Here is a 115343-nt window from a genome sequence, read left to right on the forward strand (position 1 = left end):
GTATCGTGTCGCCCAACAGGCTCCAGCGACAGTTCAATCCGTATGCTCCGGATGAGCGTTGGGTAACGGACATAACCTACATCAGGACCCACGAAGGCTGGCTGTATCTTGCCGTGGTGGTTGATCTGTTCTCACGCAAAATTATCGGCTGGTCCATGCAATCCCGGATGACAAAGGACATTGTCCTGAACGCTCTGCTAATGGCTGTATGGCGGCGTAATCCCCAAAAACAGGTGCTGGTTCATTCGGATCAGGGCAGTCAGTACACAAGCCATGAGTGGCAGTCGTTCCTGAAATCACACGGGCTGGAGGGCAGCATGAGCCGTCGCGGTAACTGCCATGATAATGCGGTTGCAGAAAGCTTTTTCCAGTTGCTGAAACGCGAACGGATAAAGAAAAAGATCTACGGAACGCGGGAAGAAGCCCGCAGCGATATTTTTGATTACATCGAAATGTTTTATAACAGTAAGCGTCGGCATGGTTCCAGCGATCAGATGTCACCGACAGAATATGAAAACCAGTATTATCAACGGCTCGGAAGTGTCTAGATTATCCGTGGCGATTCACAACTGTAAGCTCTACTGATACCCCGTACCAATCTTTAATGTGCTTTTCGTGATTCTGTACCACTACTAAGTAATCAATATGCTTGGTTTTTTACGATTTCAGCTCTTGGCTCAAAGCGAAACGAGCTGAAGAAAAGATCCCCAGTCCTCTATGAGCGATAAGCGGACCACATTATCTGAAGAAATGCATCACTGATAATGTCGGGACAGCTCATACTAAAAAATGTATAACTTTTCTTTTCATCGACGATTCAGAAGGGATTTTAATGGTTTCGGTTGAGGAAATAAAAATGAAGTATCCAGGCGCAGATGCCTTGCAAATGGGTGACAGCCAGGAACTGGCTAGCGAGCTTGCGGACTTGATCAAAAAAGGGATTAAAACGGCCTCTTGCGGATCTTTTGCCTCTTACCAGCAGGAGGAATCTGCCCCGAGGATTGGGAGTTATAACATTATCCTTGATGGCCAGAATGTTCCGGTCTGCGTGATCAGACTGGTTTCAATGCGACTGGTGCGTTTTTGTGATGTGACTGAGGCGTTCGCCCGCAAAGAAGGTGAAGGCGATTTAAGCCTTGAATACTGGCAGAAAGAGCATCAGCGGTTTTTCACCCGTGAAGGTCATTTTTCTGAAGATATGGAGTTGATCGCAGAAGAGTTTGAAGTGGTTGAGATGCTGTAAGACGAGATAAACGGATGACGTTTTATCAATTGCCATTTATAACAATGTCCGCTTCTGGCACGGCGCGGACGTGTTAACGAAGTTGAATGTCCGCTTTGAACGAACAGCGGACATTGACTTATCTGGACTCCAGGGGGATTCAACTGTAGCCGATGCAGCTTTCTGGGATAATTACACATTATCGACTGAATCGCCTCGAGTTTTAATCTTCGCACCACCTGGACATACTGCAGTTTTTTTTCAAACGTCACATTAATGATATAAAAGATAGCATCAGAGAAGGAAATTATAATGACGCGCAGTCTTTTATATATGTTATACGTAACTTACGACTTTTATTCATACAAATAAGTCAGCCCAGCCAGGGTAACGAATATCGCCTCAGGAATATCTGAATATTAGTCGCAGTGCGTTTCAACGTGATATCAATGATATTGATGACTTTCTGCCAGCCAGTTTTTGAACACGTCGCTGTGTAAGGTACGCAGTAAGTCAACAGCACCACTGCATCCCATTTTTTTTATCAGCGACTGCCGTGCCTGGTAGACCGTTTTTATATGCAGATTGAGATGCTCTCCCATTTCCGCTATGCGCTTTCCGTCTTTGATCAAATTAATTAACACTCTCTCACGACGGGTCAACACTACAGGTATTTTACGTTGTAGCTGCTCTTCGGTAGCGTGGCTAATTGAAATGATAAATTTCTGCAACTCTTCAATACTCGAATTCATGGGAAACTGATAAAACGCGATGCCATCAAGAAAATGGAAAAACGAACCATCAGTCAGAAGAATAATTTTGCTGCTACCTCGATCGTAGTTATGCTTCAGGACGTCAAGGTATTGGTTCTCGGATAAAAACACGTACCGTATTGCAGTATTCCCAAAGGCGATGTGTTCTAAAATGCTTTCCACTCCCCATCTGAGATAATTATCTGACAACCAGAGATCGGCATGCTCTGACTGTACATAGTCTTCGCTACGCATCATTTATTTTCCAGTTCAGGAAAACCAGGAACATAAGGTCGGCAATAATCGACTGACCCACCGTTTAGCATTTAACTATAGCTGTTAACTGATTTATTTACCCGTTAAATGGCTCAAATATCGTCCATAGTATGTCCAACAACAATTTCCAATGTTTTTCTGATCACATCGGAATGTACGACGTCATCCGTAACTTCCAGCGTTTGTACCAAAGATAAAATGATATTTTTATTATTAATATGCTCACCCTTTATAAGAATATCGCGTATCGCCGCGCCCAAAACCATGGCTTCTTCAGCAAGAGCGTCGCCGGCATGACGAAAATAATCTGAAAGGACGTGATCAGGTAAAGCACTATAAATATCAGGTTGTTGTGTGATTGCTGTGTTCATCATTTTCACCATCATTAAAAGTTAAGCATCTAGTGAATTTTTCCTTTTCCCGGCTTCAGGGTTGTCCCTGAAAGTGAGCGGACGGTGTCCATTTGACCGCTATGTCTGGATGTCGGTGTTGACGTTGCTTTATCAGCCATCACCGCTTCGATGTACGCAATGATTAGCGGAAAAAGTTCTCGACGACGGGCATCCATTTCAGTTTCCTGCATAACGCGGAGTTGAGTGACCAAAGCCATTGAATTCACCGCCGCTTTACGTTTCAGCAGCGTCAACACTGCCTGGCCGATAAGTTCGTCTGTGAGTTGTTCAATGTCACTTCTGTTCATCATCATTCTCTCTTCTGCCGTTTTGCCCAGAACCTGGAAGACGGCATCATGTTGGTTCACGACTTTAATGCGAGGGTTCAGCGCTCAAAAAGCAAACCAATCAGCGCGTTATAATGAAGCTCCTCTTCTACACAGGTCGCTTTTTCCAGACGACCAAGTAGTTTTGTACACAGGGATTTGCGATTCAGATTGCGCCCGTCCGTTAGAATTTCCACCACAATCTGCCCCAATGTTTCCTGCTGAGTCGGCAAATTGGCCTTACTGAAATACTGTGCAATGGCGTTAGCGGTATCTGAAATGTAACCATTTTGCTGCATGGGACTCTCCTGTTCGAATCAGTAAAAGGTTAATGCTGCGTTATTCAACGTTAGAAAAATTGTACACAAAACCTGTACAAATGCATGATTACATTTTTACCAAAAAGTGCTAATTATTTATTTTCAATAAGTTACAAATTATACATAGGTATTGTTCTGATAGTTATCTGTACACCGCTTTGAGGCATCATTTTTGGTGATGCCATCGCTATCCTCTGTTTCCGACGACACTTGCCACTTTTAAGTAAAACTTTTGTTAATTTAGTGTGTTATATCGCCTCCGATCTGTTAGGGTTAAACATCATTCCTCAATGCCGGAAAATCATGCTCACTACCATTATCTACCGCAGTCATCTCTGTGATGACGTCCCGGTGAAGGCGCTCGAAAGTATGGTCGCCGCCGCTAACCTTACAAATGGGCATGCTGATGTGACAGGCATTTTGCTGTTTAACGGCACACATTTTTTTCAGTTGCTTGAAGGCCCTAATGAAAACGTAAAGGCTATTTATCAGGCAATTTGTGAAGACAAGCGCCACTATAATGTGGTCGAACTGCTGTGCGATCACGGCCCCTCCCGCCGCTTTGGGAAAGTGGGAATGGAGCTTTTTGATTTACGGGAACATGATCGGGGGGAGGTGTTACAGACCATTCTCGATAAGGGTACATCCCGATACCAACTTACCTACAACGACCGTGCGCTGCAGTTCTTCCGCACCTTCGTGGAAGCCACTGAAAAAGAGAACTATTTTGAGATCCCTCCCGCTGACACGTGGGATTTTATCGCGACCGATACCGCTCGCACGATTCCCCTGACATCAGTCAGCGAGAAGGCCAATTGCAGCTTTGCTTTTCAGCCCATCATCGATCCTCTTGCTCAGGAAATTGTCTCTCTGGAAGCGCTGCTGCGTACCCGTTCGGGTGATTCGCCACAGCACTATTTTGACAATATTAAGGGCGACGATATTTATCTGGCCGACCTGGAAAGTAAGAAAGTCGCTTTTACACTGGCAGCCTCACTGGGTCTGCGCGATCAGGTTTTGTCCGTGAATCTGTTGCCCATGACGTTGGTGAAGGTGCCGGATGCAGCCCGCTATTTGCTCAATGCCATTGCTGACAGTGGTCTTGTTCCGGAACAGATCATCGTTGAGTTCACTGAACGTGAGGCTATCTTAGAGTTTGACGCTTTTACGGAGACGGTGAGAACCCTGAAATCCTCGGGGATCAGCATCGCCCTCGATCACTTCGGTGCCGGTTTTGGCGGTCTGCGACTGCTGGCGCAGTTCCAACCCGACCGCATCAAAATCAATCGCGACCTCATTTGCGATGTGCATAAAAGCGGCCCGCGACAGGCCATTATCCAGGCCATGATCAAGTGCTGTGCGTCTCTGGAGATTGCGATATCAGCCGTCGGCGTTGAAAAGCCCGAAGAGTGGATGTGGCTGGAATCGGCGGGTATTTCTCAGTTCCAGGGACATCTTTTTGCAGCGCCTTGCTTCTGTGGAATTCCACCGGTTGCATGGCCGGAGAAAAAAACTCCGCTGTAATCCTCTTATTTCACCTGCTGTATTCATGGCGGCAGGTGAACCTCGCTACACCATTAGGGCAATTCTGTACAAGTTTCCTACCCCACCAGTCTTGTTTACCTGACGTTCACCATTTTTATCTATGCTTAATACGAGGCTGTTGTACAATAAATAATAAATTGTACAAACACGACTGATTCGTTAGTTTGTAAGGAACGTTTCGGTTCACGTATGAGGGACACTATGGGATTTTACAGCATAGGCGATGTCGCTGAACGATGCGGCATCAACCCCGTTACCCTGCGCGCCTGGCAACGGCGCTACGGATTGTTAAAGCCCCAGCGCAGCGAAGGCGGCCATCGTCAGTTTGATGAAGAAGATATCCAGCGTATTGAAGAGATCAAGCGATGGATTAAAAGCGGGGTGTCAGTAAGCAAGGTCAAAGTGTTGCTGGAACAAGGCACTGTGGCAACCGATGATGACTGGACCACTCTGCAGGAAGAAATGATGGGTGTGCTGCGTTTTGCCCATCCGGCTAAGCTGCGGGCCAAAATCGGTGCTCTCGCCCGTGAACATACTTCAGGCGATCTTATCGATCACATTTTCGTTCCCGTACGCCAACGCCTCAGCCTCGACCATAATACGGCCCGCATTATGTGCAGCCTGCTTGATGGCGTACTGATTGAATTTGTGACCGCCTGTTTGTCCGAAGCCCGCAAAAAAGCCGGCAAAGATGCGTTGCTGATTGGTTGGGATACCGAAGACCGCACACGTCTATGGCTGGAAGCCTGGCGTTTGTCTCAGCAAGGCTGGCACATCGCCGTACTGGCAGAGCCGCTGGATTCTCCACGTCCGGAGCTCTTTCCTGGACAACAGCTGTTTGTTTGGACCGGCATCGAACCGACCCGCCGCCAACAGGAATTGCTTCAGCATTGGCACGAGCAGGGTTATTCGCTGGTCTTTCACCATCCCTGATTCCATCACCGCTCGTCCACGCCCTCGCTCTGAGTGGCGGCGTGATGTCGAGGTTTTGTCACCTTTGATGCCTCGCGAACAGAAATCGCCCGTCACCAGAGTGCTAAATGACGTTTAGCATCAGGCGATTCCTGCTAACGCGTTTTTGCATCTTTAGCGGCGATACGCTTAGCGTGGACATTCAGAATATAACTGCTCACTTCAGCCAGGCTGTGCGTTGGGTTACGAGTCTGACACTGCGTTTGGTAAAGCCTTTAACGTGTGATGGGATGATCACCCGGGCAGCATCGCCAGGTGACGGCTGGCAAACGGCAGAGATTAAAAATCCACGCCAGGCGTGGATTTTAGAGGAAGTGTGAGGACAGGGGGTTAGCGTTCACGCCTTGCCATCAACAGCGCCAGGTCGACGAGGCGGTTGGAGAATCCCCATTCATTGTCATACCACGCCAGAATTTTGACCATATTTCCGCCAATCACCAGCGTCGACAGACCGTCAATAATGGAAGAACGCGGGTCACCCTGGTAGTCGCTTGAGACGAGCGGTTCATCGCTATAGCCGAGGATCCCTTTCAGCGGCCCCGTCGCGGCGGCTTCACGAAACGCATTATTGACCTCTTCAGTCGTCACATCCCGCTCAAGCGTTACGGTGAGATCGACAATGGAGACCACCGGAACCGGTACGCGCAGCGAGTAACCAGTTAAGCGACCCTCCAGCTCAGGAATGACTTTGCCGAGCGCCTTCGCGGCACCGCTGGAGTAAGGCACAATCGACAGTGCGGCGGCACGGGCGCCACGAAGATCTTTTTCCGGCTGGTCATGCAGCGCCTGGCTGTTGGTATAGGCGTGGGTAGTGTTCATCAGACCATGCTTAATACCGAAATGCTGGTGCAAAACCTGCGCGGCAGGTGCCAGACCGTTGGTGGTGCAGCTACCATTGCTGACCACGACGTGTTTATCCGGGGAGTAGAGGCCATCGTTAACGCCCATCACGATGGTTAAATCTTCGTTTTTACCGGGGGCGGAGATAATCACGCGTTTGGCGCCACCGCTGTGGACATGCACCGCTGCTTTGTCACGGTCTGTGAAGAAGCCGGTTGCTTCAATAACAATATCAACTTCGCTTTGACGCCATGGGATGTTGGCGGGGTCGCGTTCGCTGAACACAGTAATGGGTTTACCGTCAACGACAAGCTGTCCTTCACCGGCGGTGACGTCGGCATCGAGTTTACCGAGCAGCGAATCGTATTTCAGCAGATGCGCCAGTGTCTTACTGTCTGTCAGATCGTTGATTGCCACAATCTGAATATCCGGGTTACCCAGCGCAGCACGCAGTACGTTGCGTCCGATACGACCAAAACCGTTAATACCGACCTTTACCATGATCAACTCCTTATCTGTTGTCTCTGAAGGTAATGTAGGTCGGTCACCATTTGGCGTAAATGACAAAAAAGGATCACTTTACGCCATTTTGCGGCAGTGAAAGCGCTGACGGTATTCTCCTGGCGTGAGCTGAAGCTGTTTTTCAAACAGTCGCCGCAGGTTAATGCTGTTGCCAAATCCCGTTTGTTCAGCGATACGATCCAGCGTCTCGTTGGTCTGCTCCAGACGCTGTCGGGCGGCGGCCAGACGGGCTTCGGCGACGTAACGAGCCGGTGAAGCGCCGGTTTCCCGGGTAAACACGCGGGTGAAATTACGTGGGCTCATGGCGACTTTTTCCGCCAGTTTATCCACACTGAGGTCGGCGGTGAGGTTGTCGAGCAACCAGGCCTGTAGATCGCTAATGGGGCCCTGGGTGCTGCTCTGCTGAAGGTTGTAGCGGCTAAACTGCAACTGGCCTCCGGGACGGCGCAGGTACATGACGAAGTCCTGAGCGATGTCGCGTGCCAGACTGAAGCCGTAGTCCTCTTCAACCAGCGCAAGCGTCAGGTCAAAGCCGGAACTAACCCCGCCAGAAGTCCAGATGTGTTCGTCCTGAATGTAGAGCGGACCGCCTTCGACGCGCACCTGAGGAAATTCTGCCTGCATGGTTTCCAGTAGCTTCCAGTGGGTGGTAGCCCGTCTGCCGTCCAGCAGTCCGGTTTGCGCCAGCAGCATTGCACCGCCGCAAATGGATGCAATGCGGCGGGCATGGGGAGCGGCAAGGCGCAGCCAGTCAACGACCGCAATCCCTTCCTGCGGGTTTTGACCTCTGCCGGTGATAATGATGGTATCGAGAGGCTCACGAGGGTCAATTTCATGCAGGCGATGATCTGCCAGTAAGTTTAGACCGGACTGACCATGGATCACCTGATGTGGCTGAGTTGTCGCTAACTGAACCTGGTAACAGGTGTCCGTTGCGCCTTCCGGATGCAGGCGGTTGGCCTGCATCAGAATGTCGGCAATACCAGCGGATTCGAACAGCATCCCGCCATCGGGGACAATGATGAGTATCTTCTTCATGTCCTGAAAAGTAATCTTTTTACAGAATAAGTCAACAGCGCAGACGCAGACGAAAAAAGTCTTATCCCTGCTGAAGTGACAGTACCACTTTTGACCGCCAGCCAACGGGCCGTGAGTCGTAACGATAAGCGGCGAGTGAGCGCATGGTTTATCTCTTGATGAAAATCATTCTCGTTTTCACGTCATTATGTTAACTTGCTTTTAATATGCAACTTATCGTAAGGACATCGTCATGAGTGCAAGTGAGAAAGCCGGACATACTTTTTTAGCAAGCCTGGGGAAAACCCGTTTGCGGCCCGGCGGCGTTGAGGCAACCGAATGGCTGTTCAATCAGTCGAATCTCACGGCGGACAGTATCGTGCTGGAAGTCGCCTGCAATATGGGCACCACGTCTATCGAACTGGCGCAGCGCTTTGGCTGCACGATATATGCCATCGATATGGATAAAAACGCGCTAACAAAGGCCCGGCAAAACGTCGCGGCTGCGGGTCTGCAGGATAAAATTCAGGTGCTGGATGCGAACGCCACTAAATTACCTTTCGCCGACGAGGCTTTCGATGTCGTGATTAACGAAGCGATGCTGACCATGTACGTGGACAAGGCAAAATCCCGGCTGGTTGATGAGTACTACCGGGTGCTTAAACCCGGCGGTCGTTTGCTGACACACGACATCATGTTTACCCATGAACATCTGGAGGCGGGCGGGCAGACGCAACTGGAAAACGTTGTGAAATCCAACGTCAGCCCGATGAGCCGAACGGCGTGGAAAGCACTGTTTATCGCCAGCGGTTTCCAGTCGGTCAACACACATCACGGCGCGATGTCCCTGATGTCCCCGGCAGGGCTGATTCGCGACGAGGGTCTGGCGCGCACGGTGAAAATCCTGTTTAACGGATTGCGCACCCGTGAGAACAGGACGCGCTTTCTGGGGATGTTCCGTTTCTTCCGTCGTCACCGCCATCAGTTGAACTATATCGCCTGCTGCTCACGGAAATAGTGCCTGATGAACGGATGCAGCGGTCTGCCATAGAACGCAAATCTGGAAAGACTTATTGATCGCCGTATATTGCGCCGGTAGCAATATACGGCGTTCACCGGTTTTATACGTTCAGGGCAGGGGCCGCCTTACTCTGCTAGACAGATAATGTACTGTATGCTGACTTAAGATTTTCCATTGCCTGAACCAGGACTGAACGAGGACATCCCACGTTGATCCGCATATGCTTCTCCCCGCCAGGACCGTACTGAAGCCCTGGAGAAAGGCCAAGCTGTGCATCTTTGATGAAAAATGAGGCCAGTTCTTCGTCATCCATCCCTAGCTTTTCAGCATTCAAAAATAATAAATAGGATGCCCCGCCATAGATCACTGAGATTTTGGGACAATAGCGCTCAATGGATTGCTTCACAAAGTTAACATTTTCAGCCAGGTAGACCCGCAACTCCTGATACCAGTCGTCACAATCGGTGTACGCCGAAAAAATAGCCGACTGCTGAAGATAATGGGTTTCCGCGAGGTGGCAGCAATCAAGAAAACGATAGAGCTTATCTCGTAATTGCCGATTTTTTATAATCATAAATCCGCCCTGAATGCCAGGCGTATTAAATGTTTTGCCCGTGGAGTGGAGGACGACAGATTGGTTCTCCATATCATCATCGACATTGAAAAAAGGGATGTGTTTTTTATCTGTCAACGTTAAATCGCAATGCACTTCATCAGAGATGACAATGACACCTTCTTCATGACAAAAACGTTTTATTTTTAAAAGCGTCTCTTTGTCCCACACAACCCCGCCGGGATTGTGTGGGGAAACGAACAAAAACAGTTTGGATTTTTTCAATTTTTCTCTGAAATCATCCCAGTTAATGCTATAGGTTCCATTATTCTCAATGAGCGGAGACTGGAGTAAATGACGATAACTACCCGGTACAAAATTCCGGTATGGGTCATATACCGGAGTGAGCGTCAGTATGTTATCACTGGGTTCCGTCAGCGCTAATAGCGATAAAACCACAGTTTTTATCACGCCCGGAATAAAATGTAACCATTCCTCATTAAGCAGGCAGTTATACCGTTTTTGATACCAGTGAATGACAGATTCTTTCCAGCCAGGATAATCCATGTTGTAACCCTGTACAGGCTGAGATAACACCGTAGCCAATTCTGTTAGAATAGCCTGCGGGGTTTTGAAATCCATATCTGCAATCCATAACGGGATGATATCTTCCGTACCGAACATTTGTTTCATTTGTCCGATTTTACGGCTGACAGGCGCTCTGTCGATGACACTATCAAATAAAGACATATTTATTACACCGATATCTTTTAGGTTAATTCTGGTAATACTCTCTGTAAATCAGGAAGCGGTTGTGTATTCTGGGTCTTCACTCGGTTCATAGCGTGCAATGCCTATGCCCGTGGCCGCCCATAATAAAGCAAAGAATACGCCGCTATAACATAAAATAGCCCATGGAAGATAATCGAGCGTGGCCACGCCCAGCATGGTTGCACAATATACCCCGGACGCTGACCAGGGGATAATTGGCTCGACTACCGTGCCAGCATCTTCCGTTGTTCTTGAAAGGTTTTTCGTTGCCAGTCCCCGTCTTTTATATTCCTCTTTGAAGGCATCACCGCACAGCAGCAGGGGTAATGTTCCATTTGCGGTACAGGCACAAATGGTAAAGGCGCTCACAATTGTTGTTAATACTAATCTGAACGTCGATTTTACCCCTTTTGTCAGCGCCCGGATGACGGTGTGAAGTGAGCCTGTCGCACTCATCGCGCCTGCAAAGCTGAACGCGCTAAAAACCGTAACGAAGCTACTGAACATCGAGATTGCCCCACCGCGTTCCAGCAGACGTGGCAGATCTGAAGACAAAGAGGCAATATTTACCCCATCCGCCATGCTCAGGCGGAATCCGCTGACCACTGAGTCACCAACCGATGAGGGGGTAAACGACTGAAATACAAGAGCCAGGATGACTGATACCAGCGTGGAAAGAAAGAGCATAGGAATTGGTGGCTTTTTGGTCAGAGAGCCATAAAGCACAATGACAGGCGGCAACAGAAGCAGCGCATTGAAATGATAGACTTTTGCGATTGACGTCATCAAAACAGTAATGGTGTCTGGCGTTGTTGCGGCGGTGTCTATATTGAGCCCCATATATGCATAAACGATGCAGCACAAAATAAACCCGGGTCCCGTTGTCCAGAGCAGATGTCCAATATGTGAGTATAAATTGACACCTGCCGCTAATGCAGCCATGTTTGTGGAGTCCGAAACTGGTGATAATTTATCCCCAAACCAGCAGCCTGAAACAATCGCGCCTGCGGCGATCGCTAACGGTATATTCAGGCCAATTGCCACACCGATCATTGCAATCCCAATTGTCCCCATTGACCCCCACGAGGTGCCGGTACAAACAGAAATGAGAGCCCCTAAAAAGAACGCTGAGATATAAAAATACTGCGGGTTAATGATTTTAAGACCATAATATATCATCATCGGTATTGTCCCTGATACCATCCATGCTCCGATTAAAAAGCCGATACTGGCGACAATTAAAATGACCGGTAAGGCTTCTGAAATTTTCGTACAAATTGACTTTAGTATATCGTCCCACGTGTAACCGTGTGCCATAGCGACAAATGAGGCAGCGGCTGTACCTAAAAGAATCATGGGTTCCGCACGAATATTAAAGATGAAATATCCGATACTGATTGCAGCCAGCATGACGATCATAGGGAACAGCGACCAGAAAAAAGAAGGCTGTCGCTTATCTTTTGGTTTTTTATATATCATTTTTTTGCATTCCTGATGCTATTTTATACGGGTAGATGTTCAGAAATAATTTACGTTTTACTCATGGTGGTTTGTTTTATAATCAAGGTTATTTTCGGTGAAATACTCATGATTATATCGGCTGATATCTGCGTTCCTGACTAAGTTTGCGATATTCTTTGGGTGCCATACCGACATGGTTTTTAAAAATGCTGTAGAACCGACTGCTGGACGTAAACCCTGCCAGCATGGCTATATCCAGAATGGTTTTGTCGGTATCACTTAGCAATGCACGCACATGATTGATGCGTAGTGCCATAATGTATTGTTTGATAGATAACTGCATTGCTCTTTTAAATATTCCCATGGCGTAATTAGCGTTTAATTTCACGTGGTCTGCGATATCGTTTACCGTGAGTTGTTTATCACAGTTTGCGGCGATAAATTCGAGCATCTGGCTGACATAAAACTGAGCATGCCGCGAGGTACCGTTCAGAAGCGTATAGGATGCTTTACTGACCGATACCGGGGCCCAGCCGGATAAACTAAAACGCTTGAGCATAAGTGCGATCTCATCAATAGCCAGTTGACGAATGTGAGTGCTTTTGCTGTTCAGCTCATGTTGCCAACGCTGGACTTCAATGACGCTAAGTTGCTGCACAGCCTGGGACTGTATTACCCGGCCATGCGTCACATGATTTATCAACTCGCGATCCAGTGGCCACGATAAAAACAAATGCATAGGCAGATTAAAAATCGCCATTTTCTGACAGTGGCCTGGGTCGGTTAACTGGTGCGGTGTACAGGCCCAGAATAACGTCACATGGCCTTGATGAATCTTTATTACTTCATCATTGATCAAATACTCCACATCACCATCGAAAGGGATGTTGATTTCAATCTGTCCATGCCAGTGGCTGTATGACATCGCCAGCGGAGCACGAAGTTCGATATCCATCTTCTGCGACTCTGAATACAGGGCCAGAGGACTTTTGGTTTGCTTGTCATAACTACGGCACATATGTGGATCATACGGTAACCGTGGGAAGTTTTTATCCGCCATAGCCATCACTCCAGATCAACAGCCAAAAGAACATTCATTGTGAAGCGTTTTTAAAGCTTACCTGAAAACACTCCCAACTTTACCTACATTCCATACAATTTATTCCCGGAAACTCAGATTTCCATGTTGCTGATTAGCGATCTGAGTTTCCAGGAGAAAACAGATCATCAGGCGATGTTGACGCAGATGTTTCCTGTATTCCTCATGAATCCAGGCGCGAGGGGAGGGTATAGTCGCCGGTGGGCGTGAAGATGAACAATATGACGGAGGACTCACGTCAGACGAGAAATTTCAGTCGGTATTGAAAAGCAAAATCCACGCTATAGCGTGGATTTTATGGGAATTGCTGATGCCTGTGAGATCCCGAAGAACCTCCTAAGACAACAAAAACGACTTAGACGTTGAACAAAAATTAATGTCTCAATATCTTGTTTTTATTGTTAATATATTTTAATTTCTTTAGTTATACTCACTTTTGTACTCATCTTTGACTTTGTTTGCCACGCGAATGGACGGATGAAGTGTGTTGTCGTTTGCCACCACAGAACTATATCTGGCGATCTGCGACGGATACACAGTGCAAAGCAAACCTGAATTTTGCTAGTGTAGCGGGTTTGTAAATCCCATACTCATTAGTTCAGACGTGCCAGCGCCAGCTCTTTTTTGCCAGTATGTCCTACAGCATGGTTTTGTCGAAGCTCAGTCGGCAACCAGTCGCATCTGTTCCAATTCTAAGGGGAAATCCCATCATATTCTTGCGTCACGTATGAAATGTGGAATCGGAGGTACTCAGCTTACGACAAACTTCCGGCACAGATGTACCCAACTCGTCCAACTTCAGGGCAAAGATAATCTGTTTGTCGGTAAATCGTAACATTTTCATCGGTATAACCTCCGCTTAGGGGAGTGAATATCATGCCGGAGTCCGGTTTTTGAATGGCACAGAATGTCGGGGTAGGGTGAAAAAATCAAACATGCTGATGTAAGATTTGTTGTGCTAATGTATAATCTTTCCTCATGATTTTATGGATAAATTGATAATCCATTGAGAGTTTTTGCACAGTTATAAAAGAATTTTGGCATGGGTATATGAACAGTATTTTCGAAAGAGACAATGATAATATCCGAGTACTTTCACTATTCTCCGGTTGTGGTGGTATGGATTTTGGGATTACCTCAGCCGGTGGAGACATCGTCTTTGCCAACGATGTCGTAGAGAATGCCTGTAAAACATTAGGAAATTATTTCCCCGATACTGATGTCAGACATAGCGATATCTCTCAAATTCAGTCTTTTCCAGATGTTGATATTGTTGTTGGTGGCTATCCTTGCCAGTCATTTTCAATGGCAGGTAACAGAAAACCAAACAATGACGACAGAACAAATCTTTATAAACACTTTCTACGGGTATTAGAGACCGTTCGGCCTAAGTATTTTGTTGCTGAGAATGTTTCTGGCTTGAAACATTTGGGAGCCGGTAGTTTTCTGGAACAACAGCTCACAGCATACAAAGCTGCCGGATACCAGGTCAGCTATCATATGGTAAACGCAAGGGCTTATGGCGTACCTCAGTCACGCAAGCGTTTGTTTATCATTGGTGTCAGAAACGATCTGGGGCAATACTTTGAATTTCCTGCTGAAACACATGGCAAAGCGACAAAAAAGAATCCTCATTTAAAACCCTATGTTTCGCATGGTGAGGCTATTAGGGATTTACCACTATGGCCTGAAGGTGAGTTTTACGAACGACCACATGATCCTGAAGGGCATTTCTCATGGTATTTCATGTCCCGAAATCGTAAAGCTCTATGGGACAGCCCTGCTTACACCGTCGTAGCTAACTGGCGTCATGTGACATTACATCCTGCCAGCCCGGTGATGAAGTTAACATGGTCAAACCTGGAGGATGGCTGGAAGCAGCGCTGGGACTTTTCTGATGAATATGAGCATCTAATTGTTGATACTTCTCGTCCCAAACTGGAACAGGCAAGGCGGTTATCATGGCGGGAATGTGCACGAATACAAACTTTTCCACAGGGTTTTGAGCCTGTAGGAGACGTCGAGTCAAAATTTACCCAAATTGGTAATGCTGTTCCTCCACTGCTGGCTGAGGTACTTTTTCGGCATTTATTTTCTGGTACTGGTTTGAAAATGATGACAGCGAACGGTAATTAGGCGGTGAGTATGGATGATTCTTTCCCGGTTACTTTAGAAGAATGGAATGCTGAACTAGTAAAGATCGTCTTTCTTGAGTCTTCGCATACGGGCTCGACTTTAAGCCGAATTGATACTACGGGCCGCATTTTTGAGCAACTTGCAGGTCCACGTAGCAAAGAGGATGCTAAGCGAAGTTTCCTGATTTCGTTTGGAAAAAAAGCGTCTAAAATCCAGGATGCTCTCAGAGATGAGTCGCGATTAGACATTTTAGCGCAAATAAAAGGATACCCTACTTATTTTGCCGTTTTATATTTAACATTACTTGCTGCCAGTGCTGATGATGAAACACATGACGAAGGGGATTTTCGGGTTCGATTTTCTGTGCTGCTTGGCTTTGATAAAAATAAAAAATTTGTTTTTACTGAATTACCCAACTTATGGGAAAGGTTAGAAAGATGGAGTAGTAAAAGACAAAACTGTACCCGTTTAATCTTGCCAAGGCCATCAAAGCATGAAAGATTGATTGGGTATTCCAAGAGAATTGCTTTTCCCTGCTACAAAGATGAGGTCTTTTTACGGAATATTCTCATCGATAATAAACTAGATAACTATTCAACTTTTGAATCAGTTAATAAGGTAGTACATCAATATATATCTTATTTTAGCGAGGTTTTTAACCAAGAGTTTATTGAGTTCAGAACATTACTTTCAAAGGCTGCCATGCAGCAGGCTTATGACTCTCCTTTTTGGGGCGCTGTTCGTGATATCACTGTACATACGGAGAGAGAACAACTCAAAGAGAATGGTAAGTATTGTATTCACATGGAGTTTAATGATTCAGGTAATCCGGAGATTTATCTTCTTATGGATGACGCTGCTGCTACAGCCTCAGAAATCCAGCATTATTACTCCTTGCCTAATGAAATAGAGAACTATAATAATATATATTACGAACGAGACATAGGCACCACATTAAATTCCTTGGATTTATTATTAAAAAAACGGAAGGGTTATTTCTATAAATCACGAGTGGGAGTCGCATTGCGGTCTGGGTGTTTACCGCTTTTTCGTGATGATTTTTGTCATATTAGTTCAGAAGGAGAATATTATGAAGATTCTCCAACCTATTTAATACTTCATCATACATATGCAGACAGTGTTTTCACTGTCTTGAAGAAGGTTGGCGAAAGAGTACAACGTCGGGATATTAAATCTACCAAATGGTCGATAGTTTCTTCCGATAAAGTTGGCAGGCAAACGCTGGATAAGATTGCCCGTTTGTTACCAGAAGAAGCCCGTCGTTTTCTAATACAGGGATGGCAGCCTGCTCGACCTCGTATGTCAGGTGCAGCGCGATTTGGACAGGCTATACTGCTTAACCCTGCCAGTACACCGATAATTCATATGCCTGAAGTACTAAGAGGATGCTATGTCATCAGCAATAAAGACGGAGAAGAATTAACTCATGGCTCGCTATCTCAGGGAGCTGAAGGATTATTCATTCCACCAGAGGAGTTGATGGAAATATCTGGTCAGGCATTTTGTCGCTACGAACTTACGTTAGCGCATTCAGATATCCCAGTAAATTTTGATGTGCACGTGTTAGATCATGCGCCTTACGCCACTTATTGTAAAATTTCAGAGCCACATGATTGGCTGACTGATGGACCATCGGGAGTATTAATGGCGTTAGGGGATACGGCAGTGATCCCCCCACTGAAACGCGAAGAAATAACGCCATTGAGTGGTGCTCAGATGTTATGGCAGTATGAAAATGGCTTTCCTGTAACATGTCAATATACTGAATTACATAATATACCCGCAGCATTTGACTGGATCGCTGAAGCGCTGGCCTTGCGTTTTCAACGCCGTAGCACATTGCCTTTTGGTGAATTAAAAAAACATATTGAACCGGTATCACAGGTAACGAGGATACCCGAATGGCAATTGCGTCGCATGCTCTTTGCCGCTGGCTGGCTTTGTGTAGTACAACGACGTCATGCGCCATATTCGTTAGTCTCATTGGCTGAAAGAACCATTTCCGTTGATGTCACTGAGCAGGGAATTGTTGCCCGAATTCTGGGGATGTTTACAAGAAGTGAACGTAATCTTCTACAAGAAGCACTTAATAACGGTGAGCGAATAGGGCGTCGGTTAGTTGAGGATAACGGCTGTTCAATGGGTTGTATTGAATTGCATCTGTCAGCCAGAGAGCGTGTCCATGCTTTCATTGAACAGTTTGGGTTACGTTTGGTTAATCACGACGATTTCCCCGTAAATGCTTTGAGCGGAGTATTGCTACCGATGTCTCAAATGCAGTTTACCCCGGCTTTACCCCCGGATCTCCATGTGTCGCTATGGCAAGCTGAAAAATACCAATGGTCAGAAGAACAGCGGATTACTCAAACGGCAAATAATCTATTGATACGGTGTCAGGAAAAACAGCGTTATCGTTATTTTATTAGGCAGAATGCTGGATACTGGCAAACCGATAGCTTCTCCTGGGCCTTAATGGCTCAGATGATATGTTCAGGAGAAACGGTTGGTGTGCAAAAAGGCGATAGTGGCTGGTGCTGGTCAACGAAAATTATTGCGTTACCGCCCTCCGTTTTACAGTGGTGGATCCATGTTGCCCATGGATGCTTGTCGATAACAGATAACGGTGGTTACTTATTTGCAGGGGGGAAAGTTCCACTCTGGGACAATGTAATGACCTTCCCCTCCTGTCAACGAGCGTTGGCACGACGGAACAGAGCGCTGACAACACGCAAGTTGCGCAGAACCTTACAGTAATTTTACAGAATCAGGTGGTAAGGAGAACGTTTAAGATGGCTAAAAAGAAAAATATTATCAGCGACCGGCTGGGCCAAATGTACTACTTCGGTACAGAATCTCATGAATTGATCAGATGCTTGCAAGAGTGCAAGCAAAGACTCACCAGAAATGGCGCTAAAGCGGATAATTTACCGAAAGGACCGGAGAAAAGGTTACATTTTCTCCGTACGTTACCACCTAAGGCCAAACCTGTTGTGTCTGATTGGCTTCGTGAAAATTTAACGTTTTCTGAACAAAATGACCCACAAATTGTTCTTAGAGATCTGTTAGAAGCAGAAAGTAATGCAGAAGATATTGAACTCTGTAAACCGTTATGGCGCACCATTCTGGGATTCTATATCTCTTCTGACTGCCCTGAAATTATAACGAAATTCCTGAATGGTGAAGAAATTGATTTACCCCAACATGGTGTTTCTGACTCCTTGACAATTAATTTCACTGACGAAGACATTGAACAATGTGCCTTAATTAGTCAGGGTAAAGAAATTTCTATGCCAGAGCGCACTATTCCACTGTTTGTTGGGGGATTGGTTGACGCTCTTAGGGGAACGCGTACAGCCGATAATCGATGGCGGACAAAGCTATCAGAACATTCTTTACCGCTGGCGCGAAAATTGGGTGAACTTATCGATCAGTTTGAAGCCAGTCACGACCTTAAAAAAATGGATGGTACCAGTGTAATACAGGCTCCTCCCGTTGTTTCCAAAGAAATCGACAGTTCGATGGACGAAGTTATGTTCATTGGAAAAGTGTTAGCGTTAACCGCGTCCGGCGCTTTTTTTGTTACGCCGATTAGTCTGTTAATTAATGGCAACCTACGAGACCTCCCGGAGGAACTGGTAAAAGATCTTTTCCCTCATGGTGGTGAAGCCATTGGTTTTGAGAATCATTTCAGCAAAAAATTTACTCGGGGTGAAATTGCAATATGGAAAGCCCGATATCAGCCGTCTGATAAACCCGCGCAGTATGTCATTACTGACTACCTGTCGCGCGTTTATCCTGTCGTCGCGCTGCCTCATGCCTCTGATGAACCTGATACTGTCAGAGAGTGGTTACTCACCAGCTACCAACCGCAAAACGATACGTCGGTCATTTTTCAGCTAAGTGATGGAGTATCCCTGAGATTACCGGGTGACTTGTCTGATCCTAAAAAATATGACTTTGATATGCCGCTGGAGAGTTATCGTCAGGTTCCTCAGACATTACTTGGTTCTCATGCCCTCACGGTGATCACTGAACTCCCTCAGGTAAGTGAAAAGTATGATTGTGCTGAAGCTACTACGTGGATCAAACGCCTGCTTAAACGAACTGATTCAGCAAAAGACTTCCCTCAATTCAGTAAAGGGCAGCTACAAAACTTAACCCATTTTATTGCTGAACATGAATCTGATAATGAGGCATCCTATCTTCGTGCAGTATCTCATCTGGAACAGATAGCAGATACAAGATCCTTTCTTAATGATACGACTCAACAGTTACTGGCTTTACCTGAGGTTGAGGCGCAAATTAATATTGAGAAACAGGAAATACTGACTCGTTACGAAGACGAACAGTATCAGATTAAACAATCAATAATGGTATTATCTGAAAAGAAAATACAGCTTGAAAATGTAATAGCCGATCAGAAGAAAAAACTGAAAAAAGAGACCGATCGAATTAATAAAGCACTACGTCAGCAAGAAAATGAGCTGGAACAACGGATTAAAAAGACCTTCGAAGCCGCATCTCAAGCGGGAGTGGAAACGCTAGCCCAGACAGCGCTACTGCGGGCGATTATCAAAAATGAAACAGCGCAGGAACAACCTGTCCAACAACGGATAACACCAGAACCTGTAGCCGAATCAGTAAATTCTAATTTCCCATTAGCAGAGGTGAGCATCCTGACTCGCAAGCATCAACTATCATTGGCTATCGAAAAACAGGCACAGGCAACGGGACTAAGTGAATCTTTATTATCCAGCCTGATTGCCACTGCGAGTATTACACCCGCGATCGGATTGATGGGAAAACAGACAAAACAGACTATCGCTTCATTAGCGAACCTTTTAGCTGGTAATGTTTGGGGGGAAGTATCGGTACATAGCGATCATTTTAGCTTCAGCGATTTAATGAACTCCCCCACGCTGATCCGCTTATCCGGCGATACTCATACCATGACACTGGGCGATTTTTTGACCCAACAACAAGAGGCAGGGCTGGCGAGCATTATTGAATTGCGTGGTTTTAACCGTACTCCGCCAGAAACGCTGCTCCCCGAACTCCACGAGTGTTTATTCAGAACTCCCCATTCTGCCGCATGCAGTTGGACGGATCGGCGACAGGCTTTGCGACATTTGCCCATCCGGCACCCAATACTTTTTTTACTCACATTCACCACCGGGAAAAGCACGTTTCCATTACAGGCTCCTCTTGCTTACCAGTTACCTCTGTTTCTGGCAGAGAATATATGGTCGGATGAACGGCCATTTGAGCAAAATACTGACATCACGCCTTCTCGTATTGCCCCAGAACTATGGCAGACAATCTATGTGGACAACCACCAGCCAGAACACCCGGCTTGTGCGCCATGGGAAGCACTAAAAGCAGCGCTACTCTCTTTACTTCCTGATGAACAAGCGCAAGCCGTTGCCCGTCTGGCTTACGGTCTCGGTCGTAGTACAACACAAGATATTGCGACCACGATTGACATTCTTGCACCGGAATTAGGGCCATATGTTCAGGAAATGACTAGCGGTGAATCGGCAAGCGTACTTGAGCACCTTTTCCAGTTATAAGCAAAGGAATAATAATGAATAATCCACTGGAAACATTTGAATCAATAAGAGATTTTTATATTTCGTACCTTGAAACAGCCTTCCGTATTGATTCATCAGACATACAGTCTGAACGGCGAGCGTTACTGGAACAGCAAGGGACATTATGTGCCGATCTATTTCTTGAACCGATGCCCCGATATCAGCATTATGGCTTAACTATCAGCGAATTACGAAATGATGCTTATGGCCAGACATGGTTGCCAGGGTTTAATGCGCAACAAAGGGCGGCATTCATCGACCTCTGTTTAGGTGGACTTCTGCCCCACAATAAAACGGATTCAACTAAGGGACGTTTTAATCTTTATACCCATCAACTGGACATGCTGAAAAGAGGGGTACAGCCAGGGAAACCGGGTATTGTCACCTCCGGGACCGGTTCCGGTAAAACCGAATCATTTTTACTGCCTGTTCTGGCACAGATCGCAAAAGAAGCTACCGGCTGGCCGCAAAGCCCGGCGTTGAAGTGCTGGCAACCGTGGTGGCATAAGGTAGCGGATAAACAGCCCAGCTTCATGCGCGAGCATGAAGCCGCTGCTCGTCCGAAAGCGGTACGCGCGCTGATCCTCTACCCGATGAATGCCTTGGTAGAGGATCAACTGGTACGTATGCGACGGGCGCTGGATTCCAGCGAAGCTCATGATGTCATGGATACGCATTTCGGCGGCAACCGGATCTTCTTTGGCCGTTATACCAGCGCAACTAAAGTAACTGGCTGGCTTAAACATCCCCGACTCAGTGAAGAAAAAAATGAGAAAAAGCGCGTGGCTAAAAAAATCACTGAGCTGCGTGAATATATGCAATTAACGGAAGAGACCCATCAGGAGGCGGTACGACAAGCGCAGCAGGACAAGGATAACGAATTATCGTTTAATTTCCCCCGAACCGCTGGCGGAGAGGTTCTCAGCCGCTGGGAAATGCAAAAGACACCGCCCGATATTCTGATCACCAACACCAGCATGCTCTCAACGATGCTGGTTCGCGAGGTGGACGATCCTATTTTTGAGCAAACCCGACAGTGGATTGAGCGCGATCCTGATGCCTATTTTTATCTTATTCTTGACGAACTTCATCTACAGCGAGGAACCGCTGGTACTGAAGTCAGCTACTTGCTTAAACATTTGATCAACCGGCTGGGGCTGGATCAGGAAAAACACCGACACAAATTGCGCATTCTGGCCTCCAGCGCCTCTTTACCCGTTGAAGGTGCTGAAGGTGATCAAAGCGTCGAATATTTATGGGGGATGTTCGGTCAGCGGGGATTACCCGCAGGTGCCTCTTCCAGCGACTGGAGAGAATGTATTATTAAAGGTGACACCCTTCCCCCGGGCAATATGTCTCTTTTCCAGGGGGATCTGGAGGCGTTTTATCACGCAGTGCTTCAGTTACAGCAAGCACCACTTACCTCATTACAACACTGGCAGAATGTCGCCCGCAGCATGGAAATGACAGCCAGTGAAGCCTCTACAGAACAACTAGCGCAACGTGTCGTTTTACAGGCGGGCAACCTGCTTGAAAGTGGCTGCTATACGGACGATCATTCTCCGAGAGCTACGTCAATCAAAATGCTTAGTTCACGCCTTTTTAACGCCCAACCCCATAGTGACAAAGCGCTCCAGGCATTAATCTGGTTACGTTCGACTGAGGGAGATTGGCCGCAATGGTTTTCACATGCCTTTCCTGATGATATCGGTGCGCCACGTTTCCGCGCTCATGCTTTTTTGCGCGCTCTTGAGGGGTTATATGTCGCGCCATTGCCCATCCCTAGCGCTGCATCTGCGCAAGAAATTAATCAAAGATATTTTGGCGATCTTACCGTGGAGTCCGGCTTACGTTACGGCAAAGATAAAAAATCGCGGCGTGTCGAATTACTCTATTGTGAATGTTGCGGTAATCTCTTTTGGGGGGGTAAACCTTCGGTCTTTTCCGGTTCAGAAAGTCGAATTGAACTTTTACCCAACGACCCTGATACGGAACAACTGCCCGAACACGCAAAATCAGTCATGGTAGAACGCCGATCTGCTGAAGAATACGCGCTATTTATGCCCGTTGTCGAACGTTTCTGGCCGAAAGGAAATGAGGAGCTAAACAGCGATAATGACAATACTTTTGGTACTTGGGTAAAAGCCAGCTACGATCCATTTACCGCCACTATTCAACACCCAGTATCGCTCTTAAAACCGCTACCGGAAAACCATATAGCGGGCTGGTTCTATTACGTCAAACCCGGTGAATTTGCCTCCTCGGAAAGAGGCCAGTCATCCAGCCAGTCACCGGGAACGGCGCTACCTTTTCAGTGTCCGGCGTGTGGTACGTCCTATAAATACGGCAAAGGTAAGCTCTCCCCAATCCGTAGCTTTCGCGTCGGTTTTTCGAAAACGACACAACTACTGGCCAGCTCGCTAATGGCGGAACTACAGCGATCGGGTAACCGTGAGCAACTGGTAACGTTTTCAGACAGTCGTCAAGATGCCGCAAGGGCGGCGCTCGATCTGGAATCGGGTCACCATGACGACGTCAGACGAGAAATTGTTGTCCATTCGCTACAGACTATTGCGGCTGATAAACCGTCCCATAACCAACTAAAAATACGCCAGGCAGAGATAGAGAACCGGAACAAAACACTAGTTAACCTCAGCGTAAGGTCGGATGAGGAAGAGGATGAATTGGATCAACTTGCTGATGAACGAAAGAAAATCAGAGGGTTATTATCAAAGCCTGAATCTGACAGCATACCTCTGCGTGAAATCCTCGAACCTGAATCACCGGATGCAGGTCAACCGCTTGGCCCGCTGTTAAGGGCGCAGGTAGATGCAGGTATTCACCCTTCCGATCGTACTGGCATCGCGCCTGTTCCCGATCCAGAAAAACATGAAGAAGGCACGCTGACCTTTGCATGGCAACAACTCTTTGAAAAGAACACGCAGGGGGAGTGGTGCTGGAAGGCGCTTCCATCCTATGAAGACAACCTGCTTGTGGCACGACAGGAGATTTCACGCGATCTGAAACGGCTGGTGGGGGAAAGCGTATTCAGTAAAACCTACTTCGCGCTGGAAGAGTCCGGTTGGGGTTATCCCTGCCTTCCCATTACCGGAAACGACTCACGGGAACATCTCGCGATTTATGACGCAATGTTTCGTGTGTTGGCGGACGCATACCGGGTTACCCCTTCACAATATACAAAGACAGAAACTCCATGGAGTTCAGCGCGTGATGTCAATCGTAGAAACCGCCTGTACCGTTTTACACAGGAGATATGCCAGTGTTCAGGAGGCGAGCCTTTATCTTTAATTGATAGTTTTCTCCGGCGACTAGAGCTGGCGGGTCATCAGGGCGGTATTATTGATATTGGTAAAATGCATTTTCGCCTGGCGGAACCTACAGATCGCGTCTGGCGCTGCTCCCGCTGTGGGCGTATACACATGCACACCGGCGCGGGAATCTGTACTCGCTGCTACTCTCCTTTACCAGAAACGCCGTGCAGTGAGGCAAAAACGCTCCAGATGCAACACTATCTCGGCAAACGTCTCTCACATTCTTCTGGTACTCACAGGATGCGCTCAGAGGAACTGACTGGAATGACCGAAAATCCGGCGGCAAGGCTACGCCGGTTTAAAGGTATTCTGATTGCCGACGACGATGATATTTTACCGGAAGGAATGAAAGATTTTGCGCCCGATAGAGACCTTGACCGGGCAGCTCGCGTGGTCGATGTGCTTTCCGTAACCACCACCATGGAAGTGGGCGTTGATATCGGTGATTTACGCGCGGTCTTTCAGGCCAACATGCCACCACAGCGCTTTAATTATCAACAGCGTGTCGGACGTGCCGGACGACGTGGACAGGCGTTTTCATTCGTCTTAACCGCGTGTCGCAGCAAGAGCCACGATCTGTTCTACTTCCGCCACCCGGAAAAAATTACTGGCGATCTCCCTCCGCCACCGTTTCTGACCACAAAGCTGGAAATGATCTGCCAGAGACTGGTACGAAAAATCTGGCTGGTGTCGGCATTCAAATGGTTAAGGCAGCAAACGGAAAAAGCCGATCACCCATGGCCGGTTGACGACTACGCACACGTCCCTGATAACCATGGTGAGTTTTTCCCGGTGCACTGGCTGAAAGAAAACCAAACGGACTGGCTGCCAAAAATCCGGCAGGCTATCGAAGCAACCATCCTGGCGCGCGATGAATTTGCCCGGACCAGCACACAGCAAAACCCCCATTTGTCCCAGAAAATTATTCAGCCTTTGACGCCGGAACAGCTGATTCAGGATATCAACGCCGTACTGAACGACAGCGCGATGGAGGCGAAAGGACTGGCAGAAGCATTGGCGGAACACGGTAAATTCCCAATGTATGGCATGCCGACCCGATCACGCCTTTTGCTGACAAGGCCAGTCAGCACAGGTGAAAAAGAAATCGAATTCGCCAGCATGGACCGCGATCTGGATATTGCGATACAGGAATTTGCCCCCGGAAAAATTCTGGTTCAGGATAAACGACGCTACTTTACAGCAGGTTATAGTGGACTGCTTAAACAGAGCAGAAAAAATCCACGATCATTTTATTCAAATGCCTGCGAACCGGGTGAACTCAGAACAATGACCGCCTGTCCGGTGTGCAACATCTGGGCTCCGGCAAACTCTCTGGCCACCGAATGTACTATCTGCGGTGCCGTTATGGATAAGGCAGAGCGCTATCAATGCTATGTTCCTTATGGATTTATCACCACGCTGGAGCCAAAATCGGCCAAAGAGGATTTTGATCAGATCCTGACCACGGCCAGTCGTGTATCAATTGCAGAAGCCTACACTTTTTCTGCCACGCCAGAGCCTGACGTTAATGTGGCGATACAGCTTCAGCCGCAGACATGTCTGCACCGCCTGAATCGGGGAATTTATACCGATAAAACATGGCGTGGTTTCAGCGCAACACAGGGGAGCCTAACGGTCCCTTTCAGAAAGCAGGGGACCTACCAGCCGCTTTGGGCTAACCGGGTTTGGATGGATAGTCAAATTATTGAGGGCGACCTGTTAGTTAAAAAACGCTTTAACGATCGGGGAGAAACCCGAAACACATTTTATCTTGCCGCGCCTAAAGTGACTGATCTACTTGCGCTGATGGTTGCCCAAACCCCGCTGGGTCTCCGGCTACAGTATTCCACTCTAACTCCGGCATTCAGAGCTGCTGCGCTCTCGGCGTCTTTTATCATTGTTAACTATGCATCAAAAGAGCTATTGGATATTGATCCTGAAGAAATTGAAATTCTGGAACCCCGCGTTCAAATGCTGAAAAACGGTAAGTCGGTACCAGTTCTGCAAATGGCCGATCGTCTGGTTAATGGTTCAGGGTTATGTGAACGGCTGCAGCAGAAGGACGCATCCGGTTCTCTCATTATACTTGAGGTCATGAAGAAGATTTTAAATAACAAAACGGCTTACCCGCTGGCTGAGTTCCTGCAATCCGATCATCGCGAACGATGCTTTCAAGGATGTTATCACTGCCTGCACCGATACGGAAACCAGCCGTATCACGGGTTGCTGGACTGGCGTCTGGGACTGGATGTTATTCAACTTCTTCTGGATCAAACCTATAACGCCGGGCTGAACGGTGATTTTACATCTCCGGGCGTGTCTGACTGGCCGGAAAATGCCCTACGATTAGCTAAAGAGGCCGCTTCGCTATACAGCGACAGTGACGTAAAAGTAATGGGGAATATACCCGTGATTCGCACCGGTGACGGGCGGTGGGCCGCCGTACTACATCCATTCTGGGATCCCGATGCTGCATTTGCTGCAAACCCCGAACTTGAGGCATTTTCATATGAGGTGGACGTAGACGCGACGAATACTTTTGCGTTGTCCCGCCGCATGGGGACTGAAATGGCGAAATTACGGACTCAGGCGTCCTCATCTCAGGAGTGTTAATGCAATGAATGAAATGACGCTATCGCGTACTCGTCCGGTGCTTCCTTCCTTGTTGGGTTATTTCGCCGTTTGCCCGGCGAAATACCTGCTGGAAAGTGAAGCTCATTCTTACGCTCGTTTACCGCTGCACCCGGGAGTGATTCTGGGCCAGGTAATACATCAACGGGTCAATTCAGTGATACGCAGGGAGGCCGCTTTTGGGAATTATACCCTCAGGCAACTGGAAAATGATTTTTCGATCGAGCTGACAGCCAATAGACGTGCCGGGCCGGTAGCAAACTGGATATATGACCGTCAAGGCGTTGCCGGGCTGGTGTCACGCCAAATGCTTGTTACCCAGATCCGCTACGTCAGATCGCTTATGCCACCTGTTTTCGTAAAAGGGGGCCCTGCACACGAAAAAACATTACCCGTTGGCCGGGAGGTTATGCTGACCAGCAATGTTTTCGATATGCATGGGCGGGCCGACCTCATATATCAGGAGCGACCCGATCGGTTAAACGTAGTTGATTTGAAAACCGGAAAGGTAACAGACGAACTAAACCAGCCGAAAGAAACTAACCTGTTACAGATTGCGGCCTATGGCATAATGGTAAGAGAGCGAGCACCTGATATGAACATTGGGTTAGTTCTGACGGGGAGCCGTGATAGTTGGGAAGGGGTACTGAATACAGACCTGATTGAACGGGTCACTACGATTATCAAAAATATTAATCGACTTTTGCCACGGAATATCCCACTTTCAGTATATGAGTTGGCTTGTCCAGGCACGTACTGCTCCCATTGTTCCTGCCGTTGCTCGTGCCCTGCCTGGACAGAAAAGCTACGCAAGCAGATGCAACTGTCTCTTTCTGATCATCAGCATGGCGGAATCGATATTAGTGGAAAATTACTTGATGCGGAAAGTGACGATCATCTTCTTACGCTGAAGATCCTGCTACCCGATAATTCAGTTGTTAAGGTCTTTCGTGTGCCTTCCAGCACCATCCCAGATCCAACGGAAATAATAGGAAAACAAATTGCATTGTACGGATTAAACACCTTCAGTGAGACACCAATAGAGTATTTTCCCCGCAACTTCTACGTCATCAATATGCAGGATACAAGAAGATCGGCGTTTCAGTTTCACTGGCAGAGTGAAGGAGAGAATTAGACCTGGGGAAAACGCTTACCTTAAACAACGCTCGATGGTCTTACCCGTAATATATTGACGCTCAGCCAGCGGTGATTACTCATGACAAAACCAGCATCGACCAGCAAAATGACCCATAAGCAGTACATACCCTAATTCCTCGATGAAGCCCTGAAACTGGCTGAGCGTATTGGTATCGCTGCCGCTGCCCGTGAGCTCAGCCTGTGACCTGCTCCCTTTTGATTAATACATGCGATTCTTTTTAATGTCTGCATATGGCACGGAGCGCACATATAGAGTCAATTAAGTTAGCGCGTCGGAACAACGGCGGCGGTCATTGATTTGTCACAGTCCCTAACATTACTAATGTGTAGCATGAATGTCTTCGGCTGTTGTGCCAATCTGAATCAATCCCATCCACCGGTCAAATTCTAAAAAAAATCCTCTTCTTGTCGACTGGCATCCTTTGCCGTTTAACTATCATAAACCATACACATTTATATAAAATTGTCCCTTGCCATCCTCTGTTTTCTGTATCCGATACGAAATTGGCAACGAGTCTTTCATGTTTGGTTTGGCGAAAGTTAGATCAGCAGCACACTGATAAACTTCAAGACCTGGCTCATGACTTAAAGTCCTGACATTATCGACAGAAATTCGGACATCCTTATCCAACGTCATTCCTTTCTCTATCGTTTTCCTCGCTATATCAACGACCAGATTCTTGGCATCATCACTGTTGCATTTGGGCGTCTTATCACCGCAACCGACCATTAAACCCGCTGCAATCAACACCAGAAGCATGTTTACTTTCATTTATTGTTTTCCTTCAATTCAAAGTTGTTGTCTTGTTATTTTTTGTTGTATTGGCCATCCATTAAACCCGACGCAGAAGCACCGCAGTATCCTTCACAACTACGCGTCATAACGCCGGCTTTCCCATTATTCATTTCACTGAACACTGCAACGCACTGGCTGGAACTATCATTCCAAACCCAACGGTGCTTCTGATTCTCGCCAGCAGCTATTTGTTGTGCTGTCCCCTCCATATTGCAGGTCCCTGAGCCATCCCTGACTGATGCACTTATACTGAACTCCGCATTACTATTACTTGGTTTCAAGGCTAAAACAGCGCCGGGTTTGGAGTACTGAGCAGCGATTGTCGGAAGGGCAACGCCTGCCAGTAATAACGCAACAAATGTTCTTTCCATCATTAAATTCCTTGTTAGTTGATACGAATGTTTTTGGTGATTTTCCCTAGTGCCAGAGGTCTGCGTTTTTCCACAAAGAAATACACAACGTTGAAAGCTGATTTACGGTGATTCCCCCGACCCAGAGAGGGCCAGTTACGGAAAGATTCGATCTGTTCTTCTGAATAGGGCGTGTCAGAGAAGTCAAACAGCACAAGCAAGGCTTTGCCGTCATGCTTCATCAATTTCTTAACTTCTGTACTGTTGACGGTCGCGGAGACATTGGAACGTGCCGCAGTTGGTTTACGTACTGCAAACTCAACGGCTACATCATCAATCACAAAGTCAATATAGCCATGACCTGAGACGCTGCCAGGTAGCTTGCTTTTGACTTCCGGTGAGACATTATCTGCAAACCAACCGAGTAGATAGCAGCGCACTAATGGCAGTAATTCCCGCTCGCTACATTCATTCAGACGCAGTGTTTTGACAAATTCTCGCCGGTAAAGAGAGCTGAAAAAGTACTCAAAGCAATCCGTTATCTCAGTAATGGTGGTTGCCACAATGTTCTCCTTTTTGTCCACCTTTGCTCTGCTGCTCAACAGATGGGGCTTTCAATCCAGTCTGGTTGATCGGTTGTAGTTGCTTTTGTCCATAAAGGACGTAAACATAAATTTTATGTCCATTAGTGATGTTCATGCAAGAGTAAAAAAGCCCCAGAATTCCTCTTATGGACGTTCTGGAGATAAAATGATGGTTAAACTGATGGCAGATTCAGCTGATAAGCTGGTAGGACAGCGTATTCAGGCCAGACGTAAAGAAGCAGGGCTAACCGCTGCCGATCTTGCAGAGACTATCGATATCTCTCAACAACAACTTTCCCGCTATGAACGCGGAACGAATAAGATCAATATTGCTCATTTAGTCAAAATTGCTGTTGCTTTAAAAACTCCAATCAGTTGGTTCTTTATTGATTGTATGGAGGATTTAAATGTTTCTGATATCCCGATTAACTACGCCACTGGGCTTGACGGTGAATTAAAACAACGTCTCGAACAAGTCTGGAATAAGCTAGATAACACTAAGAGGAAAAGCTTAATTATGTTTTTAGATGAGTTTATAAAATAACAACCAAATTAGTTCCTGAGTGAAATTATTTGCATTAAAAGCATGGCGCTGGTAAAATAACATTGCTGGATAGTGTCATATTGTCCAGTAGCTGATACAAACTAATTGCCAACTTAGTATTTCATTTTATTATCCCATCCTGATGGGAGGGCGCCTATCGTCTAAACAGTCAGTATGGGCAATGGCCAATTATTGGTTTGTATCATCAATTCAAATGCATATTTGCCGGAATAAAAACGATGAGTGTTATCCATCAGGAAGGGTTAGCTATGCCCGTCGATCAGGAATTAATAAATATAATATTAAATGAAGCGGGAAATTCACCGCCGCATAAAGCAAAAATTACAGCCGTCAGCCTGTTATTTAAAGACCTAAGTTACAGCGCTGAAAAGGGCGGTTACCATCCTGTCGAAATACGTCTTATTTCACGCAATGATAAATGGTATTTTGATTACATCACCGACTTCAGTTATATGGGGACGGTATACCCCGAACTGGAAAAGGAAATTGATATCAGCTGGAGTCAGCAATATGTTTTTCTTGCTCATGTTGGTGATCTGCCTGTTAACGCCGGAAGGGAGCTATTTGAACTCTGGCAATCCAACTTTATTCAGTATCACGCTATGAACATCTACACTATTACCGTTCTCTGGGAAAGCTAATCCTGCCGCACTAATTATCACTACTGACATGGAGAATTATCTGTGACTACTGACAGAGGGATACGTGCGTCTCAACAGGGCGAACTGGACTGTCTTTGCGGTGCTTATTGCATGGTTAATATGCTGAGCTGGCTGTATGACGGCAGGGTGAAACGACGCCCGTTAATGAACCGGCTTATTCAGGCTTATCAGCAGCGTTGGCCCTTGCATGAATGGCTGACTGAAGGGATTGAAGAAGACCGTTTAGACTGGCTGATAGCTCAGGTATTGCAGAAAGGGTATTACAGCCGCCAGTTCCCGGTTCAAATTACCAGACCCTTTGCAGGGAAGCGAGGGTTATCAGACGGGCGACTTTTCAGGGAAATGCAGCGGTTTCTTGACGTCACTGACCACTTCCGCCTGATTATGCTCAGCGACCAGTTTCACTGGTCCCTTCTGGTCAAAATAGATGAAGAAACGCTCTGCTTCTTTGACAGCAACGGGCGAACCACCATGCCCCGCAAAACATTCTCCCTGCGTACTGGCGTAACCCGCCGCCAGCTGTTTCCTGACGCCATTTACTTCATTGAACGGGAGTTCTGAAATGACCCTATTTACCCAACGTGAAACCCGTATCCTTGACCAGGCGCGTGACATTATCAGCCGGTATTACCAGCGTGGGGTTCAGCTCTGTTCCCCTGATGACGTTCGACGGTGCGTAATGGTTGAGCTGGCACCGCTTGAACATGAAGAGTTTGGCATCATCCTGCTCGATAATCAGAATCAGCTGCTGCACAAGGAAATCCTGTTCAGGGGTACGTTAAACTCGGTCAGCGTTCACCCCCGTGAAGTTATTAAGCGTGTACTGAAACATAATGCCGCCGCAATCATCCTTGTCCACAACCATCCCAGCGGCGAGCCTGAGCCCAGCCGTTGCGATATCAAGTTGACTAAAAAGTTTCAGGAGCTGCTGGAAATGCTGGATGTGCGGTTGCTTGACCACTTAATCGTCGCCGGGACTGAAACGGTGTCGATGGCTGAACGGGGGCTGGTGTGATGCTGAAAGTTACCTGGTTTAATGTACGTTATTGCGGGTTACGAGCATGAGCAGGACTACGTTGCTTCAGGTCGCGCCAGTGGTGAAGACTACCGTGTTTGATGCGTATATTGGCGGTCTGGCACCCTCGGGGCGGCGGGGTATCACCAGCCTGTTAAACCGCAGCGCCAGCATACTTAAACGCGGTACTGGCGCAAACAATCACCCGTGGGAACAACTCAACTACGCCGCCGTCGCTAAAGTACGTGCGGCACTGCTGGATGACGGTTACGCCGTGTCATCGGTCAACATGGCGTTGTCAGCACTCCGGGGTGTGGCGCAGACGGCCTTTAATCTCAATTGCATGGATGCCGAAACGCTGGCCCGTATCCGATCAGTGAAGCGCGTAAGTGGCGATATCCAGAGGAAGGGAAGGGCATTAGACAGGCAGGAAATCCGGGCGCTGATTCAGGCCGCTAAACAGCATCCGCAGCATGTACGGCGCTACCGTGATGTCGCTATAGTGCTGACACTTTGCGGAACAGGCCTGCGGGCCGGGGAACTGGTTAAACTTGAGCGCCGGGACTATGACAATGGTGTTCTCAAGGTCAGACAGGGAAAGGGGCGTAAATACCGTGAAATTCACGTGGCGGATGCAGTGGATAAGGCTATCCGCGCATGGCTGAAAGTTGGCGCAGACGAGGCTCACAGCGCACTGTTCAGTCGAATTCAGCGCAACGGTAAGGTCGCAAGCCAGCCGCTGACTACGACCGGGTTAACGGGTATCCTGGCTGATTTACAGCAGACGTCAGGTATTGCACGTTTCACCCCACATGACATGCGGCGCACCTTCATCACCCGTTTACTGGAGCAGGGCGTGGATATCAACACCGTCCGCCAACTGGCAGGCCACAGCGACATATCCACGACAACCCGCTATGACTGTCGTGGTGAGAGCATGAAAGTCAGCGCCAGCAAACGCATCAGGTGTTTTTAGCTTTTGAGCCGTTTCCAGACGCGGCTTTAGTTTTATCTTCAGCACTCAACCGCGCGTACTTTTGATTCTGGACGTTAATCAGTGCATTGATATTTTCAGGCTGAAGTACCCACGCAACATCCTCACGCGCCCATTCTTTACCGTCAGAGAGTCGTTTTAACCGGGGTTTCCATATTCCATACTCATTAAGTTTTTCTGCTACCGAAGCATATTTCTCACGATCTGACTCCCCCGTATGAAGCTTGTCAAAACGACCTTTTACAAGCTGGTAAACAGTGTAGATTTCCAGTGCCTTAGGGGACCTGGCCGGGACTATCATGGGGTGTTCCTCCGACCTATAAATCCCGTTTAGCTCTCCCTCATTGAGCAGGTCATTAAACATGTGGTTCACGCAGGCACTCAGCACATCCGCCGCTTTCTCTGCAGCGAATTTATCCGGGCTAAAACCCGCTCCCGTCAGTTTCCGGGCAATCAGTGCCAGCTTTTGCCGGGTATCCCGCCCCAGATAGAGCTTCTTCTCCAGAAATTCAAAGACCTCGTTACTGCTTTTCCGTTCCCGGTGGCATCTGGCGTCAGCCTTGTTGCTTTGGTTACCAATCATAGTCACCTCCATGAGAGCATTTTGTACAAAATATCACCATTGAGCCTCAGTGAAAATTGCTTCTTTATATGACCGTTTTGGAGACAGAAATAGATGATCTCGAATGACATCCACATTAAAGATGCCCTTAAAGTGCTCAACGAAGGCATCGTTGAGTGAATCCTTGCGTTTTTTGGTGGTTGTAAATAACCCCGCTCCTGAAACAGCTCAAAGGAGCACAAGCATGAACACCAACCGTATTTTGCGTAAAAAAGAGGTTCTTCATCTGACGGGGATCTCGTCGGCGACGTTGTACCGACTCATCTCGAAAGGAGTCTTTCCTTTGTCAAAGAAGCTAACGGGCGACAGTGGCCGGGCGGTGGGTTGGCTTGAGAGTGATATCAATAACTGGGTTAACAATCGTATGCAGGCGGGAGAATAAAATGAAAGAGATAAAATCGAAAACAAGTTCTGCGGGAAAAAAATTAGTCCCCTGGTTTGAAGCTATGGTGAAACAGGTTGGATTATCAAAATCTGAGATAGCTTATGTGTTAAATGAGCAGGAGGTTCGGATAAGTAAACTTAACGATGCATCGGCATATATGGTATCCGTTGCCCTTAAGCGGGATTGTACAGGAAACGACGGCCTGTGGAATGTATACGGTAAACTGGCGCTGATTCTTGAGCGTTGCAAATACATTCCCTGCGGGAGCAGGGCCTGCGTATATTGCACTGTAGCTCAGCAATTACATTTTCAGGGGATAGATATCGGCGGGAAACATACTATAAATAAGCTACCTACATTGTATCTGGATTTTTTAAACTCCAGTAATGAGTCTTCTTCTTTTCACTGGGATGCAAAAAAGTTAGTCGAAAGGCATGGGGATGGCATGCTGAAATAATCGGTGGATAGCCATTTCTACATGGTGAAAACTGACATATTACCCTGCAGCTGCATTTTGGTGGCAGGGTAATCAATCAATACAGCCAGGAATATTAAATGAATGATTCTTATTTCTTCAGAACATCAGATCCGGATTACATTCGCCACGCACCGTCAACGCTTGAGATTTTAAGTAAAGCATTCCCAACTATTATTACGCAGCAGGAAAGCGAGCATGAACTGCAGCGTCTTATTCATTTGTTGAATAAATTGAAAGGCAGCAATCGCTGCTATGAAGTTATTGCCCAAAAACTCAGGCAGTGTAGAAACGGATCTCCATGCAACAGTCTTATATGCCCGCATTGCCAGCGGGAACGCATTCTGGCGCAACTGGCGATGTTGCCTGTCCTGCCGGGGAATTCAGCAGAATACGTGGGAGTGGTCTTGTTTTTCAACAAGGATACGCAAACTCCGCCGCCATGGAAGAACACCGATGCGCTCAGGGCGCAAATTGGTCGTTATAAGCAGAGGATAAGCCGGGTACTTAACCGCCTGGGGTACGCCGGTCAGGCCATAGGCACCTTTAGTATGATGCGCCATATGCCTGATGGCCCAGAAGCGCGTATTTTCTGGGTTCCACAGTTGTGTTTGTTCCTGCCCAATGACAGTACGTTGATTAAGGGGCTAAAAGCGCATATGTCGCGAAGTGGTGGGGCATTCATTGATTCGTCGACTGTCAACACGCCGGTGATCTGGCTCAGGTATAAAGACCCCGCGAGGCTGCTTTCATGCGCCCTAGATCCCGCCTGGCACACAACGGATTATACACTGACTGATAAAGACGCTCTTGTTAAGTCCAGAGTAGCACCATTGAAAGGCCGGACACTGTTAAAAAATCTGCTTGCCCTGGACTCACTCGGAACAAATATTGTTTCTTTTTCGTTTGGGCAACCTCCAGGGAAAGTGCACTGATCTACCGGTAATGCAGCAACTACAATGCATTTTTGCTGTTGATCAAATTGCAGTGGAACGACGAATAACACCGGCGACCACTGCAATTTTGTAGTTGTAAAACTGTAGAGCTGGCCAGTGATTTTGATGGCGTTGATGCACTTTAAAATTCCAACTGTTCCGATTTTAACGTAACCGTCTGTTTTCTGCAGGGTCTTACGGATGCATCTGCGCACCCGATCTTTGTCATCAACTGACGAGTTAGCGCATCTGCGAGGGCTTTCTGCGTTTCTGCCAGTGAATATTATACACACAATGGGGGGAGCGGTCAGCGAGCACCATTGCCATTGAGCGCAACGGAGAGCCTGGGGACACGCAGCATAACGGAGGCTTCATCCCCTTCTCATGTCATTAAACGATACGGCGAACGAGCGCAGCGAGTGAGGGAAGGCGTCAGCCTGAACAGGGGAAAAGATTTGCGACCGGAGTGGAGCAAATCATGGGCGGAGCCCATCCTCGCAACCGGGGTTTTGACTTTCAAATTGCCCGACTTAAAAACTGGTGGAATGGTAAACGTAAAGGCCTGCGTAAGAGTCCGCGTAATGGCTAATGCAACGACACCGCTTCTGAGCGGGACCGTGAATACTGAAAAGGATTATCCAGTGAAGATCCCTAAGTGGGTTTATGACCGTATTACTGAAATAACGAATTGTGTCGTAGGGGATACGCAATGGGCTGTCACCCGTCGGCAGATATTGCGTCGGTTCCTGGCCCATATATGGCTGGAGGCAGACGATGATGGGTGGACTATATGCACTGTCCGGGATATCCGGAGCAGTTATGCCAGTCTCCTAGGACAGTGTGAAATTAGTTACCAGGGGGAGTGCTTTATGTCCACGCTAACTGATTTCCTGCCGACACTTTCGGATATTGAATTTCGTGCAGGGAAAGCGAGCAAAGATCCGGAAAAGCGTAAAGCCAATGCTTGGCTGTTCAATCCCAAGTGGACTATGTGTGATGAGGCTCAATTGGGCAAGCTAAATCTGGTTGACCTTGAAACCGGTGAGTCTGTCAGTTTTAAAGATCTGCTTAAGGAGAACGGGAAAGCTCCCAGGCATGCGATAGATGTCGAGAAACGCCAGACTGACCTAAAACAAAGGGAAAAGGCGTTCCTGGGCAAGGTTACGCGGGGACGCATGCACATCAGCCTGGTGAAGGCATTACGTAGCCGGGAGCCTGATACTTATTACCGGGCAGGAATACGCAGTTTAAATCGTCTCTACAATGGTCGGATTGAGGGACAATATGTTACTTACGACCATCATTATCGTCTGACGTTCGGAGGGCGGTATTATGATCAAGCTTTCCAGAATCTGCCCAATGAGTTGAAAGCTAAGTTTCGTAGCGACTTGCATAATTATGATATCGAAGCCTGCAATCTGGCCTGTCTGAACCATCTGTTCAGGGGATATAAAATCGATTACTGCGTGGATGCTTCTATCTATACGGAGATGATGGAACATACCGGGCTGACCCGTAAACAGTGCAAAGCCATGGTCCATACCACCACCTACAGAATTGGGCGTGTGACTATTGGTATTAATGATGGCCTTGGGGCAAAAGTGTATGAATGGTGCGGTAACAGCAGAAAAAAGGCGCTGAAGCTCCTGCGTTGGTGGAACCAGTATGTCAGCCCGTTGAGATGTGCGCTGGAGACATTGCTTGAACGTGTGCATGAGGCACATCGCAAGAGTTGTTCATCACCGCGTAACTATCACAAGTACGCCAATGAAGTCGGATTAATACTGGATCTGAATAGTGAGGAGTATCAGCGCGAAAAGACTCACCATCAGCAATATGCGCGAAATAAGGCACTGTTGGCGTTTATGATCTGTGGTGTGGAGCAGGCGTATATCCGTGAGGTAGTCAGTCTGAACCCTGGTCGTGTCTGCATGCTCGATCACGATGGGGTAGTGGCAACGGGCGCGCTTTCACTGCCGGACTGGCGGGGTTTCACGATGAAGGTGAAGGACTAGCTTACTTTCTTGAATTTAACTATCTGCGATCTCTGATAAGGGCGTATTACGTTGTCAATCATAATGGGATATGCGCATTGGAGCACGATGTGCATATCCAGCAAGTGTTCCACGTCCGCTTTGAGCGAAAAGCTGACATTTTTAAACTGTCTCGATATGCCATAATTCAACCGCGCTTACTACGCCACGCACTTGAATCGGCCATTCAATGTCAATGATGCGTCAAGTGGCGACTTATTATTTATCTCCTCTGGTGATTATTTTTTAAAATAAATTACCCCAGTAAGATTAGGCTGTGTTTACTGGGGTTACATACATCAAAGAATTACTTAATAATTATCTCTTTAAATTATTTCAGAATGGCTCATTACCATCCAGAATGTCATCGATAATTTTTAGAACACCATTTTGTGTATTGGGAAGGGTTATATACTCAGAAACATTCTTAACCGCATCTGTAGCATTCTCCATCGCAAATGAATATTTCGTCATTGCCAGCATTTCAATATCGTTTCCACTATCCCCAAAAGCAGCAACCTCATCATGGCGTACATTCCACTTATTCAGTAGTCGCTGAATCCCACTTGCTTTGTGAGTGCCTGGAATAATCAAATCCATAAAACCATGCCCACTGGTTACTGGGGTCATAATCCCTCCGAGTTGGGCTACCAGGCTCCTGAAAAGTTCAGGAATAGCTTCATCATCAAGGCTAAGAGCATACTTGAAAATGACATCATCTATTTCATCATAATCATCTACGATTTCAAGGCGATAGTAATACTTTCTCATTATCTGAAGAAATGCCTCCGATGCTCCTTTTTTTACCCATGCACTTCTCAGTCCGCAAACAACGAAATCAATTCCTCCATAGTTTTCAAGTATAGCGTTTATTTTTTTAACGCTTTCGGCACCCAGTCCCCCATTGAATATTTTCTCTCCGGATTCGAGCACAAATGCACCATTTTCTGCTACAAAAGAAATTTCGTCACAAATATCCGGAAAAAAGGAAGCAAGTTGATAATACTGATTACCACTTGCCACAACGAACCGAATTCCTCGTTTTTTTAGTTCGTTGTACTGTTTCTGAAAGTGGACTCTGTCATATTCACTGTTGTTATCAAGAAAAGTTCCGTCCATATCTACAGCAATGACTTTCACACTCATTATGTATCCTCACACAGATATCGGGGTGTATGTACAGATAATTAATCATTAATAATTGGTTCAACAGGTTGATGCAGGACTCTTGCAAGCATGATTGGGAAAATCAGCAAGCTGACAACCAGGACCATGGACATTCTTAAACCTGCATGTTCACCTATGAATCCAAGTAGAGGTGGGCCAACCAGAAACGCGGTATACCCCACGGTAGCGAGAATACTGACTCTCATGGCAGGATAATTGCCACTTGCCGCTCCGGCTGACATAGCAACAGGGAATCCAAGAGCAGCTCCCGTTGCCCAAAAAATAACGGCTAGCCCAGCAAACCAAAGATTAGGAGAAAAAATAACGCCCAGAATCCCCACAGCACCGATTATGCCGCATGTACGAATGACAATAACAGGTCCATAACGGTTCAGAATTGCGGTGCCGGAGAAACGTCCAATGGTCATTGTTAAAGCGAAGGCAACAAAAATCAGAGAACCTACTTGCTCCGGAACTGAATGTGTATCCACGATCAGCAATGGAAGCCAGTCATTAGCCGCACCTTCCGCCAGTGCCACTGAAAGTACAATAAGCCCTGCCAGCAGGATTCGTGGATCGGAACGTATGAGCGACACGACGCTGATACGTTTAGTGTTGCTGTCATCAAGGGTGCCAGCAGATGTCTGTACCGAAGCGTAGACGTAAAATACTGCGGGCAAAAGGATAATACTGGTCACCAGCATGTGCCAGCCAACGGGTATCTGCCAGCCAACTAAACCAAGCCCGCACAATGCCCCGGCCGCAGTGCCCAGGCTGTAACAGCCATGTAATGTGGGTAGTACTGGTTTTTTCAGGCCTTTTTCAACCTGCACTCCCTGAATATTTACTGCCACCTCAGACACAGCCATCCCAAACCCCACCATGCCAAGTCCGCATCCAGCAATCCAGGACGAAAGCTGGACAGTTCCTCCCGCCAAAACAGCCAGCCCCGCAAGGGCGAGTAGCAGACCTGACAATATCGTTCTGGGTGTTCCCAGACGCCAGGCGATGTTTCCCGCCATAAGAATGCCGGTCATTGAGCCTACAGAAAAACCGAAAAGAATTAGGCCCATTTCTCCGGTTGATGCATTAAGCACATCACGAATTGAAGGCGTTCTTACAATCCATGATGCCATTGAAAATCCGAGGATTAGAAAACAACAAAACAGACCTCTTCGGATTCGATACAGTTCTTTCATATGTATTCCATGCGTTGTGATTTAGAGATACGTACGATTGTACACAGTGCTATGTACGAACGTACATATTGCTATGTACGTTCGTACATAGCAATATGTATTGCATTACTTTTGAGGAATCATGATGAAGACGAAACGCGCGCCACGACGCTTTGATCCAGACCGACGTGAGAGAATTATTGATATTGCACTGGATGTTATTGCCGAATACGGAGTTGCAGAAACATCATTGCGAAGAGTTGCCGCAGCGGCAGATGTACCTCTGGGCTCTATGACCTATCACTTTACAGACAGAACAGCATTTCTTTGCGAATCCTTCGCCAAATTTGCTGATGAGATGTTTATTTGTTTTGCCAAAAAAATGGACCGATGTACAAATCGTGAAGACGCCGTACAAGCGGTTATTGATCATATCTGTGGCGAGGGATGGGCTTCACGTCGCAACTTTTTGCTTTGTTATGAATTGTATGCATTTTCTGGCCGCGGTGGCGATCCGGGAAGAATATTGCTGAACTGGCTGGAGCAGGTAAGAGAAAAGTTGATGATATTTTTTGATAAACGCACTTCTGATGGGCTGGACGCGCTACTGGAGGGGTACAGTATCCACTGTTCAGTGGATCACTCACCACCCTCCAGAGAAGATATTGAATACATCGTCATGAAAATAACGCAATAATACTTCAGTTTAAGTAATTCAAAATATCTTACTTAGATATTTAAATGAACTTCCCCTAGCATCTGACACTGGCCTTGAGCATATGTTCGTGGCCAACTGTAGTTCCAGCAGATGTGTTTAAACCTAGCCTAAACTGGCCCTGATGATGACACCACGAGGGCGGTCAATGTCCGCTTCTGGCACGCAGCGGACATGCTGACTAAGCTGAAGGCCCGCTGTGAGCGAACAGCAGACATTGTGAACAGCGTTCTATTTGAAACACGGGGACCAGGACAGCACCGAGTTGCAATACGTATCTGCATTTTTTCAGTTAAAACCGGAGAAACGTTCGGCCACCCAGTCGATAAATAATCTGAGTCTGACGTTAAGCTGCTGGGTGGGCGGATAGATAATGGATATTGGGATACGTAGGTTGGTCATTTCATCCATCACGGTCACCAACTGCCCGGAACGGAGGAATCGATCCACTACGGACGCATGTGTCTGACCTACACCCAGCCCACAGGCAAGCATATTAATCTGAGCCGCACTGTCATTTGCTGCTATGTCGAAACGGACGATATGCTTTTCATTACCCCGGCTACGAAACCGCATCGGCCACACTTCTCCAGTCGCCGCGCTGAAATAACCAACAATCTTATGATTGTTTTCCAGATCGGCGAGGCTCTCGGGTACGCCATAGCGGGCAAGATATTCCGGACTGGCACAGGTAATTAATCGGTCTTTGAAGAGTGTTTTTGCTTTTAGCGAAGAATCGGCAAGCTCACCAGCGCGTATGACACAATCCACGCCCTCTTCAATAAGATTTACGGGGCGATCTCCCACGCCAAACGCGAGCTGAATATCCGGGTAAAGCTGCCTAAACTCCTCAAGCATCGGAATAAGCACAAAACCTGCCATCGAAGAGTGTAGATCGATGCGTAGACGTCCCTTCGCAGCAGTTCCCATGTCTCGCATGTCCGCTTCGGTTTCATCAATTTTTGTGACGAGCCTGCTGATACGCCGGTAATACTCCGCGCCTTCTGTCGTCAGAATGACAGATCGGGTTGTTCTCTGAATAAGTCTTACACCCAGATGATTTTCGAGATCGCGTAGCGCCTTGCTGGCAGTTGAGCGCGGCATTCCAAGGTGCGCAGCCGCTTTGGTAAAAGAACGCGTTTCAACGATGCGTTGAAAGGTGCGTATGGCGATAAGATGATCCATGTGCTGAGCTTCCTCTATATGACCGATTGTACATGCCAGTGGAAACAGAAAACAATTTCAAGGGGATTATCTTACCGCTTTTTGCCGTTATTCTGCAGCCATCATGTTTTATCTCAGGAGATTATTTTTATGTCTGTATCACAAGAGAAACTTGCTGCGCTTCTGGAGCAACGCTACGGTAAATCCCAGCAGATACCCGATAACATTATCTGGACGCCACAGGTAGAGGCGATGCTGAGCCACAAATCTGTACGTACTTTCTTGACGGATGCTTTACCGGATGGCGCACTGGAGACAATGGTGGCCGCTGCTCAGTCTGCGTCTAATTCATCAAATCTACATCAGTGGAGTGTCGTCGCCGTAACTGACCGGGAGCTGAAGCAGAAAATTTCCGATACGGTAGCCCGTACGGTGCCAACTGATCGCATCCCATACCTTGAAGAAGCGCCGGTACTACTGCTGTGGGTAGCTGACTTATCCCGTGGGGTGGAAATTACTAAAGAGAAAGGCGGAGACCCCTTCGTTTTTGACTACCTCGACTCGTTTTTGATGGCATCCGTAGATGCCTCTCTGGCTGCGCAAAATGCCGCTTTAGCGGCAGAGTCTATGGGGCTTGGCATTGTCTTTATGGGCATGATGCGCAATGCAGCAAAAGAGGTTGCTGAGATGATCAACCTGCCTCAGCACAGTTTTGCTACCTTTGGTATGGTGGTTGGCAAACCTGACAGCAGTCGCACAAGCAGCATCCGTCCACGCCCAGAGCAACCCGTGGTGTTGCACTATAACCAGTACAATCGTGAGCGTTACCGCGATCATATTGAGAACTATGAGAAAGTCTTCCTTGATTTCAGAACTGCTCAGTCAATGAAGCCTAAAGTCTGGCAGGATAGCGTATATGAATCTGCGACCAGCATGGATTACATGGGCGGAAGAGAGAATCTGCGCGAAACAGTGCAGGCTCGCGGCTTTAAACTAAAATAACCCCCTTACTTTCCGCCAGTTGCAGCTATGCTCTGGCGGCAAACATCACTGCTAGCTGATAATTAAGCGACCTGCTCGTGTAGTTATCTACTTCCGCTTTTGGCACAGAGTTGACGTGCTAACTGGGCTAAAGGTCCGCTGTGAGCGAGGAGAGATGGTTCGGCTTCAGAGAAGTTGGGTAGACCTTTAAGAGAGAATGGACTGTTTTTCTTAGGTGCTTATGGTATGACTGCCCCACAATAGCGTGAAGCAGACCGTTTCAGAAATATTATTCACCTTCAGTAATGCGTTTGAATTGATTCCCAAAAGATAATTTCTTTTTCCCAATGTGCAAAAACCTCTTCAAACTTTGAATCTATAGGAATCAATGCTCTTAATTCGGAAAGTTTCTGATAAGCTTCACTATGATGATGATTTAACCTTAAATCCTGAGCAATGCCGAAAATAAGAAATGCTTTAATTACTTTGTTAGGTGAATTACGCACTAAAAGATTTAAGTTTTCATCATACCCCAAGAAAGATAAGATTTTTATTGACTCATTAAATACTTCAGCACTCGATTCAAAATCACTACCTATAGAGGTGGAATTATCCATAACTGGATACCGTTGAGATGATGTTATTTCTTCAGGGTGTTCAAGTAAGAAATATACTATAATTTCAAATGCGGAAATTATTAGTGCATGAAATTCTATGATTTTATTGGCATTCGATATTCTATATAGCGCCTTTGCATAATGGTAAATAACCATTATCTGCTTGGTATTATATGTGTCCATGCTCATTAGAATGACAAGCTCAGAAGACAACTCATCTATAATTGGAGTTAGTTGGCTTTTGATTTTCGATAGCTTTATTAAATTGAATAGTTTTCCTTCAATGCCACTTACATTGGAAATTTGATCATAATGAGAAATTAGCGTATCAAAAAACTCAAAGCTTTTGGGGTCTGATTTCATTAAAATTTCACTCAGGACTCCATAACATGATTCGAAGGACGGTCTTAAACTTGGATTGGGCGATAACATTTCATCTATTAACTTTATTAAAATTGCTTCATTTTCATTCTCGGCGATTTTATAGTTTCTTACCCCATATAATGCCCAGCGCTTAAGTCTTTTTCCCTTCCAACTCCTAATGCGCTCATTTTCATCTTTAGCTGGTATAGCTGGATGGTAGCCTTGAAAAAGTTCTGCAATTATAATCCCTACAGAAAAAACATCCGGTTCGAAACATCCTGGAAACATTTCAATATCATACTGCTCTGGTGCCTTATATACATTTGTACCGCCAGGATGTCCATTTAGATATGCATTTGCCACACCAAAATCTGCAATTCTAACTGAATACCTTAAATAGTGTTCAACATCTTCAGGCGGAAAGTTTCTATATTTTTCACTTAGATCAATGTAGAGTATATTATCCGGCTTTATGTCTTGGTGATATTTTAGGCCTGCTTTACTTGCCTCTATCAACCCTTTAATTATTTGCAATGATAAAATAATAACACTTGTAAGGCTTTGCTTAGAACGAGTGAAGGCGCTAAGATCTCCATTACAGTATGGCATGCAAATTATAGGGAAGTTATTGACTAATGTTACTGAAAAAGGTCTTATTAATAAAGGGTGATTGGAGTATCTAAACCAATTCCCGGCTTCTCTTTCGATATTTTCAATAGCTCCAACTTTAATAGTTGAAGTGTCCTCTTTCTCAAATTCTTGCGTGGTTTTATAAGCCACAAACTTTGGAATGCAATCTCTCTCAACTATATATATCAACCCACCCCGACCTTGAAATTGTTTGATTATTTTTCCTTTAAAAATATTTTGCTCTAAGAATGCTCTCTTTTCACGACTTAACTCCATGAAATTACCATTTGGAATATGCATCACACTCATAACTCCTTATGCAATCATTAACAGTTTAAACCATCTACAATCATTGGAATTGGTTGTGTCATCCATCACGTCGGGCTTAGAAAATCAGAGGCTGATATGAATTTTTCGTATATCTTAACATGCTTAAAATCAGTATGTAACAACACGATTATCATCATTTCTTGGGCGCTCCTACTTTCAACGTCTGCTTTTGGCACAAAGTGGACCCTGAGGAATGAGTTCTATCCTCGTGGTTCAGTAAGTGCAGCAAGTTCTACTCGAATCCTGCTACCCATTTGTCCAACATATCAGCCCATTCCTGCATCATCACTTTACGCTCATCAAGATAAGTTGCATGGTTGTATGTGCGACGAACATTGTTGGTATCAGCGTGCGCAAGTTGGGCCTCAATAGCATCAGGTCGATAGCCCAACTCGTTTAAACGGGTACTTCCTGTGGTTCGGGTTGCATGTGGGCTATATGTACCACTCCAGCCGAGGCTTTTAAGTAGCTGGCGCAGCGAGTGCGATGTCATTGGACCTAGCGGATTGTCTCTCCCCGGGAAAAGGTGCTGCCGATGCCCGGTTAATCCCTGTAGTGTTCTGAGCATTTTGACAGCTTGGAAGGGTAGGGGAATAACGTGTTCTCTGCGGGCTTTCATTCGCGCTGCCGGAATGGTCCATAGGGCGTTATTAAGATCGAATTCTGTCCATTCTGCTTCGGTGGCTTCTGCAGGACGCGCCAATGTCCACCACATAAGCCACATGCAATAGTTAACCTGATACGAGCCACGACTATTGTCAAAACAGCTTAGTAACTTTCCGATTTGCTGAGGATTTAGTGCCTGTTTGTGCTGTGTCTTATTAGCCGGAAGGGCCTTGCGCACAGGCCATACGGGATCGCTATCAGCTCTAAGCGTCGCGACTGCCAACTCAAAAACTGATGAAATGGTGCGACGGGCTTCAGCGGCAACAGTCGGAGCGCCGCGCTTAGCCGTTTCCTGAAGAATTTTAAGTATATGGTGTGGAGTGATCTCTCTGACTGGGAGCTTACCGATTGCGGGAAAAACCACACGTTCAAGCATATTCAGTCGCCGCGTTTTGGTGATCTCGGCCCAGTCTTTCATCTGCAACCACTCTTTGGCGATCAGCTCAAAGGTGTTGGATGCGTCATTGACCTTGCGGATCTTATCTAACTGGCGAGCCTGTGTCGGGCTAACTCCATCTGCGACTTGCTTACGCGCTTGCTCGCATTTCTCGCGAGCTTCGGCAAGTTTGACCGTCGGGTACTCACCCAGCGCGAACATGCTGGATTTGCCGTTGAGTTTAAACCGATAGCGCCATGCCTTTTTGCCGTTGGGTTTCACTTCGAGGTAGAGACCATTGAAGTCATTGAGTCGATAGAGTTTTTCTTTCGGCTTAGCAGTGCGGCATTGCGTATCAGTGAGCATAGCGAGTCCTTGTTTATTTCTTATACTGCTATTGTACTCACCTAAAATGAAGATGGAAACTGATTGTACTCATTCCTATACTCATTTTTGGCTGCGCTATTATGAGATGAGGTGAGACGTTATGAAAAGAAAAATCCACGCAACTGCGTGGATTTTATGAGGTTTTATATTTTTATGCGATTCACTGAGATCGCATGAGACAACAGAAACGAATTAGACGTTGAACAGGAAGTTCATCACGTCGCCATCTTTAACGATGTAATCTTTCCCTTCAGCACGCATTTTACCGGCTTCTTTCGCGCCTTGTTCACCTTTGTAGGTGATGAAGTCGTCAAACGCGATGGTCTGTGCGCGGATAAAGCCTTTCTCGAAATCGGTATGGATTTTACCTGCCGCCTGCGGCGCGGTGGCGCCGACAGGAATGGTCCATGCACGCACTTCCTTCACCCCGGCGGTGAAGTAGGTTTGCAGGTTCAGCAGCTTGTAGCCAGCACGGATCACGCGGTTCAGGCCCGGTTCTTCCAGCCCCAGCTCCTGCATGAATTCGTCGCGCTCGTCATCGTCAAGTTCAGCGATGTCCGCTTCAACCGCCGCACATACCGGAACCACGACGGAACCTTCCTTCGCAGCAATTTCACGGACCTGGTCGAGATATGGGTTGTTTTCGAAACCGTCTTCGTTAACGTTGGCAATATACATGGTCGGCTTCAGGGTCAGGAAGCTCAGGTAGCGGATCGCCGCTTTGTCTTCGTCCGTCAGGTCCAGAGAACGCAGCATGCCAGCTTCAGAGAGCTGCGGCAGGCATTTTTCCAGCGCGGCCAGCTCGGCTTTTGCGTCTTTATCGCCGCCTTTGGCTTTCTTCTGTACGCGGTGAATCGCGCGTTCGCAGGTATCGAGATCCGCCAGCGCCAGCTCGGTGTTGATCACATCAATATCTTCCGCCGGGTTCACTTTGCCCGAAACGTGAATAATGTTGTCGTTTTCAAAACAGCGCACTACGTGGCCAATCGCTTCGGTTTCACGAATGTTGGTCAGGAACTGGTTACCCAGACCTTCACCTTTGGACGCGCCTTTTACCAGACCGGCAATATCAACAAATTCCATTGTGGTCGGCAGGATACGCTGCGGTTTGACGATCTCAGCCAACTGGTCCAGACGCGGGTCGGGCATCGGCACGACGCCGGTATTCGGCTCAATCGTACAGAATGGGAAGTTTGCCGCTTCAATACCGGCTTTGGTCAGCGCGTTGAACAGGGTGGATTTCCCGACGTTGGGCAAACCGACGATACCGCATTTGAATCCCATGATTTAAATCACCTTAATATCTTGATAATCAACCTGTTGTAGAAAACAGATTGTAGAAATGGAAATAACTTTGCCTATTATACACAGCGTACGGCAAAAATGCCGCACATCACTGCTTATTGCGCTTTAAAGGCGTGCAATCGGTTCGTTGCTTTGGTCAAACCGTCTTTAAACCATACCTCAGTGCAACGCGCCGCTTCGTCAATCGCGTCGTCAATTAACTTCTGTTCTGAAACAGGCGGTTTGCCTAACACAAAGCCGACAACTTTATTTTTATCGCCCGGATGACCGATTCCGACACGTAAGCGATGAAAGTTAGGGTTATTGCCGAGCTTGCTGATAATGTCTTTCAGCCCGTTGTGTCCGCCATGACCTCCGCCGAGTTTAAATTTTGCCACGCCGGGGGGAAGATCCAGTTCATCGTGGGCCACTAAAATTTCGTCGGGATTGATGCGATAAAAACTCGCCATTGCGCCGACCGCTTTGCCGCTCAGATTCATAAACGTGGTGGGAACTAATAAACGGACATCTTCACCTTCCAGACTGACTCTGGAAGTGTAGCCAAAGAATTTCGGCTCTTCGCGCAAAGGGGCTCGCAACCGCTCTGCCAGTAAATCGACGTACCATGCGCCCGCATTATGTCGGGTGGCTGCATATTCAGCGCCGGGGTTCGCCAGGCCGACAATCAGTTTAATCGTCACGTTTTCTATCCTGAGTGTTTCAATAACTGGCGCGTAGTTTACTGTCTGTCGCCCCGCTTGACAAAGAACCGTGTCACTTCTCCCGGAAACTGAATAATTGCCTGTCTTGATTATTGGAAAGTCAAGGTGTTCAGGGGCTTATTTGTAAAGTTTTGTTGAATAATGGGTTGTAATTGTGATCGCAGGCTCACTACCAAAGCGGTGTGTTGTCTATACTTTACACATAAGGATTAGGGATATTCCCTGAAGCAACCCAAAAGTTCCGGAGGTGACACATGAAACGCAAAAACGCTTCGTTACTCGGTAATGTGCTCATGGGTTTAGGGTTAGTGGTTATGGTGGTTGGCGTGGGTTACTCCATTTTAAACCAGTTGCCGCAATTTAACCTGCCACAATTTTTCGCGCATGGTGCCGTGCTCAGTATCTTCGTCGGTGCCATTTTGTGGCTGGCGGGTGCCCGTGTAGGCGGACATGAGCAAGTCAGCGACCGCTACTGGTGGGTGCGCCACTACGACAAACGTTGCCGCCGTAACGACAATCGTCGTCACAGTTAACGTTTCATCGCAAGATAATGACCAGCCAGCGTCAGGCTGACTGGTCACGGATTGCGATTTCTTTCTCGCGTTTAATGTTGTGCGCGTCTTTTCATTCGTCGCATCATCCATAATAACGCCAGCATAATGGCGAGATACCCCATGACGTACATTCCCTGATGTTTTCTCGCCGTCAGGTCGGGATCGGCCGCCCAGGCCAGAAAGGCGGTGACATCCCGTGCGTATTGTTCTTCTGTCTGCGCGACATGCGATTCTGACGGCCATTCGATTTCGCCATCCGCCAGCGGTTTTGGCATGTTAATCACCCCACCCGGATAGTAACGATTCGCCTTTAGTTCCGGGTCATCGGGCAGATAACCGGTTAAGAGCGCGAAGAGGTAATCCGCTCCTTGCTCAGTGTAGGGAATAAACGCGTCCAGCAGAAATTGCGGAAAGCCTCGATCGTAGGTACGGGCGCGAACGATATAACTCAAATCCACGGGCAGGGCGCCGTTATTCAGGTATCTCGCCTCCTGGTCATTGAGATAAGGCGAAATAAAGCTGTCGTTCAGGGTGCCGTCCCGCTCGCCGGGTTGACCGTCATCCTGAATAATCGGAAAGACATAGCCGCTGGCGAGGTTTTTCGCATCTTCCGTCGTCAGTTCCGGGCCGCCGGGTTTGGTCAGCGTGCGAAACGTCAGGTATTTCATGCCGTGACAGGCACGACACTTCTCTTCATAGACCTGCAAACCGCGCCGCAGTTGCGCCTTATCATATTCTCCGGAGAGACCGCTGAAGCTCCACGCCTGGCGAGTGGGAGCAGGTTCTTGTGCGAATGTAGGGTTTGTCGTGCAAAATGCCACCCACAGCATGCCGTATCTGAGTAATTGTCTCATCATCTTCAGTCCTGCTTTTCCAGAAAACGACGACAGGGCAGCACCAGTAAAAACCAGGCGAAATAGCCGATTGTCGACAGTTGCGAGACCGCGCGGATCCATCCCTCTTCATTACGAATGCCTTCCGTCAAATCGGGGCCAACCAGTGCTTTTGATCCCAGCCATCCCAGAAAACAGACGTTTAGCACCCACAGCCAGAAACCCCATTTCACCCATTTGTTGTAGTGGCGAAAACGCGCGCGGGAGGTATCCAGCCACGGGAGAAAATAGAAGATCAGCACCGCGCCGCACATCGCCGCCAGTCCGACGAGTTCGTTCGGGAAGCAGCGCAGAATGGAAAAGAAGGGGAGAAAGTACCACTCCGGGGCAACAATCGCCGGAGTCACCGTGGGATCTGCCGGGATGAAGTTATCCGCGCTGCTCAGATAATGAGGCGCGAAAAACAAAAACCAGGTGAACAGCATCAGGAATAACGTGATTTTAATGGCATCTGAATCCGTGATTCGGTAATCGAAGAGCAGACTACGGGACGCTTTCTCGCTGAAGGTCCGTTTCATCGCGTGAGCAAAGGCCGACTGTACCGTACGGACGTGGAAAATCGTCATCACCACGACCGCAAAGGGAAGAATAAAGTGCAGGACGTAAAAACGCCCCAGCGTGGGGGTGCCAGGCGCATAGCCACCCACCAGGAAGGTATACAACTTGTCACCCACCATCGGGATGGCGCGGGCGAAACTGGTGATCACCGTCGCGGCCCAGTAGCTCTTTTGCCCCCAAATCAGGCTGTAGCCGAGAAACGCGGTGATCATCAGCAGCACATACAACGTGACGCTAATCATCCACATCGTCACATACGGTCTGCGGTAGACGCTGTAATACATGCCACGGAAAATATGCAGATAGCAGGCAAAGAAAAACAGCGATGCGCCGATGGCGTGCATATTGCGCAGCAACTCTCCGTGACTCACTGCGCGCATGATGTGGACGATGGAATCAAACGCCAGCGATGTCGTCGGGACGTAAAACATCGCCAGCACGATGCCGGTCAGTATCTGTATTCCAAGCATCACCAGCAGGATCGCACCGACGGCAAACAGCCATACACCGGCGATGGAGCGCGGGAAAGGAATGCGCCAGCGGATCATCTTATACGTCCTTAGCGCCAATACGCACGGTCAGACCATCAGGATGAAAGGCAAACTCAGGAACGGCCAGATTGGCGGTTGCGGGGCCGCGGGTGACCCGTCCGGAAGTATCAAACTCCGAACCGTGACACGGACAAATCCAGCCCTGTCCACCGGGTCTGGTATTGGGTACGCAGCCGGCATGCGGACAATACCCCTGAACAACCAGCCACTGCGGATAGTCAGACGCGACCCGCTCGCTGTCCGACTGCGGATCGATAAGCGCGCTGTGGTCAGCCTTGCGGGCCGCGACGATCTCTTCCGGCGTGCGATGATGGATGAGGATCAGCTTTCCTTGCCAGATGCGTCTGATAGTTTGCCCCGCGGCGATCCCCGCCAGCGAGACGTCTATCGGTTCATTTTCCCCGCGCGTTGTTTCGTCCGGCCCTAATGCGGAAATTAACGGCCAGACGGCGGCGGTCACCCCCGCTGCGCCGACAAATTTTGTCAATTTGCACAGGCAGTTGCGTCGTTGTTGCTGAATGTCCTTATCCGGCTGTTTGTTCTCCACCACCACAGCGTTCTCCCTTACTGTTTATCAATGCGCGAATAGATATCCTGGAAGCGCTTATCGGCGATCCCGGGTGCCGTAAACGCGCGATAACTGTCCGGCAGAGTGGCGTCGCCGACTTTAATCAGCATGACCATCCCTTGCGCATAATGTGGGGTGCATTTAATGCCGTAGAAGCCCGCGTTGTCATACTTCACTGCGATCTCCTCATCGATTTTGCCGATAAATCCTGGGTAGCCCGCAGGCGACAGTTCAGCAATTGAGGCCGCGTTATGACTCTTATGCTTGCGGATAAATTTCACCGTATCGCCAGGTTGAATCTCCAGGTAGTCCGGCTCATAGACCATGGGGCCTGCTGAACCGCGATTCTTCATCAGTACTTCGTGGGTTTGCGCGAAGGCAGAGGCGGTGAGGGCCAGCAAACACAATACGTTCAGGCTCTTTTTGAGATAGTTCATGGGGTCTTCCTTAGGCTTCTTCAGGTCTTTGATAACGAATAAAACAGTTCGCACCATGGGGATCGCGCTCGACGATAGCGTCAATGCCAAACCAGGCGCGGAGATTCTCGCGGGTGAAAATGGCGCAGGGACGGCCCTGCATTTCCAGACGACCGGCGTTCATCACGATGATGCGATCGCAGAACATGGCAGCATGATTGAGATCGTGGAGAGCGGCGACAACCGTCAGTTTTTCGCGTTTCACCAGGCTGAGAAGGCCAATCTGATGTTGAATGTCGAGGTGATTCGTGGGTTCGTCCATCAGCAGCAGTTGTGGCTGCTGAGCGAGCGCGCGGGCAATATGCAGGCGTTGTTTTTCGCCGCCGGAAAAGGTGTGCCAGCAACGATGGCGAAGATGCTGAAGATCGACTTTCTCCAGCATGGTCTGGACGATATTGTCATCGTTGTCCGACCACGGATTCAGCAGGCTCAGCCACGGGGTTCGTCCCAGCGAGACGGCCTGTAGCGCGGTCAGGCGCTCACTGGTTTCTGCCTGCTGCTCAACCAGCGCGACCTGCTGCGCCAGTTGACGACGTGAATAGCGATGCAGCGCTTTTTGCTGCAACAGGATGTGACCGGCGGTGGGCTTCAGCAGACCGGCCAGCAACGAAATCAGCGACGTTTTCCCGGAGCCATTGGGGCCGATAATGCCGACAAACTCCCCCGGCGCCACGCGGAGTGAAACGTCATTGACAATCACTTTGCCTTTCACCTGCCAGTGCAGACATTCCGCCTGAATCATCGCGTCGCTGGTGGCAACCGGAGTCGGTACAGGATTAACGGTCATTTGGTCGGGTTTCCTCTGATCAGGATGATGGAAAACGCGGGCGCGCCGACCAGAGCCGTAATGACGCCGATGGGCAGAACTTGTCCGGGGAGAAGCGTGCGGGAGATAACATCGGCGACGATCAGGAAAATGGCGCCGATCAGCGCGCTGACAGGCAGCAGACGATGGTGCTGATTGCCTACCAGCAGACGGGCGGCGTGAGGGATCACCAGTCCCACAAAGCCAATTGCGCCGACGATGGAGACCATAATGGCCGTCATACCGGTTACGGCGGCAATCAGCACGCCACGAGTGCGTTTTACCGGAATCCCCAGTGAGGCGGCGGACTCCGCGCCAAAAGAGAAGGCATCCAGATGACGGGCATAACAGAAACATATCGCAACGCCAACTAACGCGGTGGGGATTGCCAGTACCACATCGGGCCAGCGGACGCCGCTCAGATTCCCGAGCAACCAGAACATAATGCCGCGTGCCTGTTCCGCGTTGGCAGAGCGGGTGATGATCAGAGAAGTCAGCGCATTGAATAACTGGGAGCTGGCAATCCCGGCGAGAATGATTTGCGTCGTAACCCCTCCGCCTTGTCTGCCGCCTGCCGCTACCGCCAGAAGGGCCACAAACAAAAAGGCGGTCAGGGCACCGACAAATGCGCCGAACGACATGCTGATCATCCCGGCACCCAGTCCGGTCAGCGCAACCAACACCGCACCGGTTGAGGCGCCTGCGGAAATGCCCAGCAGATACGGCTCGGCAAGCGCATTGCGCAGTAACGACTGTAAAACCACGCCCGACACGGCCAGGCAGGCGCCACAACTGGCGGAGACCAGCGCACGGGTCAGGCGATAGTTCCAGACAATCCCGGCATCCAGTGCATCAACCGGATAATGAGTGTCAAACAGATGATTTGCCAGCGTGTTGAGTACGTGCTGCCAGGGAATAAACGTCTCGCCAATGGCGATCCCTGCCAGCAGGACGCCGCACATCAGCACGCTAACCCAGAGGGCGTGGCCGCAAACATTGACCGCTAACCGACTGACGGCGTGACGCGTCCTGCGTAAATCGCTCATAGTGACCTGCGTTTCGGAGTGCATAAAACGCGCCGGACCCGTCGGGATCTGGCGCGAAACGAGGATTAATGCGCGGCCTGAGGATGCGCTAAACCGTACTCAACCAGGGCGTCAGCCAGTTTCTCAACACCGTCGATCGTTCTGATTCCGGCATTCATAGTCTGTACATCAATCACCGGTAAATGATCGGCTTTTACGGCGGGGATCAGTTGGGTGACCGGGTCGGATTTCAAATATTCCATTTTCACCTGCCAGTCATCGGCCGGGAAACGCCGGCGACTCATTTCCCCCAGCACAATCACTGTCGGCTGGGCTTTGGCGATGGTTTCCCAACCGACCGTTGGCCATTCTTCGGCGGAATCAATGACGTTTTTGATACCCAGGGTCTGCGCAATCCAGGCGGCAGGTCCTAATTTCCCGGCGACATAGGGATCCAGTTGCAGGTCGGCGCTGGAGAACCAGAAAACGGCGGAGACGTTGTTGTCCATCCCGGCGATTTTGTTTTTCGCTGCCGTTTCACGTGCTTTGAGGCTGGCAATCAGTTCGTCGCCCTTATCCTGAACGTCGAAGATCGTCGCTAAGTCGGCCACTTCCTGATAGACCATTGCGATATCAAACATGCCTTTGCGCACGCCGTCACCGCCATCTTCGTTATCTTTCGCGCAGTCTGCCGGTGCGGTATAGACCGGGACCTTCAGTTCGCTGAACTGTTCATAAGAGGCCACCGTGCCCGCAGGACCGATCTGCCATTCGAACTGGCTGGCGACCAGATCCGGTTTTTTGGCAATGATGCCTTCGAAGCTGGGGATGTTCTGGGCAATAACTGCAATCTTGTCATTTGCCGCCTTATACGCGTCGGGAACAGGCCCGAACCACAGCGATGTCCCTACCACGCGATCGGCCAGGCCCAGTGCATACAGGATCTCAGTGCTGTTTTGTCCTACGGTGGCCACACGTTTTGGCGCTGCGTTAAACGTGATATCCCGACCACAGTTTTTTATCGTCAATGGATATTCCGTTTTGGCTGCATGAGAAAGACCTGAGGTGAGAAACAGCGCGGTACCAGCAACAACCAGAAGCATTTTTTTATAAGGTACAGAGGTAACATTAGCGTGCATTATTATCATCCCGTTCATGCCAGAATCTGAACGTCTGGTCATGGATTATATCGTTCCATATATCGGGAGAGTTCATGACGATAGATGACAGGACATCGTGAAATTTACGCATGACGTTATGAAAATAAAGAAAGTCAGCAGTTCAGTCAGAAATCTGATTCACTCTTTCACGGTGGCTTATATCAAATAAATCATCACATGGACCATCCCGTCCACTCAATGGGGCATAAATTTGACAGCAGGTCTCCTGACTCACGGTAATCAGAATATCGGCCTTCCCATAAAGATTCGCTTTACAGTGACCTGCAACAAAATATGCTGCACGAGGATATTCTGCATCCGCCTACAGTTGCGGGGGCAGTCATGGCATGGGATTGTAATAATCCGCACCATGTTCCTATTCATTACAATGTTGGTGTAATGAAATGCTGTCGGAAAAGACTGTATCGGCATTTGTTAACAAGATCAATCGCAAGGGGAAAGAGGGGTTTGCTTGCGATAAATAATATCAATTTATTAAATATCAATGGGTTATGTTTTATCTGGTAATAAAATTCCGGATAACGAAACGTCATAGTGAAAAGCTAAATGAGAATTGATTGACGTTGATCAAGTAATATTCTTATTCATGCTAATTTATGTGATCTCTCCATATGCACTAATTGCCAGTCATCGTGCATATCCATGACAACCTGAAAATGATTACGTCGCCAGAATGAATAACCTCCCGGTAAAAAATGGTGGGTATGTAAGTATAATAATTTGTACTGCTGTTGCTCGCAGAATGTTTCAGCAAAAGCGAGTAACTGCGCCCCAATACCTTTTCTGCGATAACGTTTGTCCACATAGCAGCGACAAATTTCTGCCGTTTCTGTCAAAATATAGCGTCCGCGAAGTTCGGTAATGCGGTCGTCATATTGGCAGACGGCCAGGGTAGCAATGAGTTCATGCATTTCACTCCAGGCGCACAGCAATACATTCCGTTGCTGTTGAATATACTGCTGTTGCAGGTTAAAAACATCCTGTCCGGCATCAGGGACTGGCCTGTCCGCCGCAAAGAACTCGTTCAGATGTTGAATCAGAAATAACTGAACCGCCGGAATATCTTCTCCGGTCATTTCACGTAGCGTAAATGAAATCACGAGTTGTCACTCTTATTCGCAGGAACAGAAAGCAGATAATAACAACACGGGAGGGGAAAAACAGGGGGCAGAGCGGAAAATGTTACCGGCCTGTACAGGAACAGACCGGTAATCGCAAAAAGATTATAAATCAGCCAGCGCCGCGTCGCGGTTCGGGAAGAAGGCCAGACGACCCGGAATCGGCTTAATGCCAGCGCGCGCCATCGTGCGCAGCGGCTGGAACTCGAGGTTACTTACGCGCAGCTCGCAGCCTTCTGGCAATCTTTTCACAAAGCGCTGGAAGGCATCGAGACCGCCAGCGTCCAGCACCGGTACCGCGTCCCATTTCAGTACGACAATGCGCTTGCCTTCGATGCGCGACTCCAGATCGGTAAACAATCCTTCCGCGGCCGCAAAGAACAGCGGGCCGATCACGCGCAGCACCAGCACATCTTCGGGTACTTCGACGTTCACCGCTGCCAGTCGCGTCATGCGCGCGATACGGCGCATAAACAGTAACGAGGCCAGCACAATCCCGACGCTGATGGCAATGACCATGTCAAACAGCACCGTCAGCGACATACACATCATCATCACAATGATGTCGTCTTTGGGCGCATGACGCAGCAAATCCACAACTTTGTGCGCTTCGCTCATGTTCCAGGCCACCATCAGCAGCAGGGCCGCCATCGCCGACAGCGGCAGCCATGAAAGCAACGGCGCCAGCGCCAGCAGCGCCATGATCACCAGCAGCGCGTGGATCACCGCGGAAATGGGGGATGTTGCGCCAGCGCGGACGTTTGCTGCCGAACGGGCAATTGCCGCCGTTGCGGTAATCCCACCAAAGAAGGGGGCGACAATATTACCGAGTCCCTGACCAATCAGTTCGCTGTTGGCTTTGTGTTTCGTGCCGGTCATCCCGTCGAGCACCACGGCGCAGAGCAGGGACTCGATCGCCCCCAGCATGGCCATTGAGAATGCCGCCGGAAGCAGGGCGCGCAGGGAATCCCAGCTCAATGTGAAGTCAGAATCCGGTAGATTCCACGGCAGCACCAGTTGCGGCAGCAGTTGCGGGATCCCGTTGCCCTGTGAGCCGTCGGCGAGAATATAGTGGAACTGAGAACCAATGGTGGCAACGTGGCCGCCCAGCAGGTTGACGATCCCCATGACGGCACAGCCGGCGAGCAGGGCGGGCAGGTGACCTGGCAGGCGAATGCCCAGACGCGGCCACATCATCAGCGTGCCCAGCGTGACCACCCCGATGGCGGCATCGCCCAGGTTAATGGTCGGCAGAGCCATGAAGAGCGCGCCGACTTTTTGCAGATAGTGTTCCGGGACGTGGGCCATCTGCAGACCGAGGAAATCTTTGATTTGCATGGTACCAATGGTGATACCAATCCCTGAGGTAAAACCTAAGGTAACCGAAACCGGGATGTACTCAATCAGGCGGCCAAAGCGGGCCAGGCCAAAGAGGATCAGGAAAACCCCGGACATCAACGTCGCGACAAGCAGGCCTGCCAGCCCAAACTGTTGCGAAACGGGGTAGAGGATCACCACAAACGCGGCGGTCGGGCCTGAGACGCTAAAACGCGAGCCCCCGGTTAAGGCAATAACAATCCCGGCCACAGCGGAGGTATAAAGTCCGTACTGCGGCGCGACACCACTCCCGATAGCCAGGGCCATCGCCAGCGGGATAGCAATAATCCCGACGGTGATCCCGGCAATCACATCACGGGTAAACCGTGAGGCGGTATATTTTTCCTTCCAGCAAGCGTCGATGAGGGCGCGGAAAGGCATCACATGTGAGGAAAAAATTCTGTTCACAATAATGTTTCATCCATGAGCGCATCATCTGTCAACTCAATGAAATGACGGGTTGGCAGGTGAAGGAGGCATAAGTCATACAAATAAAGGTTACCGATAAAAAAACCCGCCGCAGCGGGTCTTTGAGCCGGGTTCGATTAATGCTCGAACATAGCAGAAATTGATTCTTCGTTGCTGATACGACGAATCGCTTCGGCCAGCATACCCGACAGGGTCAACGTACGCACGTTCGGCAGTGCTTTGATTTCGTCGGTCAGCGGAATGGTATCGCAGACAACAACTTCATCAATCACAGAGTTACGCAGGTTGTTTGCCGCATTGCCTGAGAAGATCGGGTGAGTGGCGTAAGCGAATACGCGTTTTGCACCACGTTCTTTCAGCGCTTCAGCTGCTTTACACAGCGTACCACCGGTGTCGATCATATCGTCAACCAGGACGCAGTCACGACCTGCAACGTCACCGATGATGTGCATCACCTGAGAGACGTTTGCACGCGGACGGCGTTTGTCGATGATCGCCATATCGGTGTCATTGAGCAGCTTAGCGATAGCGCGGGCACGCACGACGCCACCGATGTCCGGAGAAACCACAATCGGGTTATCCAGATTCAGCTGCAGCATATCTTCTAACAGAATGGGGCTACCAAATACGTTATCAACCGGTACGTCGAAGAAGCCCTGGATTTGTTCAGCATGCAGGTCAACGGTCAGAACGCGGTCAACGCCGACGCTGGACAGGAAGTCAGCGACAACTTTTGCCGTAATCGGCACACGGGCGGAACGTACACGACGATCCTGGCGCGCATAGCCAAAGTAAGGGATAACGGCGGTGATACGGCCTGCGGAAGCACGGCGCAGGGCATCAACCATAACGACCAATTCCATCAGGTTGTCGTTCGTTGGAGCACAAGTGGACTGGATGATGAAAATATCACCACCGCGTACATTTTCGTTAATTTGTACGCTGACTTCGCCGTCGCTAAAGCGACCTACAGCGGCGTCGCCGAGAGAAGTGTACAGGCGGTTGGCAATACGTTGTGCTAGTTCCGGGGTGGCGTTACCAGCAAAAAGCTTCATATCAGGCACGAGAAGAACCTCAGGCATGCGTCCATTGGTGGAAAGAGTTTGCCAAAAACTGTGCGGGCCAGGCAGCACTCTCTCCATGCGGTGTATTAACGAGCGCGATGCAACGTCTGGAACAGGGTGACGTTGTCACCGAAACTCAGCTTGCCCGGCTTACCCGTCATCATTCATGTTTTATGCGCGCTGGCTTCAAGGCCTCACACCAGTCACATACGGGTGTATGCGCCTGGCAATTCGTCATCTCGCCAACGTACTGAAACGTCAATGATTCAGAGTAACGCTCTATGCAGTGGAGAGAGGTTGACACCCTTCGCCACAAAGGCATTGAGCCATTCCGGGGCTTGCTCAAGCACCTGCCGGGCACGAGACTCTGTATCGAATTCAGCAAAGACACAGGCTCCTGTACCAGTCAGGCGCGACGGCGCGTATTCTAACAGCCAGGAAAGCGCCGCATCAACCTCGCGAAAACGTTTTCTTGCGATAACCTCGCAATCATTGCTGAATTCACATTTTAATAACGTTTCTATTGACCTTTTTGGCGTATTACGGGGGAGGTCGGGATCGTTAAAAATCATCGGCGTAGGAATGCTGACGCCTGGATGCGCCACCAGATACCATTTTTCGGCCGGTTCCACCGGCGTCAGGATCTCTCCGACGCCTTCGGCAAAGGCGGCGTGTCCGCGGACAAACACCGGAACATCAGCCCCGAGCGTTAATCCGAGCGCGGCCAGTTCGTCTAGCGACAGACCACACTGCCAGAGATGGTTTAGCGCGACCAGCACGGTTGCCGCGTTCGACGATCCGCCGCCCAGGCCTCCGCCCATCGGCAGGCGCTTTTCGATACGGATATCCGCACCGCTACCGGCTGGCAGCCGACCACGCTCTGCTGCTGTTTTCATCAGCAGTCGCGCGGCACGGACGATCAGGTTGTCTTCATGCGCCACGCCGTCAACCGGCGTCAGGAGATGAATTTCGCCGTCGCGGCGCGGTTCCAGGCTGAGGGTGTCGCCATAATCGAGAAACTGAAACAGCGTTTGCAGCGTGTGATAACCGTCCGCACGTCGTCCGGTGATGTATAAAAACAGATTCAGTTTTGCCGGAGAGGGCCACTGGGTCATCATTTTACAATCCAGTTATCCATTTTCAGCTTGATACGCTGAGCGCCGTCGGACAGTTCCATATTGGCTGGCATCGCCGGGGTGGTTTTGCTGTCGTACGCGCTGTAGACCACCTTCCAGTTTTTTCCGTCCTGGCGGTAGTTCACTTCGCTCAGGCGATACTGGTCGTCGAGTTTATAGTCGGTCGCGTCGCCAGGCAGGCCAAGGATCCACTGACGCAGGCTGTTCAGCGGAATCGGCATGCCGGTCAGCTTGCCGATCATCTCTTCGGCATCGTCAGCGGTATAGCGCTGGCCTTTATTGTCCATCAACTGCACGTTACCCGGCTGCGCGTTCAGTTCAAGCTCGGTGCTGCCAAGCGGGTTGGTCAGCAGCAGGCGATAGCGATCCTGGCCGGTCTGTTGCCAGAAAAAGCGCGCATAGACCTTCTGCTCGTCGGAAATATAGGCAAACGCGCCGCGCGTCTGATACTGATTCAATTGACGGACCTCCTGCTGATGCTGCCGCCATTGAGGAGAGTCCGGACTTTTCCCCGGGCCTTTCGGCGCGTTGATCGTACAGGCGGTCAGAACCAGGGTTGCCAGCGGAAGCAGGCGGATCAGGCGAAAATCAGGCAGGGTCATAATGATGACGAATCCTTGTGATACGTTGCAATAATAACCCTTAATGCTAGCGCCGCGCGGGTATATCGTCTACGTTCACGTTATCTTAATTTAAGCGGTCAGCGATTACTCCAAAAGGGGGCGCTCTCTTTTATTGATTCCGCGCATCCTGTATGATGCGAGCAGACTAACCATATCAACGCTGGTACTACTCCCGCAGACATGACCCTTTTAGCGCTCGGCATTAACCATAAGACGGCACCTGTATCGCTGCGAGAACGCGTAACGTTTTCGCCGGATACGCTCGATCAGGCGCTGGAAAGCCTGCTTGCGCAGCCAATGGTGCAGGGCGGCGTGGTCTTGTCGACGTGTAACCGCACGGAGCTGTATCTTAGCGTGGAAGAGCAGGACAACCTGCAGGAAGCGCTGATTCGTTGGTTATGTGATTACCACAATCTTAATGAAGAGGAGCTGCGCAGCAGTCTCTACTGGCATCAGGATAACGATGCGGTCAGCCATCTGATGCGTGTCGCCAGTGGTCTGGATTCACTGGTTCTCGGTGAACCACAGATCCTCGGTCAGGTGAAAAAAGCCTTTGCGGATTCGCAAAAAGGTCACCTGAACGCCAGCGCGCTGGAACGTATGTTCCAGAAATCTTTCTCCGTCGCCAAACGGGTCCGTACCGAAACCGATATCGGCGCCAGCGCCGTGTCCGTTGCGTTTGCCGCCTGTACGCTGGCGCGCCAAATCTTTGAATCACTTTCCACGGTCACCGTGCTGCTGGTCGGCGCAGGCGAAACCATCGAACTGGTGGCGCGCCACCTGCGCGAACACAAAGTGCAGAAGATGATCATCGCCAACCGCACCCGCGAGCGGGCGCAGGTTCTGGCCGATGAAGTGGGTGCCGAAGTGATCGCACTCAGCGACATCGACGAACGACTGCGGGAAGCTGACATTATCATCAGTTCAACCGCCAGCCCGCTGCCTATCATTGGCAAAGGGATGGTGGAGCGTGCGCTGAAAAGCCGCCGCAATCAGCCGATGCTGCTGGTGGATATCGCCGTTCCGCGCGATGTCGAACCGGAAGTCGGCAAACTGGCTAACGCCTATCTCTATAGCGTTGACGATCTGCAAAGCATCATTTCGCACAACCTGGCGCAGCGCAAAGCCGCGGCAGTGGAAGCCGAAACGATTGTCGCGCAGGAAACCAGCGAGTTTATGGCCTGGCTGCGCGCTCAGGGCGCCAGTGAAACCATTCGTGAATACCGGAGTCAGTCTGAGCACGTACGGGATGAACTGACCGCTAAAGCGCTTGCTGCTCTGGAGCAGGGCGGCGACGCGCAGGCCATTATGCAGGATCTGGCGTGGAAACTGACCAACCGCCTGATCCATGCGCCAACCAAATCTCTTCAGCAGGCCGCCCGTGACGGGGATGACGAACGCCTGAATATCTTGCGCGACAGCCTCGGGCTGGAGTAGCAACACACCCTTCTTTTTACAAGGTGCATTTACGCCTATGAAGCCTTCTATCGTTGCCAAACTGGAAGCCCTGCATGAACGCCATGAAGAAGTTCAGGCGCTGCTGGGTGATGCGGGAACCATCGCAGACCAGGAACGTTTTCGCGCACTGTCGCGCGAGTATGCACAGCTAAGCGATGTTTCTCGCTGTTTTACGGACTGGCAACAGATTCAGGACGATATCGAAACAGCACAAATGATGCTCGACGATCCTGAAATGCGTGAAATGGCGCAGGAAGAACTGCGCGAAGCGAAAGACAAGAGTGAACAACTGGAACAGCAGCTACAGGTATTGCTGTTGCCGAAAGATCCGGATGATGAACGCAATGCGTTTCTGGAAGTTCGCGCCGGGACCGGCGGTGATGAAGCGGCCTTGTTTGCCGGCGATCTGTTCCGCATGTACAGCCGCTATGCCGAAACGCGTCGCTGGCGCGTGGAGATCATGAGCGCCAGCGAAGGCGAGCACGGCGGCTATAAAGAGATTATCGCCAAGATCAGCGGCGACGGCGTCTATGGTCGACTGAAGTTTGAGTCCGGCGGGCATCGTGTGCAGCGCGTACCGGCAACGGAATCACAGGGGCGTATCCACACCTCTGCCTGCACCGTGGCGGTGATGCCGGAGCTGCCGGAAGCCGAACTGCCGGATATCAACCCGGCCGATCTTCGCATTGATACTTTCCGTTCCTCCGGGGCGGGTGGTCAGCACGTTAACACCACCGACTCCGCCATCCGTATTACTCACCTGCCGACCGGCATTGTGGTGGAGTGTCAGGATGAACGTTCGCAGCACAAGAACAAAGCCAAAGCGCTCTCGGTGCTCGGCGCGCGTATTCGCGCGGCAGAAATGGCGAAACGCCAGCAGGCCGAAGCGTCAACCCGTCGTAACCTGCTGGGCAGCGGCGACCGCAGCGACCGCAACCGGACCTACAACTTCCCGCAGGGGCGTGTGACCGATCACCGCATCAACCTGACGCTCTACCGTCTGGATGAAGCAATGGAAGGCAAACTGGATATGCTGATTGAGCCGATCGTGCAGGAATACCAGGCCGACCAACTGGCGGCGCTGTCCGAGCAGGAATAATGGATTTTCAGCACTGGTTACGTGAGGCGATAAGCCAGCTACAGGAGAGTGAAAGCCCACGTCGCGATGCCGAGATCTTACTCGAATTCGTGACCGGAAAAGGGCGCACCTGGATACTGGCGTTTGGCGAAACGCCGTTGACCGACGCCCAGCAGGCGCAGCTGGCGACGTTGCTGTCTCGCCGTCAGCGGGGTGAACCGATCGCGCACTTAACCGGCGTGCGGGAATTCTGGTCGTTGCCGCTGTTTGTTTCACCGGCCACGTTGATCCCGCGTCCGGATACCGAATGTCTGGTGGAGCAGGCGCTGGCGCGACTGCCATCAAGTCCGTGCCGCATTCTCGATCTTGGTACCGGCACTGGCGCGATTGCGCTGGCGCTGGCGTCTGAGCGCCCTGACTGCGAGGTCACGGCGGTTGACAGGATGCCGGATGCCGTTGCGCTGGCGCAGCGTAATGCGGCCCATCTGGCGATCAATAACGTCCACATTCTGCAAAGCGACTGGTTTAGCGCCTTGTCGGGGCAGCAGTTTGCGATGATTGTCAGCAATCCGCCCTACATTGACGAGCAGGATCCACATCTGGCGCAGGGCGATGTTCGCTTCGAACCGCTGAGCGCCCTGGTCGCCGGTGACTGCGGAATGGCCGACATTGTGCACATCATCGAGCAATCTCGCACGCGGCTGGAAGCGGGCGGTTTTCTGCTGATCGAGCATGGCTGGCAGCAGGGCGCCGCGGTGCGAGACGCCTTTATTCGCGCGGGCTACCAGGCGGTAGAAACCTGTCGCGATTATGGCGACAACGAACGCCTTACGCTCGGACGTAAGCCCGTATGAACAGCGTTACGCTCCTGCTTGGGGTTCACCTCGTCAGCATTGCGCTTTCCGTTAGTCTGTTTGTGTTGCGTTATGGGTGGCGTGAATGTCACTCTGCACGGGCTCACGCGCGCTGGACGCGCGTTGTCCCACCGATGGTTGACACCGTTTTGTTGCTCAGTGGTGTGGGGTTGATCGCTAAAACGCACATCCTGCCATTCACAGAACAGGGGACATGGCTGACTGAGAAGCTGTTTGGAGTTATCATTTACATCGTTTTGGGTTTTATTGCGCTCGATTACCGTCGGGCGCGCAGTCGGCAGGCGCGATTAATCGCGTTCCCGCTGGCGCTGGTGGTGCTGTACATCATCATTAAACTCGCCACCACAAAAATACCGTTACTGGGGTAAGTCATGAGGTCGTTAGCTGATTTCGAATTTAATAAAGCGCCATTGTGCGACGGGATGATCCTGGCATCGGAATCGATCCGCCTGGATTTCCCTTCGCAAACTGTCTATGACGAGCTGGAACGTCTGGTCAGCCAGGCGCAAGAAGAAATTAGCCAGCTTTTGTCTCAGGATGAGCAACTGGAAAAATTGCTGGCACTTTTCTACGGCGAGTGGGGTTTTACTGACACCCGCGGCGTTTACCGTTTGTCCGACGCGCTATGGCTTGACCAGGTACTGAAGAACCGCCAGGGCAGTGCGGTATCACTGGGGGCAATCTTATTGTGGATTGCCAACCGGCTGTCATTGCCGCTGGTACCGGTGATCTTCCCGACGCAGCTTATTTTGCGTATTGAGTCGCTGGAAGGCGAAATGTGGCTCATCAACCCATTTAACGGCGAAACGTTGAATGAGCATACGCTGGAAGTGTGGCTGAAGGGGAATATCAGCCCGGTCGCTGAGTTATTTAACGAGGACCTGGATGAAGCGGATAACGCGGAAGTGATTCGCAAGCTGCTGGACACGCTGAAATCTTCCTTAATGGAAGAACAGCAGATGGAGCTGGCGCTGCGAGCGAGCGAGGCGTTACTGCAATTTAACCCGGAAGATCCGTATGAAATACGTGACCGGGGCTTAATTTACGCGCAACTGGAATGTGAACATGTCGCGCTGACCGATTTAAGCTATTTCGTTGAGCAGTGTCCGGAAGACCCGATCAGCGAAATGATTCGTGCGCAGATTAATAACATCTCGCATAAGCAAATTGTCCTGCATTAATTTATCGACATTCTTACTCATCATTAAGGCGATCCTATGAAACAAAAAGTGGTTAGCATTGGCGACATCAAGGTAGCAAACGATCTGCCGTTCGTGCTGTTTGGCGGGATGAACGTGCTGGAATCTCGCGATCTGGCGATGCGCATTTGTGAGCACTACGTGACCGTTACCCAGAAACTGGGTATCCCTTACGTGTTCAAGGCCTCTTTTGATAAAGCCAACCGTTCCTCTATCCACTCCTACCGTGGACCGGGCCTGGAAGAAGGGATGAAAATCTTCCAGGAACTGAAGCAGACCTTTGGCGTGAAAGTGATCACCGACGTTCATGAAGCCAGCCAGGCGCAGCCTGTCGCTGACGTTGTGGATGTGATTCAGTTACCGGCGTTCCTCGCGCGTCAGACCGATCTGGTGGAAGCGATGGCGAAAACCGGCGCGGTCATCAACGTGAAGAAACCGCAGTTCGTGAGCCCGGGTCAGATGGGCAATATCGTGGATAAATTCCATGAAGGCGGTAACGACAAGGTGATCCTGTGCGACCGTGGGGCAAACTTCGGTTATGACAACCTGGTTGTCGATATGCTGGGCTTCAGCGTAATGAAGAAAGTTTCCGGCAACAGCCCGGTGATTTTCGACGTGACCCACGCGCTGCAGTGCCGCGACCCGTTTGGCGCCGCTTCTGGCGGCCGTCGTGGTCAGGTGACTGAGCTGGCGCGTGCCGGTATGGCGGTCGGTCTGGCCGGTCTGTTCATCGAAGCGCACCCGGATCCGGCCAACGCGAAATGCGACGGCCCGTCCGCGCTGCCGCTGGCGAAGCTGGAACCGTTCCTGGTGCAGATGAAAGCGGTTGACGATCTGGTGAAAAGCTTCGACGAGCTCGATACCGAGAATTAATTGAAAGATTGTGTGCCCGATATTGCATCGGGCAAGATGTAGGCCCGATAAGCGTGTTAGCGCCATCGGGCTTTTTTATATCAGGCAAAGATGGTCATCAGATAGGCGGCAAACAGCGCCAGATGCGCCGCACCGTTCAGTACGTTAGTGCGCCCCGTTGAGAACGAGATATGGCACAGCACCAGCGACGCCACCATCACCACCATTTCTGGTGCGCCTAAGCCGAACACCAGGTCATTCCCCGTTGCCCACGCAATCAGCGTGACCACCGGTACCGTCAGGGAGATAGTGGCCAGCACGGAACCAAAGAACAGATTCATTGCGCGCTGTACCTGGTTATTCAGCACTGCTTTCAGCGCCCCAAGCCCTTCCGGGGAAAGGATCAGCAGCGCGACCAGGAAGCCGGTAAAGGCGACCGGGGCGTTCAGTTCGGTCAGCAGTGTCTCCAGCGGGTTTGCGTTCATCTTGGTGACGGCAATCACCGCAATCAGATGAATCACCAGCCAGACGGCATGCCACAGATTGCTGTGCGCAGAAGGCTTACCGTGGTGGGGGTCGTCGTCATCGCTGTCATCTTCGTGCTCATAAACAAACAGACTCTGGTGCGTCTTGGTCTGGATGAGCAGGAATACGCCGTACATCGCGGCAGAAATTAAGGCCACCAACAGCGCCTGGCCGGTGGTGAAATTCGCGCCGGGCAGCGCCATCGGAAACACCAGCACGACAATCGCCAGCGGAAACAAGGCAATCAGATACTGTTTAATACCGAACAGATTCATATACTGAGTGGCGAACTTACGCCCGCCCAGTAACAACGAAAAGCCCACCAGACCACCCGTGACAATCATGATGATGGAATAGAGCGTGTCGCGCATCAGCGTAGGCGCCGCATCGCCGGTCGCCATCAGCGCTGAGATCAGGCTGACTTCAAGAATAACCACGGACAGACTCAGAATGAGTGAGCCGTAGGGTTCGCCGAGGCGATGAGCCAGTACGTCGGCGTGACGAACAACGCTAAAGGCGCTGCTTAAGATACCAATCAGGGCAAGAAGGTTAATTCCGATTACCGCTGGTAGTGAATGGCTGCCTCCCCAAAGGAACAGCACTACCAGCGCCACAACCGGGAAAATAAGCGATGTCTCCTTATGGCGGGTTTTCACCGCCTCATGTGCATGTGTCATGAATGCTCTCCATCTCTGCAGGTCGATTTTAGTTATAAATGTAATAAAGAGTGTAAAAAATAACAGAAAACGCAGGCTTTACGGTGATTTTTTACGAAATTTTACGGCATTTCGGCCTTTCACCTTTAAAACGACAGAAAGAGAAACTCTTGTTTAGAGAGTGTTTAAATAACAGAAGCTTATGCTGGCTGTAGGACGAATAAACCTTATTGTAGTGGCAGAGGCGGTCAGGGTTGACCACACTTAAGGTTTAGCCAAAAAGCGGAGTCAATGATGCCTTATCAAGCAAAAAAAGATCTGCCCGACAGCGTACAACACGTCTTACCCGCCCATGCCCAGGAGATCTACAAAGAGGCGTTCAATAGCGCCTGGGAGCAGTACAAGGACAAAGCCGATCGCCGCGATGATGCCAGTCGGGAAGAGACCGCACATAAGGTGGCGTGGTCGGCAGTGAAAAAAGAGTATGCCAAAGGTGAAGATGATAAGTGGCATAAGAAAACCTAACCACTTCAATTATAAGGTCTAACGCTATAGCCCCCGTGAACGCGTAGGCGAATCGTGCTACCCGTAACCGTTGCTGCCTTGCAAGCGGCCCATGAATTGCATATTGTCGTGATATTGGTTTCAAAATGAGCAGTTAAAATGCCCGGAAGGCGTCAAAAAGTTGTCGCAGGGAAGTATGCAGTGGCGGAGGTGTAAGGTGTTAACGCGTGATTTCTTGATGAATGCCGATTGTAAAACGGCATTTGGTGCTATTGAAGAATCACTCTTATGGTCAGCAGAGCAACGTGCAGCGTCCCTTGCGGCGACGCTGGCCTGTCGACCAGATGATGGACCGGTGTGGATCTTCGGTTATGGGTCGTTGATGTGGAACCCGGCGTTAGAATTTGAGGAGTCATGTACCGGTACGCTGGTGGGATGGCATCGGGCATTTTGCCTGCGTCTCACGGCAGGGCGCGGAACCGCGTGCCAGCCGGGACGAATGCTTGCACTCAAAGAGGGCGGACGCACCACCGGTGTGGCTTATCGTCTCCCGGATGCCTCGCTTGAGCAAGAATTAACCCTGTTGTGGAAGCGCGAAATGATCACCGGCTGCTATCTGCCGACCTGGTGCCAACTGGCGTTGGACGACGGTCGAACGGTGAATGCGCTGGTATTTATTATGGATCCGCGCCATCCCCTGTATGAGTCGGACACGCGTGCGCAAATTATCGCCCCGTTGATTGCCGCCGCCAGTGGGCCGCTTGGCACTAACGCGCAGTACCTGTTTTCGCTCGAACAGGAGTTGCAGAAACTGGGGATGCAGGATGAGTGTCTTAACGATCTGGTGACTAACGTGCGCGGTTTGTTAGGGGAGTCTCTGCCTGAAGGTGTTTTGCGACCGGGTTTCGCGTGAGGCTTATGTCGGCCCGGCAGGCGTAAGCGCTACCGGGCCATTTGCATATCAGGCGGCAATATAACTGATGGAATGTTCAAGCGACTGGCTATGGCTGTCGATCAGAACATTCCAGACGCCGGTATACGGTACGGTCAACCATGCGTTATCACGGTTCTGCACGCTTAATATGTCGGTCTGCGCGTCTTTAACGTGATTTTTTTCGCTCATCAGATGGATGTGGCAACGCTCCGAACAGCGAACGACCACGGTATCCCCACCAAATAACTTCAAACTTGCCTTTACTAATGCCATTTCTCACCCCGTATTGAAAACAACGTACTTCCTTTCGGAAGTGCTGCGTGATGTTGTTCACATTTTACCCATGAGGAATAACACCAAAGAGTTAGGCTTCGGATGCTGATTTTGATCAAAAAATGGCATAACGATTAAACAATAGTGACAAAATCCCGGAGAAAAGCGTGATCGGGCGCACTTACTTTTGGTAAAGATACGCCCCAATAAGATTAAATTCGGAAATAACCGGATGTTTCAGCAAGCTTGCCTGAAAGGGGGGTCAGAAGGTCAGCACTTTGTCGGCGGCCAGCGTCCATTGTGCCAGTTCCACCAGCGTGCCGACTTCCACGCCGTCAATCAGCGGCAGCGTCGTGATCCCGCGCCCGTCTGTGCAGGTCTTGCACAGTTTTACCGGGACGTTCTGGGCAGTAAGGATCTCCAGCATCTGCTGGATGTTATAGCCTTCTGCGGGCTTCTGACCGCGCAAACCCGCCGTAACGGCATCCGACATCAGAAACAGACGCAGGTCGAGGTCGCTCGCCTGCTCACGTAACGCGATCGCCAGCCGCAGGCTGTTGAATAACGATTCGCTACCGTATGCCGCACCGTTGGCAATGATCACTATCTTTTGCATGTTGACTCCTGTTAGCGGGGAAGTTTGTGTTGCCAGTCAGTTATGTTACCGCGCAAGCGGGGTGATACCAACGAAAGTCTGAGGAAAAGGAGAGCCTGGCAAGAGTAAGGATATTCCTGAAAGTGTGAGAAAACCTGCAAAACGACGGGGAGTCAGGTAAGCTTCCAGGGGTTAAGTTAACTGTATTCCGTAAGAAGCTATCGTCGATTTGAGTCATTTTGTATCGCATTCCATCCCTCTCTGGTTACTCTTGCTGCTGGCAGGCGGTCCCGCCAGTGCGCAATCCTCCTTTATGCAACAGGCCGAAAATCCCTTTGATAATAACCAGGACGGGTTGCCCGATCTGGGCATGGCCCCCGAATCGCATGAGGGCGAAAAACATTTCGCTGAGATGGTGAAAGCCTTCGGCGAGGCGAGCATGATCGACAACGGTCTGGACACCAGCGAGCAGGCAAAGCAGTTTGCCTTTGGTCAGGTGCGCGACGCGGTGAGTGAGCAGGTGAATCAACAACTGGAATCCTGGCTGTCGCCGTGGGGGAAGGCCAGCGTCAACGTGCAGGTCGATAACGAAGGCAATTTCAACGGGAGTCGCGGAAGCTGGTTTGTCCCCTGGCAGGATAACTCGCGCTACCTCACCTGGAGTCAACTGGGACTCACCCGGCAGGATGACGGGCTGGTGAGTAATGTGGGTATCGGCCAGCGCTGGGCACGCGATGGCTGGCTGCTCGGCTATAACACTTTCTACGATAATCTGCTCGATGAAAACCTCCAGCGCGGTGGACTGGGTGCTGAAGCGTGGGGGGAATACCTGCGGCTGTCGGCCAATTATTACCAGCCGTTTGCCTCATGGCGCGGCCATACGCCGACGCTGGAGCAACGAATGGCGCGCGGTTATGACGTCACGGCTGAAATGCGTATGCCGTTTTATGAATATCTCAATACCAGCGTCAGCGTGGAGCAATACTTTGGCGACAGCGTCGATCTGTTCGATTCCGGAACGGGCTATCACAATCCGGTGGCGGTGAAGCTGGGGCTGAACTATACCCCGGTCCCGCTGGTCACAGTCACCGCTCAGCATAAGCAGGGGGAGAGCGGTCTCAGCCAGAACAACCTCGGGCTGAACCTGAACTACCGCTTCGGCGTACCGCTGAAAAAACAACTGGCTGCCAGCGAGGTGGCGGAAAGTCAGTCGCTGCGCGGAAGCCGTTATGATCACCCGCAGCGCAACAACCTGCCGACGATGGAGTATCGTCAACGCAAAACCCTGAGCGTATTTCTGGCAACCCCACCGTGGGATCTGCATCCGGGCGAAACGGTGCCGCTAAAATTACAGGTGCGTAGTCTGCATGGCGTTCGTCATGTCACCTGGCAGGGGGACATGCAGGCGCTGAGCCTGACGGCGGGGGCAAATGCAGAAAGCGTTGAGGGCTGGACGGTCATCATGCCGGCCTGGGACAGCCGTGAAGGCGCGAGTAATCGCTGGCGATTGTCGGTGGTGGTGGAAGATGAGAAGGGGCAGCGTGTCTCTTCCAATGAGATCACGCTCACGCTGACGGAGCCCTTTATGGCAATGCCTGAAGACGATCCGCGCTGGAGGTTGCTCCCGGAGGAGTAATCAGAAGATACGTTCCTGATGCACCCACACTGCCGCTTCAACACGTGATTTAAGCTTCATCTTCTTCAGCATATGCTTCACGTGGACTTTCACCGTGCTCTCGGTGATATCCAGGCGGCGGGCAATCATTTTGTTCGGCAGGCCCTGGGCGATAAGCTTGAGAATGTCACGTTCACGCGGAGTCAATTGGCTGACATCGCGATCGGAGGTGGCGCGGTTGGCGCGCAGGCTGGCAGCCAGCACCGGCGTTAACGCTTCGCTTAAGACCATCTCTCCGGCGGCAGCCTGCTGTAACGACTTAAGCAGATCTTCCGGTTCCATATCCTTCAGCAGATAGCCATCAGCCCCGCGCTTGAGCGCCGTCACGACATCTTCCTCATGATTCGACACGCTGAAGACGACGATCCGTCCGGACAGCGCTTTCTCGCGTAATTTGTCGAGGGTTTCCAGCCCGTTCATCCCCGGCATGTTCAGGTCGAGCAGGATCAGATCCGGGTCAAGCGATTCGGCCAGTTCGATACCCTGTTCGCCGTTGCTGGCTTCACCGACCACGGTGATATCGGGCGCCATGCTGACAAGCTGTTTGACGCCGGTCCGCAACATCGGATGATCGTCGATGAGCAGGATAGTTGCCGGTTCCTGATTATTCATGGGTATCTCCTTGAACTTCTGTGAAGTATTTTTCGGGAATAAAAGTGACAGCGACTTCAGTGCCTCCCGTCTCGCGACGGCGTACCTGACAAGCTCCGCGCAGGCTCTGTGCCCGGTCGCGCATAATGATCATGCCATAGTGGTTACTGCGTTCGGCGTTCTCAGGAACGCCGCAGCCGTTGTCCTGTACAGTCAATTTTACCTGCTTGCCTTTCAGCGCCACGGTGACCACCACGTCATCAGCGTGAGAGTGCTTAAGCGCATTGCTTAAGGCTTCGCGGGCAATTTGCAGCAGGTGAATCGCCTGATGCGAAGGCACCAGACGCGGGGGTAACTGGTAATCCAGTTTCACCGTAAAACCAAAACGGGCGCTGTATTCCTGACAGCTGGCTTCCAGCGCGGGGCGCAGACCGGGTTCGGTCAGCCGTAAGCGGAACGTCGTCAACAGTTCGCGCAGTTGCGCCCATGACGCATTCAGCTCGTTGCGGATCTGGCTCAGCAGGTCGCGGCTGGTGTCCGGTAACGTCTCTCCCTGCATTTGCAGGCAACTGACCTGCATCTTCATACAGGACAGTGATTGTGCAATAGAATCATGCAGTTCGCGCGCAATGGTTGCACGCTCTTCCATGACAATCAACTGCTGCTGGCGTTCCTGATTGCGATCCAGCGCCAGCGTGGCGGTGAGCTGTTCCACGACGGTATCCACCAGCTGCTGCTGATCGTGACTCAGGTGACGCCCCTGCGGCAGGGTCGCCAGCAAAATGCCGTACTGGGTATGGGTGTCCGTTAAGCGCCATTTCAGCGTCATTCCCCCTTCACTCGGGGGCAGCGACTCGCGTGGGCAGAGATGACACCCTTTATCATCACAGCTGATATCGGACTGGCAGGTAAATTCCTGATGGTTCTCTTCATCTTCCTGGTCATAAACCCGCAGTTCGATGTCATGCATTTGGGTCAGGTTTTGCAGACCGTTCAGCACCGGGGAGAGACGTTCGCAAAGCGGCACTGGCGAATGCAGACGGCGGTTGGCCTGCCAGAGAAAAGAGAGGATCTGGTTTTTCTGCTCCAGCCCGGCCGTTTTTTCTCTGACGCGTTGTTCGAGCACCGAATAGCTTTCCGCCAGTTCGTCGGACATGTTATTAAGCGCGTCGCCGAGCATCGCCATCTCATTGCGCCCGCCGATCTGCGCGCGCTGAGTAAAATCGCGCTGGCTGACCGCGCGGGCCATCGACAGCAGTTGCTTCCACGGCTGAAGCAGACGCGCCCGCAGCCAGATAATGGTAAAGACCAGCAGCAGCGCCATGAAAATCGCCATCACCCGGTGCACCATCACCACGCGTTCGATGCGCATTTCGGTGGTGTGGTCAAACGCGGAGACGAGCCGATCAAGGCCAGCGACAAACTGGTTAACGTCGGCGGCGACGGCGTCTCTGCTGCGGGCTTGCTGCAGGCCGGGGGAGAGTTCGCGATGCCAGTAATCCTGGAGTGCGCGCAGTTGCTCCTGCTGGCCGTCGCGTTCCGCCGCGCGGGTCAGTTCAGGACTAAACGCGGTCTGTTCCATCTCATCAACCCATTTCTGGTCGTCAGCGCGCAGTGGTACCGCGGCGAGCAGGCGATAGCTTTGCATCCGCAGCGATCCGGCTTTATTAATGGCGTGCGCGCTACCCTGGACGCCCTGAACCAGCCAGCCAGAAACCGCCATACCCGCTACGCCGATAGCGGTAGAGAGCATCACAATGAGCGCCACCTGGTTAACCAGCGTGAGCGGAGAGAGACAACGTTTTAGCATAAAACCTTCTTCCTTCAGGTCTCCGGACAGCGAATGGGGAAACCTCAATGAATGACGAGACTGCCGGGCAGAATCGGCAGTGGCGTTATTCTCGACCATCCCCTGGAGTATACCCATACCTAAAGCGAGTTACCTCTTAATTGCCGCGTTCGGAGGGGATTTGAGGAAGGGGGTGGCAGCGACAGGCAGCACTGTGAAAAACCACGTATTTTTTGGCGAATTATCCTACTCACTTAGGGTGATCATGATTTTTTCGTTGTGATATCGACAACTTTTCCTTTGATTTATATCAACTTACCTCGCGCTGTAAACCCTAATGTTGCAGGCATCGAATCGAGTATCAGAGGTGTCTATGAGTCACTCATCCGCCCCGGAAAGGGCATCTGGAGCTGTAATCACAGAATGGCGGCCGGAAGATCCGGCATTCTGGGCACAGCGGGGTCATCGTATCGCCAGTCGCAACCTGTGGATTTCCGTCCCCTGTCTGCTGCTGGCGTTTTGCGTCTGGATGTTGTTCAGTGCTGTTGCGGTGAATCTGCCGAAAGTCGGTTTCAACTTTACCACTGAACAGTTGTTTATGCTGACGGCGTTACCGTCGGTCTCCGGCGCGTTATTACGTGTGCCTTACTCCTTTATGGTACCGGTCTTCGGCGGCCGTCGCTGGACCGCGTTCAGTACCGGGATCCTGATTATTCCGTGCGTCTGGTTAGGGTTTGCGGTGCAGGATACGTCCACACCGTTCAGTACCTTTATCCTGATCTCCCTGCTTTGCGGTTTTGCCGGCGCAAACTTTGCCTCCAGTATGGCGAACATCAGCTTCTTCTTTCCAAAGCAGAAGCAGGGCGGTGCGCTGGGGCTGAACGGCGGTTTGGGAAATATGGGCGTCAGCGTGATGCAACTGGTTGCGCCGCTGGTGGTCTCGCTGTCGATCTTCGCTGTCTTTGGCAGTCACGGCGTTGAGCAGCCGGATGGTTCTCAACTGTATCTGGCGAATGCCGCATGGATCTGGGTACCGTTCCTCGCCTTCTTCACGCTGGCGGCCTGGTTTGGTATGAACGAACTGGCGACCTCAAAAGCATCACTAAAAGAGCAATTGCCGGTTCTCAAGCGCGGTCACCTGTGGATCATGAGCCTGCTCTATCTGGCGACATTCGGCTCGTTCATTGGGTTTTCCGCAGGTTTTGCGATGCTGTCAAAGACCCAGTTCCCGGAGATTCAGATCCTGCATTATGCATTTTTTGGTCCTCTGGTCGGCGCGCTGGCGCGCTCTGCGGGCGGGGCGATCTCTGACCGCTTAGGCGGGACTCGTGTCACGCTGGTGAACTTCGTGCTGATGGCGATTTTCAGCGGCCTGCTGTTCCTGACCTTACCGACCAACGGCACGGGCGGCAATTTCATTGCCTTCTTCGCGGTCTTCCTTGCCTTGTTCATGACGGCCGGACTGGGCAGCGGTTCCACCTTCCAGATGATCTCCGTTATCTTCCGTAAGCTGACGATGGATCGCGTGAAGGCTGAAGGCGGCTCTGAAGAGAAAGCGATGCGCGAAGCGGCGACCGATACGGCGGCAGCGTTAGGCTTTATCTCTGCGATTGGGGCGATTGGCGGCTTCTTTATCCCGAAAGCGTTTGGTACCTCGCTGGCCTTAACCGGCTCACCGGTTGACGCGATGAAAGTCTTCCTGATCTTCTATATCGCCTGTGTGGTTATCACCTGGTTGGTATACGGACGACATTCGAAAAAATAAAAACAGCAGTCATGTATTCCCCATTGCGCGGCGTTAGACCGCGCTTTTTTTTATCCGCGCTTCAGAGCAACATTTCCCGGTTAATGGCGCTGCCAGCCTGAAACCCCAACTGATGATACGCTTCCCACTGTGCTTCATCGAAGAACTGATCGCCGGTCGTTTGCTGCGGAAAATCGCTGTGCCGCCCGGCGTAGCTGAGCGTATCGAGCCCCATTCCTTTCAGCGAGTGTGGCTTCACGATGATGAGCGTGCCCGGCAACACCGGCTGCCCATTGCAATGGGGATAGATAATCTTCGCCCTGAGCAATGGGGGCAGTTCACCGCCTTTCTGCAACTGAGCTAATGAGGTGAAGTGTGGTGAGTGGGCGGCATGAAATACGATGTCGATGCCGTAATCAATACGCGCTTTGCGTACCAGATTTTCCAGATCGTCGAACTGACGTTTGGGGTCGGCGCCGCAGTCTGCCACGACAATGGTCTTCAAATTCCTTTTCAGCAACGGATAGACCCCCGTATTTTCAAAATGTCCGCCATCTGACAAAAACCAGTATTTGCTGTTGCGGCCAGGAAAACGGGCAAACATTTCGGCAAATAGCGCCGGAACGGCAAAGGGGGGCGGTTTCTTCGTCGTCGCCGTTTCCTTTACCGGGCATAAATTTTTCGACCAGTAGCCCAGTCGACCACCTATCACGAAAAGCAGAAATGCCAGACCTGGCGCGGTGCGGGAGCCCATCCCCGTCGCGGCGGCGGCGCCTGAAATCGCAATCCAGTGCGACAGGGTCGCGTCCTTCATGTTGACGACAGGTCCAGGCAGGCGGGTGCCAGTTTCTACACCTAACGCGCTGAGCGTTAAGGCGATCCCTTTACGATCGGCGTTGTAATTCCCCGTGCGATCGTCAACGGTCTGGTTAATACAGCAGGTGATGAGGTGAATCGGACCGCCTTGCCTGTGCGGGGCGTATTTATTGAAATGAATATCGTCGCCGGGCAGGTGATCGGTGACACGATGGATATCATTCAGTTTTCCGGACGGTTTGCTGTCGAGGGGATTGTCTGCGAAGCGTTTATTTTTTCCGCCGCCATAGTTGGCCACCGACAACCAGGCGCGCTCGAGTCGCGAACGATATAAGTTATGCAGCGAACTGAGATTCAGAAACGGTATGAGGATCTTCCCATAGCAAAAGAGGGCGAATATCCCCGCAATCCCCAGCGTCAGCATTGCAGGCAGCCAGGCCAGCATGGTTTGACTGATATTCAGTGTATGGGCTTTACACAGTAAAAAATCAATTTCCGCCGCGCACACGGTCAACAGGGAGAAAATCATAATGACGAAGCCTAAAATATCCGCCAGTTGCAACAGGCTGACGGATACCACCGGGCTTTTATTGGCTAACGAGGTCGCCAGTAATTTGAGGGGGCGCAATTCCCAGATGATTTTTACCCCGGCAACCACGGTAGGCGGGACGATAAGCAGGGAACTGTGAAAGCGCAGGTATAACGCCCATCCACCGCAGTAAATCAACCACAAAAGTAAAACGGCCAGTGCCAGGGTCAGACTGCGGGTTAATGCCAGCGTAAGTCGTTGCCTGAATTGCGCGACATTTTTCCCGGGACAACCGATCGCCAGCGCGATAGCGATAATATTAATCAATCCCAGGGCTCCCGTGACGAACAGGGAATCATTGAAATCGGTCTGCTCCGCGTACTGACACATCATAAAATAGATACCGGCTGCGGCGGCAACGGTTAGGATAAACCCGACCGTCAGGTCAAGGAGAAAGGGCCATTTTGACAGCGTTAACCAGTAAGTGATCGCCATCCAGGCACTGAACGCGAGGGGCACGGCCAGCGTCATAAGCCATTGCTGTTTTGCGGCAGGAAGCAGTGCCAGACGAAGATCCAACGGGCCCTGCAACGCTAAATTCACGGAAATCGCAATACCCGCGATCGCGATACATAACAGTGTGACCAGAAATAACGCCGCCACGAATGAACGAAGTATTTGCGCAATGCCCAACGAGGTATCCCGCATGCCAGCCGGGATCAGGTAGCGACCATTATTGCGCAGCCACGCCAGTAAAATGGTGTCATCCCGGGCAAGCGCGTCCTGTACGGCGACGGGGTCTTTATTTTTCTGATAGAGTCGACCCAGCATACCGCCTAAATATCCGCCGCCGGAAACGGTAGAAAGATAGTCAAAGTGAATGAGCAATTTATTTTTCGCCAGCGCTCGCACTACCCCCAGACAAAACGTCGCGCTGCGGATCCCGCCACCCGAAAGCGCCAGTCCAATTGTCGCTGACTGCGCCTGATATTCTTCAGGAAGTTGAGCCCGGCGCGTATTTACGGCATCACGTTCCTTAGTTAATTCATCCAATAAACTCGCTGTCTTATCGCTCATTTTTTCACCTGCATCTGAAGTGCGTGAAGAGATAATGTGAATGTAGGTGAAGAAATAAATAATGAGGCTCATACGCAATTCTGAATGACAGCGGAATATGTACCACTTAATAACTATTTGCCGCAGCGTAAATCAGAGGCATTAAACGAATCGATTAAAATGCCTTTAAAAACATAAAGTTAAAAAATAGAAAACCGTACCACTTTGGTGGCATCCTCCTGATGGCCTGCCTGAAACAACCTTGCCGCTCTTGATCGTTATCAATTCTCACGACCTTTCAGAGCGTTACCTTCGCTCTCAATCAAGCAATGTCGATTTATCAGAGAGCCGTCAGGCTCCACAGGAGAGAACCGATGAGTAAATTCCTGGACCGGTTTCGCTACTTCAAGCAGAAGGGTGAAACCTTTGCCGATGGGCACGGCCAGCTTCTCGAAACCAACCGGGACTGGGAGGATGGATATCGCCAGCGTTGGCAGCACGATAAAGTTGTGCGCTCAACCCACGGGGTTAACTGCACCGGCTCATGTAGCTGGAAAATCTACGTTAAAAACGGTCTGGTAACCTGGGAAACCCAGCAAACCGACTACCCACGTACCCGTCCGGACATGCCAAACCACGAGCCACGAGGCTGCCCGCGTGGTGCCAGCTACTCCTGGTATCTCTACAGTGCTAACCGACTGAAATACCCGCTGATGCGCAAACGTCTGATGAAGATGTGGCGTGAGGCGAAGAAACTGCACAGCGATCCGGTTGACGCCTGGGCTTCCATCATCGAAGACGCCGATAAAGCCAAAAGCTTCAAACAAGCGCGTGGCCGGGGTGGTTTTGTCCGTTCTTCCTGGCAGGAAGTGAATGAGCTGATTGCCGCGTCTAACGTCTATACCGTGAAAACGTACGGCCCGGACCGCGTGGCGGGTTTCTCGCCGATCCCGGCGATGTCGATGGTCTCCTATGCGTCCGGCGCGCGTTATCTCTCCCTGATTGGCGGCACTTGCCTGAGCTTCTACGACTGGTACTGCGACCTGCCACCGGCGTCTCCGCAGACCTGGGGTGAGCAGACCGACGTGCCGGAATCCGCTGACTGGTACAACTCCAGCTACATCATCGCCTGGGGATCTAACGTTCCGCAGACCCGTACGCCGGATGCTCACTTCTTTACTGAAGTCCGCTATAAAGGCACCAAAACCGTTGCGGTAACGCCGGACTACGCTGAAATCGCCAAGCTGTGCGACCTCTGGCTGGCGCCGAAGCAGGGCACCGATGCGGCGATGGCGCTGGCAATGGGTCACGTCATGCTGCGTGAATTCCATCTCGACAATCCGAGCCAGTACTTTACCGACTACGTGCGTCGCTACACCGACATGCCGATGCTGGTCATGCTGGAAGCGCGCGACGGTTACTATGCCGCGGGTCGCATGCTGCGCGCGGCTGACCTTGTGGATTCACTGGGTCAGGAAAATAACCCGGAATGGAAAACCGTTGCCATTAACAGCAATGGCGACATGGTTGCGCCGAACGGCTCGATTGGTTTCCGCTGGGGTGAGAAAGGCAAATGGAACCTCGAGCAGCGCGACGGTACGACCGGTGCCGAGACAGAGCTGCAACTGAGTCTGCTGGGTAGTCAGGACGAGATCGCCGAGGTAGGCTTCCCGTACTTCGGCGGTGAAGGCACAGAGCACTTCAATAAAGTAGAACTGGAAAACGTGCTGCTGCACAAACTGCCGGCTAAACGCCTGCAACTGGCAGACGGCACGACGGCGCTGGTTACCACCGTGTATGACCTGACAATGGCTAACTACGGTCTGGAACGCGGTCTGAATGATGCCAACTGCGCCACCAGTTATGACGACATCAAAGCGTATACCCCGGCGTGGGCAGAGCAAATTACCGGCGTGCCGCGTGCGCAGATCACCCGCATCGCGCGGGAATTTGCCGACAACGCGGATAAGACGCACGGTCGTTCGATGATCATCGTCGGTGCCGGTCTGAACCACTGGTATCACCTCGACATGAACTATCGTGGCCTGATCAACATGCTGGTGTTCTGTGGCTGTATCGGCCAGAGCGGCGGTGGCTGGGCGCACTATGTCGGCCAGGAAAAACTGCGTCCGCAGACCGGCTGGCAGCCGCTGGCGTTTGCCCTTGACTGGCAGCGTCCGGCACGTCACATGAACAGTACGTCGTACTTCTACAACCACTCCAGCCAGTGGCGCTATGAGACGGTTACCGCGCAGGAACTGCTGTCACCGCTGGCGGACAAATCGCGCTACAGCGGTCACCTGATTGATTTCAACGTGCGTGCTGAGCGCATGGGCTGGCTGCCGTCCGCACCGCAGCTTGGCACCAACCCGTTGACTATCGCCGAAGAAGCGAAGAAAGCCGGGATGACACCGGTGGATTACACCGTTAAGTCACTGAAAGAAGGTTCGATTCGTTTCGCCGCCGAACAGCCGGAAAACGGCAAAAACCATCCGCGCAACCTGTTCATCTGGCGCTCCAACCTGCTGGGCTCATCCGGTAAGGGGCATGAATACATGCTGAAATACCTGCTGGGGACCGAAAACGGGATCCAGGGGAAAGATCTGGGTCAGCAGGGCGGCGTGAAGCCGGAAGAAGTGGAATTGCAGGACAACGGTCTCGACGGCAAGCTGGACCTGGTGGTGACGCTGGACTTCCGTCTGTCGAGCACCTGTCTGTACTCCGATATCGTGCTGCCAACGGCGACCTGGTATGAAAAAGACGACATGAATACCTCGGATATGCATCCGTTTATTCATCCGCTGTCCGCCGCCGTTGACCCGGCATGGGAATCGAAAAGCGACTGGGAAATCTACAAAGCTATCGCGAAGAAATTCTCAGAAGTCTGCGTGGGGCACCTCGGGAAAGAGACGGACGTGGTCACGCTGCCGATTCAGCACGACTCCGCCGCCGAACTGGCGCAGCCGCTGGACGTGAAGGACTGGAAAAAAGGCGAATGCGACCTGATTCCGGGCGTCACCGCGCCACACATTATGACCGTTGAACGCGATTATCCTGCGACGTATGAACGCTTCACCTCTATCGGCCCACTGATGGAGAAAATCGGTAACGGCGGTAAAGGGATCGCCTGGAATACCCAGAGCGAAATGGACCTGCTGCGTAAGCTTAACTACACCAAGGCGGACGGCCCGGCGAAAGGTCAGCCGATGCTCAACACCGCCATTGATGCGGCAGAGATGATCCTGACCCTGGCGCCGGAAACCAACGGCCACGTGGCGGTGAAAGCCTGGGCGGCGCTCAGCGAGTTTACCGGGCGCGACCATACGCATCTGGCGACGAACAAAGAAGAGGAAAAAATCCGCTTCCGCGATATCCAGGCGCAGCCGCGTAAGATCATCTCCAGCCCAACCTGGTCCGGTCTGGAAGACGAACACGTCTCGTATAACGCGGGCTATACCAACGTACACGAGCTGATCCCGTGGCGCACGCTGACCGGTCGTCAGTCGCTGTATCAGGATCACCAGTGGATGCGTGATTTCGGCGAAAGCCTGCTGGTTTACCGTCCGCCTATCGACACCCGTTCGGTGAAATCGGTGATGGGCGAGAAGTCCAACGGTAACCCGGAAAAAGCGCTCAACTTCCTGACGCCGCACCAGAAGTGGGGGATCCACTCCACCTACAGCGACAACCTGCTGATGCTGACCCTGTCACGCGGCGGTCCGATTGTGTGGATGAGTGAAACCGACGCCAAAGAGTTGGGCATTGAAGATAACGACTGGATCGAAGTGTTCAACAGCAACGGCGCCTTAACGGCGCGTGCGGTGGTAAGCCAGCGTGTTCCGGCCGGGATGACCATGATGTATCACGCGCAGGAACGTATCGTGAACCTGCCAGGGTCTGAAATTACCCAGCAGCGCGGCGGGATCCATAACTCGGTGACCCGTATTACGCCGAAACCGACCCATATGATCGGCGGCTATGCGCAACTGGCCTACGGCTTTAACTACTACGGCACCGTCGGTTCAAACCGTGATGAATTTGTTGTGGTACGTAAGATGAAGAACATTAACTGGTTGGATGGCGAAGGCAATGACCAGGTACAGGAGAGCGTAAAATGAAAATTCGTTCACAAGTCGGCATGGTGCTGAATCTCGATAAGTGCATCGGCTGCCACACCTGTTCTGTGACCTGTAAAAATGTCTGGACCAGCCGCGAAGGGATGGAATACGCCTGGTTCAACAACGTTGAAAGCAAGCCTGGCGTAGGTTTCCCGAATGACTGGGAAAACCAGGAGAAATGGAAGGGCGGCTGGATCCGTAAAATCAACGGCAAACTGCAGCCGCGTATGGGGAACCGTGCGATGCTGCTCGGTAAAATCTTCGCCAACCCGCATCTGCCGGGGATTGACGACTATTACGAGCCGTTTGACTACGATTACCAGAACCTGCACAACGCGCCGGAAAGTAAGCACCAGCCGATCGCCCGTCCACGCTCGCTGATTACCGGCAAGCGGATGGACAAAATCACCAGCGGTCCGAACTGGGAAGAAATTCTGGGTGGCGAATTTGAAAAACGCGCCAAAGACCAGAACTTCGAAAACATGCAGAAGGCGATGTACGGCCAGTTTGAAAACACCTTCATGATGTATCTGCCGCGCCTGTGCGAGCACTGCCTCAACCCGGCGTGCGTGGCGACCTGCCCGAGCGGCGCCATCTACAAGCGTGAAGAAGACGGCATCGTGCTGATCGACCAGGATAAGTGCCGCGGCTGGCGGATGTGTATCACCGGCTGTCCGTACAAAAAGATCTACTTCAACTGGAAGAGCGGGAAGTCCGAGAAGTGCATCTTCTGCTACCCGCGCATCGAAGCCGGTCAGCCGACCGTCTGTTCCGAAACCTGCGTGGGCCGTATCCGCTATCTCGGTGTACTGCTGTATGACGCAGACGCGATTGAGAGCGCGGCGAGCACCGAGCACGAAAAAGATCTGTATCAACGCCAACTGGATGTGTTCCTCGATCCGAACGACCCGGCGGTCATCGAACAGGCGCTGAAAGACGGTATTCCGCTGAGCGTGATTGATGCCGCACAGCAGTCGCCGGTTTATAAAATGGCGATGGACTGGAAGCTGGCGCTGCCGCTGCATCCGGAATATCGCACGCTGCCGATGGTGTGGTATGTGCCGCCTCTGTCCCCGATTCAGTCGGCGGCGGATGCGGGCGAACTGGGTAGCAACGGTATTCTGCCGGACGTCGACAGCCTGCGTATCCCGGTTCAGTACCTCGCTAACCTGCTCACCGCAGGCGATACCCAGCCGGTACTGCTGGCGCTGAAACGTATGCTGGCGATGCGTCACTACAAACGTGCGGAAACCGTTGACGGTAAAGTGGATACCCGCGCGCTGGAAGAGGTAGGTTTAAGCGAAGCGCAGGCACAGGAAATGTACCGCTACCTGGCGATTGCCAACTACGAAGATCGCTTTGTGGTGCCGAGCAGCCATCGTGAACTGGCACGTGATGCGTTCCCGGAGAAAAGTGGTTGTGGCTTTACCTTCGGCGACGGTTGCCACGGTTCTGACACCAAATTCAACCTGTTCAACAGCCGCCGCATTGACGCCATCGATGTGACCAGCAAAACGGAGCCGCACCAATGATTGAACTCGTCATTGTTTCGCGTCTGCTCGAGTACCCGGATGCTGCCCTGTGGCAGCATCAGCAGGAACTGTACGATGCACTCGCGTCATCTGAAAATCTTGATAAAGAGGATGCGCATACGCTCAGCGTTTTCCTGCGTGATTTAACCGCGCAGGAGATGCTGGATGTGCAGGCCAACTACAGCGAACTGTTTGACCGCGGTCGGGCAACCTCGCTGCTGTTGTTCGAACATGTCCACGGTGAGTCCCGCGACCGTGGTCAGGCGATGGTTGACCTGATGGCGCAGTATGAGCAGCACGGTTTACAGCTCGACAGTCGCGAATTGCCAGACCATCTGCCGCTGTACCTGGAATATCTGGCTCAGTTGCCGAAGAGCGAGGCGTTGGGCGGGTTGCAGGATATCGCCCCGATTCTGGCGTTGCTGAGCGCGCGTCTGCAACAGCGTGAAAGCCGCTATGCGGTGCTGTTCGATCTGTTGCTGAAGCTGGCGAATGCGGCGATCGACAGTGACAAAGTCGCCGAAAAAATTGCGGATGAAGTTCGCGACGATACGCCGCAAGCACTCGATGCGGTCTGGGAAGAAGAGCAGGTGAAATTCTTTGCCGATCAGGGCTGCGGCGAGTCTGAAATCTCCGCTCACCAGCGTCGTTTTGCTGGCGCCGTTGCGCCGCAATATCTGAATATCACCACCGGAGGACAGCAATAATGCACTTCCTGAATATGTTCTTCTTTGACATCTATCCGTACATCGCCGGGTCCGTATTTCTGATTGGTAGCTGGTTGCGTTATGACTACGGTCAGTACACCTGGCGCGCCGCGTCCAGCCAGATGCTGGATCGCAAGGGGATGAACATGGCATCAAACCTGTTCCACTTCGGGATTCTGGGGATCTTCGCCGGCCACTTCCTCGGCATGCTGACGCCGCACTGGATGTATGAAGCCTGGCTGCCCATTGACGTGAAGCAGAAGATGGCGATGATCGGCGGCGGTGCGGCGGGTCTGATGTGCCTCGTCGGCGGCGTGCTGTTGCTCAAGCGTCGTCTGTTTAGCCCACGCGTGCGGGCGACGACCACCGGCGCCGATATCCTGATCCTTTCGCTGCTGGTGATCCAGTGCGCGCTGGGACTGTCGACCATTCCGTTCTCCGCCCAGCATATGGACGGCAGCGAAATGATGAAACTGGTGGGGTGGGCGCAGTCTGTGGTGACCTTCCACGGTGGCGCATCTGCGCATCTGGAGGGTGTGGCGTTTATCTTCCGTCTGCATCTGGTGCTGGGGATGACGCTGTTCCTGCTGTTCCCGTTCTCCCGCCTGGTGCACATCTGGAGCGCGCCGGTCGAGTACCTGACGCGCAAATACCAGATTGTTCGCGCCCGTCACTGATGGGTGGCTTTCCCAGAAACCTCGCATTCGCGGGGTTTTTTTTCGCCCCAGCCGAGGTTATTGCCTGCCGCCGCAAACAGAATTAACGCGCCACCGGCCAGTTGTGTCGCGTTAAGCGAATGACCAAACACCACGTTATCGACGACGATCGCCACCACCGGATAAATAAAGGATAACGAACCGGTAATCGGCGTGGGCAATTTCTGAATGGCGCTGTACAACAACTGGTACATGATGCCGGTGTGAACAATCCCCAGCGTAAGCAAGATACCCCACGGGGATGCGCTGGAGAGCGCCGGGAAGTGGGCCAGCGGCAAGAGCATGATCACCCCCGTCAGCACCTGAATAAAGGCAATATGCTGTGGCGCGATGCTTTTCAGTCTGCGGGTAATGATCGCCGTCAGAGCGTAAAAGAAGGCGGCGCCGAGTGCGAGGGCCACGCCGGTTAACCAGGCCGCGGAATGGCCTCCGGTCAGTTCACCCGATAATAAAATGACCACGCCACCAAAGGCGAGGAACAGCCAGCCCCATTTCACCGCACTGACTCGCTCGCCCATTAGCATTCCCATCATCACCAGCATAAAGGGCTGGGTGTTATACACTACGGTCGACAGGCCGATCGAGATGCGCGCATAGGCGGCAAACAACAGCAACCAGTTTACGACCAGCGCGATGCCGCCCAGAATTGCCAGCCCCAGCGTGACGTTGGTCAGCGGGCTAAACGGTTGTTTGCTGATACGGATAAAGAGAAACAGCGCGATAGCCCCAATCAGGCAGCGCCAGAAAACCACGTCAGTAACCGGCAGGCCGGAAAGTAACACAAACGCGCCGATTGAACCGGAAATTACCATTGCCAGGCTCATTTGCCAGACACCTTGCTGAAGTTCACGCATCACACACCTCCTGATTGAAGGCTCTATTTTCGAAAAAGGGTGTTCGCTTTTACAGCACTGATATAAGGTGAAATGCGTGAATGACTTTTTATTCTTAGGAAAAATCGATGAATGACCTTATTGATGAAATCGATCGACGGATCGTGGCGTGTCTGGTAGAAGATGCGCGGATGTCGTTAAAGGTATTGAGTGGTCGGGTAGGGTTAACTTCACCGAGCACCGCTGAACGTGTGAAACGCCTGGAGGAGCGCGGCGTCATTCAGGGGTATGGCGCGCAGGTGAACCTGACGGCGCTGGGGTATACCTTGCAGGCGCTGGTACGGGTTCGGCCTTTACCGGGGTTGCTTCATAAAGTGGATAAATACATTCAGGCGATGCCTGAATGTATTGAAAGCGACAAAGTGACCGGCGAGGATTGTTTCATCATCCGGCTGGTGGTGCGCACCATCGATCAACTCGATACGCTGCTTGATGGACTTTCCGAGCATGCGCAGTGTAATACATCGATCGTGAAAAGCTCGCCGGTGAAGCGCAGATTGCCACCGATGTAGCGTTTTGCCGGGTGGCGGCGATGCCTTACCCGGCCTACGATCGCGGGCTGTCTGCATGGATATTTGTAGGCCCGGTAAGCGGAGCGCCACCGGGCAACAGGCTTACGCTCGAATCGAACCTTAATCGACGCTTCTCATCCTTCCCCGCATGGGCAGAATATAGAGCAATGTGGATTGATTTGGCTAAGGTGCAGCAGAAGAGGATGGTGGTGGGGGAAGGATTACTCGGCGCGTTGCGCCTCGCCCTTTGGGTCGTTGCCTGCGGCAACGCGTTCTCGCTACGCTCGAATCGAACCTTTGTCGAAGCTTCTCGTCCTTCCCCGCATGGGCAGAATATTGGGCAATGTGGATTGATTTGGCTAAGGTGCAGCAGAAGAGGATGGTGGTGGGGGAAGGATTACTCGGCGCGTTGCGCCTCGCCCTTTGGGTCGTTGCCTGCGGCAACGCGTTCTCGCTACGCTCGAATCGAACCTTTGTCGAAGCTTCTCGTCCTTCCCCGCATGGGCAGAATATTGGGCAATGTGGATTGATTTGGCTAAGGTGCAGCAGAAGAGGATGGTGGTGGGGGAAGGATTCGAACCTTCGAAGTCGATGACGGCAGATTTACAGTCTGCTCCCTTTGGCCGCTCGGGAACCCCACCAGGGGTAAATATTGTGTCAGAACTCACAGCGTGAATGGTGGTGGGGGAAGGATTATTCGTCGCTTCGCTCCTCACCCTTCGGGCCGTTGCCGTTGGCAACGTTCTCTCGCTTTCGCTCGAGCCGAACCTTAATCGAAGGTTCTTACCTTTCCCCGACAAGCGCAAACTTTTGCATTGCTCATCGAGTTAACTACATCTCTGTAGTGAATAATGGTGGTGGGGGAAGGATTCGAACCTTCGAAGTCGATGACGGCAGATTTACAGTCTGCTCCCTTTGGCCGCTCGGGAACCCCACCACGGGGTAAAAATATTGCGTGCATTCGATAACAGGGAAGGATTACTCGGAGCTAAAGCTCCTCACCCTTCGGGCCGTTGCCGTTGGCAACGTTCTCTCGCTATCGCTCGAGTCGAACCTTTGAAGTCGATGACGGCAGATTTGCAGTCAGCTCCCTTATGATCGCTCGGGAACCCCACCACGGGGTAATGCGTTTTACTGGCCTGCTTCCATTTCGGGAAGCGGGGCGCATCATATCAAATGATGCGCCCCTGTAAAGCATTCCGGTGAGAAAAATAAACTGGTTGTCTGATTTTTACCCGCAAAGGCGTAAAGGTAACCAATTCATTTCTCAGTCGATTAAAGAATAATCGTCCGGTTGCCGTACACAAACACGCGCTGGGCAAGCACCTGATACAACGCGCGGCTCAGAACGTTCTTTTCGACGTCGCGCCCGGCGCGCATCATGTCTTCCGCCGTGTAGGTGTGATCCACATGAATGACGTCCTGCATGATGATCGGACCTTCGTCCAGATTGTCATTCACGTAGTGCGCCGTCGCGCCGATGATCTTCACCCCGCGCTCATAAGCCTGGTGATAAGGGCGGGCGCCGATGAACGCCGGCAGGAACGAGTGGTGAATATTAATAATCTGGTTCGGGAAGCGCGCTACAAATTCCGGTGTCAGCACACGCATATATTTCGCCAGCACCACGTAATCCGGTTGGTGCGCGTCAATCGCGTCCGCCATCTTCTGATCGTGCTCTTCGCGGGTTAAGCCTTCGTGACTGACCAGTTCGAAAGGAATTTCAAAACGTTCGACCAGCGAACGCAGCGTTTCGTGATTACCAATCACGGCGGCGATATCCACATCCAGACCGCCATAGTTGGCTTTCATTAACAGATCGCCCAGACAATGCGCTTCTTTGGTGACCAGAATCACCACGCGACGACGCCCGGCGGGATTTAACTCGCGAATAGAGCCTTCCGGTAAGGCGCTGTCCAGATCGGCCAGCAGCGTGGAGTCGTTAAAAATGCCTTCCAGCTCGGTACGCATGAAAAAACGACCGGTGCGGTGGTCTACAAACTCATTGTTCTGCACGATATTCAGTTCATGCTTGTAGCAAATATTCGTAATGCGCGCGATAAGCCCCTTCTGGTCAGGGCAGATGGTACGAAGCACTTTTCGTTGTAAAGAATGCATTGCAGCGGTAATCCTGTTGATGATGTTTGCTGAGTGAATACTGTCGGGCAGTTGACTAGCCGCAGCATTTTTTAAATTTTTTACCTGAGCCACAAGGGCAGGGGTCGTTGCGTCCAAATTGCGGGCGTGTACCATCGATATAGTACCACTGACCGTTTTCTTTTAAAAAACGAGAACGTTCAATGATCGCCCCCGATTTTCCGTGTTCACGAAAACGGGCGACAAAACTGACGTAGCCGGTGTTGTCCGCTTCAGACACGGTGTGTTCGAAAACGGTCAGCCCCAGCCATTCGGTTGTGGCAAATCCGGCACTGATCTCATCCCGGAAACGGGCCGCGTGACAGGCCGAATGCCAGGTTCTGATCAAATAATCTGCGTCTTTCATCACAAAAGCGCAGTAGCGCGAACGCATGAGGTGCGATGGATCGGGTGCGACTTGCTCGCCAGACAGATATCGCTGGCAACATAGGCTATACTCGACTGCGCTACCACAGGGACAAAGCTGAGACACAAAAAACTCCCTGATAAAAAAACGGCGTATAAAAAAGCCTGGGTAGCACTATGTTAACTGAGCGTTGGAGATGTTGCTACGCCCGTAAGCCAGGGGAAGTTTGTCGGTCAAATGAGAAAAATGAAAATAGGTCTGGCGCTAGGCTCAGGTGCTGCGCGAGGCTGGTCCCATATTGGTGTCATCAAAGCCCTCAAACACATGGGCATTGATGTTGATATCGTCGCTGGGTGCTCCATCGGTTCGCTGGTTGGTGCCGCCTACGCCTGTAATAAATTGCCCGCGCTTGAAGAGTGGGTCTGCTCGTTCAGCTATTGGGATGTCCTGCGCCTGATGGATCTTTCCTGGCGTCGGGGCGGACTGTTGCGCGGCGAGCGCGTCTTTAATCAATATCGCAACGTCATGCCCGTGGCTGAAATTGAACAGTGCAGCCGTCGGTTTGCGACGGTGGCGACCAATCTCAGCACGGGGCGTGAACTATGGTTTACGGAGGGCGATCTCCATCTTGCCGTTCGCGCCTCCTGCAGTATTCCCGGCCTGATGTCTCCCGTTGCCCACAATGGCTACTGGCTGGTGGATGGCGGCGTTGTTAACCCGGTTCCTGTCTCACTGACCCGCGCGCTGGGTGCGGATATTGTGATTGCCGTCGATCTGCAACACGACGCACATCTGATGCAGCAGGATCTGTTGTCGTTGAACGTCAGCGATGACGGTCCGGAGGGGAGCGATGACGGACTTTCCTGGCATGCGCGCCTGAAAGAACGGCTGGGCAATATTACCGCGCGCCGCGTGGTGACGGCGCCTACCGCGATGGAAATCATGACCACCTCGATTCAGGTGCTGGAAAATCGCCTGAAGCGTAATCGCATGGCGGGCGACCCACCGGATATCTTAATCCAACCGTTCTGTCCACAAATCTCCACCCTGGATTTTCATCGCGCCAGCTCTGCCATAGAAGCAGGGCGATTAGCGGTAGAGAAAAAGATGGACGAGCTTTTGCCTCTGGTGCGTGCCGGCGTTTGACGCACCATTTTTAACTACACTTAAGCATATTCTGACAGGCGTGTGTGGCAATAGCATGCCACTATTGAGTAAAGCCAGTCAGGGGAGAGAACATGACGCAGCCATTGGTCGGAAAACAGATTCTAATCGTTGAGGACGAGCCGGTTTTCCGCTCGCTTCTGGATTCGTGGTTTTCCTCATTGGGAGCGACAACAGCACTGGCGGGCGATGGCATAGAAGCACTGGAGCGTTTAGCTGATTTCACGCCCGATCTCATGATTTGCGATCTTGCGATGCCAAGAATGAACGGTCTCAGTCTGGTGGAGCATTTGCGTAATCGCGGTGACCAGACGCCGATTCTGGTGATCTCGGCGACAGAAAATATGGCGGATATTGCCAAAGCTTTACGTCTTGGCGTAGATGACGTCCTGCTGAAGCCGGTGAAAGACCTGACCCGACTGCGGGAAACCGTGTTTGCCTGCCTGTATCCGAATATGTTTAATTCCCGTGTTGAAGAAGAAGAGCGCCTGTTTCGCGACTGGGATGCGATGGTGGACAATCCTGCCGCCGCCGCCAAATTGCTTCAGGAACTTCAGCCTCCGGTGCAGCAGATTATTTCGCATTGCCGGGTCAATTACCGACAGCTGGTTTCGGCGGATAAACCTGGACTGGTGCTGGATATCGCACCGCTTTCGGATAACGATCTCGCATTTTATTGTCTGGACGTTACCCGGGCCGGCGACAACGGTGTGCTGGCGGCGTTACTCCTACGGGCGTTATTTAATGGCCTGTTGCAGGATCAACTCGTGCATCAGAATCAGCGTCTGCCGGAACTGGGGGCATTATTGAAACAGGTCAACCATCTGCTTCGCCAGGCCAATTTACCCGGACAGTTTCCACTATTGGTCGGTTATTATCACAGTGAGCTTAAAAATCTGATTCTGGTTTCTGCCGGACTCAATGCGACATTAAATACCGGATCGCATAATGTGCAGATCAGTAACGGCGTTCCACTGGGAACATTGGGTAATACCTACCTTAACCAAATTAGCCAACGCTGTGACGCCTGGCAGTGCCAAATTTGGGGGGCGGGAGGTCGGCTGCGTCTTATGTTGTCTGCGGAATGAACAATCGGGAGGGCGGATGCAAATTGCCGTATCTGCCTTTCTCTGCGGGTGTTACTATCTGCGCCAGTCTTATACGTATTTATCTTAATTATACGAACACGCATCCTTTTCGGACCTGAGGCTTGTGTCAGTCCTGATATACTCGATGCGATACAGATTGATGAACACGTTCAATACATGAACAGTCCAGGAGAATTTAAATGGCTGCCATTAACACGAAAGTCAAAAAAGCCGTTATCCCGGTAGCGGGATTAGGAACCAGGATGTTACCGGCGACGAAAGCGATCCCGAAGGAGATGTTGCCGCTGGTTGATAAGCCATTAATTCAGTATGTCGTAAACGAGTGTATTGCCGCGGGCATCACTGAAATTGTACTGGTGACGCACTCCTCGAAAAATTCGATTGAAAACCACTTCGATACCAGTTTTGAACTGGAAGCGATGCTGGAAAAACGCGTTAAGCGCCAGTTACTCGAAGAAGTACAGTCTATTTGTCCGCCACACGTCACGATAATGCAGGTTCGTCAGGGTCTGGCAAAAGGCCTGGGCCATGCGGTATTGTGCGCCCATCCGGTTGTCGGTAATGAGCCTGTCGCGGTTATTTTGCCTGACGTTATTCTTGATGAGTTTGAGTCCGATTTATCCCAGGATAATCTGGCTGAAATGATCCGTCGATTCGATGAAACCGGAAATAGCCAGATTATGGTTGAACCGGTCGCGGATGTGACCGCATACGGTGTGGTTGACTGTAAAGGCGTACCGCTGGCACCGGGTGAAAGCGTGCCAATGGTGGGCGTTGTTGAGAAACCTAAAGCCGATGTCGCCCCGTCAAACCTGGCGATTGTTGGCCGCTACGTGCTGAGCGCGGATATCTGGCCTCTGCTGGCGAAAACCCCTCCAGGCGCGGGTGACGAAATTCAGTTGACTGACGCGATTGACATGCTGATCGAAAAAGAGACGGTTGAAGCCTATCATATGAAAGGGAAGAGCCACGACTGCGGCAATAAATTAGGTTATATGCAGGCGTTTGTGGAATATGGCATTCGACATAATTCGCTTGGTAGCGAATTTAAGGCCTGGCTCGAAGAAGAGATGGGTATTAAAAAGTAACCAGACGTTATAATTAACGAACTGAGACGGCGCTGACATCCAGCGCCGTTTTTTTATACCAACGCTTTATGAAAAATCGGCAGATTGCAGGCATAAAAAATCCCGCAGAACGCGGGATTTTAAGCAGGGTAGTTACAGATTATTCCTTGATCAGGAAATCGTCCAGTTGTTTACCTTGCTCTTCCATTGCTTTCTTGATCACTGCCGGAGTACGACCCTGACCAGTCCAGGTTTTAGTTTCACCGTTTTCGTCAACGTAGCTATATTTAGCCGGACGCGCTGCACGTTTAGCTTTGGTGCCGGATTTAACCGCCGCCATGCTATTCAGCAGTTCATTCGGATCAATACCGTCAGCAATCAGCATTTCACGATATTGTTGCAGTTTACGAGTACGCTCTTCAACTTCAGCGGCTGCCGCGCTTTCTTCTTCACGACGTTCGTTAACAACAACTTCTAATTTTTCCAGCATTTCTTCCAGCGTCTCAAGGGTACATTCTCTTGCCTGCGCACGAAGAGTACGGATGTTGTTCAGAATTTTAAGTGCTTCGCTCATTGTAGTAATCTCAAACTTATATTGGGGTGGTTTGTTGAGCTAATAATAGAGCGTTAAATTCAGATGTGCAATAGCCAGGAATGTAAGGAATTCAAAATTGCCCTTTATTTTTTGCCTGCTATAAATATCCGAACTTAAATTTTTCTTGAAGGAACGCACAAAAAAGGGCTTATTGGCTGAGCGGTTACTCCTTTTTTCAGTCGAGAACATCCGGATTCAGGTCACATTTTCACATGATGAAATAGACGTTCATTGTAATGATTTCAACCTTTTGTATTAGTTTTGTTGATGGGCACAGTCTATTACTTTGCAACAGTTATGTAGAACAGTAACAATAAGTTCAGGGTTTCCATTAGGTCGGCGTTGATAAGCAGCGTTGATGAATATCAAACGCACATTACGACAAGAATGGGATCTGTCGCGCGTTGTTTGTTCAATTGTTAATTCGTATTTTCCGTACATTCGGCCCTACAGATTTTTCTCGCGCCGGGAGGGTGAGGCGAAAGATATAGCCAACAGGAGCAGAACCAGGCACCGATAACGATTGAAATTATGCTACACTGCGCCCCGTCTTTATTTCACTTTGGTGAGGGTCTGTGGCCGATGGCACAGCTATATTTCTACTATTCAGCAATGAATGCAGGTAAGTCGACTGCCTTACTGCAATCTTCATACAATTACCAGGAACGCGGGATGCGTACTGTCGTATATACCGCGGAAATAGACGATCGTTATGGCGCGGGGAAAGTGAGTTCGCGTATCGGGTTGTCTTCCCCCGCCAAATTGTTTAACCAGAATTCATCGTTGTATGAAGAGATTGCAGCCGATAATGCGCAACAACCTATTCATTGCGTGCTGGTGGATGAATGTCAGTTTTTAACCCGGCAGCAGGTTTATGAATTATCGGAAGTTGTTGATCAACTGGATATTCCGGTGTTGTGCTACGGATTACGTACCGATTTTCGCGGTGAGCTGTTTGTGGGCAGCCAATACCTGTTGGCGTGGTCAGATAAGCTGGTGGAATTAAAAACGATCTGCTTCTGTGGGCGTAAAGCAAGTATGGTGTTGCGTCTTGATCAGGCTGGCAGACCTTATAATGAAGGCGAACAGGTGGTTATTGGCGGCAACGAGCGGTATGTCTCGGTCTGTCGTAAGCATTATAAGGAAGCGCTGGAGGAGGGCTCTCTGACAGCGATACAGGAACGCCATACCCACGATTAACCTCTCATCCTGATAAACGCTGAACCGTTTACAGAGCCGCAGAGACGGATTTCGAAGACAAAAAAAGCGGCCTCATCAGAGGCCGCTTTTACGTGGTAACTGTTTAGCGAGAATTACGCAGATTTCTTCGCTTTTTTCTCTGCTTTCGGTGCAGCGGCAACGTCTTTCGCCGCCGGGGTCCCTTCAGAGAACTCACGACCGTAGAAGGTATCCAGCAGGATCTGTTTCAGTTCGGAGATCAGTGGGTAGCGCGGGTTAGCGCCGGTGCACTGGTCATCGAATGCATCTTCAGACAGCTTGTCTACGTGAGCCAGGAAGTCAGCTTCCTGAACGCCTGCTTCACGGATTGACTTCGGAATACCCAGTTCAGCTTTCAGGCTTTCCAGCCATGCCAGCAGTTTCTCGATCTTCGCAGCAGTACGGTCGCCCGGTGCGCTCAGACCCAGATGGTCTGCGATTTCAGCATAACGACGGCGTGCCTGCGGACGGTCATACTGGCTGAAAGCAGTCTGCTTGGTCGGGTTGTCGTTCGCGTTGTAGCGAATAACGTTGCTGATCAACAGGGCGTTCGCCAGACCGTGCGGAATGTGGAACTGCGAGCCCAGTTTGTGCGCCATGGAGTGACACACGCCGAGGAAGGCGTTCGCAAACGCGATACCGGCGATAGTGGCTGCACTGTGAACACGTTCACGGGCGACCGGGTTTTTAGACCCTTCGTTGTAAGACGCCGGCAGGTTTTCTTTCAGCAGTTTCAGCGCTTGCAGTGCCTGACCGTCAGAGAACTCAGAAGCCAGTACGGAAACGTAAGCTTCCAGGGCGTGAGTGACGGCATCCAGACCACCGAAGGCACACAGGGACTTCGGCATGTCCATGACCAGGTTAGCATCGACAATCGCCATATCCGGGGTCAGGGCATAGTCAGCCAGCGGGTATTTCTGACCGGTCGCATCGTCGGTAACAACCGCAAACGGAGTCACTTCAGAACCGGTACCAGATGTGGTGGTGACCGCAACCATTTTCGCTTTGACACCCATTTTCGGGAACTTGTAGATACGTTTACGGATATCCATAAAGCGCAGCGCCAGTTCTTCGAAGTGAGTTTCCGGATGTTCGTACATCACCCACATGATTTTCGCGGCGTCCATCGGGGAACCGCCACCTAGCGCGATGATCACGTCAGGTTTGAAGGAATTTGCCAGCTCTGCACCCTTACGGACAACAGAGAGGGTCGGGTCCGCTTCCACTTCAAAGAACACTTCAGTTTCAACGCCAGCCGCTTTCAGCACAGAGGTGATCTGGTCTGCATAACCGTTGTTGAACAGGAAGCGGTCAGTCACGATGAGCGCACGTTTGTGGCCATCAGTAATCACTTCATCCAGCGCGATTGGCAGTGAGCCACGGCGGAAGTAGATAGATTTCGGAAGTTTGTGCCACAACATGTTTTCAGCTCGCTTAGCAACGGTTTTCTTGTTGATCAGGTGTTTTGGACCAACGTTTTCAGAGATGGAGTTACCACCCCAGGAACCACAACCCAGAGTCAGGGAAGGTGCGAGTTTGAAGTTATACAGGTCACCGATACCACCCTGAGATGCCGGGGTGTTGATCAGGATACGTGCGGTTTTCATCATCTGACCGAAGTAAGCCACGCGCTCCGGCTGGTTGTCCTGATCGGTGTACAGGCAAGAGGTATGACCGATACCGCCCATCGCCACCAGTTTCTCCGCTTTAATGACCGCGTCTTCAAAATCTTTCGCACGGTACATCGCCAGCGTCGGGGACAGTTTTTCGTGAGCGAACGGTTCGCTCTCATCAACCACTTTCACTTCACCGATCAGAATCTTAGTGGTTTCTGGCACCGTGAAGCCTGCCAGTTCAGCGATTTTGTACGCAGGCTGACCCACGATAGCGGCGTTCAGCGCGCCATTTTTCAGGATCACGTCCTGAACGGCTTTCAGCTCTTTACCCTGCAGCATGTAGCCGCCGTGGCTGGCGAAACGTTCGCGAACGGCATCGTAAACGGAATCAACCACAACAACAGACTGTTCAGAAGCACAAATAACACCGTTGTCGAAGGTTTTGGACATCAGTACAGAGGCGACAGCGCGTTTGATATCAGCGGTTTCATCGATAACCACCGGGGTGTTACCTGCGCCCACGCCGATTGCCGGTTTACCGGAGCTGTATGCAGCTTTAACCATGCCCGGACCACCGGTCGCCAGAATCAGGTTGATATCCGGGTGGTGCATCAGCGCGTTAGACAGTTCAACGGATGGTTGATCGATCCAGCCAATCAGGTCTTTCGGTGCACCGGCAGCGATAGCAGCCTGCAGCACAATATCAGCCGCTTTGTTGGTTGCATCTTTTGCACGAGGGTGCGGAGAGAAGATGATCGCGTTACGGGTTTTCAGGCTAATCAGAGACTTAAAGATTGCCGTAGAGGTTGGGTTAGTGGTTGGTACGATGCCGCAGATGATACCGATTGGTTCAGCAATGGTGATGGTCCCGAAGGTGTCGTCTTCAGACAGCACGCCGCAGGTTTTTTCATCTTTGTAAGCGTTATAGATGTACTCAGAAGCAAAGTGGTTTTTAATCACTTTATCTTCGACGATACCCATGCCGGATTCGGCAACGGCCATCTTCGCGAGAGGAATTCGAGCATCTGCGGCAGCCAGAGCGGCGGCGCGGAAGATTTTATCAACTTGTTCTTGAGTGAAACTGGCATATTCACGCTGGGCTTTTTTGACGCGCTCGACGAGTGCGTTAAGTTCAGCGACATTAGTAACAGCCATAATGCTCTCCTGATAATGTTAAACTTTTTTAGTAAATCATCTGCTCGATACGTGAGTATAGACAGCGGGCGTTAGTTTGTATAACAGCCAGAAAATCAATTGGTTACTTAACGTTCAGTTGGCTCTGATTTACTAAAAGAGCTTATGCGTCAGCGTCATCTAACTCTAACGCGTTACTTCCAGGTGGCGTAAGCAAGGTTACTCACTTCTGAGTAGCGATTACGTGATCTGGATCAAGATTTAGCAAAGCTGACACCTTTCAGCAGGCCGTTTTAGCCCTAAACGCTAAGTGTTGTTTAATTGTAGTGGTGAATGGGTCTTAAATTATCATAATTAAAACATATTAATAACACTCAGGAATGGTAGCAATTTTACGTTTGCCCTGGTGAAATGTGCTGTGAAAAGGCGTATCTTCAGCACGGTTTTTACCCGGTTATTTTAACTTACTTTATACGGCTAACGCTTCGGAGCTAACCGTGATCCAAACGCTGTTTGATTTTCCTGTTTATTTCAAATTTTTCATCGGGTTGTTCGCGTTAGTGAACCCGGTTGGGATTATTCCTGTCTTCATCAGTATGACCAGCTACCAGACAGCGGCGGCGCGCAACAAAACGAACCTCACTGCCAACCTGTCCGTAGCGATCATTCTGTGGACCTCGTTATTCCTCGGCGACGGCATTCTGCAACTGTTCGGTATCTCGATTGATTCGTTTCGTATCGCCGGCGGGATCCTTGTGGTCACCATTGCGATGTCGATGATTAGCGGCAAACTGGGTGAGGATAAGCAGAACAAGCAGGAAAAATCAGAAACGGCGATCCGGGAAAGCGTGGGCGTGGTTCCTCTGGCGCTGCCGCTGATGGCAGGCCCCGGCGCGATCAGTTCAACCATTGTGTGGGGAACGCGTTATCACAGCGTGATGTACCTGCTTGGCTTCTTTGTGGCGATTGCGATTTTTGCCCTGTGCTGTTGGGGACTTTTCCGCATGGCACCGTGGCTGGTGCGTGTTCTGGGCCAGACGGGCATTAACGTGATTACCCGAATTATGGGCCTGCTCCTAATGGCGCTGGGCATTGAGTTTATTGTCACAGGTATTAAGGCCATATTTCCTGGGCTATTAAGCTAATTCGCTTTCAGATGAAATAACTTACGGAGCTGTTCGCGGCTCCGTCTGTCTTTATCTTCCCGTCTCGTCACCTTTTTTACTTTCAGTCCCGCCCACCGGGAATCATTGATGCCTCTGCCTGTATTAAGCCCCTTGATTTAATTGCGCTTTTAATCCCGCTATGAGTCTTTGCTTTGTTATTTTGCTCACATCACAATCCTGGGCTTGCTGAAGGATAATTGAGATGATATTAGTTAATTCAATGAACTTGCAGAGGAATGTGCTAAAAAATAACCAATTGTTAATTTTTTGTACATTTTTACGCCTTTTGCAGAGCTCAACAGTCTCAGGCTGATGAGTTGTTAATAATTGCATGATTAATAAGCAATTATTGTTATTTTGTCTGTTTCGGAACGTTCCGCCGGAACGCTATTTTTTCTCTAAAAGAGAATTGCTTAACAAATCTGTAAATTGTATTGGCGGTTAATTAATGCTTTTGTTACTTTCCGACAGTTCATATTGCAGCGGATTGCTCGTTGATGAGAATAAATATCAACAAAGCGGTTTGGCCACTATTCATGCGCCCCTGACAGGGGAGGCGTATAACGAATCGACGTAAGGTGATCAAACGAATCGCCAGAATAATTAAAGTCGGTGATAGCAGGCAGTAAACGACCTGACAGCTGAAAGTCTCCGGAGCTGCTCAGAGATCCCTAAGGGGATTAACAGGCTGGTGATAAAACCAGTAATTATAATGAGGGAGTACAAACACAATGACCAACACGAAGAAAAGTTTAGTGGCGGCAGGAATTTTAACTGCGCTCATCGCCGGAAATGTGGCGACGGCTGCCGTCGTCCCCGCTGGTGTTCAACTGGCGGAAAAACAGACGCTGGTGCGAAATAATGGTTCGGAAGTTCAGTCCCTCGATCCGCATAAAATCGAAGGGGTGCCGGAATCCAATATCAGCCGCGATCTGTTTGAAGGGTTAATCATCAGTGACGTCGACGGTAAACCGTCTCCTGGCGTGGCTGAAAAATGGGAAAATAAAGATTTTAAAGTCTGGACATTCCATCTGCGCAAAGATGCAAAATGGTCCGATGGCTCACCGGTGACGGCCCACGATTTTGTTTACAGCTGGCAGCGTCTGGCGAATCCGAATACCGCATCCCCGTATGCCAGTTATCTACAGTATGGTCATATCGTCAATATTGATGACATCGTTGCCGGCAAGAAACCGCCAACCGATCTTGGCGTTAAAGCCATCGATGATAATACCTTTGAAGTGACCCTCAGCGAGCCTGTTCCTTATTTCTACAAACTGTTGGTGCACTCATCCGTTTCCCCGGTTCCTAAAGCCGCCGTTGAAAAGTACGGTGAGAAGTGGACTCAGCCAGCCAATATCATCACCAACGGTGCGTATAAGCTGAAAGACTGGGTCGTTAACGAGCATATCGTGCTCGAACGCAATCCTAATTACTGGGACAACGCCAAAACGGTCATTAATCAGGTGACGTACCTGCCGATCGCGTCAGAAGTGACAGACGTTAACCGCTACCGCAGCGGTGAAATCGACATGACCTATAACAACATGCCGATTGAACTGTTCCAGAAGCTGAAAAAAGAGATCCCGAACGAAGTTCACGTTGACCCGTATCTGTGCACCTACTATTACGAAATCAATAACCAGAAAGCACCGTTTACGGATGTCCGCGTGCGTACCGCGCTTAAGCTGGCGCTGGACCGCGATATTATCGTTAATAAAGTGAAAAACCAGGGCGATCTGCCGGCATACAGCTTCACGCCTCCGTATACTGACGGCGCAAAACTGGCTGAACCAGAATGGTTTGGCTGGACGCAGGAAAAACGTAACGAAGAAGCGAAAAAATTACTGGCCGAAGCCGGATATACCGCTGATAAACCGTTGACCTTCAACCTGCTGTATAACACCTCCGATCTGCACAAAAAACTGGCTATCGCCGCGGCGTCCATCTGGAAGAAAAACTTAGGTGTGAACGTCAAGCTGGAAAACCAGGAGTGGAAAACCTTCCTCGATACGCGTCATCAGGGCAACTATGATGTCTCCCGTGCGGCCTGGTGTGCGGATTACAACGAACCGACCTCCTTCCTGAACATGGTGCTGTCTGATAGCTCAAACAACACGACGCATTATAAGAGCCCGGCGTTTGACAAGATCCTCGCCGATGCGCTGAAAGCAACGAATGAAGAGCAGCGCACTGAGCTTTACGGTAAAGCCGAACAGCAGCTTGATAAAGATTCTGCGATCGTGCCGGTGTTCTACTACGTCAACGCCCGTCTGGTGAAACCGTGGGTGGGTGGTTATACCGGTAAAGACCCGATGGATAATATCCACGTCAAAGACTTGTATATTATCAAGCATTAATGGCAAAGGGTGGGGCAGCAGACGTTGCCCCACAGTGTCTTTTTTCGTCGACTCTCAACACCTCTCATTAGCGGTTCTGCGTGAAGGGGTGTAAAGGCACTCGCCAGAAGGTACGGGCAATGTTGAAATTTATTCTACGCCGCTGTCTGGAAGCAATTCCGACGCTGTTTATTCTTATTACCATTTCGTTCTTTATGATGCGTCTTGCGCCGGGAAGTCCCTTCACCGGTGAACGCGCGCTGCCGGCAGAAGTTCTGGCAAACATTGAAGCGAAATACCATCTTAACGACCCCATCATGACCCAGTATTTCAGCTATCTGAAGCAGCTGGCGCACGGTGATTTCGGTCCTTCTTTTAAATACAAAGATTATACGGTTAACGATCTGGTCGCTTCGAGTTTTCCGGTATCGGCGAAACTGGGCCTTGCCGCCTTTTTTCTGGCCGTGATCCTCGGGGTGAGCGCTGGCGTGATTGCCGCGTTGAAGCAAAACACGCGATGGGACTATGCGGTCATGGGGGTGGCCATGACCGGGGTGGTGATACCGAGCTTTGTGGTTGCGCCTCTGCTGGTCATGATATTCGCGATCACCCTCAAATGGCTGCCGGGTGGCGGCTGGAACGGTGGGGCGCTGAAATTTATGATCCTGCCGATGGTGGCGTTATCACTGGCCTATATTGCCAGTATTGCGCGTATCACCCGTGGCTCGATGATTGAAGTGTTGCACTCAAACTTCATCCGCACCGCGCGAGCCAAAGGGCTGCCGATGCGCCGTATCATTTTCCGCCATGCGTTGAAACCGGCGTTACTCCCGGTGCTCTCTTATATGGGGCCGGCATTTGTCGGGATTATCACAGGTTCAATGGTCATTGAGACAATCTATGGTTTGCCGGGGATCGGTCAGCTGTTTGTTAACGGCGCGCTGAACCGCGATTACTCGCTGGTGCTCAGCCTGACGATCCTCGTGGGGACATTGACTATTGTCTTTAATGCGATTGTTGACGTGCTCTATGCCGTCATCGACCCGAAAATTCGTTACTGATACTGGAGCTCGCGATGATGTTAGGTAAGAAAAACAGCGAAGCGCTGGAGAATTTCAGTGAGAAGCTGGAGGTCGAGGGGCGCAGCCTGTGGCAGGATGCGCGCCGTCGTTTTATGCATAACCGCGCGGCGGTTGCCAGTCTGATTGTGCTGGTGATGATTGCGCTGTTCGTGACGCTGGCACCGATGCTGTCGCAGTTCACCTACTTTGATACCGATTGGGGAATGATGTCCAGCGCGCCGGATACCGAGTCCGGCCACTATTTTGGTACCGACTCCTCCGGGCGCGACCTGCTGGTGCGCGTGGCGATTGGCGGGCGGATTTCACTGATGGTCGGCATCGCTGCCGCACTGGTGGCGGTGGTGGTGGGGACACTGTACGGCTCGCTTTCAGGCTATCTGGGCGGCAAAATCGACTCTGTGATGATGCGCCTGCTGGAAATCCTCAACTCCTTCCCGTTTATGTTCTTCGTTATTCTGCTGGTCACCTTCTTCGGACAAAACATTCTGCTGATTTTTGTGGCGATCGGGATGGTCTCCTGGTTGGATATGGCGCGTATTGTGCGTGGGCAGACCCTGAGTCTGAAGCGGAAAGAATTTATTGAAGCCGCGCAGGTGGGCGGCGTCTCGACTGGCAACATCGTACTGCGTCATATTGTACCTAACGTGCTGGGCGTGGTAGTGGTGTACGCCTCCTTGCTGGTGCCAAGCATGATCCTGTTCGAATCCTTCCTCAGCTTCCTGGGGTTGGGGACACAGGAGCCGCTGAGCAGTTGGGGCGCGTTGCTGAGCGATGGCGCCAACTCGATGGAAGTGTCGCCGTGGCTACTGCTGTTCCCGGCTGCTTTTCTGGTGGTGACGTTGTTCTGTTTTAACTTTATTGGCGATGGCCTGCGTGATGCCCTCGACCCGAAAGACCGTTAAGGAGTGCAGCCATGAGCGTAATTGAAACTGCAGGCGTGCCGTTCGCGCAGCAAAGGGCTAACGCACTGCTGGACGTAAAAGATCTTCGGGTGACGTTCAGTACCCCGGACGGTGATGTCACCGCGGTGAATGATTTAAACTTTACGCTGCGCGCCGGAGAAACCCTCGGCATCGTCGGTGAGTCTGGTTCAGGTAAATCACAGACCGCGTTTGCGTTGATGGGGCTGCTGGCCGCGAATGGCCGGATTGGCGGTTCGGCGACGTTCAGTGGCCGCGAGATCCTCAATCTGCCGGAGCGCGAACTGAATAAGCTGCGCGCCGAACAGATCTCGATGATTTTCCAGGACCCAATGACCTCGCTGAATCCCTACATGCGTGTCGGGGAGCAACTGATGGAAGTGCTGATGCTGCATAAAAGCATGAGCAAAGCGGAGGCGTTTGAAGAGTCGGTCAGAATGCTGGACGCGGTCAAGATGCCGGAAGCGCGTAAGCGGATGAAGATGTTCCCGCATGAGTTTTCCGGCGGTATGCGTCAGCGCGTGATGATCGCAATGGCGCTGCTGTGCAGGCCGAAGTTGCTGATTGCCGACGAACCGACGACCGCGCTGGACGTCACCGTTCAGGCGCAAATCATGACGCTTCTCAATGAACTGAAGCGTGAATTCAACACCGCCATCATCATGATTACCCACGATCTCGGGGTCGTGGCCGGGATTTGCGACAAAGTGCTGGTGATGTATGCCGGGCGGACTATGGAATACGGTAATGCCCGCGATGTCTTTTATCAGCCCGTTCATCCATATTCGATTGGTCTGCTGAATGCGGTGCCGCGTCTGGATGGCGAAGGTGACGAGATGCTGACTATTCCGGGGAACCCGCCTAACTTACTGCGTCTGCCGAAAGGCTGTCCGTTCCAGCCGCGCTGTCCGCATGCGATGGAGATTTGTAGCACCACACCGCCGCTGGAGGAGTTCAGTCCAGGACGCCTGCGCGCCTGCTTTAAACCGGTGGAGGATCTGGCATGAACGCTGTAGATGAAAAACGTAAAGTCCTCCTGGAAATCGCCGATTTGAAGGTGCATTTCGACATTAAAGATGGCAAGCAGTGGTTCTGGCAGCCCTCGAAAACGCTGAAGGCGGTCGATGGCGTGACGCTGCGGCTATATGAAGGGGAGACGCTGGGTGTCGTTGGCGAATCCGGCTGCGGGAAATCGACCTTTGCCCGGGCCATTATCGGGCTGGTAAAAGCAACCGATGGTCGGGTGGCATGGTTGGGTAAAGACCTGCTGGGGATGAAACCTGATGAATGGCGTGACGTGCGCAGTGATATTCAGATGATTTTCCAGGATCCGCTGGCGTCGCTGAATCCTCGCATGACCATTGGTGAAATCATCGCTGAACCGCTGCGGACCTATCATCCGAAACTGCCGCGTCAGGAAGTGCGCGATCGGGTGAAGGCGATGATGATGAAGGTAGGCTTGCTGCCAAACCTGATTAACCGCTATCCGCATGAGTTTTCGGGCGGCCAGTGTCAGCGTATCGGGATTGCCCGGGCGTTGATTCTGGAGCCTAAGCTGATCATCTGCGATGAGCCGGTCTCCGCACTGGACGTGTCAATTCAGGCGCAGGTCGTTAACCTCTTGCAGCAGCTTCAGCGGGAAATGGGCCTGTCGCTGATCTTCATCGCCCATGACCTGGCGGTTGTAAAACACATCTCTGACCGCGTGCTGGTGATGTATCTGGGCCATGCCGTGGAACTGGGGACCTATGACGAGGTCTATCACAATCCGCTGCATCCCTACACCAAAGCGCTGATGTCGGCGGTACCGATTCCCGATCCCGATCTGGAAAAGAACAAGACGATTCAGCTACTGGAAGGGGAGTTACCGTCACCGATTAACCCGCCGTCAGGCTGCGTATTCCGTACCCGCTGCCCAATAGCCGGACCGGAGTGTGCGAAAACGCGTCCGGTACTGGAAGGCAGTTTCCGGCATGCGGTTTCCTGCCTTAAAGTAGACCCGCTATAATCGCAAGGGCTGACAAACTGTCAGCCCTTCTTTTCGCAGAGGTTATCGTGTCGTTTATCTTGTCATCGCTTCGCAGGCAGATTTATCACCGTTTGTTCGACCTGAATACCCGTTCTGGCCGACAGGGTGAGATATTTTGTGCATTGTTTGCGTTGCTGAGCGTTCTGGTTATTTTTATTGAATCAGGCATTGGCACGCAATATCACCTGACGTATGACGAATGGCATATTTTTGTCTGGCTTGAAGTGATCATCACGCTGGTCTTTACGCTGGAATATTTTCTGCGTTTAGTGAGCTGGCCGAATCCGGCGAAATATGTCTTCAGCTTCTGGGGATTAATTGATTTAGCCACTATCCTGCCTTTGTATGTTATGTGGCTGTGGCCGGAAATCAGCCTCGATTACGTTTTTGCCTGGCGGGCCATGCGAGCCATTCGTATCCTGCGGATCCTGAAGCTGTTGCGTTTTATGCCTTCGTTAGGGGTATTCTGGCGGGCGATTTTGAGTGCCAGGCATCAGCTGATTCTGTTTTATTCGTTTATTGGCATTTTGATGATTATCTTCGGCACGCTGATGTATCTCATCGAAGGGCCGGAATATGGATTCACCACGCTGAATGCGTCGGTTTACTGGGCGATTGTGACCGTCACGACGGTCGGGTATGGTGATATTACGCCCCATACGCCGTTGGGGCGGATCGTGGCGTCAGTCCTGATTTTGATTGGCTATTCAGTGATTGCCATTCCTACCGGGTTGATTACCACCCACATGAGCATGGCGTTTCAAAAGCGGAATCAACAGCGCCAATGCCCGCAGTGCCAGCAGAGCCAGCATGAGCATAGCGCGAAATTCTGTAACCACTGCGGCAGTAAATTGCCGGACTAAATAAAAAGAGCCGCGCTGGCGGCTCTTCTTTTCGTCATTACTCGCGCCAGAGAATATGGCAGAGCTTGTGATCTTTTTCGCGACACAGCAGCACGCGGGCAAAAATATCGTTGATCTCGCCGTCTTCGCTGTCCGCCAGACCAATCACCACTTCGGCAAAGAAGTCTGGGTTCAGGTCATAATCCACGTGATCCTGCCAGTCTTCCGACGGGTCAAATAACTCTGCGCCGCCGCGCTCCTCAAACTGCAGGTTGAACAGAATAATGTCCGCCGGGTCGAGGTTATCGGCCGCCAGTTCGAGAAAAATATCGTAAGCCTGCTCAAGCGTTTCGTCTTCAGTCAGGCGATTGTTCAGATCCATATCCATAATGACTACCTGTTTACCGTCTCTTGGGCACGTTTTACAGCAACGGACTGAAGAAGTAAAACAGTCGCTCGGTGATCCGCTGCCAGAGTGGGCGTTTTACCCACAAACTCGCGTCCAGCAGGCGAGAACGGGAAATATAATCGTCCTGCACGGCAGCCAGATCGCCGCCGAATCCGACGTCATCAATGACCAGCGTGATCTCAAAATTCAACCACAGACTGCGCATATCCAGATTCACGGTCCCGACCAGACTGAGTTCACCATCGACCAGTACGCTCTTGGTATGCAACAGGCCGCCTTCAAACTGATAGATTTTCACCCCGGCCGCCAACAGCTCGGTAAAGAAAGCGCGGCTGGCCCAGCCAACCAGGAGCGAATCATTCTTGCGCGGCAGAATAATACTGACGTCCACACCGCGCTGCGCCGCCGTACAGATGGCATGCAGCAAATCGTCGCTTGGCACGAAGTAGGGGGTGGTCATGATTAAATATTCACGCGCCGAGTAAGCCGCCGTCAGCAGCGCCTGGTGAATCAGATCTTCCGGAAAACCAGGGCCGGAAGCGATGGTATGAATCGTGTGTCCGCTGGCCTCTTCGAACGGCATTATGTTGACGTCCGGCGGCGGAGGCAGAATGCGTTTGCCGGTTTCAATCTCCCAGTCGCAGGAATAGACGATGCCCATCGCGGTAGCGACCGGACCTTCCATTCGCGCCATCAGATCCACCCACTGACCGACACCCGCATCCTGTTTGAAAAAGCGCGGATCCACCATGTTCATACTGCCAGTATAGGCAATATAGTTATCAATCATCACCATTTTGCGGTGCTGCCGCAGGTCCATGCGACGCAGGAACACACGGAACAGATTAACCTTCAGCGCTTCGACCACTTCGATACCGGCATTGCGCATCATCGCCGCCCAGGGGCTGCGGAAGAAAGCGACGCTACCGGCAGAGTCGAGCATCAGTCGGCAATGGATCCCGCGTCGTGCGGCAGCCATCAGGGATTCCGCCACCTGATCCGCCATTCCGCCGGGTTGCCAGATATAGAACACCATTTCGATGTTATGTCGCGCCAACTGAATATCGCGGATCAGCGCCTGCATCACATCGTCAGAATCGGTGAGCAACTGGAGTTGGTTGCCTTTAACTCCCGCGATGCCCTGGCGACGCTCACAGAGTTTGAACAGCGAAGCGGCGACGCTGCTGTTCTCTTCGGCGAAGATATGTTTGCAGGCTTTGAGATCGTTCAGCCATTTTGCGGTGGATGGCCACATTGCGCGAGCGCGTTCTGCCCGACGCTTGCCCAGATGCAGTTCCCCGAAGGATAAATAAGCAATAATTCCGACCAGCGGCAGAATATAAATGATCAGCAGCCAGGCCATCGCGGAAGGAACCGCGCGACGTTTCATCAAAATACGTAATGTTACACCGGCAATGAGCACCCAGTAGCCCAGAATGACCAGCCAACTCACCACCGTGTAGAAGGTTGTCATAGATTAAAAATCCTTTTGAAAGCGTATTGTTATGAGTTTACGCGTCATGATAAATCTGGCAAATAAAAACACGGCAAAAGCGCTAGCCTGCCTGTCTGTGGGGGGTATAATGCCCATTCTTGCACTGTAAGAGTAGGTATCATGAAGCGGAGTAGAACGGAAGTGGGACGCTGGCGGATGCTGCGTCAGGCCAGTCGCCGTAAAGCACGTTGGCTTGAAGGACAGTCGCGTCGGAATATGCGGATCCACTCAATCAGAAAATGTGTCCTGAACCAGCAACGTAATTCGCTGCTGTTTGCGATCCATAGCCTCTGAGTGAACAGGGCACCGCATGCGGTGCCCAATGAACACGTCTTTCAGAACGTCTTCTTAAAGGGTTTCACCGAAACCTGCGCGTAAACCCCGGCGGCAACATACGGGTCAGCCTCGGCCCAGGATTTCGCCTCTTCCAGCGAGTCAAATTCAGCAATCACCGTGGAGCCGGTAAAACCTGCCGCACCGGGATCGTTGCTATCTACCGCTGGCATGGGGCCTGCAGTCAGGAGACGTCCTTCGTCGTGAAGCAACTGTAGTCGTGCCAGATGCGCGGGGCGGACGGAAAGACGCTTTTCAAGTGAGTTCTGATTATCTTGCGCGTAGATGACATAAAGCACGGATAGGGCTCCTTGTTCGGTAAAAGTGCTAAATACGTTATTTGAAAGGTCCCTTTACTGCAACGCAAAGATGACAGCCTTGTTAAGGCCGTACAATTGTCAGGGAGTTTTTAGGATAAAAATGGCGCTTATGGCGATGGCTTATTGAATATGATTGCTATTTGCATTTAAAATCGGGGCCTGGTTTTTCAACTGAAACGATTATGACTTCAATGACCCTTGATTTACCTCGTCGCTTCCCCTGGCCGACGTTACTCTCCGTTGGCATTCATGGCGCTTTAGTGGCGGGACTCTTGTATACCTCGGTACATCAGGTTATTGAACTGCCTGCCCCTGCGCAGCCCATCTCCGTAACGATGGTTTCGCCAGCCGACCTGGAACCACCGCAGGCGGTCCAGCCGCCGCCGGAACCGATTGTCGAGCCTGAACCCGAGCCGGAGCCGATTCCCGAACCGCCCAAAGAGGCGCCGGTTGTTATCGAGAAACCGAAGCCTAAACCCAAGCCAAAACCGAAGCCGGTGAAAAAGGTGCAGGAGCAGCCGAAGCGTGATGTCAAACCTGCCGAGCCGCGCCAGGCGTCGCCGTTTGAGAACACCGCGCCTTCGCGTCCGGCCACCAGCACCGCGCCGGCAACCAGTAAGCCGACGGTGAGTGTTCCGGCAGGTCCACGGGCGTTGACGCGTAACCAGCCGCAGTATCCGGCGCGCGCCCAGGCATTACGCATTGAGGGGCGGGTAAAAGTGAAGTTTGATGTCACGGCCGATGGTCGGGTGGACAACGTACAAATTGTATCAGCGCAACCGGCCAACATGTTTGAACGTGAAGTGAAGAATGCGATGCGCAGATGGCGCTATGAAGCCGGTAAACCGGGGTCAGGGCTGGTCGTGAATATCGTCTTCCGCCTGAACGGCACCACGCAAATCGAGTGATCGTGACGCGCTAAGAGAAAAGCCTCCGCAACGGAGGCTTTTTTGTCATTATTGCGCCGGAAGCGGGCGGGGTTTACCGTCCGGATCCACCGCGACGTAGATAAACAGCGCTTCTGTCGCTTTGTAGCGCTGGCCAATCGGCTCTGACGCCACTTTCTTCACCCAGACTTCAATATTGATGCTGACGGAAGTGGTTCCGCGCTTCACGCAACGGGCGTAGCAGCACACCACGTCGCCGACGGCGACCGGGCGCAGGAAGCTCATTCCTTCCACGCGGACAGTCACCACGCGACCATGGGCAATCTCTTTGGCCTGAATGGCACCGCCAATATCCATCTGCGACATCAGCCAGCCGCCAAAAATATCACCGTTGGCATTGGTATCGGCGGGCATAGCCAGTGTGCGTAAAACCAGTTCGCCCTGCGGGGCGTGAATTGTTGTTGTCATTGTAAAACCGACTGTAGAAAAAAATTTCAGTCGCGATGCTACTATGATTTTCACATGGAGAACAGAGGGGAAACGCCCGCGAGACGGGCGTTTGGGTGATTAGAAGGACATCGTTACGCCCGCATAGTAAGCGCGTCCGGGTTCGTTATAGGTTGAGGCGCCATCGTTTTCACGATAGATCTGCTTGTCGAACAGGTTGCTGATCCCGGCGTTCAGGCGCAGATTTTTCGTCATCTGGTAATTAGCGCCGAGTCCGACAACCGCATAAGCACCAATTTCCTTATCCGACATGGCACCCGTCTCATTGCGCGTTTCAGCATACTCGCGCGGTTTTTGTCGACCGTACTGCGTCCACTGTAGCTGCGTGGAGAGCTTGTCGTTCACCTGCCAGTCGAGCAGGGTATTAATGGTGTATTTCGGGATCACGGAGAGCGGGTTACCGGTGTCCTTGTTCTCGGATTTGATCATATACGTCGCGTTGGTGCGCCAACTTAACGTCTCCGGCACCAGCGGGATCACCACGTTACCTTCCAGACCTTCGACAATCGCTTTGCCGCCATTTTCCCATTGCAGGATGTTATTCCCGTTGGAGGCGTAACCAATAATATCGGTCCCGGCGACAATCTTGTTCTTATAGTCGTTACGGAACCAGGTGATTCCCGCATCCCAGCCAGCGTAATTAAATTCCAGACCGATCTCTTTGTTAATACTGATTTCCGGATCCAGATCCGGATTGCCCAGCAGATAACAACTGCCGGTGGCGATCGTATTTGGACAGCCGTTGCCGCGCGTGGAGAGCAAATATCCCTCGCTGGACTGATACAGGTTTGGCGCTTTAAAGACGCGCGCAATCCCGGCTTTCAGCTTGAACAGATCGCCCAGTTCCTGCGACATATTCAGACTGGGGCTCCAGTTGCTGCCAAATTCATCGTGATAGTCAAAACGGATCCCCGGAATAATATCCGTGCCAGGCCGCGCTTCGATATTATCTTCCAGATAGATACCGGTGAGCGTGGCGCTATTTTTGGTGCTGCGACTGGAGGCATCACCGGAGACATTGCCAATCTGCACGCCGGATGCGCTGGTGGCCTGCATAGACGCCGGATCGTTGAGTTCGTCACGGTTCCACTCCGCACCCAGCGTCAGGGTTTGATCAACCAGCCAGAAGACAGGGATGTTGAGTTCTCCGGAAGAACGATAAGATTCCAGGCGGCTGGTGGCGTATTCGGTGTTATTGATCATCCCTTCCACTCTACCGGTCGAGCCTTCCTGCATTCGGGTATTGTTGGTTTTTTCGTAGTAGACGCCGAATTTGGACTGTCCCCAGTCCCAGATGCCGTTATGCGTCAGCCCCCATGACTGACGATACATCCGGTTGGTTTCATCGCCGTAGAGGGTACTGACCAGCCCGTCAGGACTGACGTTGCTGTTGCTGTACTGCGTATCTCCGGCATAGATATTACCCTGACGGCTGTAGCTGTAGTCAAAATCCACAATTTGCTGTGGCGTCAGTTTCCAGGAGAGCAGGGCGTTGATGTCTTTATTGCGTACCCCTTCGCGCCCTGCGGCATAGGATCCATTTTGCTGAGTATTAATATCCGCCGCATCGGCGTCGGTTTTGTTGATGTTGCCGTACAGACGCATGGTGAGAACATCGTCAATGAGCGGACCGCTCAGATTGAAGTTCGCACGTTTGGTGGCACCTTCTTTGCTGTTCTCGGGCTGGTTGGTATAAAGAGACAGCGAGCCATGCCAGTCGTTCGTTGGCTGTTTAGTGATGATATTGACGACGCCACCTGCCGCACCGGAACCGTAACGTGCCGCTGCTGGGCCGCGCAGAACTTCAATACGTTCGACCATCTCCGCCGGTACCCAGTTTGTGTCACCACGGGTATCACGCTCGCCGCGCCAGCTATAGCGTACTGAGTTTCGAGAGGTGACCGGCACGCCGTCAATCAGGATCAGCGTGTTTTCCGGACCCATGCCGCGAATATCAATCTGACGGTTATTTCCCCGACTGCCGCTGGCGCTGTTGCCTGTCAGGTTCACACCGGGCATGGTGCGAATAATATCGGAGAGGTCGTTGACCGGCGGGGATTTTTCAATGTCTTTGGCGGTGATAATAGAAACACCGGGTTGCTGCTTGAGGGCTTCTTCGGCGGTGGCCTGGACGACCATCGTTTCACCGTCGTTCATGACGTCGTCTGCGGCGAATGCATTTCCGCTTAATGCTGTGGCAATCAAAAGCGCCAGAGGGCGTGGAGAAATTTTTGTTATCGTATTCATCAACTGACATCCATATTGTTTAAAATGCGATACGGAATATCAATGATAATTATTCTCATTACAATGTTATGAAGACAATCTCCATAATATCTTCATGATTCATGCAATTTCGGGTAAGTACGTCAGGGATTGTGCAGAAAGTTAAACCAGGCCTATAGGCCTGGTTTAATGGGCGTTTATGATTTGTCTTCTTGCGGGAGATGGCGATAGATATAGACGCCACTCAGCAGGGTAAAGATCAGCGTCAGCGCGGTGAGGCCAAACACCTTAAAGTTCACCCAGATATTTTGCGGCAGCCAGAAGGCGATGTAGATATTGGCAAGCCCACACAGAATAAAGAAGATGGCCCACGCGAGGTTGAGCTTCGACCAGACCGGCTGCGGCAGCGTCAGTTCTTTACCCAGCATGCGCTGGATCAGCGGTTTTTTCATGATCCACTGGCTAACCAGAAGCGCACCGGCAAACAGGCCGTAAATCACCGTCACCTTCCATTTAATAAATTCATCGTTATGGAAGAAGATGGTCAACCCGCCGAACACGGCTACCAGAACAAAGGTGATCAGCGCCATTTTTTCAACTTTGCGATAGCGAACCCAACTGTAGATGAGCACGATAGCCGTTGCGACAATGAGCGCCGAGGTGGCCGCATAGATGTCATACACTTTGTAAAAAACAAAGAAGACCACCAGCGGTAAAAAATCAAGAAACTGCTTCATTCTTCGATTCCGTAATCAAACGCGTCGGGCATTTCTGCCGGCGACGCAGACAGGGTTATTGGCGAATCAACATATACAGACGGAACAGGTAGATGAGCAATATGGCGGAGATCAGATTGCTCAACGTATTTGCGATAACGGCGCCAACGTTAGGGTCAAGCGCGGCAAAGCTGGAGGCAAACAGCAACAGTAGCGTTTTTGCCAGCAGCCAGCCCATCACCGCCGGGGCGACCAGTCGCATATTAGACCACGCCAGACGCATACTGTTGCGCATTGCGACGAATACACCCATTTTATCCTGCACCAGCATAATCGGCGCAAGCGCCAGCAGGATAGCCAACAGGATGCCTGGTACCACGACCAGCATAATCCCGAGCTGTACCAGCAGGGTGGTCAGTAAAATCAGGATGAACAGACGCGGCAGGATCGGCGCACTGGCACCGATCGCGCGCAGGGCGCTGACGCGATGACCCGCTGAAATTAACTGAATCATCAGCAGTACGCCACCGGCCAGGACGGCATTACCAATCAGTCCTGAAAAGGTGGACGCTGCCGAGGCGCGCAACAGGATCTGCTGCTGCTCCGGCGTCATGTTTTGCACCAGTTCGAACAAACCCACGCTTCCCGCAAGATGATCCCCTTCACTCAGTTGCGCAATCTGCGCATCGCTGGGTGAGAAGGCATGCCCTAATACCACCGTGATGAACGCGCACAGCAGCGAGATCAGCAGGATGGTTAAAAATTGATTACGGAAAAAATTCCCGGTGTCACGGTATACGGACTGCGCCGTGATAGACATGCACTCTCCTTGAGTTCTGCAGGTGTTGTTAAGCGATCAATTGTACCCTGGATAACTGCGCAGTGGCAGCATCAAGGGGTGTATGGAAAAGCATATCTTTGTAAAGCCAGAGTAATTTGAACAACAAATCCGCAGCGTGATGACGTTGCCGCCACAAAAATTAAGAAAATACTTTCAGCTTGTAAATATTGCAAAATTGATCTGAACAGGAATAACCAGGATTTTGAATGCTACTTCTAACTTAATCTGGATCAATAAATGTTAAATTACACGGCCTAATGTGATCCAGGTTAGATCACTTATTACTCCAATGTAGGTATATTCGTGACGCATTTATAACCATAACGATGGAGCGGGTATGAAAAAGTTAACAGTGGCGGCATTGGCAGTAAGTACTCTTCTCTCTGGCAGCGTTTATGCGCATGAAGCTGGCGAGTTCTTTATTCGCGCCGGTTCGGCGACGGTAAGACCGACGGAAGGCGCGGACGGCACCTTAGGCCATTTAGGTGGCTTTAACGTCAGTAACGACACGCAGTTGGGTCTGACATTCACTTACATGGCGACCGAAAATATCGGTGTTGAACTGCTGGCGGCGACGCCATTCCGCCATAAAGTGGGCACGCAGTTGACCGGTGATATCGCCACCGTTCATCACCTGCCGCCAACCCTGATGGCGCAGTGGTATTTCGGTGATTCCAGCAGCAAGCTGCGTCCATATGTCGGTGTTGGGGTTAACTACACGACCTTCTTTAATACTGACGTCAATAAGAATGGCAAAGAGACCGGCGTTTCCGATTTGAGTCTTAAAGATTCCTGGGGTGCAGCAGGTCAGGTCGGGATGGACTATTTGATCAACCGTGACTGGCTGATTAACATGTCAGTCTGGTACATGGATATCGATACCACCGCGGACTACAAGCTGGGTGGTGTTAAGCAGCATGACGATATTCGCCTCGATCCGTGGGTGTTTATGTTCTCGGCGGGTTACCGTTTCTAAAAAAAGTCACAACAAATAAAAGCGGGCGCCTTTAGCCCGCTTTTTTTATGCGCCGCGAACAGAACTGCTATCTTTTCTAACAGGCACGCTCTGTGAGTATTGCATCATGAAATTAACACCGTCTTTGCTGGAACAAAAAATCGCGGCGCTTGAGCAGTCACCGACGAATGAAAACAGCCTGTTTTATCTGCAGGTCTCACGATCGTTACTGGAAGCGATGCGCAAAATTGACTTGCTGGAGAAAGCGCTCGCCACGCCCATCCGCTTACCCTCTTGTAGCGCCAGTCCGGTGTGTGAAATTGAGGCCGGATACGCCGCTGGCGTGAGTGATTGCCGCATCGCCATTCGTCATGCGGGTTATCTGATTGAAGGGGATGATTAACCGTTCTGACCTGTACTGCGTGGGTGAAATCGAATACCGTAGTGATAACAGCGTGTTGATGCTCAGGGTGCCTTGGTGAAAATTGTGCAGGACAGTTTAAGAAACAGACAGGCACTTATTATTTCAGCGCTAATCACGCTGCTTTTTACGTCGCTTTTCCTGTTCATTATTTATGAGCAGCGACTGGCGACGGTCAATGAAGGGATGAACCGCCTGCAAACGCGGATGCTCGATATCTTCAATGATAATGAAATGATCGCGGATGCGACCGGCGTACGCTACCGGCAGATTAAAAGCGCTGGCCAGTGCGGCCAGATGTCGCAATTGACTCCCCGTGGGGAGGCCTGGGGAATTAACGCCGACAGCAAACGCATTCATTCCGCAACGGGTGCGATGGTAGCGCGTCAGCCGACGTTAAACGCGTTGTGTATGTATACCGCCGCTGAGTTTATTCGCGGCAGGGTGAACGCGCTTAATCCGGGTAATTTCGATGCTCATCGCTACGTTATTGCCGAGGATGCAAGCTATTTTTACTGGTTCACTCCCGCCGATGCTAAAGCGTTTGATTATCACTCATCGAAGATGGCGCGTAATATTTCCAGTTTCTTTCTTCCTCCCGTCGATTTTTACACCCGTTTGCTGGAAAAGAACGTCAAAACGAAAGCCTTAAGCTCTACGGATTTTTATGACGATAAAATCACGGATGAGAAAGCCTTCAGCGTCGTGAGTTATATTTATGACCTTTCTGGCAATGAGATCTCCGACCATATCGTAGGCTATCTGGTTTACGACCATGCTAAGCCGGAACTTCAGGAGGCATTACGCGACGCCTTTGATGGACAGGTGCCGCACGGACTGAACGTTTCGCTGGTGAATACTCTGAATCAGCAGTCGCTTTGTCTGACGGGGGAGTGTAAGAAGCGCCCGGAAATCGCCTTCAAGGTGCTCTCCGAAAAGTATGTCATTCACTACGCCATCTCGCTCAGCGGGTTTGCGATGCATGACACCCAGGCGGGGCTGCTGATCCTGATGGCGCCGTTCTTCTTTGTACTGATCATGATGGGGTTAAAATCCTGGCTGAATGAGAGCGATCTGAAAATCTACATCGACTCATTGACGGGCTGCTTCAACCGTAAGATTCTCGACATCATCAAGCGGCGGGATCTCTCTGACTGTTCGGTGGTGCTGGTTGATTGCAATAAATTCAAGGCAATTAACGATACCTGGGGACACGTCGCCGGGGACAGAGCGCTACAGATCATTGCCAACCGGATGTTGTCCAACACCCGCACCAGTGACGATCTGGTGATTCGCACCGGAGGGGATGAATTCGTGATTGTACTGTATCACGCGAAAACGGCCGATGCGGTCGCCATCGCCGAACGTATCGCCCATCAAATCAATGCGTATCAGTTTATCGTGCAGGACACGCTGGTGCCGCTCTCCATCTCCTGGGGGGTTGCCGAAGTGAATGAGGGAATTGATGATGCCATTCAGTATGCGGATGGCGAGATGTACAAAATGAAGC

104 protein-coding genes, 2 tRNA genes, 4 other RNA genes, 2 pseudogenes and 1 riboswitch (2 of these 113 cut by a window edge) are annotated in these 115343 nt (G+C 50.9%); of the genes and pseudogenes, 54 read left to right on the forward strand and 58 right to left on the reverse strand.

The window, feature by feature from the left end; translation table 11 throughout:
• Positions 1-548 (forward strand): IS3 family transposase gene (locus WM46_RS05265; protein ID WP_102601642.1) (it extends 600 nt beyond the left edge of the window). Within the gene, positions 1-548 belong to an annotated coding region that runs on past the window's edge; the region does not span the whole gene.
• Positions 549-832: 284 nt separating this feature from the next.
• Entirely contained in the window at positions 833-1243 is a 411-nt protein-coding gene (locus WM46_RS05270; protein ID WP_187394382.1) for an ASCH domain-containing protein, read from the forward strand.
• A gap of 425 nt (positions 1244-1668) precedes the next feature.
• Here the strand turns inward: WM46_RS05270 and WM46_RS05275 are convergent, their stop codons facing one another.
• The 4 genes from WM46_RS05275 to ycgZ form a co-directional block, all read right to left on the reverse strand.
• On the reverse strand, positions 1669-2232 hold the full coding sequence (locus WM46_RS05275; RefSeq protein ID WP_102601643.1) for a LuxR C-terminal-related transcriptional regulator: 564 nt from the start codon (positions 2230-2232) through the stop codon (positions 1669-1671).
• 110 nt (positions 2233-2342) lie between these two features.
• Positions 2343-2609 carry a biofilm development regulator YmgB/AriR family protein gene (locus WM46_RS05280; protein ID WP_061078054.1) on the reverse strand — a complete coding sequence of 89 codons (267 nt, stop codon included), beginning with the start codon at positions 2607-2609 and terminating at the stop codon, positions 2343-2345.
• 41 nt (positions 2610-2650) lie between these two features.
• Positions 2651-2956 carry a hypothetical protein gene (locus WM46_RS05285; protein WP_102601644.1) on the reverse strand — a complete coding sequence of 102 codons (306 nt, stop codon included), beginning with the start codon at positions 2954-2956 and terminating at the stop codon, positions 2651-2653.
• 71 nt (positions 2957-3027) lie between these two features.
• Positions 3028-3267, reverse strand: a complete 240-nt coding sequence (gene ycgZ / locus WM46_RS05290) for a regulatory protein YcgZ (RefSeq protein WP_061077730.1) — start codon at positions 3265-3267, stop codon at positions 3028-3030.
• A 324-nt stretch (positions 3268-3591) separates the two neighbouring features.
• Here ycgZ and WM46_RS05295 point away from each other — a divergent pair, with 324 nt between their 5' ends.
• Both WM46_RS05295 and WM46_RS05300 read left to right on the forward strand, forming a co-directional pair.
• Positions 3592-4812: a diguanylate phosphodiesterase gene (locus WM46_RS05295; protein WP_061077729.1), complete on the forward strand. Its 1221-nt coding sequence runs from the start codon at positions 3592-3594 to the stop codon at positions 4810-4812.
• A gap of 222 nt (positions 4813-5034) precedes the next feature.
• A complete protein-coding gene (locus WM46_RS05300) occupies positions 5035-5766 on the forward strand; it encodes a MerR family transcriptional regulator (RefSeq protein ID WP_061077728.1) in 732 nt (243 codons plus the stop codon).
• 369 nt (positions 5767-6135) lie between these two features.
• Here the strand turns inward: WM46_RS05300 and gap are convergent, their stop codons facing one another.
• Positions 6136-7146 (reverse strand): type I glyceraldehyde-3-phosphate dehydrogenase, encoded by a 1011-nt coding sequence (gene gap / locus WM46_RS05310; protein WP_061077727.1) that lies wholly within the window; start codon positions 7144-7146, stop codon positions 6136-6138.
• 78 nt (positions 7147-7224) lie between these two features.
• Entirely contained in the window at positions 7225-8205 is a 981-nt protein-coding gene (locus WM46_RS05315; protein WP_102601646.1) for a GlxA family transcriptional regulator, read from the reverse strand.
• Between the two features lie 232 nt (positions 8206-8437).
• On the opposite strand from WM46_RS05315, the gene WM46_RS05320 reads away from it, so the two are divergent.
• Positions 8438-9202, forward strand: a complete 765-nt coding sequence (locus WM46_RS05320) for a class I SAM-dependent methyltransferase (protein WP_102601647.1) — start codon at positions 8438-8440, stop codon at positions 9200-9202.
• Positions 9203-9338: 136 nt separating this feature from the next.
• Here WM46_RS05320 and WM46_RS05325 read toward each other — a convergent pair whose 3' ends face one another.
• From WM46_RS05325 to WM46_RS26815, 4 genes are all read right to left on the reverse strand, one after another.
• Positions 9339-10508: a MalY/PatB family protein gene (locus WM46_RS05325; protein ID WP_102601648.1), complete on the reverse strand. Its 1170-nt coding sequence runs from the start codon at positions 10506-10508 to the stop codon at positions 9339-9341.
• Positions 10509-10559: 51 nt separating this feature from the next.
• Entirely contained in the window at positions 10560-12008 is a 1449-nt protein-coding gene (nhaC, locus tag WM46_RS05330) for a Na+/H+ antiporter NhaC (RefSeq protein ID WP_102601649.1), read from the reverse strand.
• A 112-nt stretch (positions 12009-12120) separates the two neighbouring features.
• The gene (gene melR / locus WM46_RS05335) at positions 12121-13050 is read right to left on the reverse strand and encodes a transcriptional regulator MelR (protein ID WP_102601650.1); all 930 of its coding nucleotides are present in this window, start codon (positions 13048-13050) and stop codon (positions 12121-12123) included.
• 760 nt (positions 13051-13810) lie between these two features.
• Positions 13811-13933: a transposase gene (locus WM46_RS26815; protein ID WP_219817862.1), complete on the reverse strand. Its 123-nt coding sequence runs from the start codon at positions 13931-13933 to the stop codon at positions 13811-13813.
• A 206-nt stretch (positions 13934-14139) separates the two neighbouring features.
• Here WM46_RS26815 and WM46_RS05340 point away from each other — a divergent pair, with 206 nt between their 5' ends.
• From WM46_RS05340 to WM46_RS05365, 6 genes and pseudogenes are all read left to right on the forward strand, one after another.
• Positions 14140-15225: a DNA cytosine methyltransferase gene (locus WM46_RS05340; protein ID WP_102601651.1), complete on the forward strand. Its 1086-nt coding sequence runs from the start codon at positions 14140-14142 to the stop codon at positions 15223-15225.
• 9 nt (positions 15226-15234) lie between these two features.
• Positions 15235-18000: a hypothetical protein gene (locus WM46_RS05345; protein WP_102601652.1), complete on the forward strand. Its 2766-nt coding sequence runs from the start codon at positions 15235-15237 to the stop codon at positions 17998-18000.
• Between the two features lie 35 nt (positions 18001-18035).
• Entirely contained in the window at positions 18036-20816 is a 2781-nt protein-coding gene (locus WM46_RS05350; protein ID WP_102601653.1) for a kinetochore protein, read from the forward strand.
• A 14-nt stretch (positions 20817-20830) separates the two neighbouring features.
• Positions 20831-26782 carry a DEAD/DEAH box helicase gene (locus tag WM46_RS05355; RefSeq protein ID WP_102601654.1) on the forward strand — a complete coding sequence of 1984 codons (5952 nt, stop codon included), beginning with the start codon at positions 20831-20833 and terminating at the stop codon, positions 26780-26782.
• 4 nt (positions 26783-26786) lie between these two features.
• Positions 26787-27935, forward strand: coding sequence for a PD-(D/E)XK nuclease family protein (locus WM46_RS05360; RefSeq protein WP_102601655.1), 1149 nt, complete (start codon positions 26787-26789; stop codon positions 27933-27935).
• An 81-nt stretch (positions 27936-28016) separates the two neighbouring features.
• Positions 28017-28139: pseudogene (locus WM46_RS05365) on the forward strand (IS3 family transposase); the annotation flags it as partial.
• A 255-nt stretch (positions 28140-28394) separates the two neighbouring features.
• Here the strand turns inward: WM46_RS05365 and WM46_RS05370 are convergent.
• From WM46_RS05370 to WM46_RS05380, 3 genes are read right to left on the reverse strand one after another with little or no spacing between them, the layout of a single operon-like run.
• Positions 28395-28730 (reverse strand): hypothetical protein, encoded by a 336-nt coding sequence (locus WM46_RS05370; RefSeq protein ID WP_102601656.1) that lies wholly within the window; start codon positions 28728-28730, stop codon positions 28395-28397.
• Positions 28731-28765: 35 nt separating this feature from the next.
• Positions 28766-29125 (reverse strand): acyl-CoA dehydrogenase, encoded by a 360-nt coding sequence (locus WM46_RS05375; protein WP_102601657.1) that lies wholly within the window; start codon positions 29123-29125, stop codon positions 28766-28768.
• 14 nt (positions 29126-29139) lie between these two features.
• Positions 29140-29667: a hypothetical protein gene (locus WM46_RS05380; protein ID WP_102601658.1), complete on the reverse strand. Its 528-nt coding sequence runs from the start codon at positions 29665-29667 to the stop codon at positions 29140-29142.
• Positions 29668-29857: 190 nt separating this feature from the next.
• On the opposite strand from WM46_RS05380, the gene WM46_RS05385 reads away from it, so the two are divergent.
• The 5 genes from WM46_RS05385 to WM46_RS05405 all read left to right on the forward strand — a co-directional run bounded on the left by WM46_RS05385 (position 29858) and on the right by WM46_RS05405 (position 32906).
• Positions 29858-30232, forward strand: a complete 375-nt coding sequence (locus WM46_RS05385; protein WP_102603778.1) for a helix-turn-helix domain-containing protein — start codon at positions 29858-29860, stop codon at positions 30230-30232.
• A 269-nt stretch (positions 30233-30501) separates the two neighbouring features.
• Positions 30502-30894, forward strand: a complete 393-nt coding sequence (locus tag WM46_RS05390) for a DUF2787 family protein (RefSeq protein WP_102601659.1) — start codon at positions 30502-30504, stop codon at positions 30892-30894.
• A 120-nt stretch (positions 30895-31014) separates the two neighbouring features.
• On the forward strand, positions 31015-31476 hold the full coding sequence (locus WM46_RS05395; RefSeq protein ID WP_102603779.1) for a hypothetical protein: 462 nt from the start codon (positions 31015-31017) through the stop codon (positions 31474-31476).
• A 1-nt stretch (position 31477) separates the two neighbouring features.
• Positions 31478-31930: a RadC family protein gene (locus WM46_RS05400; RefSeq protein WP_102601660.1), complete on the forward strand. Its 453-nt coding sequence runs from the start codon at positions 31478-31480 to the stop codon at positions 31928-31930.
• Between the two features lie 46 nt (positions 31931-31976).
• Entirely contained in the window at positions 31977-32906 is a 930-nt protein-coding gene (locus WM46_RS05405) for a tyrosine-type recombinase/integrase (protein ID WP_102601661.1), read from the forward strand.
• Here the strand turns inward: WM46_RS05405 and WM46_RS05410 are convergent.
• Positions 32893-33507 (reverse strand): hypothetical protein, encoded by a 615-nt coding sequence (locus tag WM46_RS05410; protein ID WP_016248782.1) that lies wholly within the window; start codon positions 33505-33507, stop codon positions 32893-32895. The genes WM46_RS05405 and WM46_RS05410 overlap by 14 nt on opposite strands.
• Before the next feature lie 223 nt (positions 33508-33730).
• Between WM46_RS05410 and WM46_RS05415 the strand changes: the two genes are divergently transcribed.
• From WM46_RS05415 to WM46_RS05430, 4 genes are all read left to right on the forward strand, one after another.
• Complete coding sequence (locus tag WM46_RS05415; RefSeq protein ID WP_016248781.1) at positions 33731-33928, forward strand: helix-turn-helix transcriptional regulator; 198 nt, start codon at positions 33731-33733, stop codon at positions 33926-33928.
• 1 nt (position 33929) lies between these two features.
• Positions 33930-34388 carry a hypothetical protein gene (locus tag WM46_RS05420; protein WP_102601662.1) on the forward strand — a complete coding sequence of 153 codons (459 nt, stop codon included), beginning with the start codon at positions 33930-33932 and terminating at the stop codon, positions 34386-34388.
• 98 nt (positions 34389-34486) lie between these two features.
• The gene (locus WM46_RS05425; RefSeq protein ID WP_233896725.1) at positions 34487-35341 is read left to right on the forward strand and encodes a hypothetical protein; all 855 of its coding nucleotides are present in this window, start codon (positions 34487-34489) and stop codon (positions 35339-35341) included.
• A gap of 869 nt (positions 35342-36210) precedes the next feature.
• Positions 36211-37356 (forward strand): hypothetical protein, encoded by a 1146-nt coding sequence (locus WM46_RS05430; RefSeq protein WP_262360463.1) that lies wholly within the window; start codon positions 36211-36213, stop codon positions 37354-37356.
• 354 nt (positions 37357-37710) lie between these two features.
• Here the strand turns inward: WM46_RS05430 and WM46_RS05435 are convergent, their stop codons facing one another.
• Positions 37711-38520 carry a Cof-type HAD-IIB family hydrolase gene (locus WM46_RS05435; protein WP_102601663.1) on the reverse strand — a complete coding sequence of 270 codons (810 nt, stop codon included), beginning with the start codon at positions 38518-38520 and terminating at the stop codon, positions 37711-37713.
• Between the two features lie 41 nt (positions 38521-38561).
• Positions 38562-39740 carry an MFS transporter gene (locus tag WM46_RS05440; protein ID WP_102601664.1) on the reverse strand — a complete coding sequence of 393 codons (1179 nt, stop codon included), beginning with the start codon at positions 39738-39740 and terminating at the stop codon, positions 38562-38564.
• A 121-nt stretch (positions 39741-39861) separates the two neighbouring features.
• Here WM46_RS05440 and WM46_RS05445 point away from each other — a divergent pair, with 121 nt between their 5' ends.
• A complete protein-coding gene (locus WM46_RS05445) occupies positions 39862-40416 on the forward strand; it encodes a TetR/AcrR family transcriptional regulator (RefSeq protein ID WP_222859964.1) in 555 nt (184 codons plus the stop codon).
• 306 nt (positions 40417-40722) lie between these two features.
• On the opposite strand, the gene WM46_RS05450 is transcribed toward WM46_RS05445, so the two are convergent.
• Positions 40723-41619: a LysR family transcriptional regulator gene (locus WM46_RS05450; protein WP_102601666.1), complete on the reverse strand. Its 897-nt coding sequence runs from the start codon at positions 41617-41619 to the stop codon at positions 40723-40725.
• Between WM46_RS05450 and WM46_RS05455 the strand changes: the two genes are divergently transcribed.
• Positions 41611-42600, forward strand: a complete 990-nt coding sequence (locus tag WM46_RS05455) for a nitroreductase family protein (protein ID WP_262360464.1) — start codon at positions 41611-41613, stop codon at positions 42598-42600. The two genes, WM46_RS05450 and WM46_RS05455, sit on opposite strands and share 9 nt — an antisense overlap.
• 278 nt (positions 42601-42878) lie before the next feature.
• Here WM46_RS05455 and WM46_RS05460 read toward each other — a convergent pair whose 3' ends face one another.
• From WM46_RS05460 to pth, 4 genes are all read right to left on the reverse strand, one after another.
• Positions 42879-44489 (reverse strand): protein kinase domain-containing protein, encoded by a 1611-nt coding sequence (locus tag WM46_RS05460; RefSeq protein ID WP_262360489.1) that lies wholly within the window; start codon positions 44487-44489, stop codon positions 42879-42881.
• Between the two features lie 262 nt (positions 44490-44751).
• Positions 44752-45927: a tyrosine-type recombinase/integrase gene (locus WM46_RS05465; RefSeq protein WP_102601669.1), complete on the reverse strand. Its 1176-nt coding sequence runs from the start codon at positions 45925-45927 to the stop codon at positions 44752-44754.
• A gap of 213 nt (positions 45928-46140) precedes the next feature.
• On the reverse strand, positions 46141-47232 hold the full coding sequence (gene ychF, locus WM46_RS05470; RefSeq protein WP_042318577.1) for a redox-regulated ATPase YchF: 1092 nt from the start codon (positions 47230-47232) through the stop codon (positions 46141-46143).
• A 116-nt stretch (positions 47233-47348) separates the two neighbouring features.
• Positions 47349-47933 (reverse strand): aminoacyl-tRNA hydrolase, encoded by a 585-nt coding sequence (gene pth / locus WM46_RS05475; RefSeq protein ID WP_043000471.1) that lies wholly within the window; start codon positions 47931-47933, stop codon positions 47349-47351.
• 275 nt (positions 47934-48208) lie between these two features.
• Between pth and ychH the strand changes: the two genes are divergently transcribed.
• On the forward strand, positions 48209-48487 hold the full coding sequence (gene ychH, locus WM46_RS05480) for a stress-induced protein YchH (protein ID WP_012132144.1): 279 nt from the start codon (positions 48209-48211) through the stop codon (positions 48485-48487).
• 71 nt (positions 48488-48558) lie between these two features.
• Here the strand turns inward: ychH and WM46_RS05485 are convergent, their stop codons facing one another.
• The 12 genes from WM46_RS05485 to lolB form a co-directional block, all read right to left on the reverse strand.
• The gene (locus WM46_RS05485; protein ID WP_102603781.1) at positions 48559-49362 is read right to left on the reverse strand and encodes a cytochrome c1; all 804 of its coding nucleotides are present in this window, start codon (positions 49360-49362) and stop codon (positions 48559-48561) included.
• A 5-nt stretch (positions 49363-49367) separates the two neighbouring features.
• A complete protein-coding gene (locus WM46_RS05490; RefSeq protein WP_102601670.1) occupies positions 49368-50507 on the reverse strand; it encodes a cytochrome b in 1140 nt (379 codons plus the stop codon).
• Between the two features lies 1 nt (position 50508).
• Positions 50509-51060, reverse strand: coding sequence for a ubiquinol-cytochrome c reductase iron-sulfur subunit (gene petA / locus WM46_RS05495; RefSeq protein WP_102603782.1), 552 nt, complete (start codon positions 51058-51060; stop codon positions 50509-50511).
• A 14-nt stretch (positions 51061-51074) separates the two neighbouring features.
• Positions 51075-51515, reverse strand: coding sequence for a pseudoazurin (locus WM46_RS05500; protein WP_061077720.1), 441 nt, complete (start codon positions 51513-51515; stop codon positions 51075-51077).
• Positions 51516-51525: 10 nt separating this feature from the next.
• On the reverse strand, positions 51526-52341 hold the full coding sequence (locus WM46_RS05505) for an ABC transporter ATP-binding protein (protein WP_102601671.1): 816 nt from the start codon (positions 52339-52341) through the stop codon (positions 51526-51528).
• Entirely contained in the window at positions 52338-53405 is a 1068-nt protein-coding gene (locus tag WM46_RS05510; RefSeq protein ID WP_102603783.1) for a FecCD family ABC transporter permease, read from the reverse strand. The genes WM46_RS05505 and WM46_RS05510 overlap by 4 nt, the downstream gene beginning before the upstream one ends.
• Before the next feature lie 65 nt (positions 53406-53470).
• A complete protein-coding gene (locus WM46_RS05515; protein WP_102601672.1) occupies positions 53471-54523 on the reverse strand; it encodes an ABC transporter substrate-binding protein in 1053 nt (350 codons plus the stop codon).
• 219 nt (positions 54524-54742) lie between these two features.
• A riboswitch (cobalamin riboswitch) is annotated at positions 54743-54971 on the reverse strand.
• A gap of 178 nt (positions 54972-55149) precedes the next feature.
• Complete coding sequence (locus tag WM46_RS05520; RefSeq protein WP_102603784.1) at positions 55150-55641, reverse strand: GNAT family N-acetyltransferase; 492 nt, start codon at positions 55639-55641, stop codon at positions 55150-55152.
• A gap of 147 nt (positions 55642-55788) precedes the next feature.
• Positions 55789-57468, reverse strand: a complete 1680-nt coding sequence (gene dauA, locus WM46_RS05525; protein ID WP_102601673.1) for a C4-dicarboxylic acid transporter DauA — start codon at positions 57466-57468, stop codon at positions 55789-55791.
• Positions 57469-57605: 137 nt separating this feature from the next.
• Positions 57606-58553, reverse strand: coding sequence for a ribose-phosphate diphosphokinase (prs, locus tag WM46_RS05530; RefSeq protein ID WP_001518537.1), 948 nt, complete (start codon positions 58551-58553; stop codon positions 57606-57608).
• A 266-nt stretch (positions 58554-58819) separates the two neighbouring features.
• On the reverse strand, positions 58820-59671 hold the full coding sequence (gene ispE, locus WM46_RS05540; protein ID WP_102601674.1) for a 4-(cytidine 5'-diphospho)-2-C-methyl-D-erythritol kinase: 852 nt from the start codon (positions 59669-59671) through the stop codon (positions 58820-58822).
• Positions 59668-60291, reverse strand: coding sequence for a lipoprotein insertase outer membrane protein LolB (gene lolB / locus WM46_RS05545; protein ID WP_061077715.1), 624 nt, complete (start codon positions 60289-60291; stop codon positions 59668-59670). Before lolB ends, ispE begins: the two co-directional genes overlap by 4 nt.
• 201 nt (positions 60292-60492) lie before the next feature.
• On the opposite strand from lolB, the gene hemA reads away from it, so the two are divergent.
• Genes hemA through kdsA form a run of 6 tightly spaced genes read left to right on the forward strand, consistent with a single transcriptional unit; the run spans position 60493 to position 65795 of the window.
• Positions 60493-61749: a glutamyl-tRNA reductase gene (gene hemA / locus WM46_RS05550; protein ID WP_061077714.1), complete on the forward strand. Its 1257-nt coding sequence runs from the start codon at positions 60493-60495 to the stop codon at positions 61747-61749.
• A 37-nt stretch (positions 61750-61786) separates the two neighbouring features.
• A complete protein-coding gene (gene prfA / locus WM46_RS05555) occupies positions 61787-62869 on the forward strand; it encodes a peptide chain release factor 1 (protein ID WP_102601675.1) in 1083 nt (360 codons plus the stop codon).
• A complete protein-coding gene (prmC, locus tag WM46_RS05560) occupies positions 62869-63702 on the forward strand; it encodes a peptide chain release factor N(5)-glutamine methyltransferase (RefSeq protein WP_102601676.1) in 834 nt (277 codons plus the stop codon). Before prfA ends, prmC begins: the two co-directional genes overlap by 1 nt.
• Positions 63699-64091 carry an invasion regulator SirB2 gene (gene sirB2, locus WM46_RS05565; RefSeq protein WP_102601677.1) on the forward strand — a complete coding sequence of 131 codons (393 nt, stop codon included), beginning with the start codon at positions 63699-63701 and terminating at the stop codon, positions 64089-64091. Before prmC ends, sirB2 begins: the two co-directional genes overlap by 4 nt.
• A gap of 3 nt (positions 64092-64094) precedes the next feature.
• Positions 64095-64904, forward strand: coding sequence for an invasion regulator SirB1 (gene sirB1, locus WM46_RS05570; protein ID WP_046481065.1), 810 nt, complete (start codon positions 64095-64097; stop codon positions 64902-64904).
• A gap of 36 nt (positions 64905-64940) precedes the next feature.
• Positions 64941-65795 (forward strand): 3-deoxy-8-phosphooctulonate synthase, encoded by an 855-nt coding sequence (gene kdsA, locus WM46_RS05575; protein ID WP_102601678.1) that lies wholly within the window; start codon positions 64941-64943, stop codon positions 65793-65795.
• A gap of 80 nt (positions 65796-65875) precedes the next feature.
• On the opposite strand, the gene chaA is transcribed toward kdsA, so the two are convergent.
• Entirely contained in the window at positions 65876-66976 is a 1101-nt protein-coding gene (gene chaA / locus WM46_RS05580) for a sodium-potassium/proton antiporter ChaA (protein WP_102601679.1), read from the reverse strand.
• A gap of 273 nt (positions 66977-67249) precedes the next feature.
• Between chaA and chaB the strand changes: the two genes are divergently transcribed.
• Both chaB and WM46_RS05590 read left to right on the forward strand, forming a co-directional pair.
• Positions 67250-67480, forward strand: a complete 231-nt coding sequence (gene chaB / locus WM46_RS05585) for a putative cation transport regulator ChaB (protein WP_061077710.1) — start codon at positions 67250-67252, stop codon at positions 67478-67480.
• 196 nt (positions 67481-67676) lie between these two features.
• Positions 67677-68372: a gamma-glutamylcyclotransferase gene (locus WM46_RS05590; protein WP_044257693.1), complete on the forward strand. Its 696-nt coding sequence runs from the start codon at positions 67677-67679 to the stop codon at positions 68370-68372.
• Positions 68373-68420: 48 nt separating this feature from the next.
• Here WM46_RS05590 and WM46_RS05595 read toward each other — a convergent pair whose 3' ends face one another.
• The gene (locus WM46_RS05595; RefSeq protein ID WP_061077709.1) at positions 68421-68666 is read right to left on the reverse strand and encodes a DUF1883 domain-containing protein; all 246 of its coding nucleotides are present in this window, start codon (positions 68664-68666) and stop codon (positions 68421-68423) included.
• 262 nt (positions 68667-68928) lie between these two features.
• Positions 68929-69282 (reverse strand): DsrE/DsrF/TusD sulfur relay family protein, encoded by a 354-nt coding sequence (locus tag WM46_RS05600; protein ID WP_046481059.1) that lies wholly within the window; start codon positions 69280-69282, stop codon positions 68929-68931.
• Between the two features lie 208 nt (positions 69283-69490).
• Between WM46_RS05600 and WM46_RS05605 the strand changes: the two genes are divergently transcribed.
• Positions 69491-70897, forward strand: coding sequence for a YchO/YchP family invasin (locus tag WM46_RS05605; RefSeq protein ID WP_187394449.1), 1407 nt, complete (start codon positions 69491-69493; stop codon positions 70895-70897).
• On the opposite strand, the gene narL is transcribed toward WM46_RS05605, so the two are convergent.
• On the reverse strand, positions 70898-71548 hold the full coding sequence (gene narL / locus WM46_RS05610; protein WP_061077707.1) for a two-component system response regulator NarL: 651 nt from the start codon (positions 71546-71548) through the stop codon (positions 70898-70900).
• A complete protein-coding gene (gene narX / locus WM46_RS05615) occupies positions 71541-73337 on the reverse strand; it encodes a nitrate/nitrite two-component system sensor histidine kinase NarX (protein WP_102601681.1) in 1797 nt (598 codons plus the stop codon). Before narX ends, narL begins: the two co-directional genes overlap by 8 nt.
• Positions 73338-73689: 352 nt before the next feature.
• Here narX and WM46_RS05625 point away from each other — a divergent pair, with 352 nt between their 5' ends.
• Entirely contained in the window at positions 73690-75081 is a 1392-nt protein-coding gene (locus tag WM46_RS05625) for a NarK family nitrate/nitrite MFS transporter (RefSeq protein ID WP_061077705.1), read from the forward strand.
• A gap of 61 nt (positions 75082-75142) precedes the next feature.
• Here WM46_RS05625 and WM46_RS05630 read toward each other — a convergent pair whose 3' ends face one another.
• The gene (locus WM46_RS05630) at positions 75143-77482 is read right to left on the reverse strand and encodes a patatin-like phospholipase family protein (protein ID WP_187394450.1); all 2340 of its coding nucleotides are present in this window, start codon (positions 77480-77482) and stop codon (positions 75143-75145) included.
• A gap of 353 nt (positions 77483-77835) precedes the next feature.
• Between WM46_RS05630 and WM46_RS05635 the strand changes: the two genes are divergently transcribed.
• From WM46_RS05635 to narI, 4 genes are read left to right on the forward strand one after another with little or no spacing between them, the layout of a single operon-like run.
• Positions 77836-81579: a nitrate reductase subunit alpha gene (locus tag WM46_RS05635; RefSeq protein WP_102601684.1), complete on the forward strand. Its 3744-nt coding sequence runs from the start codon at positions 77836-77838 to the stop codon at positions 81577-81579.
• A complete protein-coding gene (gene narH / locus WM46_RS05640; protein WP_044327858.1) occupies positions 81576-83111 on the forward strand; it encodes a nitrate reductase subunit beta in 1536 nt (511 codons plus the stop codon). Before WM46_RS05635 ends, narH begins: the two co-directional genes overlap by 4 nt.
• Entirely contained in the window at positions 83108-83818 is a 711-nt protein-coding gene (gene narJ / locus WM46_RS05645) for a nitrate reductase molybdenum cofactor assembly chaperone (protein ID WP_061077702.1), read from the forward strand. Before narH ends, narJ begins: the two co-directional genes overlap by 4 nt.
• Positions 83818-84495, forward strand: coding sequence for a respiratory nitrate reductase subunit gamma (gene narI, locus WM46_RS05650; RefSeq protein WP_046481052.1), 678 nt, complete (start codon positions 83818-83820; stop codon positions 84493-84495). Before narJ ends, narI begins: the two co-directional genes overlap by 1 nt.
• Here the strand turns inward: narI and WM46_RS05655 are convergent.
• Positions 84489-85388, reverse strand: coding sequence for a DMT family transporter (locus WM46_RS05655; RefSeq protein WP_102601685.1), 900 nt, complete (start codon positions 85386-85388; stop codon positions 84489-84491). The genes narI and WM46_RS05655 overlap by 7 nt on opposite strands.
• A 107-nt stretch (positions 85389-85495) precedes the next feature.
• Here WM46_RS05655 and WM46_RS05660 point away from each other — a divergent pair, with 107 nt between their 5' ends.
• Entirely contained in the window at positions 85496-85939 is a 444-nt protein-coding gene (locus tag WM46_RS05660; protein WP_102601686.1) for an Lrp/AsnC family transcriptional regulator, read from the forward strand.
• A gap of 204 nt (positions 85940-86143) precedes the next feature.
• On the opposite strand, the gene WM46_RS05665 is transcribed toward WM46_RS05660, so the two are convergent.
• The 8 genes from WM46_RS05665 to WM46_RS05700 form a co-directional block, all read right to left on the reverse strand.
• Positions 86144-86274, reverse strand: a non-coding RNA gene (locus WM46_RS05665) — RtT sRNA.
• A 45-nt stretch (positions 86275-86319) separates the two neighbouring features.
• Positions 86320-86450: non-coding RNA, RtT sRNA (locus WM46_RS05670), on the reverse strand.
• A gap of 45 nt (positions 86451-86495) precedes the next feature.
• Positions 86496-86580 (reverse strand) — tRNA-Tyr (locus WM46_RS05675).
• Positions 86581-86615: 35 nt separating this feature from the next.
• Positions 86616-86746, reverse strand: a non-coding RNA gene (locus WM46_RS05680) — RtT sRNA.
• A 45-nt stretch (positions 86747-86791) separates the two neighbouring features.
• Positions 86792-86876: transfer RNA gene (locus tag WM46_RS05685), tRNA-Tyr, on the reverse strand.
• Positions 86877-86900: 24 nt separating this feature from the next.
• A non-coding RNA gene (locus WM46_RS05690) (RtT sRNA) lies at positions 86901-87043 on the reverse strand.
• Between the two features lie 171 nt (positions 87044-87214).
• Positions 87215-88057 (reverse strand): formyltetrahydrofolate deformylase, encoded by an 843-nt coding sequence (purU, locus tag WM46_RS05695; RefSeq protein ID WP_061077699.1) that lies wholly within the window; start codon positions 88055-88057, stop codon positions 87215-87217.
• 55 nt (positions 88058-88112) lie between these two features.
• On the reverse strand, positions 88113-88568 hold the full coding sequence (locus WM46_RS05700; RefSeq protein ID WP_102601687.1) for a YchJ family protein: 456 nt from the start codon (positions 88566-88568) through the stop codon (positions 88113-88115).
• A gap of 111 nt (positions 88569-88679) precedes the next feature.
• On the opposite strand from WM46_RS05700, the gene rssA reads away from it, so the two are divergent.
• From rssA to galU, 3 genes are all read left to right on the forward strand, one after another.
• Complete coding sequence (rssA, locus tag WM46_RS05705) at positions 88680-89588, forward strand: patatin-like phospholipase RssA (protein WP_061077697.1); 909 nt, start codon at positions 88680-88682, stop codon at positions 89586-89588.
• Positions 89589-89680: 92 nt separating this feature from the next.
• Positions 89681-90694, forward strand: a complete 1014-nt coding sequence (gene rssB / locus WM46_RS05710) for a two-component system response regulator RssB (RefSeq protein ID WP_102601688.1) — start codon at positions 89681-89683, stop codon at positions 90692-90694.
• A 200-nt stretch (positions 90695-90894) separates the two neighbouring features.
• A complete protein-coding gene (galU, locus tag WM46_RS05715) occupies positions 90895-91803 on the forward strand; it encodes a UTP--glucose-1-phosphate uridylyltransferase GalU (RefSeq protein ID WP_043000503.1) in 909 nt (302 codons plus the stop codon).
• 139 nt (positions 91804-91942) lie between these two features.
• Here galU and hns read toward each other — a convergent pair whose 3' ends face one another.
• Positions 91943-92356, reverse strand: coding sequence for a histone-like nucleoid-structuring protein H-NS (gene hns / locus WM46_RS05720; RefSeq protein WP_042318627.1), 414 nt, complete (start codon positions 92354-92356; stop codon positions 91943-91945).
• A 603-nt stretch (positions 92357-92959) separates the two neighbouring features.
• Between hns and tdk the strand changes: the two genes are divergently transcribed.
• Positions 92960-93577 (forward strand): thymidine kinase, encoded by a 618-nt coding sequence (gene tdk / locus WM46_RS05725; RefSeq protein WP_102603785.1) that lies wholly within the window; start codon positions 92960-92962, stop codon positions 93575-93577.
• Positions 93578-93690: 113 nt separating this feature from the next.
• Here tdk and adhE read toward each other — a convergent pair whose 3' ends face one another.
• Positions 93691-96366: a bifunctional acetaldehyde-CoA/alcohol dehydrogenase gene (gene adhE, locus WM46_RS05730; RefSeq protein WP_102601689.1), complete on the reverse strand. Its 2676-nt coding sequence runs from the start codon at positions 96364-96366 to the stop codon at positions 93691-93693.
• Between the two features lie 476 nt (positions 96367-96842).
• Here adhE and ychE point away from each other — a divergent pair, with 476 nt between their 5' ends.
• The 7 genes from ychE (at position 96843) to WM46_RS05770 (ending at position 104744) form a co-directional block, all read left to right on the forward strand.
• On the forward strand, positions 96843-97490 hold the full coding sequence (gene ychE / locus WM46_RS05735; RefSeq protein ID WP_042318631.1) for an NAAT family transporter YchE: 648 nt from the start codon (positions 96843-96845) through the stop codon (positions 97488-97490).
• A 752-nt stretch (positions 97491-98242) separates the two neighbouring features.
• Positions 98243-99871, forward strand: a complete 1629-nt coding sequence (oppA, locus tag WM46_RS05745) for an oligopeptide ABC transporter substrate-binding protein OppA (protein ID WP_043000506.1) — start codon at positions 98243-98245, stop codon at positions 99869-99871.
• Positions 99872-99990: 119 nt separating this feature from the next.
• On the forward strand, positions 99991-100911 hold the full coding sequence (gene oppB, locus WM46_RS05750; RefSeq protein WP_043000507.1) for an oligopeptide ABC transporter permease OppB: 921 nt from the start codon (positions 99991-99993) through the stop codon (positions 100909-100911).
• Between the two features lie 14 nt (positions 100912-100925).
• On the forward strand, positions 100926-101834 hold the full coding sequence (gene oppC / locus WM46_RS05755) for an oligopeptide ABC transporter permease OppC (RefSeq protein ID WP_061077693.1): 909 nt from the start codon (positions 100926-100928) through the stop codon (positions 101832-101834).
• Between the two features lie 11 nt (positions 101835-101845).
• Positions 101846-102859, forward strand: coding sequence for a murein tripeptide/oligopeptide ABC transporter ATP-binding protein OppD (gene oppD, locus WM46_RS05760; protein ID WP_061077692.1), 1014 nt, complete (start codon positions 101846-101848; stop codon positions 102857-102859).
• Complete coding sequence (gene oppF, locus WM46_RS05765) at positions 102856-103860, forward strand: murein tripeptide/oligopeptide ABC transporter ATP-binding protein OppF (protein ID WP_061077691.1); 1005 nt, start codon at positions 102856-102858, stop codon at positions 103858-103860. The genes oppD and oppF overlap by 4 nt, the downstream gene beginning before the upstream one ends.
• Positions 103861-103907: 47 nt before the next feature.
• The gene (locus WM46_RS05770; RefSeq protein ID WP_102601690.1) at positions 103908-104744 is read left to right on the forward strand and encodes an ion transporter; all 837 of its coding nucleotides are present in this window, start codon (positions 103908-103910) and stop codon (positions 104742-104744) included.
• A 37-nt stretch (positions 104745-104781) separates the two neighbouring features.
• Here WM46_RS05770 and WM46_RS05775 read toward each other — a convergent pair whose 3' ends face one another.
• Positions 104782-105111: an HI1450 family dsDNA-mimic protein gene (locus WM46_RS05775; RefSeq protein ID WP_061077689.1), complete on the reverse strand. Its 330-nt coding sequence runs from the start codon at positions 105109-105111 to the stop codon at positions 104782-104784.
• Positions 105112-105145: 34 nt separating this feature from the next.
• On the reverse strand, positions 105146-106606 hold the full coding sequence (gene cls / locus WM46_RS05780) for a cardiolipin synthase (RefSeq protein ID WP_061077688.1): 1461 nt from the start codon (positions 106604-106606) through the stop codon (positions 105146-105148).
• Positions 106607-106747: 141 nt separating this feature from the next.
• On the opposite strand from cls, the gene WM46_RS26305 reads away from it, so the two are divergent.
• The gene (locus tag WM46_RS26305) at positions 106748-106921 is read left to right on the forward strand and encodes a YciY family protein (protein ID WP_086512586.1); all 174 of its coding nucleotides are present in this window, start codon (positions 106748-106750) and stop codon (positions 106919-106921) included.
• Between the two features lie 41 nt (positions 106922-106962).
• Here WM46_RS26305 and WM46_RS05785 read toward each other — a convergent pair whose 3' ends face one another.
• Positions 106963-107259, reverse strand: coding sequence for a YciI family protein (locus WM46_RS05785; protein ID WP_046481037.1), 297 nt, complete (start codon positions 107257-107259; stop codon positions 106963-106965).
• Between the two features lie 212 nt (positions 107260-107471).
• Here WM46_RS05785 and tonB point away from each other — a divergent pair, with 212 nt between their 5' ends.
• Positions 107472-108188, forward strand: coding sequence for a TonB system transport protein TonB (gene tonB / locus WM46_RS05790; RefSeq protein ID WP_102603786.1), 717 nt, complete (start codon positions 107472-107474; stop codon positions 108186-108188).
• Positions 108189-108236: 48 nt separating this feature from the next.
• Here the strand turns inward: tonB and yciA are convergent, their stop codons facing one another.
• From yciA to WM46_RS26310, 5 genes and pseudogenes are all read right to left on the reverse strand, one after another.
• A complete protein-coding gene (yciA, locus tag WM46_RS05795) occupies positions 108237-108635 on the reverse strand; it encodes an acyl-CoA thioester hydrolase YciA (protein ID WP_061077687.1) in 399 nt (132 codons plus the stop codon).
• Between the two features lie 99 nt (positions 108636-108734).
• Positions 108735-110921, reverse strand: a complete 2187-nt coding sequence (locus WM46_RS05800; protein ID WP_061077686.1) for a TonB-dependent siderophore receptor — start codon at positions 110919-110921, stop codon at positions 108735-108737.
• A gap of 176 nt (positions 110922-111097) precedes the next feature.
• Positions 111098-111637 (reverse strand): septation protein A, encoded by a 540-nt coding sequence (locus WM46_RS05805; RefSeq protein ID WP_046481035.1) that lies wholly within the window; start codon positions 111635-111637, stop codon positions 111098-111100.
• Positions 111638-111692: 55 nt separating this feature from the next.
• On the reverse strand, positions 111693-112436 hold the full coding sequence (locus tag WM46_RS05810) for a YciC family protein (protein ID WP_102601691.1): 744 nt from the start codon (positions 112434-112436) through the stop codon (positions 111693-111695).
• A gap of 28 nt (positions 112437-112464) precedes the next feature.
• A pseudogene (locus WM46_RS26310) lies at positions 112465-112542 on the reverse strand (YkgJ family cysteine cluster protein); the annotation flags it as partial.
• Between the two features lie 252 nt (positions 112543-112794).
• Here WM46_RS26310 and ompW point away from each other — a divergent pair.
• The 3 genes from ompW to WM46_RS05825 form a co-directional block, all read left to right on the forward strand.
• Complete coding sequence (gene ompW, locus WM46_RS05815; RefSeq protein ID WP_061077684.1) at positions 112795-113433, forward strand: outer membrane protein OmpW; 639 nt, start codon at positions 112795-112797, stop codon at positions 113431-113433.
• A 106-nt stretch (positions 113434-113539) separates the two neighbouring features.
• Positions 113540-113815, forward strand: coding sequence for a hypothetical protein (locus tag WM46_RS05820; protein ID WP_102601692.1), 276 nt, complete (start codon positions 113540-113542; stop codon positions 113813-113815).
• A gap of 75 nt (positions 113816-113890) precedes the next feature.
• On the forward strand, positions 113891-115343 hold the 5' portion of the coding sequence (locus tag WM46_RS05825) for a GGDEF domain-containing protein (protein ID WP_102601693.1). The gene runs 11 nt beyond the window's last position; the window shows 1453 of its 1464 coding nt (coding positions 1-1453); its start codon is at positions 113891-113893; its stop codon lies off the right edge, out of view.

The organism is Citrobacter freundii complex sp. CFNIH2, assembly GCF_002880615.1.
GTDB classification, from domain to species: Bacteria; Pseudomonadota; Gammaproteobacteria; order Enterobacterales; family Enterobacteriaceae; genus Citrobacter_A; species Citrobacter_A amalonaticus_F.

Bases quoted from the DNA above. Each gene is read 5' to 3' on its own strand.
- oppC (WP_061077693.1), top strand. From the start codon at position 100,926: ATGATGTTAGGTAAGAAAAACAGCGAAGCGCTGGAGAATTTCAGTGAG.
- WM46_RS05500 (WP_061077720.1), bottom strand. From the start codon at position 51,515: ATGAACTATCTCAAAAAGAGCCTGAACGTATTGTGTTTGCTGGCCCTC.
- WM46_RS05625 (WP_061077705.1), top strand. From the start codon at position 73,690: ATGAGTCACTCATCCGCCCCGGAAAGGGCATCTGGAGCTGTAATCACA.
- WM46_RS05410 (WP_016248782.1), bottom strand. From the start codon at position 33,507: ATGATTGGTAACCAAAGCAACAAGGCTGACGCCAGATGCCACCGGGAA.
- narI (WP_046481052.1), top strand. From the start codon at position 83,818: ATGCACTTCCTGAATATGTTCTTCTTTGACATCTATCCGTACATCGCC.
- WM46_RS05505 (WP_102601671.1), bottom strand. From the start codon at position 52,341: ATGACCGTTAATCCTGTACCGACTCCGGTTGCCACCAGCGACGCGATG.
- oppF (WP_061077691.1), top strand. From the start codon at position 102,856: ATGAACGCTGTAGATGAAAAACGTAAAGTCCTCCTGGAAATCGCCGAT.
- WM46_RS05630 (WP_187394450.1), bottom strand. From the start codon at position 77,482: ATGAGCGATAAGACAGCGAGTTTATTGGATGAATTAACTAAGGAACGT.
- WM46_RS26305 (WP_086512586.1), top strand. From the start codon at position 106,748: ATGAAGCGGAGTAGAACGGAAGTGGGACGCTGGCGGATGCTGCGTCAG.
- WM46_RS05315 (WP_102601646.1), bottom strand. From the start codon at position 8,205: ATGAAGAAGATACTCATCATTGTCCCCGATGGCGGGATGCTGTTCGAA.
- ycgZ (WP_061077730.1), bottom strand. From the start codon at position 3,267: ATGCAGCAAAATGGTTACATTTCAGATACCGCTAACGCCATTGCACAG.
- WM46_RS05440 (WP_102601664.1), bottom strand. From the start codon at position 39,740: ATGAAAGAACTGTATCGAATCCGAAGAGGTCTGTTTTGTTGTTTTCTA.
- WM46_RS05325 (WP_102601648.1), bottom strand. From the start codon at position 10,508: ATGTCTTTATTTGATAGTGTCATCGACAGAGCGCCTGTCAGCCGTAAA.
- WM46_RS05420 (WP_102601662.1), top strand. From the start codon at position 33,930: ATGAAAGAGATAAAATCGAAAACAAGTTCTGCGGGAAAAAAATTAGTC.
- narH (WP_044327858.1), top strand. From the start codon at position 81,576: ATGAAAATTCGTTCACAAGTCGGCATGGTGCTGAATCTCGATAAGTGC.
- WM46_RS05450 (WP_102601666.1), bottom strand. From the start codon at position 41,619: ATGGATCATCTTATCGCCATACGCACCTTTCAACGCATCGTTGAAACG.
- gap (WP_061077727.1), bottom strand. From the start codon at position 7,146: ATGGTAAAGGTCGGTATTAACGGTTTTGGTCGTATCGGACGCAACGTA.
- WM46_RS05435 (WP_102601663.1), bottom strand. From the start codon at position 38,520: ATGAGTGTGAAAGTCATTGCTGTAGATATGGACGGAACTTTTCTTGAT.
- ispE (WP_102601674.1), bottom strand. From the start codon at position 59,671: ATGATGACCCAGTGGCCCTCTCCGGCAAAACTGAATCTGTTTTTATAC.
- galU (WP_043000503.1), top strand. From the start codon at position 90,895: ATGGCTGCCATTAACACGAAAGTCAAAAAAGCCGTTATCCCGGTAGCG.
- hemA (WP_061077714.1), top strand. From the start codon at position 60,493: ATGACCCTTTTAGCGCTCGGCATTAACCATAAGACGGCACCTGTATCG.
- WM46_RS05485 (WP_102603781.1), bottom strand. From the start codon at position 49,362: ATGAGACAATTACTCAGATACGGCATGCTGTGGGTGGCATTTTGCACG.
- nhaC (WP_102601649.1), bottom strand. From the start codon at position 12,008: ATGATATATAAAAAACCAAAAGATAAGCGACAGCCTTCTTTTTTCTGG.
- sirB1 (WP_046481065.1), top strand. From the start codon at position 64,095: ATGAGGTCGTTAGCTGATTTCGAATTTAATAAAGCGCCATTGTGCGAC.
- WM46_RS26815 (WP_219817862.1), bottom strand. From the start codon at position 13,933: ATGAAAATGTTACGATTTACCGACAAACAGATTATCTTTGCCCTGAAG.
- WM46_RS05360 (WP_102601655.1), top strand. From the start codon at position 26,787: ATGAATGAAATGACGCTATCGCGTACTCGTCCGGTGCTTCCTTCCTTG.
- narX (WP_102601681.1), bottom strand. From the start codon at position 73,337: ATGCTAAAACGTTGTCTCTCTCCGCTCACGCTGGTTAACCAGGTGGCG.
- WM46_RS05430 (WP_262360463.1), top strand. From the start codon at position 36,211: ATGTCCACGCTAACTGATTTCCTGCCGACACTTTCGGATATTGAATTT.
- kdsA (WP_102601678.1), top strand. From the start codon at position 64,941: ATGAAACAAAAAGTGGTTAGCATTGGCGACATCAAGGTAGCAAACGAT.
- rssA (WP_061077697.1), top strand. From the start codon at position 88,680: ATGAGAAAAATGAAAATAGGTCTGGCGCTAGGCTCAGGTGCTGCGCGA.
- WM46_RS05405 (WP_102601661.1), top strand. From the start codon at position 31,977: ATGAGCAGGACTACGTTGCTTCAGGTCGCGCCAGTGGTGAAGACTACC.
- WM46_RS05775 (WP_061077689.1), bottom strand. From the start codon at position 105,111: ATGGATATGGATCTGAACAATCGCCTGACTGAAGACGAAACGCTTGAG.
- WM46_RS05400 (WP_102601660.1), top strand. From the start codon at position 31,478: ATGACCCTATTTACCCAACGTGAAACCCGTATCCTTGACCAGGCGCGT.
- prmC (WP_102601676.1), top strand. From the start codon at position 62,869: ATGGATTTTCAGCACTGGTTACGTGAGGCGATAAGCCAGCTACAGGAG.
- ychF (WP_042318577.1), bottom strand. From the start codon at position 47,232: ATGGGATTCAAATGCGGTATCGTCGGTTTGCCCAACGTCGGGAAATCC.
- hns (WP_042318627.1), bottom strand. From the start codon at position 92,356: ATGAGCGAAGCACTTAAAATTCTGAACAACATCCGTACTCTTCGTGCG.
- WM46_RS05660 (WP_102601686.1), top strand. From the start codon at position 85,496: ATGAATGACCTTATTGATGAAATCGATCGACGGATCGTGGCGTGTCTG.
- WM46_RS05300 (WP_061077728.1), top strand. From the start codon at position 5,035: ATGGGATTTTACAGCATAGGCGATGTCGCTGAACGATGCGGCATCAAC.
- lolB (WP_061077715.1), bottom strand. From the start codon at position 60,291: ATGACCCTGCCTGATTTTCGCCTGATCCGCCTGCTTCCGCTGGCAACC.
- oppD (WP_061077692.1), top strand. From the start codon at position 101,846: ATGAGCGTAATTGAAACTGCAGGCGTGCCGTTCGCGCAGCAAAGGGCT.
- WM46_RS05460 (WP_262360489.1), bottom strand. From the start codon at position 44,489: ATGCATATTCCAAATGGTAATTTCATGGAGTTAAGTCGTGAAAAGAGA.
- WM46_RS05355 (WP_102601654.1), top strand. From the start codon at position 20,831: ATGAATAATCCACTGGAAACATTTGAATCAATAAGAGATTTTTATATT.
- tdk (WP_102603785.1), top strand. From the start codon at position 92,960: ATGGCACAGCTATATTTCTACTATTCAGCAATGAATGCAGGTAAGTCG.
- WM46_RS05340 (WP_102601651.1), top strand. From the start codon at position 14,140: ATGAACAGTATTTTCGAAAGAGACAATGATAATATCCGAGTACTTTCA.
- WM46_RS05595 (WP_061077709.1), bottom strand. From the start codon at position 68,666: ATGGCATTAGTAAAGGCAAGTTTGAAGTTATTTGGTGGGGATACCGTG.
- WM46_RS05385 (WP_102603778.1), top strand. From the start codon at position 29,858: ATGGTTAAACTGATGGCAGATTCAGCTGATAAGCTGGTAGGACAGCGT.
- WM46_RS05270 (WP_187394382.1), top strand. From the start codon at position 833: ATGGTTTCGGTTGAGGAAATAAAAATGAAGTATCCAGGCGCAGATGCC.
- WM46_RS05390 (WP_102601659.1), top strand. From the start codon at position 30,502: ATGCCCGTCGATCAGGAATTAATAAATATAATATTAAATGAAGCGGGA.
- adhE (WP_102601689.1), bottom strand. From the start codon at position 96,366: ATGGCTGTTACTAATGTCGCTGAACTTAACGCACTCGTCGAGCGCGTC.
- chaA (WP_102601679.1), bottom strand. From the start codon at position 66,976: ATGACACATGCACATGAGGCGGTGAAAACCCGCCATAAGGAGACATCG.
- melR (WP_102601650.1), bottom strand. From the start codon at position 13,050: ATGGCGGATAAAAACTTCCCACGGTTACCGTATGATCCACATATGTGC.
- WM46_RS05820 (WP_102601692.1), top strand. From the start codon at position 113,540: ATGAAATTAACACCGTCTTTGCTGGAACAAAAAATCGCGGCGCTTGAG.
- WM46_RS05445 (WP_222859964.1), top strand. From the start codon at position 39,862: ATGATGAAGACGAAACGCGCGCCACGACGCTTTGATCCAGACCGACGT.
- WM46_RS05635 (WP_102601684.1), top strand. From the start codon at position 77,836: ATGAGTAAATTCCTGGACCGGTTTCGCTACTTCAAGCAGAAGGGTGAA.
- WM46_RS05370 (WP_102601656.1), bottom strand. From the start codon at position 28,730: ATGAAAGTAAACATGCTTCTGGTGTTGATTGCAGCGGGTTTAATGGTC.
- tonB (WP_102603786.1), top strand. From the start codon at position 107,472: ATGACCCTTGATTTACCTCGTCGCTTCCCCTGGCCGACGTTACTCTCC.
- WM46_RS05465 (WP_102601669.1), bottom strand. From the start codon at position 45,927: ATGCTCACTGATACGCAATGCCGCACTGCTAAGCCGAAAGAAAAACTC.
- WM46_RS05515 (WP_102601672.1), bottom strand. From the start codon at position 54,523: ATGCACGCTAATGTTACCTCTGTACCTTATAAAAAAATGCTTCTGGTT.
- rssB (WP_102601688.1), top strand. From the start codon at position 89,681: ATGACGCAGCCATTGGTCGGAAAACAGATTCTAATCGTTGAGGACGAG.
- sirB2 (WP_102601677.1), top strand. From the start codon at position 63,699: ATGAACAGCGTTACGCTCCTGCTTGGGGTTCACCTCGTCAGCATTGCG.
- WM46_RS05655 (WP_102601685.1), bottom strand. From the start codon at position 85,388: ATGCGTGAACTTCAGCAAGGTGTCTGGCAAATGAGCCTGGCAATGGTA.
- WM46_RS05520 (WP_102603784.1), bottom strand. From the start codon at position 55,641: ATGACCGGAGAAGATATTCCGGCGGTTCAGTTATTTCTGATTCAACAT.
- WM46_RS05800 (WP_061077686.1), bottom strand. From the start codon at position 110,921: ATGAATACGATAACAAAAATTTCTCCACGCCCTCTGGCGCTTTTGATT.
- WM46_RS05810 (WP_102601691.1), bottom strand. From the start codon at position 112,436: ATGTCTATCACGGCGCAGTCCGTATACCGTGACACCGGGAATTTTTTC.
- WM46_RS05805 (WP_046481035.1), bottom strand. From the start codon at position 111,637: ATGAAGCAGTTTCTTGATTTTTTACCGCTGGTGGTCTTCTTTGTTTTT.
- ompW (WP_061077684.1), top strand. From the start codon at position 112,795: ATGAAAAAGTTAACAGTGGCGGCATTGGCAGTAAGTACTCTTCTCTCT.
- WM46_RS05275 (WP_102601643.1), bottom strand. From the start codon at position 2,232: ATGATGCGTAGCGAAGACTATGTACAGTCAGAGCATGCCGATCTCTGG.
- chaB (WP_061077710.1), top strand. From the start codon at position 67,250: ATGCCTTATCAAGCAAAAAAAGATCTGCCCGACAGCGTACAACACGTC.
- WM46_RS05415 (WP_016248781.1), top strand. From the start codon at position 33,731: ATGAACACCAACCGTATTTTGCGTAAAAAAGAGGTTCTTCATCTGACG.
- WM46_RS05600 (WP_046481059.1), bottom strand. From the start codon at position 69,282: ATGCAAAAGATAGTGATCATTGCCAACGGTGCGGCATACGGTAGCGAA.
- WM46_RS05455 (WP_262360464.1), top strand. From the start codon at position 41,611: ATGATCCATGTGCTGAGCTTCCTCTATATGACCGATTGTACATGCCAG.
- WM46_RS05285 (WP_102601644.1), bottom strand. From the start codon at position 2,956: ATGATGATGAACAGAAGTGACATTGAACAACTCACAGACGAACTTATC.
- WM46_RS05295 (WP_061077729.1), top strand. From the start codon at position 3,592: ATGCTCACTACCATTATCTACCGCAGTCATCTCTGTGATGACGTCCCG.
- prfA (WP_102601675.1), top strand. From the start codon at position 61,787: ATGAAGCCTTCTATCGTTGCCAAACTGGAAGCCCTGCATGAACGCCAT.
- oppB (WP_043000507.1), top strand. From the start codon at position 99,991: ATGTTGAAATTTATTCTACGCCGCTGTCTGGAAGCAATTCCGACGCTG.
- oppA (WP_043000506.1), top strand. From the start codon at position 98,243: ATGACCAACACGAAGAAAAGTTTAGTGGCGGCAGGAATTTTAACTGCG.
- WM46_RS05490 (WP_102601670.1), bottom strand. From the start codon at position 50,507: ATGATCCGCTGGCGCATTCCTTTCCCGCGCTCCATCGCCGGTGTATGG.
- purU (WP_061077699.1), bottom strand. From the start codon at position 88,057: ATGCATTCTTTACAACGAAAAGTGCTTCGTACCATCTGCCCTGACCAG.
- yciA (WP_061077687.1), bottom strand. From the start codon at position 108,635: ATGACAACAACAATTCACGCCCCGCAGGGCGAACTGGTTTTACGCACA.
- WM46_RS05375 (WP_102601657.1), bottom strand. From the start codon at position 29,125: ATGGAAAGAACATTTGTTGCGTTATTACTGGCAGGCGTTGCCCTTCCG.
- WM46_RS05345 (WP_102601652.1), top strand. From the start codon at position 15,235: ATGGATGATTCTTTCCCGGTTACTTTAGAAGAATGGAATGCTGAACTA.
- WM46_RS05350 (WP_102601653.1), top strand. From the start codon at position 18,036: ATGGCTAAAAAGAAAAATATTATCAGCGACCGGCTGGGCCAAATGTAC.
- WM46_RS05425 (WP_233896725.1), top strand. From the start codon at position 34,487: ATGAATGATTCTTATTTCTTCAGAACATCAGATCCGGATTACATTCGC.
- narJ (WP_061077702.1), top strand. From the start codon at position 83,108: ATGATTGAACTCGTCATTGTTTCGCGTCTGCTCGAGTACCCGGATGCT.
- ychH (WP_012132144.1), top strand. From the start codon at position 48,209: ATGAAACGCAAAAACGCTTCGTTACTCGGTAATGTGCTCATGGGTTTA.
- cls (WP_061077688.1), bottom strand. From the start codon at position 106,606: ATGACAACCTTCTACACGGTGGTGAGTTGGCTGGTCATTCTGGGCTAC.
- WM46_RS05510 (WP_102603783.1), bottom strand. From the start codon at position 53,405: ATGAGCGATTTACGCAGGACGCGTCACGCCGTCAGTCGGTTAGCGGTC.
- WM46_RS05320 (WP_102601647.1), top strand. From the start codon at position 8,438: ATGAGTGCAAGTGAGAAAGCCGGACATACTTTTTTAGCAAGCCTGGGG.
- WM46_RS05395 (WP_102603779.1), top strand. From the start codon at position 31,015: ATGCTGAGCTGGCTGTATGACGGCAGGGTGAAACGACGCCCGTTAATG.
- narL (WP_061077707.1), bottom strand. From the start codon at position 71,548: ATGAATAATCAGGAACCGGCAACTATCCTGCTCATCGACGATCATCCG.